Origin of the sequence: Virgibacillus proomii, from assembly GCF_900162615.1 — a bacterium.
Lineage (GTDB): Bacteria > Bacillota > Bacilli > Bacillales > Amphibacillaceae > Virgibacillus > Virgibacillus proomii.
The window spans coordinates 1,730,144-1,845,486 of the sequence record NZ_FUFN01000010.1; the positions used below are offsets into that span (position 1 = coordinate 1,730,144).

111 protein-coding genes and 1 pseudogene (2 of these 112 running past the window's edge) are annotated in these 115,343 nt (G+C 37.3%); 105 read left to right on the forward strand and 7 right to left on the reverse strand.

What is annotated here, in order from left to right:
- From ileS to pyrE, 12 genes are all read left to right on the forward strand, one after another.
- Positions 1-1,412, forward strand: partial view of an isoleucine--tRNA ligase gene (gene ileS / locus BN1066_RS15475; RefSeq protein WP_077320345.1) — the 3' portion only. The gene continues 1,345 nt to the left of window position 1, outside the view; only the last 1,412 of its 2,757 coding nucleotides appear in the window; the start codon falls outside the window, past its left edge; it ends in the stop codon at positions 1,410-1,412.
- Positions 1,413-2,188: 776 nt separating this feature from the next.
- Complete coding sequence (gene lspA / locus BN1066_RS15480) at positions 2,189-2,719, forward strand: signal peptidase II (protein ID WP_281250294.1); 531 nt, start codon at positions 2,189-2,191, stop codon at positions 2,717-2,719.
- Complete coding sequence (locus BN1066_RS15485; protein ID WP_077320347.1) at positions 2,716-3,627, forward strand: RluA family pseudouridine synthase; 912 nt, start codon at positions 2,716-2,718, stop codon at positions 3,625-3,627. The genes lspA and BN1066_RS15485 overlap by 4 nt, the downstream gene beginning before the upstream one ends.
- 337 nt (positions 3,628-3,964) lie before the next feature.
- Positions 3,965-4,510, forward strand: coding sequence for a bifunctional pyr operon transcriptional regulator/uracil phosphoribosyltransferase PyrR (gene pyrR / locus BN1066_RS15490; protein WP_077321514.1), 546 nt, complete (start codon positions 3,965-3,967; stop codon positions 4,508-4,510).
- Between the two features lie 322 nt (positions 4,511-4,832).
- Positions 4,833-5,774: an aspartate carbamoyltransferase catalytic subunit gene (locus BN1066_RS15495; protein ID WP_077320348.1), complete on the forward strand. Its 942-nt coding sequence runs from the start codon at positions 4,833-4,835 to the stop codon at positions 5,772-5,774.
- On the forward strand, positions 5,713-6,993 hold the full coding sequence (locus BN1066_RS15500) for a dihydroorotase (protein ID WP_077320349.1): 1,281 nt from the start codon (positions 5,713-5,715) through the stop codon (positions 6,991-6,993). Before BN1066_RS15495 ends, BN1066_RS15500 begins: the two co-directional genes overlap by 62 nt.
- Entirely contained in the window at positions 6,990-8,084 is a 1,095-nt protein-coding gene (carA, locus tag BN1066_RS15505; RefSeq protein WP_077320350.1) for a glutamine-hydrolyzing carbamoyl-phosphate synthase small subunit, read from the forward strand. The genes BN1066_RS15500 and carA overlap by 4 nt, the downstream gene beginning before the upstream one ends.
- The gene (gene carB / locus BN1066_RS15510) at positions 8,077-11,274 is read left to right on the forward strand and encodes a carbamoyl-phosphate synthase large subunit (protein ID WP_077320351.1); all 3,198 of its coding nucleotides are present in this window, start codon (positions 8,077-8,079) and stop codon (positions 11,272-11,274) included. The genes carA and carB overlap by 8 nt, the downstream gene beginning before the upstream one ends.
- Positions 11,274-12,032 carry a dihydroorotate dehydrogenase electron transfer subunit gene (locus BN1066_RS15515; protein WP_077320352.1) on the forward strand — a complete coding sequence of 253 codons (759 nt, stop codon included), beginning with the start codon at positions 11,274-11,276 and terminating at the stop codon, positions 12,030-12,032. Before carB ends, BN1066_RS15515 begins: the two co-directional genes overlap by 1 nt.
- Positions 12,029-12,940, forward strand: coding sequence for a dihydroorotate dehydrogenase (locus tag BN1066_RS15520; protein ID WP_077320353.1), 912 nt, complete (start codon positions 12,029-12,031; stop codon positions 12,938-12,940). The genes BN1066_RS15515 and BN1066_RS15520 overlap by 4 nt, the downstream gene beginning before the upstream one ends.
- On the forward strand, positions 12,937-13,647 hold the full coding sequence (gene pyrF, locus BN1066_RS15525) for an orotidine-5'-phosphate decarboxylase (protein WP_077320354.1): 711 nt from the start codon (positions 12,937-12,939) through the stop codon (positions 13,645-13,647). The genes BN1066_RS15520 and pyrF overlap by 4 nt, the downstream gene beginning before the upstream one ends.
- On the forward strand, positions 13,634-14,248 hold the full coding sequence (gene pyrE / locus BN1066_RS15530) for an orotate phosphoribosyltransferase (protein WP_077320355.1): 615 nt from the start codon (positions 13,634-13,636) through the stop codon (positions 14,246-14,248). The genes pyrF and pyrE overlap by 14 nt, the downstream gene beginning before the upstream one ends.
- A 437-nt stretch (positions 14,249-14,685) precedes the next feature.
- Here the strand turns inward: pyrE and BN1066_RS15535 are convergent, their stop codons facing one another.
- Positions 14,686-15,360 carry a class I SAM-dependent methyltransferase gene (locus BN1066_RS15535; RefSeq protein ID WP_077320356.1) on the reverse strand — a complete coding sequence of 225 codons (675 nt, stop codon included), beginning with the start codon at positions 15,358-15,360 and terminating at the stop codon, positions 14,686-14,688.
- Positions 15,361-15,818: 458 nt separating this feature from the next.
- Here BN1066_RS15535 and BN1066_RS15540 point away from each other — a divergent pair, with 458 nt between their 5' ends.
- Both BN1066_RS15540 and BN1066_RS15545 read left to right on the forward strand, forming a co-directional pair.
- The gene (locus BN1066_RS15540; RefSeq protein ID WP_077320357.1) at positions 15,819-16,679 is read left to right on the forward strand and encodes a LysR family transcriptional regulator; all 861 of its coding nucleotides are present in this window, start codon (positions 15,819-15,821) and stop codon (positions 16,677-16,679) included.
- Positions 16,680-16,746: 67 nt separating this feature from the next.
- Positions 16,747-17,166, forward strand: coding sequence for an organic hydroperoxide resistance protein (locus BN1066_RS15545; RefSeq protein WP_077320358.1), 420 nt, complete (start codon positions 16,747-16,749; stop codon positions 17,164-17,166).
- Between the two features lie 373 nt (positions 17,167-17,539).
- Here BN1066_RS15545 and BN1066_RS15550 read toward each other — a convergent pair whose 3' ends face one another.
- The gene (locus BN1066_RS15550) at positions 17,540-19,264 is read right to left on the reverse strand and encodes an Rqc2 family fibronectin-binding protein (protein WP_077320359.1); all 1,725 of its coding nucleotides are present in this window, start codon (positions 19,262-19,264) and stop codon (positions 17,540-17,542) included.
- 132 nt (positions 19,265-19,396) lie between these two features.
- Here BN1066_RS15550 and BN1066_RS15555 point away from each other — a divergent pair, with 132 nt between their 5' ends.
- From BN1066_RS15555 to spoVM, 15 genes are all read left to right on the forward strand, one after another.
- Positions 19,397-22,051 (forward strand): cation-translocating P-type ATPase, encoded by a 2,655-nt coding sequence (locus BN1066_RS15555; RefSeq protein ID WP_077320360.1) that lies wholly within the window; start codon positions 19,397-19,399, stop codon positions 22,049-22,051.
- Between the two features lie 935 nt (positions 22,052-22,986).
- Positions 22,987-23,868, forward strand: coding sequence for a YicC/YloC family endoribonuclease (locus tag BN1066_RS15560; protein WP_179104416.1), 882 nt, complete (start codon positions 22,987-22,989; stop codon positions 23,866-23,868).
- A 559-nt stretch (positions 23,869-24,427) separates the two neighbouring features.
- The gene (gene remA, locus BN1066_RS15565) at positions 24,428-24,691 is read left to right on the forward strand and encodes an extracellular matrix/biofilm regulator RemA (RefSeq protein ID WP_077320362.1); all 264 of its coding nucleotides are present in this window, start codon (positions 24,428-24,430) and stop codon (positions 24,689-24,691) included.
- An 11-nt stretch (positions 24,692-24,702) separates the two neighbouring features.
- Positions 24,703-25,320 (forward strand): guanylate kinase, encoded by a 618-nt coding sequence (gmk, locus tag BN1066_RS15570; RefSeq protein ID WP_077320363.1) that lies wholly within the window; start codon positions 24,703-24,705, stop codon positions 25,318-25,320.
- Positions 25,320-25,511 (forward strand): DNA-directed RNA polymerase subunit omega, encoded by a 192-nt coding sequence (rpoZ, locus tag BN1066_RS15575; protein WP_077320364.1) that lies wholly within the window; start codon positions 25,320-25,322, stop codon positions 25,509-25,511. The genes gmk and rpoZ overlap by 1 nt, the downstream gene beginning before the upstream one ends.
- Positions 25,512-26,163: 652 nt before the next feature.
- A complete protein-coding gene (coaBC, locus tag BN1066_RS15580; RefSeq protein ID WP_077320365.1) occupies positions 26,164-27,378 on the forward strand; it encodes a bifunctional phosphopantothenoylcysteine decarboxylase/phosphopantothenate--cysteine ligase CoaBC in 1,215 nt (404 codons plus the stop codon).
- Positions 27,375-29,783 (forward strand): primosomal protein N', encoded by a 2,409-nt coding sequence (priA, locus tag BN1066_RS15585; protein ID WP_077320366.1) that lies wholly within the window; start codon positions 27,375-27,377, stop codon positions 29,781-29,783. The genes coaBC and priA overlap by 4 nt, the downstream gene beginning before the upstream one ends.
- Positions 29,784-29,807: 24 nt before the next feature.
- Entirely contained in the window at positions 29,808-30,752 is a 945-nt protein-coding gene (fmt, locus tag BN1066_RS15590; protein WP_077320367.1) for a methionyl-tRNA formyltransferase, read from the forward strand.
- Between the two features lie 5 nt (positions 30,753-30,757).
- Entirely contained in the window at positions 30,758-32,110 is a 1,353-nt protein-coding gene (rsmB, locus tag BN1066_RS15595; RefSeq protein WP_077320368.1) for a 16S rRNA (cytosine(967)-C(5))-methyltransferase RsmB, read from the forward strand.
- A gap of 133 nt (positions 32,111-32,243) precedes the next feature.
- Positions 32,244-33,005: a Stp1/IreP family PP2C-type Ser/Thr phosphatase gene (locus tag BN1066_RS15600; RefSeq protein ID WP_077320369.1), complete on the forward strand. Its 762-nt coding sequence runs from the start codon at positions 32,244-32,246 to the stop codon at positions 33,003-33,005.
- Positions 33,002-35,041 carry a Stk1 family PASTA domain-containing Ser/Thr kinase gene (gene pknB / locus BN1066_RS15605; RefSeq protein ID WP_077320370.1) on the forward strand — a complete coding sequence of 680 codons (2,040 nt, stop codon included), beginning with the start codon at positions 33,002-33,004 and terminating at the stop codon, positions 35,039-35,041. Before BN1066_RS15600 ends, pknB begins: the two co-directional genes overlap by 4 nt.
- A complete protein-coding gene (gene rsgA / locus BN1066_RS15610) occupies positions 35,042-35,920 on the forward strand; it encodes a ribosome small subunit-dependent GTPase A (protein ID WP_077320371.1) in 879 nt (292 codons plus the stop codon). It begins immediately after the preceding gene.
- 1 nt (position 35,921) lies between these two features.
- Positions 35,922-36,584 carry a ribulose-phosphate 3-epimerase gene (rpe, locus tag BN1066_RS15615; protein WP_077320372.1) on the forward strand — a complete coding sequence of 221 codons (663 nt, stop codon included), beginning with the start codon at positions 35,922-35,924 and terminating at the stop codon, positions 36,582-36,584.
- 1 nt (position 36,585) lies between these two features.
- Positions 36,586-37,239: a thiamine diphosphokinase gene (locus BN1066_RS15620; RefSeq protein WP_077320373.1), complete on the forward strand. Its 654-nt coding sequence runs from the start codon at positions 36,586-36,588 to the stop codon at positions 37,237-37,239.
- A gap of 28 nt (positions 37,240-37,267) precedes the next feature.
- Positions 37,268-37,351, forward strand: coding sequence for a stage V sporulation protein SpoVM (gene spoVM / locus BN1066_RS15625; protein ID WP_077320374.1), 84 nt, complete (start codon positions 37,268-37,270; stop codon positions 37,349-37,351).
- 546 nt (positions 37,352-37,897) lie between these two features.
- On the opposite strand, the gene rpmB is transcribed toward spoVM, so the two are convergent.
- Positions 37,898-38,086 (reverse strand): 50S ribosomal protein L28, encoded by a 189-nt coding sequence (gene rpmB / locus BN1066_RS15630; protein WP_077320375.1) that lies wholly within the window; start codon positions 38,084-38,086, stop codon positions 37,898-37,900.
- Between the two features lie 864 nt (positions 38,087-38,950).
- Between rpmB and BN1066_RS15635 the strand changes: the two genes are divergently transcribed.
- Positions 38,951-39,313: an Asp23/Gls24 family envelope stress response protein gene (locus tag BN1066_RS15635; protein WP_077320376.1), complete on the forward strand. Its 363-nt coding sequence runs from the start codon at positions 38,951-38,953 to the stop codon at positions 39,311-39,313.
- Between the two features lie 85 nt (positions 39,314-39,398).
- Positions 39,399-41,060, forward strand: a complete 1,662-nt coding sequence (locus BN1066_RS15640; RefSeq protein ID WP_077320377.1) for a DAK2 domain-containing protein — start codon at positions 39,399-39,401, stop codon at positions 41,058-41,060.
- Positions 41,061-41,341: 281 nt separating this feature from the next.
- Here the strand turns inward: BN1066_RS15640 and BN1066_RS15645 are convergent, their stop codons facing one another.
- Positions 41,342-42,616 (reverse strand): NCS2 family permease, encoded by a 1,275-nt coding sequence (locus BN1066_RS15645; RefSeq protein WP_077320378.1) that lies wholly within the window; start codon positions 42,614-42,616, stop codon positions 41,342-41,344.
- Positions 42,617-42,995: 379 nt separating this feature from the next.
- On the opposite strand from BN1066_RS15645, the pseudogene BN1066_RS21335 reads away from it, so the two are divergent.
- From BN1066_RS21335 to rnc, 8 genes and pseudogenes are all read left to right on the forward strand, one after another.
- Positions 42,996-43,144, forward strand: a pseudogene (locus tag BN1066_RS21335) (L-serine ammonia-lyase, iron-sulfur-dependent subunit beta); the annotation flags it as partial.
- A gap of 462 nt (positions 43,145-43,606) precedes the next feature.
- Entirely contained in the window at positions 43,607-45,637 is a 2,031-nt protein-coding gene (gene recG / locus BN1066_RS15655) for an ATP-dependent DNA helicase RecG (protein ID WP_077320379.1), read from the forward strand.
- Between the two features lie 244 nt (positions 45,638-45,881).
- On the forward strand, positions 45,882-46,454 hold the full coding sequence (gene fapR / locus BN1066_RS15660; RefSeq protein ID WP_077321515.1) for a transcription factor FapR: 573 nt from the start codon (positions 45,882-45,884) through the stop codon (positions 46,452-46,454).
- Positions 46,455-47,462 (forward strand): phosphate acyltransferase PlsX, encoded by a 1,008-nt coding sequence (gene plsX / locus BN1066_RS15665; protein WP_077320380.1) that lies wholly within the window; start codon positions 46,455-46,457, stop codon positions 47,460-47,462.
- Positions 47,459-48,397 carry an ACP S-malonyltransferase gene (fabD, locus tag BN1066_RS15670; protein WP_077320381.1) on the forward strand — a complete coding sequence of 313 codons (939 nt, stop codon included), beginning with the start codon at positions 47,459-47,461 and terminating at the stop codon, positions 48,395-48,397. The genes plsX and fabD overlap by 4 nt, the downstream gene beginning before the upstream one ends.
- Positions 48,397-49,137, forward strand: coding sequence for a 3-oxoacyl-[acyl-carrier-protein] reductase (fabG, locus tag BN1066_RS15675; protein ID WP_077320382.1), 741 nt, complete (start codon positions 48,397-48,399; stop codon positions 49,135-49,137). Before fabD ends, fabG begins: the two co-directional genes overlap by 1 nt.
- Positions 49,138-49,179: 42 nt before the next feature.
- On the forward strand, positions 49,180-49,416 hold the full coding sequence (gene acpP / locus BN1066_RS15680) for an acyl carrier protein (RefSeq protein WP_077320383.1): 237 nt from the start codon (positions 49,180-49,182) through the stop codon (positions 49,414-49,416).
- A gap of 67 nt (positions 49,417-49,483) precedes the next feature.
- Positions 49,484-50,179, forward strand: a complete 696-nt coding sequence (rnc, locus tag BN1066_RS15685; protein WP_077320384.1) for a ribonuclease III — start codon at positions 49,484-49,486, stop codon at positions 50,177-50,179.
- Between the two features lie 602 nt (positions 50,180-50,781).
- Here rnc and BN1066_RS15690 read toward each other — a convergent pair.
- On the reverse strand, positions 50,782-51,003 hold the full coding sequence (locus tag BN1066_RS15690; RefSeq protein WP_077320385.1) for a DUF1128 domain-containing protein: 222 nt from the start codon (positions 51,001-51,003) through the stop codon (positions 50,782-50,784).
- 669 nt (positions 51,004-51,672) lie between these two features.
- On the opposite strand from BN1066_RS15690, the gene smc reads away from it, so the two are divergent.
- The 23 genes from smc to codY all read left to right on the forward strand — a co-directional run bounded on the left by smc (position 51,673) and on the right by codY (position 77,587).
- Complete coding sequence (smc, locus tag BN1066_RS15695) at positions 51,673-55,239, forward strand: chromosome segregation protein SMC (protein ID WP_077320386.1); 3,567 nt, start codon at positions 51,673-51,675, stop codon at positions 55,237-55,239.
- A 12-nt stretch (positions 55,240-55,251) separates the two neighbouring features.
- Entirely contained in the window at positions 55,252-56,247 is a 996-nt protein-coding gene (gene ftsY, locus BN1066_RS15700; protein ID WP_077320387.1) for a signal recognition particle-docking protein FtsY, read from the forward strand.
- Between the two features lie 328 nt (positions 56,248-56,575).
- Positions 56,576-56,899, forward strand: a complete 324-nt coding sequence (locus BN1066_RS15705) for a putative DNA-binding protein (protein WP_077320388.1) — start codon at positions 56,576-56,578, stop codon at positions 56,897-56,899.
- A gap of 13 nt (positions 56,900-56,912) precedes the next feature.
- A complete protein-coding gene (gene ffh, locus BN1066_RS15710; RefSeq protein ID WP_077320389.1) occupies positions 56,913-58,265 on the forward strand; it encodes a signal recognition particle protein in 1,353 nt (450 codons plus the stop codon).
- Positions 58,266-58,371: 106 nt separating this feature from the next.
- The gene (gene rpsP / locus BN1066_RS15715) at positions 58,372-58,650 is read left to right on the forward strand and encodes a 30S ribosomal protein S16 (RefSeq protein ID WP_077320390.1); all 279 of its coding nucleotides are present in this window, start codon (positions 58,372-58,374) and stop codon (positions 58,648-58,650) included.
- Between the two features lie 9 nt (positions 58,651-58,659).
- The gene (locus BN1066_RS15720) at positions 58,660-58,887 is read left to right on the forward strand and encodes a KH domain-containing protein (RefSeq protein ID WP_077320391.1); all 228 of its coding nucleotides are present in this window, start codon (positions 58,660-58,662) and stop codon (positions 58,885-58,887) included.
- 508 nt (positions 58,888-59,395) lie between these two features.
- On the forward strand, positions 59,396-59,785 hold the full coding sequence (locus tag BN1066_RS15725; RefSeq protein ID WP_077320392.1) for a YlqD family protein: 390 nt from the start codon (positions 59,396-59,398) through the stop codon (positions 59,783-59,785).
- An 11-nt stretch (positions 59,786-59,796) separates the two neighbouring features.
- The gene (gene rimM, locus BN1066_RS15730) at positions 59,797-60,312 is read left to right on the forward strand and encodes a ribosome maturation factor RimM (protein ID WP_077320393.1); all 516 of its coding nucleotides are present in this window, start codon (positions 59,797-59,799) and stop codon (positions 60,310-60,312) included.
- A complete protein-coding gene (trmD, locus tag BN1066_RS15735) occupies positions 60,312-61,055 on the forward strand; it encodes a tRNA (guanosine(37)-N1)-methyltransferase TrmD (RefSeq protein WP_077320394.1) in 744 nt (247 codons plus the stop codon). Before rimM ends, trmD begins: the two co-directional genes overlap by 1 nt.
- Positions 61,056-61,180: 125 nt before the next feature.
- The gene (gene rplS, locus BN1066_RS15740) at positions 61,181-61,525 is read left to right on the forward strand and encodes a 50S ribosomal protein L19 (protein ID WP_077320395.1); all 345 of its coding nucleotides are present in this window, start codon (positions 61,181-61,183) and stop codon (positions 61,523-61,525) included.
- A 308-nt stretch (positions 61,526-61,833) separates the two neighbouring features.
- Positions 61,834-62,394 (forward strand): signal peptidase I, encoded by a 561-nt coding sequence (gene lepB / locus BN1066_RS15745; RefSeq protein WP_077320396.1) that lies wholly within the window; start codon positions 61,834-61,836, stop codon positions 62,392-62,394.
- Positions 62,395-62,404: 10 nt separating this feature from the next.
- Positions 62,405-63,286, forward strand: coding sequence for a ribosome biogenesis GTPase YlqF (gene ylqF, locus BN1066_RS15750; RefSeq protein WP_077320397.1), 882 nt, complete (start codon positions 62,405-62,407; stop codon positions 63,284-63,286).
- Positions 63,287-63,595: 309 nt separating this feature from the next.
- Complete coding sequence (locus BN1066_RS15755; RefSeq protein ID WP_077320398.1) at positions 63,596-64,366, forward strand: ribonuclease HII; 771 nt, start codon at positions 63,596-63,598, stop codon at positions 64,364-64,366.
- Between the two features lie 13 nt (positions 64,367-64,379).
- Positions 64,380-66,011 carry a hypothetical protein gene (locus tag BN1066_RS15760; RefSeq protein WP_077320399.1) on the forward strand — a complete coding sequence of 544 codons (1,632 nt, stop codon included), beginning with the start codon at positions 64,380-64,382 and terminating at the stop codon, positions 66,009-66,011.
- A complete protein-coding gene (locus tag BN1066_RS15765) occupies positions 66,008-66,274 on the forward strand; it encodes an EscU/YscU/HrcU family type III secretion system export apparatus switch protein (protein WP_077320400.1) in 267 nt (88 codons plus the stop codon). The genes BN1066_RS15760 and BN1066_RS15765 overlap by 4 nt, the downstream gene beginning before the upstream one ends.
- A 214-nt stretch (positions 66,275-66,488) precedes the next feature.
- Positions 66,489-67,649 carry an ADP-forming succinate--CoA ligase subunit beta gene (gene sucC / locus BN1066_RS15770; RefSeq protein WP_077320401.1) on the forward strand — a complete coding sequence of 387 codons (1,161 nt, stop codon included), beginning with the start codon at positions 66,489-66,491 and terminating at the stop codon, positions 67,647-67,649.
- Positions 67,650-67,700: 51 nt separating this feature from the next.
- Positions 67,701-68,603, forward strand: coding sequence for a succinate--CoA ligase subunit alpha (gene sucD, locus BN1066_RS15775; RefSeq protein ID WP_077320402.1), 903 nt, complete (start codon positions 67,701-67,703; stop codon positions 68,601-68,603).
- Positions 68,604-69,080: 477 nt separating this feature from the next.
- Positions 69,081-69,950, forward strand: coding sequence for a DNA-processing protein DprA (dprA, locus tag BN1066_RS15780; RefSeq protein WP_245799810.1), 870 nt, complete (start codon positions 69,081-69,083; stop codon positions 69,948-69,950).
- A gap of 278 nt (positions 69,951-70,228) precedes the next feature.
- Entirely contained in the window at positions 70,229-72,307 is a 2,079-nt protein-coding gene (gene topA / locus BN1066_RS15785) for a type I DNA topoisomerase (RefSeq protein ID WP_077320403.1), read from the forward strand.
- Positions 72,308-73,888: 1,581 nt separating this feature from the next.
- Positions 73,889-74,797 (forward strand): tyrosine recombinase XerC, encoded by a 909-nt coding sequence (gene xerC / locus BN1066_RS15795; protein ID WP_077320405.1) that lies wholly within the window; start codon positions 73,889-73,891, stop codon positions 74,795-74,797.
- A gap of 23 nt (positions 74,798-74,820) precedes the next feature.
- Positions 74,821-75,366, forward strand: a complete 546-nt coding sequence (hslV, locus tag BN1066_RS15800; protein WP_077320406.1) for an ATP-dependent protease subunit HslV — start codon at positions 74,821-74,823, stop codon at positions 75,364-75,366.
- 18 nt (positions 75,367-75,384) lie between these two features.
- Positions 75,385-76,782, forward strand: coding sequence for an ATP-dependent protease ATPase subunit HslU (gene hslU / locus BN1066_RS15805; RefSeq protein ID WP_077320407.1), 1,398 nt, complete (start codon positions 75,385-75,387; stop codon positions 76,780-76,782).
- Positions 76,783-76,807: 25 nt separating this feature from the next.
- On the forward strand, positions 76,808-77,587 hold the full coding sequence (codY, locus tag BN1066_RS15810; protein WP_077320408.1) for a GTP-sensing pleiotropic transcriptional regulator CodY: 780 nt from the start codon (positions 76,808-76,810) through the stop codon (positions 77,585-77,587).
- Positions 77,588-77,842: 255 nt separating this feature from the next.
- Here the strand turns inward: codY and BN1066_RS21340 are convergent, their stop codons facing one another.
- Both BN1066_RS21340 and BN1066_RS20355 read right to left on the reverse strand, forming a co-directional pair.
- Entirely contained in the window at positions 77,843-77,923 is an 81-nt protein-coding gene (locus BN1066_RS21340; RefSeq protein WP_077320409.1) for a helix-turn-helix domain-containing protein, read from the reverse strand.
- Positions 77,920-78,063 (reverse strand): hypothetical protein, encoded by a 144-nt coding sequence (locus BN1066_RS20355; protein WP_179104417.1) that lies wholly within the window; start codon positions 78,061-78,063, stop codon positions 77,920-77,922. Before BN1066_RS20355 ends, BN1066_RS21340 begins: the two co-directional genes overlap by 4 nt.
- 1,055 nt (positions 78,064-79,118) lie before the next feature.
- Here BN1066_RS20355 and BN1066_RS20360 point away from each other — a divergent pair.
- The 43 genes from BN1066_RS20360 to rseP all read left to right on the forward strand — a co-directional run.
- Positions 79,119-79,262 (forward strand): hypothetical protein, encoded by a 144-nt coding sequence (locus BN1066_RS20360; protein WP_179104418.1) that lies wholly within the window; start codon positions 79,119-79,121, stop codon positions 79,260-79,262.
- Between the two features lie 1,045 nt (positions 79,263-80,307).
- On the forward strand, positions 80,308-80,703 hold the full coding sequence (gene flgB / locus BN1066_RS15820; protein ID WP_077320410.1) for a flagellar basal body rod protein FlgB: 396 nt from the start codon (positions 80,308-80,310) through the stop codon (positions 80,701-80,703).
- A 1-nt stretch (position 80,704) separates the two neighbouring features.
- The gene (flgC, locus tag BN1066_RS15825) at positions 80,705-81,154 is read left to right on the forward strand and encodes a flagellar basal body rod protein FlgC (protein ID WP_077320411.1); all 450 of its coding nucleotides are present in this window, start codon (positions 80,705-80,707) and stop codon (positions 81,152-81,154) included.
- A 142-nt stretch (positions 81,155-81,296) separates the two neighbouring features.
- On the forward strand, positions 81,297-81,563 hold the full coding sequence (fliE, locus tag BN1066_RS15830) for a flagellar hook-basal body complex protein FliE (RefSeq protein WP_483887728.1): 267 nt from the start codon (positions 81,297-81,299) through the stop codon (positions 81,561-81,563).
- A 50-nt stretch (positions 81,564-81,613) separates the two neighbouring features.
- Complete coding sequence (gene fliF / locus BN1066_RS15835) at positions 81,614-83,221, forward strand: flagellar basal-body MS-ring/collar protein FliF (RefSeq protein WP_077320413.1); 1,608 nt, start codon at positions 81,614-81,616, stop codon at positions 83,219-83,221.
- Between the two features lie 12 nt (positions 83,222-83,233).
- A complete protein-coding gene (gene fliG, locus BN1066_RS15840; RefSeq protein WP_077320414.1) occupies positions 83,234-84,247 on the forward strand; it encodes a flagellar motor switch protein FliG in 1,014 nt (337 codons plus the stop codon).
- The gene (gene fliH, locus BN1066_RS15845) at positions 84,231-84,998 is read left to right on the forward strand and encodes a flagellar assembly protein FliH (RefSeq protein WP_077320415.1); all 768 of its coding nucleotides are present in this window, start codon (positions 84,231-84,233) and stop codon (positions 84,996-84,998) included. The genes fliG and fliH overlap by 17 nt, the downstream gene beginning before the upstream one ends.
- The gene (fliI, locus tag BN1066_RS15850) at positions 84,995-86,314 is read left to right on the forward strand and encodes a flagellar protein export ATPase FliI (protein WP_077320416.1); all 1,320 of its coding nucleotides are present in this window, start codon (positions 84,995-84,997) and stop codon (positions 86,312-86,314) included. Before fliH ends, fliI begins: the two co-directional genes overlap by 4 nt.
- Positions 86,314-86,760 carry a flagellar export protein FliJ gene (fliJ, locus tag BN1066_RS15855; RefSeq protein WP_077320417.1) on the forward strand — a complete coding sequence of 149 codons (447 nt, stop codon included), beginning with the start codon at positions 86,314-86,316 and terminating at the stop codon, positions 86,758-86,760. The genes fliI and fliJ overlap by 1 nt, the downstream gene beginning before the upstream one ends.
- Positions 86,761-86,765: 5 nt before the next feature.
- On the forward strand, positions 86,766-87,377 hold the full coding sequence (locus BN1066_RS15860) for a MotE family protein (RefSeq protein WP_077320418.1): 612 nt from the start codon (positions 86,766-86,768) through the stop codon (positions 87,375-87,377).
- 37 nt (positions 87,378-87,414) lie between these two features.
- Positions 87,415-88,746 (forward strand): flagellar hook-length control protein FliK, encoded by a 1,332-nt coding sequence (locus BN1066_RS15865; protein ID WP_077320419.1) that lies wholly within the window; start codon positions 87,415-87,417, stop codon positions 88,744-88,746.
- Between the two features lie 15 nt (positions 88,747-88,761).
- Positions 88,762-89,253: a flagellar hook assembly protein FlgD gene (gene flgD / locus BN1066_RS15870; RefSeq protein WP_077320420.1), complete on the forward strand. Its 492-nt coding sequence runs from the start codon at positions 88,762-88,764 to the stop codon at positions 89,251-89,253.
- Positions 89,254-89,649 (forward strand): TIGR02530 family flagellar biosynthesis protein, encoded by a 396-nt coding sequence (locus BN1066_RS15875; protein ID WP_077320421.1) that lies wholly within the window; start codon positions 89,254-89,256, stop codon positions 89,647-89,649.
- 77 nt (positions 89,650-89,726) lie between these two features.
- Positions 89,727-90,518: a flagellar basal body rod protein FlgG gene (flgG, locus tag BN1066_RS15880; protein WP_077320422.1), complete on the forward strand. Its 792-nt coding sequence runs from the start codon at positions 89,727-89,729 to the stop codon at positions 90,516-90,518.
- 45 nt (positions 90,519-90,563) lie between these two features.
- Entirely contained in the window at positions 90,564-90,782 is a 219-nt protein-coding gene (locus tag BN1066_RS15885) for a flagellar FlbD family protein (protein WP_077320423.1), read from the forward strand.
- A complete protein-coding gene (fliL, locus tag BN1066_RS15890; protein ID WP_077320424.1) occupies positions 90,775-91,194 on the forward strand; it encodes a flagellar basal body-associated protein FliL in 420 nt (139 codons plus the stop codon). The genes BN1066_RS15885 and fliL overlap by 8 nt, the downstream gene beginning before the upstream one ends.
- Positions 91,195-91,233: 39 nt before the next feature.
- Positions 91,234-92,232, forward strand: a complete 999-nt coding sequence (gene fliM / locus BN1066_RS15895; protein ID WP_077320425.1) for a flagellar motor switch protein FliM — start codon at positions 91,234-91,236, stop codon at positions 92,230-92,232.
- Positions 92,222-93,343 carry a flagellar motor switch phosphatase FliY gene (fliY, locus tag BN1066_RS15900; RefSeq protein WP_077320426.1) on the forward strand — a complete coding sequence of 374 codons (1,122 nt, stop codon included), beginning with the start codon at positions 92,222-92,224 and terminating at the stop codon, positions 93,341-93,343. The genes fliM and fliY overlap by 11 nt, the downstream gene beginning before the upstream one ends.
- Positions 93,344-93,372: 29 nt before the next feature.
- Complete coding sequence (locus BN1066_RS15905; RefSeq protein WP_077320427.1) at positions 93,373-93,735, forward strand: response regulator; 363 nt, start codon at positions 93,373-93,375, stop codon at positions 93,733-93,735.
- A gap of 16 nt (positions 93,736-93,751) precedes the next feature.
- Positions 93,752-94,408, forward strand: a complete 657-nt coding sequence (locus BN1066_RS15910) for a flagellar biosynthetic protein FliO (protein WP_245799811.1) — start codon at positions 93,752-93,754, stop codon at positions 94,406-94,408.
- Entirely contained in the window at positions 94,401-95,066 is a 666-nt protein-coding gene (gene fliP, locus BN1066_RS15915) for a flagellar type III secretion system pore protein FliP (protein ID WP_077320429.1), read from the forward strand. Before BN1066_RS15910 ends, fliP begins: the two co-directional genes overlap by 8 nt.
- 130 nt (positions 95,067-95,196) lie before the next feature.
- Positions 95,197-95,466 carry a flagellar biosynthesis protein FliQ gene (fliQ, locus tag BN1066_RS15920; RefSeq protein ID WP_077320430.1) on the forward strand — a complete coding sequence of 90 codons (270 nt, stop codon included), beginning with the start codon at positions 95,197-95,199 and terminating at the stop codon, positions 95,464-95,466.
- A 3-nt stretch (positions 95,467-95,469) separates the two neighbouring features.
- Positions 95,470-96,249 carry a flagellar biosynthetic protein FliR gene (fliR, locus tag BN1066_RS15925; RefSeq protein WP_077320431.1) on the forward strand — a complete coding sequence of 260 codons (780 nt, stop codon included), beginning with the start codon at positions 95,470-95,472 and terminating at the stop codon, positions 96,247-96,249.
- Position 96,250: 1 nt separating this feature from the next.
- Positions 96,251-97,330, forward strand: a complete 1,080-nt coding sequence (gene flhB, locus BN1066_RS15930; protein ID WP_077320432.1) for a flagellar biosynthesis protein FlhB — start codon at positions 96,251-96,253, stop codon at positions 97,328-97,330.
- A gap of 19 nt (positions 97,331-97,349) precedes the next feature.
- A complete protein-coding gene (gene flhA, locus BN1066_RS15935) occupies positions 97,350-99,383 on the forward strand; it encodes a flagellar biosynthesis protein FlhA (RefSeq protein ID WP_077320433.1) in 2,034 nt (677 codons plus the stop codon).
- Entirely contained in the window at positions 99,380-100,498 is a 1,119-nt protein-coding gene (flhF, locus tag BN1066_RS15940) for a flagellar biosynthesis GTPase FlhF (protein WP_077320434.1), read from the forward strand. The genes flhA and flhF overlap by 4 nt, the downstream gene beginning before the upstream one ends.
- Positions 100,488-101,357 carry a MinD/ParA family protein gene (locus tag BN1066_RS15945; protein WP_077320435.1) on the forward strand — a complete coding sequence of 290 codons (870 nt, stop codon included), beginning with the start codon at positions 100,488-100,490 and terminating at the stop codon, positions 101,355-101,357. The genes flhF and BN1066_RS15945 overlap by 11 nt, the downstream gene beginning before the upstream one ends.
- A gap of 6 nt (positions 101,358-101,363) precedes the next feature.
- Positions 101,364-102,413: a protein-glutamate methylesterase/protein-glutamine glutaminase gene (locus BN1066_RS15950; RefSeq protein ID WP_077320436.1), complete on the forward strand. Its 1,050-nt coding sequence runs from the start codon at positions 101,364-101,366 to the stop codon at positions 102,411-102,413.
- Positions 102,414-102,428: 15 nt separating this feature from the next.
- The gene (locus tag BN1066_RS15955) at positions 102,429-104,456 is read left to right on the forward strand and encodes a chemotaxis protein CheA (RefSeq protein WP_077320437.1); all 2,028 of its coding nucleotides are present in this window, start codon (positions 102,429-102,431) and stop codon (positions 104,454-104,456) included.
- A gap of 24 nt (positions 104,457-104,480) precedes the next feature.
- Positions 104,481-104,951, forward strand: coding sequence for a chemotaxis protein CheW (locus BN1066_RS15960; protein WP_143695862.1), 471 nt, complete (start codon positions 104,481-104,483; stop codon positions 104,949-104,951).
- 6 nt (positions 104,952-104,957) lie between these two features.
- Positions 104,958-105,590, forward strand: coding sequence for a chemotaxis protein CheC (locus BN1066_RS15965; protein WP_077320439.1), 633 nt, complete (start codon positions 104,958-104,960; stop codon positions 105,588-105,590).
- On the forward strand, positions 105,583-106,083 hold the full coding sequence (locus BN1066_RS15970; protein WP_077320440.1) for a chemotaxis protein CheD: 501 nt from the start codon (positions 105,583-105,585) through the stop codon (positions 106,081-106,083). Before BN1066_RS15965 ends, BN1066_RS15970 begins: the two co-directional genes overlap by 8 nt.
- Positions 106,084-106,118: 35 nt before the next feature.
- Positions 106,119-106,898, forward strand: a complete 780-nt coding sequence (locus BN1066_RS15975; protein WP_077320441.1) for a FliA/WhiG family RNA polymerase sigma factor — start codon at positions 106,119-106,121, stop codon at positions 106,896-106,898.
- A gap of 76 nt (positions 106,899-106,974) precedes the next feature.
- Complete coding sequence (locus BN1066_RS15980) at positions 106,975-108,357, forward strand: flagellar assembly protein A (protein WP_077320442.1); 1,383 nt, start codon at positions 106,975-106,977, stop codon at positions 108,355-108,357.
- A gap of 187 nt (positions 108,358-108,544) precedes the next feature.
- A complete protein-coding gene (locus tag BN1066_RS15985; protein ID WP_077320443.1) occupies positions 108,545-108,850 on the forward strand; it encodes a hypothetical protein in 306 nt (101 codons plus the stop codon).
- A 13-nt stretch (positions 108,851-108,863) separates the two neighbouring features.
- A complete protein-coding gene (locus BN1066_RS15990; RefSeq protein ID WP_077320444.1) occupies positions 108,864-109,286 on the forward strand; it encodes a DUF6115 domain-containing protein in 423 nt (140 codons plus the stop codon).
- Positions 109,287-109,920: 634 nt separating this feature from the next.
- Positions 109,921-110,694, forward strand: a complete 774-nt coding sequence (gene rpsB / locus BN1066_RS15995; protein ID WP_077320445.1) for a 30S ribosomal protein S2 — start codon at positions 109,921-109,923, stop codon at positions 110,692-110,694.
- A gap of 90 nt (positions 110,695-110,784) precedes the next feature.
- Positions 110,785-111,669, forward strand: a complete 885-nt coding sequence (gene tsf / locus BN1066_RS16000; protein ID WP_077320446.1) for a translation elongation factor Ts — start codon at positions 110,785-110,787, stop codon at positions 111,667-111,669.
- A 95-nt stretch (positions 111,670-111,764) separates the two neighbouring features.
- Positions 111,765-112,487 carry a UMP kinase gene (gene pyrH / locus BN1066_RS16005; RefSeq protein WP_077320447.1) on the forward strand — a complete coding sequence of 241 codons (723 nt, stop codon included), beginning with the start codon at positions 111,765-111,767 and terminating at the stop codon, positions 112,485-112,487.
- 2 nt (positions 112,488-112,489) lie between these two features.
- Positions 112,490-113,038: a ribosome recycling factor gene (gene frr / locus BN1066_RS16010; RefSeq protein ID WP_077320448.1), complete on the forward strand. Its 549-nt coding sequence runs from the start codon at positions 112,490-112,492 to the stop codon at positions 113,036-113,038.
- 195 nt (positions 113,039-113,233) lie between these two features.
- The gene (locus BN1066_RS16015) at positions 113,234-113,995 is read left to right on the forward strand and encodes an undecaprenyl pyrophosphate synthase (RefSeq protein WP_077320449.1); all 762 of its coding nucleotides are present in this window, start codon (positions 113,234-113,236) and stop codon (positions 113,993-113,995) included.
- Positions 113,996-114,007: 12 nt separating this feature from the next.
- On the forward strand, positions 114,008-114,808 hold the full coding sequence (locus tag BN1066_RS16020) for a phosphatidate cytidylyltransferase (protein WP_077320450.1): 801 nt from the start codon (positions 114,008-114,010) through the stop codon (positions 114,806-114,808).
- Between the two features lie 433 nt (positions 114,809-115,241).
- On the forward strand, positions 115,242-115,343 hold the start of the coding sequence (rseP, locus tag BN1066_RS16025; RefSeq protein ID WP_077320451.1) for an RIP metalloprotease RseP. 1,164 nt of this gene lie beyond the right edge of the window; the window shows 102 of its 1,266 coding nt (coding positions 1-102); its start codon is at positions 115,242-115,244; its stop codon lies beyond the right edge, outside the window.

The following is a 115,343-nucleotide window of genomic DNA, read 5'->3' on the forward strand; positions in this document are numbered from 1 at the left end:
ATTGGTGTATATCACGTCAACGTACATGGGGCGTACCAATTCCAGTAATTTATGCTGAAGATCAAACACCAATTATTACAGATGAGACGATTACCCATATTTCCAATCTTTTCAGGGAGCATGGATCTAATATTTGGTTTGAATGGGATGCAAAAGATTTATTGCCGGAAGGTTTTACATCGGAGCACAGTCCAAATGGTGTTTTCACAAAAGAGACAGATATAATGGACGTTTGGTTTGATTCAGGATCATCACATGAGGCTGTTTTAATGGGTAGAGAAGATCATTATCGCCCTGCAGATATTTACTTGGAGGGAAGTGATCAATATCGCGGCTGGTTTAATTCTTCGTTGTCTACCTCTGTTGCAGTAACTGGAAAAGCACCTTATGAAACAGTTATCAGTCACGGTTTTGCGTTGGATGGCGAAGGACGAAAAATGAGTAAGTCATTAGGAAATGTCATTCAGCCTGCAAAAGTTCAAAAGCAACTTGGTGCAGATATTTTACGGCTTTGGGTTTCATCGGTTGACTATCAAGCAGATGTACGTATTTCTGATGATATTTTAAAACAAATTTCTGAAGCATATCGTAAAATTCGTAATACGATTCGGTTTATGCTAGCTAATCTTGGAGATTTTAATCCATCTACCGATCGCATTCCATATGCGGAGTTAGAAGAAGTAGATAAATATATGCTGCATCGCTTTAAGAAGTTAGTAACAGATGTAAGACACAGCTATGAGAATTATGAGTTCTCTCCTGTTTTTCATCAAATTCATAATTTCTGTGCGGTAGATTTAAGTTCATTTTATTTGGATTTTGCAAAGGATATCCTTTATATAGAGGCTGCTGATAATAAGCGCAGACGCAGTATTCAAACGGGTTACTATGAAATTTTGACCGCACTTGTTAAATTACTGACTCCGATTATTCCACATACAGCGGATGAAGTATGGGAATACATTCCTGAGACGGAGGAAGAAAGTGTTCAATTAACAGATATACCAAACCCTGAGGAAATGCCGGATTTTCAAGAAATTGCAGAGAAATGGGATCACTTTATGCTTGTGCGTGACGACGTATTAAAAGCGTTAGAAGAAGCGAGAAATGAAAAGGTAATTGGAAAATCGCTTGAAGCAAAGCTTATCATTATGCCAAAAGACGGACAAACGAAACAGGTATTGGAATCAATTGATGAGCTTCATCAATATTTAATTGTTTCTGAAGTAGATTTGGTTCAAAAACTGGATGACGGGAAAAAGTATACGTATGTTGACGTTCATGTTGACAAACATCCTGGTGAAAAATGTGAACGTTGCTGGGTAGCTTCTCATACAGTTGGCGAAGTGAGTGAGCATCCAACACTTTGCTCTCGTTGTGCAACGATCGTCAAGGAAAATAATCTCGTTTAATGATGAAAAGGTTAAATTCCAGAACAGGGAATTTAACCTTTTTGAGTGTCTGGGAACCTATATTTGTTTTTAACATGGTGGATAACATTTTTGAAAAAGGCTTTGTCTAGCTTAAGCGCTCGAGCGACTAGCCAACTTCGATCTCCTTTAGATAAGTCAACATCTGCTTAAATCTAAAGGAAGGCGACCAAAAACGGGCTTGTCGATCAGGCGTCGCCATACCCCTGTTTTAGAGGTATGTTTTCTTTTCCCGGATGTAAGGCTCCGTATTTTTCTCAATTCAAAAATGTGTTAATAATGTTGCAAACAAGATGAGAGAAACGGCTCCTAAATCCCCGATTCGTTCATCTAACATTTCTTGGGAAAAGCATTCCAAGAAATGAAGTTTCACTTTATCCCGGATGTAAGGCGCCGTACTTCCCGCCTTTGAAAAATTTGCTTATTTTTTGCGAACTTTTGAGAGAAACGGTTTTAATTTACCGATTCGTTCGGTGGACAGGACAAGAAAGGCTTTGGCAGCAATACACCGCACGCAGAAAAAGTGTCCGTCTTTTTCAAGGACAGTGACACATCGAGGTTTTTCAAGGAGAAAAGAATGTCTTTTTACTCTATCTCGAAGCTCACTAATTTGTACATCGCTAATCGAACGCTTCTTGCTTTTGTTTTCACTGGTTTGTTTTTAGTTACGTGTTTTTTCTTAATTATTATCCATGCATAAAGAATAAAATACGAATACCTTCTGAGTTGGATCTTAGTTTATGTGAAAATTAATTGCTATTTTTACTCGTAACGGTTACCATAAAAAAGACAGATCACAAAAGTTCGGAGGAAAAGTAATGTATTGGTATTATGTCATCGCACTACTTATTATCGTAGTAGACCAAGCCACAAAATGGGTGATTGTGAAAACAATGGAGCTCGGGGAACAACGTACGATCATTGATGGATTTTTTTACATAACGTCCCACCGAAATACAGGAGCAGCATGGGGCATATTGCAAGGGCAAATGATGTTTTTTTATATTGTCACCGTGATCGTTATTATTGGCGTTGTTTACTATATGCAAACCTATGCAAAAGAAAGTAAGCTTTTAGCACTAGCTTTAAGCTTGGTATTAGGAGGAGCTATTGGTAACTTTATTGACCGGCTGTTTCGGAAAGAAGTTGTAGATTTTTTTGACTTCATTATTATTGGCTATGATTTTCCAATTTTTAATATAGCTGATTCCGGTTTAGTTGTCGGAGTGTTTCTTCTTATTATTGCCATGTTTATCGATGAACGAAAGAAGGGAAAAGTACAATCATGACAGTAAATAAACATATCGTATCAGAAGAACAGCATCAAAGCCGAATCGATAAACTGTTAGCTGATTTGAATAAAGAAGCATCCCGTTCAAAAGTACAAGCGTGGATAGCGGACAAACTTGTTACTGTGAATGATGACCTAGTGAAAGCAAATTATAAATGTCAACAAGGGGATGTGATCCAATGGAAGATCCCCAAAATTGAGCCATTAGAATTAATTCCCCAAGCAATTGATTTGGATATCGTCTACGAAGACAATGATATCCTAGTTGTTAATAAACCAAAGGGAATGGTCGTTCATCCATCTGTTGGTCATCAGCAAGGTACATTAGTAAATGCACTGCTTTTTCATTGTCAAAAATTATCGCAAATCAATGGAAAAGAGCGACCGGGAATTGTGCACCGAATTGATAAAGACACGAGTGGTTTATTAGTTGTTGCCAAACATGATGAAGCACATATTCATTTAGCTGACCAATTGTCTAATAAAACAATGAAACGAACGTACCAAGCGGTTGTACATGGGCAAATCCCGCATGAAAATGGGATAATTGATGCACCAATTGGCAGAGATCCAAAAGAGAGACAAAAAATGGCTGTAGTACAAAATGGAAAACGAGCAGTTACTCATTTTCGTGTGATCGAAAGCTATCCGGATTTCACGCATATTGAATGCCAGCTGGAAACAGGAAGAACTCACCAAATTCGTGTTCATATGAAATACATCGGCTATCCGATTGTAGGAGATCCTAAGTATGGGCCGAGAAAAACATTGAACGCAAACGGGCAAGTATTGCATGCTAAAGAACTAAGCTTTTATCATCCGACTACAGAGGAAAAGTTACATTTTGTCGTAGATTTACCAAAATATTTTCAAGAAATCATTGCTTACATTCGTAAAATGTATTGACAAACGATCAAGGATTTGTCATAATAAAACAGATAAATACAATATGTTCCTTTAATAATAGTCCAGCGAGGCTAAAAAGGTTGCGGAATGATATGGTAAAATCTAATCCTTTTTTCCTCATGGAAAAAAGGATTTTTTGCACTATAGGAAAGTATAAAATTTTAGGGTTTATAGTATAAGAAAAACTACGGCTTTCGCTAAGGAGTTGGCGATAAGCCAAGTTTTTCTAACATATCTAGGGAAGCTATATCCGTTTTTATATTGGAATAGGAGCAATATTTATCGCTATTTGATTTATAAAAGTTGACTTAATTAGAAGGATAGGACGGTGGAGCAAATGAAGAAAAAAGCAGATCTCTTAGATAGAGCAGCAATTAATCGCGCGTTAACAAGAATTGCTCATGAAATACTGGAGAAGAACAAAGGCGGCGACGATTTAGTTCTTGTTGGCATAAAAACACGGGGTGTACCGATAACAAAGCGACTACAAGAGAAAATAAACAAAATTGAAAATATTGATGTTCCCGTAGGTGAGTTAGATATTACCTTATATCGTGATGATTTAGACAAAGTGACAGAAAATGAAGAGCCGGATCTAAAGGCGGCAAATATTCCAACAGATATAAATGGAAAAAAAGTAGTATTGCTAGATGATGTTCTATATACAGGACGAACGGTTCGTGCTGCGATGGATGCAGTTATGGATCTTGGCAGACCTGCACAGATTCAATTAGCAGTGCTTGTAGATAGAGGGCATCGCGAATTGCCAATTCGTGCAGATTACGTAGGAAAAAATATTCCAACATCTGAAAAAGAAATTATTATGGTAAAACTAAAAGAAGTTGATAATACCGAAGATACGGTAAGCATTTTTGAAAAATAGGCGGTTGAAATGAAATATGAATAAACCTTTAATCAGGTACGAGAGATCTGAAAGGTTGAAAAGATATACGTGTGCTTAGCCCACGTTTACCTCTTTGCGACCTTTTGCAAAGAGGTTTTTTACTTGTCAGAAATCATATCTGCTTTACATGGTGGCTATCCTTTTTGAAAAGTAGCGAATCGTTATAAGGCAAAGGGTGGTGCTAGCTAAGTTGTTTTTCATCCCGATCTAAGCGGCTGTAAACGCTGCTTCAAGAGGGATAAAGGAAAATCAACATGGAATGAAGTTTCACTTGATAGAAAAGGTATAAGGAGGGCAAGCTATGCGACACTTTATTTCTCTTAACGAATGGAATGAAGAAGAAATTATTCATTTATTACAGACGGCAGAGCATTATCGTAAGGAGCAGCTGACTTTAAAAAAACAGCTCTTTGCAGCTAATTTATTCTTTGAACCAAGCACACGCACAAAAATGAGCTTTTCTGTAGCTGAACGCAGACTGGGGATGGATGTATTGGATTTTAATGTCGAACATTCCAGTACACAAAAAGGAGAGTCATTGTACGACACAGCCAAAACATTTGAAGCAATTGGAGCTAACTTATTAGTAATTCGCCATCGCGACGACCACTGGATAGAAGAAATAGGAAATCATTTTTCGCTTCCAATTATTAATGCGGGTGCTGGCAAAAAAGAACACCCAACACAGTGTTTACTTGATATATTAACGATCTATCAAGAGTATCAACAATTTAAAGGTCTTAATATTGTGATTGCCGGAGATATTTCGCATAGTCGTGTAGCTAAATCAAACGCATATACATTACAAAAACTAGGGGCTAATGTTTATCTAACTGCAGCGAATGACTGGCAGGATAAATCACTTGATTTTCCCTACATTTCCATAGATCAAGCAGTACAAATTAGTGATGTTCTCATGCTTCTCCGTATTCAGCATGAAAGACATGAAACAGCATATATACAGGAATCGTATTTACAGCAATTCGGATTAACAAAAAGACGAGAAAAAGCAATGAAGCCTCATGCAATCGTACTACATCCAGCACCAGTTAATCGCAATGTGGAAATTGATTCGGATTTAGTAGAATGTGAACGTTCAAGAATTTTTAAGCAAATGAACAATGGGGTTTATGTTCGTATGGCAATTATTGTGAAATTATTACAAGAGTGGGGGATTATTGATGAAGCGATTGTTGAAAAACGTCAACAGCCTATTAACTACAGGGGAGTTAGTTGTTCGTGACATTCTTATAGAAGATGGAAAGTTTAAAAGAATGGATGGAGAAATTAATGAAGCGGCTGATGAAATAATTCATGGAAGTGGGAAGTTAGCAGTACCCGGATTTATCGATGTTCATGTCCATTTACGAGAACCTGGTGGTGAACATAAGGAAACGATTAAAACCGGTACAAAAGCAGCAGCACGAGGAGGATATACTACTGTTTGTACAATGCCAAATACAAATCCAGTACCTGATAATGTCGCTAAAATTCAAGCATTACAGGAAAAGATTAAGCAGGATGCGGATATCCGCGTTTTACCATATGCTTCGATTACGAAGCAGTTATGTGGTGATCAATTAACAGATATAAGTGCATTAGCGAATCAAGGTGTATTCGCATTCACAGATGATGGTGTTGGTATTCAATCAGCACATATGATGTTTGAAGCTATGAAACTGGCTAAAGCAAATCATAAAGCGATTGTTGCTCATTGTGAAGATAATTCCCTTGTCTATGGGGGAGTGATTCACGATGGAGAAGTTAGTAAGCGACTGAAGCTACCAGGCATTCCTTCGGTGAGTGAATCGGTACAAATTGCTAGAGATGTTTTACTAGCTGAGGCAACGGGCTGTCACTATCATGTCTGTCATGTTAGTACCAAAGAATCCGTTCGGGTAATCCGCAATGCGAAAAAAGCTGGAATTCATGTTACTGCAGAGGTCACCCCACATCACTTATTGTTAAATGAGGAAGCTATTGCGACAGACGACACAAACTATAAAATGAACCCGCCATTACGAGCAAAAGAAGATCAAGTGGCTTTATTAGATGGATTATTAGATGGGACGATCGATTTTATTGCAACCGATCATGCGCCACATGCGGTAGAAGAAAAACAGCAAGGTATGTTACAATCCCCTTTTGGAATTGTTGGTTTAGAGCATGCCTTTTCCCTACTTTATACGAAGCTTGTCTTAACTAAAAAAGTAAGTCTACGGCAATTAATTAATTGGTTAACTATAAAGCCAGCAAGTGTTTTTAATTTACCTTATGGTCGTCTAAAAGAAGGCTGTAGTGCAGATCTAACCGTTATTGATTTAGAAAAAACGAAAAAAATCGATAAACACGACCTATACTCAAAAGGGAAAAATACGCCGTTTGATGGATGGAAGGTACAAGGAATTCCGGTATTAACGATCGCAGCAGGCAAGATAGCATATAGGGAGGAGCTAAGATGAACAACCGTCAATTGGTTTTAGAAGATGGTACCGTATTTATTGGTGAAGGTTTTGGAAGTGAACGAAAAACAACTGGAGAAATTGTGTTTAACACAGGAATGACAGGCTATCAGGAAATTATTACGGATCCTTCTTATTGCGGACAAATTGTCATGATGACATATCCGCTTTGTGGAAATTATGGGATAAATCGGGATGATAAGGAAACAGTAACCCCATTTATTCATGGATTTGTCGCCAAGGAAGTCACCGATTATCCGTCTAACTTTCGTAGTGAAGAAACATTACATAGTTATTTAAAAGCAAATGATATCCCTGGAATTTTTGGAATTGACACGAGAAAATTAACGAAAATTATCCGTAACTATGGAACAATGAAAGCGAAAATTACAGATCTATCCGAAGATACGGAAAAAATAGTTAAACAGTTACAAGTGACAGAATTTCCCATTGATCAAGTAAAGAAAACTTCTACACTGGAGCCATATGTTGTTCCAGGGAGAGGAAAACGAGTCGTCGTTGTTGACTGTGGTATGAAGCACGGTATCTTGCGGGAGTTAACTAAACGAAATTGCCATATTACCGTCGTACCATATAATTATAATGCAAATCAGATTTTACGTTTAAAGGCAGATGGGTTATTGTTAACGAATGGACCGGGAAATCCGAAACATGTTCCCGAAACGATTGAAATGGTCAAGCAAGTTCTTGGTAAAATCCCCATTTTTGGAATTTGCCTTGGTCATCAACTTTTAGGATTAGCTTGCGGTGCCGATACAGAAAAGCTAAAGTTTGGTCATCGTGGATCGAATCATCCAGTAAAAGACATAAAAACGGATAAAACGTATATCACGTCACAAAACCATAGTTATGCGATTACAAAACAATCGTTAACAACAACTGAGCTGGAGCTTACGCATATTGCACTGAATGATGGAACGGTGGAAGGAATGAGACATACGGTTTATCCAGCTTTTTCTGTGCAGTATCATCCGGAAAGTTCGCCCGGACCTGAAGATACCAGCTATTTGTTTGATACATTTTTAGAACTTATCCAGGCTATAAATAAAGGGGGAGAAGTTTATGCCTAAAAACGAAGCAATTTCTAAAATCCTTGTCATTGGTTCAGGTCCGATTGTTATTGGTCAAGCTGCAGAGTTTGACTACTCCGGAACCCAAGCTTGTCAAGCATTGAAAGAAGAAGATTATACTGTATTATTGGCAAATTCGAATCCCGCAACGATCATGACTGATCATACCGTAGCTGATAAAGTATATATGGAACCATTGACATTGGAATTTTTAACAAAAATTATCCGTATCGACAAGCCAGATGCGATTTTACCTACACTTGGCGGACAAACCGGACTTAATTTAGCCGTTGCGTTAGACGAGACCGGGATACTTGAGGAATACAATGTTACATTGTTAGGAACGACATTGGAAGCTATTCAACAAGCAGAAGATCGTGAAAAGTTCAGGGACTTGATGAATGAATTAAACGAACCTGTTCCTGCAAGTCAAATTGTTCATACGGTGGAAGAAGCTTGTTCATTTGCTGATGAAATCGGTTATCCAGTCATTGTTCGACCAGCTTACACCCTTGGTGGAACAGGAGGTGGGATGTGTAATACGGAAGAAGAGTTAATCGCGACTGCTCGGAATGGTTTAATACTTTCTCCCGTCCATCAATGTTTAATCGAAAAAAATATTGCTGGTTTTAAAGAGATTGAATATGAAGTAATGCGAGACAAAAACGATCAGGCGCTTGTCGTTTGTAATATGGAAAATATCGATCCAGTTGGAATACATACTGGTGATTCTATCGTAGTTGCTCCTTCCCAAACATTAAGTGATCGGGAGTATCAGTTGTTACGCAATGCATCGTTGAAAATTATCCGGGCATTAAAAATTGAAGGTGGATGCAATGTTCAGTTAGCTCTTGATCCCGATAGCTTTCAGTATTATATCATTGAGGTAAATCCTCGTGTAAGCAGATCATCAGCTCTTGCCTCAAAGGCAACTGGCTATCCCATAGCTAAAATGGCTGCCAAAATTGCAGTAGGCTTAACGCTTGATGAAATAATGAATCCAATTACAGGAAAGTCATATGCATGTTTTGAGCCGGCACTTGATTATGTTGTTACAAAAATACCACGTTTTCCATTTGATAAGTTTACTTCAGGTGACCGTCACCTTGGTACACAAATGAAGGCAACTGGTGAAGTGATGGCAATCGGCCGTAATTTTGAAGAATCATTACTGAAAGGGATTCGCTCACTGGATATAGGAACGGACGATTTATGGCTAGAAAATCTAGCCGATGTTGATGAAGGGATACTTAAAGAACGCATGAAAAAAGCAGATGATGAACGAATCTTTGTGGTTGCTGAAGGGTTACGTCGTGGGATAACCATAGAAGAAATTTTCCAACTAACCAAAATAGATCGATTTTTCTTATATAAAATAAATAAACGGATTGAATTCGAGACATTGCTGGAAAAAAACGTAGATTCACTTGCTTTACTGAAAGAAGCAAAATTGCGAGGGTTTTCGGATAAACATATTGCAAGATTATGGAAAAAAAACGAAGATGCAATTTATTACCTAAGGCAAGAGCACCAGATCGTACCTGTCTATAAAATGGTAGATACATGTGCAGCAGAATTTGCTTCTGAAACGCCATATTTTTATAGCACATATGAAGAAGAAAATGAATCGGTACGGTCAGAACGAAGGAAAGTGCTCATTTTAGGATCAGGTCCCATTCGCATCGGTCAAGGAATCGAATTTGATTATGCAACGGTTCATTCTGTGCTCGCAATTAAGGAAATGGGTTATGAAGCAATGATTATAAATAATAATCCTGAGACGGTTTCTACTGATTTTAGCATTTCAGATAAGTTGTATTTTGAGCCACTCACATTAGAAGATGTCATGCATGTCATTCATTTGGAACAGCCAGAAGGGGTCATCGTTCAATTTGGCGGACAAACGGCAATTAATCTGGCTGCAGGTTTAGAGCGTCGTGGGGTAACCATACTTGGTACTAGCCTAGAAGCGATTGATCAGGCAGAGAACCGAGACAAATTTGAACTGCTGGTTGATGATTTACAGCTGCTACGGCCACAAGGAAAAACGGTAATGCAGATGGATAATGCTAAAGAAGTTGCTGAAGCAATCGGGTATCCGGTGCTAGTACGTCCATCCTATGTTATTGGTGGATCTAGAATGGAAATAGTTTACAATGAAATGGAACTAATGGCATATCTCGCAAAAACGGAACATGTAAACGATACACATCCGATTCTTATTGATAAATATATTACGGGTATGGAAGTAGAGATCGATGCAATAAGTGATGGAGAAACCGTCGTTATTCCTGGAATCATGGAGCATATTGAGCGAGCCGGAGTTCATTCGGGAGATTCGATTGCTGTCTACCCGCCACAACGAATAAGCAAACAGGTGAAAGAACAATGCCTACAAGCAGCAATCCGTCTTTCTCAAGGATTAAAAGTTAAAGGACTAATCAATATTCAATTTATTGTCAGTGAGGAACAAGTCTACGTCTTAGAGGTTAATCCTCGGGCAAGCCGGACAATACCTTTTTTAAGTAAAATTACCGGAGTAACCATGGCAAATTTAGCGACAAAATGTATTTTAGGTGAGAAGCTCGCACCAATGGGGTATCAAACAGGCATTTTACCAGAAGAAGATCAAGTATCGGTTAAAGTGCCGGTGTTTTCTTTTGAAAAACTCCGCCGTGTAGACACCATTTTAGGCCCTGAAATGAAATCAACCGGTGAAGCGATCGGTTATGACAAGACATTAGAAAAGGCGTTATACAAAGGATTAATTGCTTCAGGATTAAAACTGCCACAGCAGGGGTCAGTGCTACTAACGGTAGCTGATAAGGATAAAGGGGAAATACTGGATATTGCCTTACGATTTCATCAATTAGGCTTTCAGCTATATGCCACGGAAGGCACTGCCGATTATATTAGTCAAGCCACTATTCCAGTTATGGAAGTGAAAAAAATTGGAGCAACAGAACCTAATGTGCTTTCTGTAATTGAAAATGGTGAAGTACAATACGTCATTAATACGTTAACATCTGGAAAAAGACCACGTTCCGATGGTTTTCGTATTCGCAGAGAGTCAGTAGAGCATGGAATTGCTTGTTTAACGAATCTTGATACTGCTAATGCCATATTGCATATGATTGATTCCATGACGTTTCAAGCAAGACCAATAAAACATAAAGAGGTTGTGATCTAATGCAAAAACAGCTTATGCAGATAACGGAAAAAAGGGAAATTGCTTTGGATACGGTAGAGATGGTGTTGGCAAATAAATATATTAGTAAGCACGCAGTTCCTGGACAGTTTTTACATTTACTTGTACCGAGTCATATGTTAAGACGCCCGATTTCGATTACCGATGTGGACAAGGAAAACGAATCGGTGACTATTGTATTTAAAATACTGGGAGCAGGGACGAGACAGTTAGCAACCCGTCAAGTTGGGGAAGCGATAGACGCTCTAGGACCAAATGGTAATGGGTTTCCACTAGATATGAAATGTGATTCAACGGTTGTATTAGTCGGTGGGGGAATCGGCGTCCCCCCGCTCTACTATTTAGCGAGAAAATTACATGAACAAGAGGTCAACCTTTTCGCTGTATTGGGGTTTCAATCAAAAGTACACGTGTTTTATGAAGAAAAATTTCAGCAGCTTGCGCAAACAATCATTGTTACAAACGATGGATCATATGGAAAAACAGGTTTGGTAACAGATGTTTTGGACAATTTCACTAAACCTATTCATCGTTATTATACTTGCGGCCCAGTGCCTATGTTATCCGCAGTGAAACGGCGATTGGTAAACGTAGAGGGGTATATTTCTTTAGAGGAACGCATGGGATGTGGAGTAGGTGCCTGCTTTGCATGCGTTATTCCTACAGATCATCAAGGTGGTTACAAAAAGATTTGTCAAGATGGTCCGGTTTTTTCAGCGAAGGAGGTGCAGCTGCAATGAATTTAGCTGTTGAAATTCCTGGATTATCATTAAAAAATCCAATTATGCCTGCTTCTGGCTGCTTTGGCTTTGGTAGAGAATATAGTCAATTTTATGATCTCAATAAATTGGGTGCTGTAATAATGAAAGCTGCAACATTAGAACCGCGATATGGTAATCCAACACCCCGAGTGGCCGAGACAAAGGCGGGTATGTTAAATGCAATTGGTTTACAAAATCCGGGGGTTGCGAAAATTATTGAGACAGAAGTCCCGTTTCTTGCCAGTTATTCGGTACCAATTATTGCTAATGTCGCTGGAAGCACGCTGGAAGAATATAAAGAAGTTGCCAAAGCATTTAATGAATCAGATCAAGTAGCGGCATTGGAATTAAATATTTCTTGCCCGAATGTAAAGCAAGGCGGCATTCAATTTGGAACAGATCCTTATATGGCACAAAAAGTAACGGAGATGGTAAAAGAGGTAAGTCAGTTGCCGGTATATGTCAAACTGTCACCAAATGTAACAGATATCGTAGCGATGGCAAAAGCGGTAGAGCAAGCAGGAGCGGATGGGTTATCGATGATCAATACCATTACAGGTATGCAAATCCATCTACCGACGAGATGCCCATTGCTAGCTAATTATACAGGTGGCTTATCCGGACCAGCCATTAAGCCGGTAGCCATTCGGATGATTTATGAAGTAAAACAACAAGTGACGATACCCATTATCGGAATGGGCGGCGTTATGAATGCAGAAGATGTACTTGAATTTTTATTGGCAGGAGCAAGTGCTGTAGCTGTAGGCACTGCTAACTTTCAAAATCCGTACATTTGTATGGAAATTATTGAACAATTACCGGATACGCTCAATAAGTATGGTTTCTCATCGGTGAAAGCGGCAATTGGAGGTGCGATTTGCGAATGAATCCAGCAATTTATTTAGCTCTTGATTTTCCGGATTGGTTTAAAGCAAATGCATTTTTAACTGAAAATGAATTAGCTGGTATCCCGGTAAAAGTAGGGATGGAGCTCTTTTATCGTGAGGGACCAGCGTTAATTGAAAAATTACAGAAAAATAACCACTCCATTTTTCTGGATTTAAAACTGCATGATATTCCAACTACAGTAAAGCGAGCAATGCGAAGTCTTGCTCAATTAGAAGTAGATTTGGTCAACGTTCATGCACTTGGGGGCGGAGACATGATCCAGGCAGCTAAAGAAGGTTTGTTACTTGGTAACCCGAGCGGAAGCACGAAATTGTTAGCAGTAACGATTCTTACTTCTATGGACCAAAAAACAATGAAACGTGAAGTTAAGCTAACAGGTGATTTGCCCGATAATGTCATCCATTTTGCCAAGTTGTCCAAGCAAAATGGAGCAGATGGGGTCGTATGCTCTGTTCATGAAGCAAACCTTGTGAAAAAAGCATGTGGTTCATCATTTCTAACTGTTACTCCGGGCATCCGTCTAACTAATTCACAAGATAATGACCAAAAGCGAATTGCAACTCCAACCACTGCGAAAAATCATGGTGTTGATAGCATCGTTGTTGGTCGAACGATCACGCAAGCTACGCATCCGAGACAAGCATATGAACAAATAAAAGGAGAGTGGGAAGATGGCAAAGCATGAAGAACTCATCCGCGAATTACTAAAAATAAAAGCAGTACAAATTAAGACAGAAGGCTTCTTCACATGGACTTCAGGTATTCAATCACCTATTTATTGCGATAATCGTTTGACAATGTCTTATCCGCCGATTCGTAAAGAAATAACGCAAGCGTTTATCCATTTAATAGAAGAGTTACAATATAAACCGGATCTAATAGCAGGTTGTGCAACAGCTGGTATTCCACATGCAGCATGGTTAGCCGATTCGCTCCATCTACCAATGGTATATGTTCGTTCTAAACCGAAAGCACATGGAAAGGGAAACCAAATAGAAGGACGTATAGAGAAAGGACAAAACGTGCTCGTTATAGAAGATTTAATTTCTACCGGCGGATCATCTATTGAAGCAGCTAAAGCTTTGCAGTTAGCTGGTGCTGAAGTATTAAGTGTATTAGCTATTTTTACATATGGACTGCCAAAAGCTACTGCTAATTTTCATCAAGCAGGATTCACTTACCACACAATTACCGGGTTCGATGCATTAATGGATGTACTAAAAGCAGATGAAACTATTGATGAAACGGATAAACAGAGACTGTTCGAGTGGAGAGACAGCTTGTAAAATAAATAGAAGGGGCCAAATCTTTTACTGTCCATATAGAAGATAATAAGAGAGGAGGCCCTAAATTGCTATAGCTAGCTGTTCTTTCTATACATGCTCAAGCAGTACAAACCATTCATCGATAGAGAAGCATTCAGGTTTCTTATTTTTTGTTTTAATTTGAAAATAGGAAGTTATTTCTTTATTGGCGCGTAGTAACAAAGGCTATAAGCGCTCGTTTAGCGGCGTACAAACTGGAGACCCTTCTGACGAGATAAAGGAAACATACCTCTAAAACAAGGTTATGCCGACACCTGAGCGGCAAGCTAGCTTTTAGTTCCTTTAGATTTGAGCCAATAGTTGACTTATCGTAGGAAGAAGATCGAAGTTTGCTAGCCGCTGAGCGCTTAAGCTGGACGAAGCTATTCTTTTAAAAAAGTAATCCACAATGAAAAAAATTATATTTTCTTATGTAGTAAAAAAGAGGCAACCTGTTGCTTTTCTTCGATCGTATCCAAAGTTCGGTTACTCCATTCTTTTACATATAATGTTTTTTTCTGAAATTTATCTTTTAAAATCGATAAGCCATTTCTCTGAAACAGTGATTTCCATTCTGACATAGTTAGATAGTTTACATGGCTTTCATCACGCCTCTTTTCTAATTGATGTAAAAAGTGACGGTGGATTTGACTAGTTGGAGCAATATTGTCAATTAATAGAAACTTCCCCTTTGGTTTAAGCACACGCTTAACCTCTTGAATAAATAACTCGGGGTGGGGAAAATGATGTGCAGCAATTCGGCATGTGATTAGTTCGAAGCTGTGGTCTAAAAAGGGCAATTGCTCAGCGTCTGCTATTAGATATTCAATATTTTTGAAAGATTGTAAGTGCTTTTTTGTGTTTTCTAGCATTTCTTTTGTTAGGTCTGTTGCATATACCTTAGCGACAGATGAAGAAAGATGTTTAGCAACATGTCCCCCTCCAGTTGCTATATCTAATAACCTCATCGTTGTTGTTGGTTGCAGCCAAGCTTCGATTAATTTTAGATCGCTCTTCTTTCTGTGCGTACTGCTTGAGATATAAGCCTGCTTATTTTTAGCAAATACCAGTCTAACTTTTTCTTTTTCATCCATTGGTTTACCCCTCCTAACTTTTCCTCTTCATTTAAGCATATCATCGTAATGCAATAAGTAAAATACTGTTATATAATAGAAAGTGATAATAATTTCTTATTAGATAAATTATATTTATGTTTGAGATGATAAAGTGATACTTCCATCAGTGGGGGTTCTTTCATCGCCATACAAAGGATCTCAAGCTAAAAGTGCGACATCCTCGAAAAAGGAAACCGCTTTTTCTTCGTGCGGTACTGCTTCAAGGAAACTTTCCTTATCCTTGAAAAAGAAGGACGCTTTTTCTTCGTGCGATGTCTATTCAAGCAGTCACTCTAGTCCTGTTGGCCCGAACCAATCGGACATTTGACTTGCTGTTAGACTTCTTGATTCCACTTACTCTTCCAGGTGGAGGACATACTGCCGGTCAGATGTGGGATAAATATACTGAATCATAGAGGAAATGAGGTTGGAGAGAAATGAAGATAGACGACTATAAATTATTGCTGAAATTGCAAGAAATTGGAACGATTAGAGGTACAGCTAAAACGGTATTAATATCACAACCTGCTGTTACACAACGGCTCAAATATATGGAGGAATACTTTGGTCATGATGTATTCATACGTACTCCAAAAAAACTGATTCCAACACCAGAGGGTGAAATTATTTTAGACCATGCTCAAAAAGTAATAGAAAGAGAGCAAGCATTAAAAAATAAATTAATTCTTTCGCATAACGAGGTTCAGGGAACGTTATCTATTGCGTGCTCTTCATTAATTTCCCAGCGTTTTCTTCCTGCCTTACTGGGAAAGTTTACAGCCAAGTATCCAAAGGTGGCGATAGATTTAGTAACAGGTATAAGTGAGGATATTAAACGGAATCATAAAGACTATCATGTGTGCATTATTCGTGGTAAAAAGTTGAAGGAAAGTACGTGTATTCGTTTGTTTGATGATCCTCTATATATTTTTGATACAGAGGAATTCCCAAAAAACAAATTAAAGGAACGACCATTAATTGCTTTCAAGTCCGATGACAGCATGCATGAGTTAGTAGATAATTGGCTATATGTCCATCAGAATGAGATTAAGCCGGTTAAAACGATTACGGTTGATCAAATTGAAACCTGTAAGCAGCTAATGAAGCAAGGACTTGGCATGGCAGTACTGCCTGAAAGTGTATCTGATTCGATGAAGGAGGAGTATCCGAATATTCCTTTACGATTAAATGGAAAAGCAGTATCTAGGCATACGTGGGTTTGTTTTCAAGAGGGAGTACGCGCATTGCCTCAGGTCAACCATTTTATTGATGAACTCGTATCATTTTTAACTTTTTAGGTCTTGGTGTTTAAACTAAATCAGTGAAAGGGTATATATTAGTAGCTTGTAAAAAGGAGTGATAAGCATGGAAAATGTTATTTTTACATCGACAGCAACTGCCAAAAATGGTCGAGATGGACATGTGCAATCAGATGATGGCTTAATTAACTTAGCACTTGTTAATCCGGCAAATAATAAACAAGCTAGAGGATCAAATCCAGAGCAATTATTTGCAGCAGCTTATTCAGCTTGCTATGATGGTGCACTTCATTTAGTTGCCTCTAAAGAAAAAAAGAAAATTGATTCCGAAACAACAGCTGCAGTTAGTCTGCTTAAGGACTCTGAGGATAATGGGTTTAAAATTGCGGTAGAACTTACGATTAAAATAAAAGGTGTTGAACAGAGCGAAGCAGAGGAACTAGCGAAAAAGGCACATCAAGTTTGTCCTTATTCAAAAGCAACAAGAGGAAATATCGATGTTCAATTAAAGCCCCGAGCAATCTAATTTGTTGTATTGCGTGTTCAAATAGAAAGATGATAAAGAGCCAAGAATTTCTATGAGCGCTGTTTCGAGTAGCGGGAGTGTATGCACATATAAATACATGAGCACTAGAATGGCTTCCTCGAAACACAATCCCACGCCGGAAAAGTGTTTTTCCTTTCCAAGGAACGAAGAAGCAAGCCTTAAAGAAAACTTGGCTAACAGCAAGCGAAGTGCAGACGATAGTCTGGTTGCACGTATACTTAGAACTTAAAATGTTTCATTTCGTTGAATGGTATTCAACGCTAAAATTTTATACGTTCTAACGTGCGATGAATTTCGATGTGGCATTTTTACCAGACATTTTGAACAACTTCTGAAACGCCCAAGGAAGATTTCATTCTGAATCTTCCTTGGGCGTTTTTAATTGCTTAACAAGTTGCTTATTTGGAGTAACAAAGAGTGTTTTTTGACTATCATAAGTTACAAATCCAGGTTTAGCACCGTTTGGCTTTTTTACATGTCGTATTTTTGTATAGTCAACAGGTACGGAGGAAGATTGTCGCGATTTACTAAAATACGCAGCTAACTGTGCTGCTTCCTGCAATGTTTCTTCACTTGGCTCCTTCGAGCGAATAACGACATGTGAACCGGGAATATCTTTTGTATGCAACCAAATATCATCACGAGCAGCGAGTTTCATCGTTAAATACTCATTCTGTTTATTGTTTTTACCAACTAATATAATAGTTCCGTCAGATGCTATATATTTCTCGGGCGCTGGCTTTTTAGCCATGTGCTTATTTTTCTTTGCGATTGTACGCTTTTTTAAATAGCCTTCTTCACGAAGTTCCTCGCGAATTTCCTGAACATCATTACTGCTAGCTATATCTATTTGCTGAAGTAGTTGTTCAAAGTAATCAATTTCCCGTTTTGTCTTTTCGATTTCTGCTGTTACTTTATGCTCTGATGTTTTTAATTTTTGGTATGTTTTAAAGTAATGTTGCGCATTTTCACTTGGTGTTTTCGTTGGATCTAAATCAATAGTTATCTTCTTTTGTTCCGGATCGTAGTAGTCAGTTACCGTTACTTTTTGGTCACCAGCTGATACAAGATGTAAATGTGCTGTTAATAATTCACCTAGTCGTTGGTATTTTTCTTTATTTTTAGCTTTTTTAATTGTTTGCTCGTGCTTTTTTAACTTTCGACGATTTTTATCTCGTTCATTTTTTAAAAAGCGATACAAATCTTTTGCTTGTTGTTTGACACGATCCCGTTCTGCTTTTCCTGTATAAAATTGATCCAGCATGGTATTAGTTGTAGAGAAAGTGATATTTTCACCAGTAATATGAGTTAAAGGAATGACATGAAAATCTTCTTTTCGATGCTGGTAAATCGCAGGTGTATATTCGTTTTCAAGTAAATGCATCTGAATATCGGAAAAAACTTGTTTATATTTACTCCGATCACCTAAATGAGCACGGTGAACTATCTCTTTTGCAATAACCGGTGAAAAACCTGTTAAATAATTAACGATTTGGGAGTCGAGCTTGCCTGCATTAAAATCAAGTTTATTAACGAATTGCTCTGCATTTATTGTCAAGGGATCCAATTTCTCCTGTTTGGGAGGAAGTAAGTAGGCTTGACCAGGAAGAATAGTTCGATGTCGATTTTGCCAGCTTGATACATGTTTTAAACTATCGATAATATGCCCCTGCTCTATATCTACAAGCAATAGATTACTATGTTTTCCCATCAATTCAATAATCAATTTCTTCGTGGACAGATCACCAATTTCATTTCTTCCTTGAATAGTAAATTGTACAATCCGTTCCATTCCAAGTTGATCGATTTGTTCTATGAACGCCCCAGATAAATACTTTCGCAAAACCATGCAGAACATTGGTGGTTCTTTTGGATTCGCAAACTGTTCATTTGTTAGATGCATTCGAGCATAGGTTGGATGGATAGAAAGTAACAAAACGAAATTTTTACGTTTATTACGAATAGTTAAGACGATTTCTGTCTCCGTAGGTTGATAAATTTTGGTTATCTTTCCTAAAGTAAGCTCTGCTTTTAGCTCTTCTGTTACTGCACGCGTTACAATACCGTCAAATGGCATACGATCACCTCATTGGCAATTATAGCATTTTTATGGACAAGTCTGCATACATATCGTTAAGGAGAAAAAACAACAAAGAAGAAAAAACAACTTCTTCGAATAGTTATGAGTGCTAGAGTTGGAGGAATGCAGATGAACTGGTATCAATTAGATGTAAAAGATGTAGAAAAGAAACTGCATGTAACTGTGAATCGAGGTTTAACGGATAAACAAGTAGAAAAAAGACAAAAGCAATACGGAGAGAACGCACTAGAAGCACAGAAGAAAGTACCTAAATGGTTAATTTTCCTAAAACAATTCCAAGATTTTATGGTGCTGGTTTTATTAGCAGCTACCTTAGTAGCTGGATTATTAGGTGAATACATTGATGCAATTGCGATAATGGTGATTGTACTTGTTAATGGATTCATTGGCTTTTTTCAAGAACAAAAAGCAGAAAAATCGTTAGATAAACTAAAGGAATTATCTGCGCCGATGGCTTATGTCTTGCGAAATAAAAAATGGGAAAGGATCCCATCCAAAGATGTCGTTGTAGGAGATGTTGTCAGAATAACGAGCGGAGACCGGATTCCTGCTGATATTCGAATTGTTAAATCGGATAGTTTGGAAACAGAGGAATCAGCATTAACAGGTGAATCCTTACCAGTAATGAAGCATGCTGCTGCTATCCATCGTGATCATTTAGATGCTCAAGACCAGATTAATATGGGATTTATGAGTACGCTAGTAACACGGGGATCTGGTATTGGTATTGTAGTAGGTACTGGTATGCAAACAGTAATGGGGCAAATTGCTTCATTAATGGCAAACACAAAAAAAGTAATGACTCCATTAGAACGAAAGCTTGCTGAATTAGGAAAAATATTAATTGTTGTTGCTCTCTTGCTTACTGCTCTAGTCGTCGTATTGGGGGTTGTACAAGGTCAACCATTATATACAATGTTTTTAGCAGGAGTATCGCTTGCTGTTGCTGCTATTCCTGAAGGGTTGCCAGCTATTGTAACCGTCGCATTATCCCTAGGAGTTCAACGAATGATTCGCAAAAAAGCAATTGTTCGCAAGTTATCTGCTGTCGAAACATTAGGCTGCGCTTCGGTTATTTGCTCAGATAAAACTGGGACAATGACACAGAATAAAATGACTGTAAAAGAAGTCTTTATTAATGGAAAGCATTTATATGTGACAGGAGACGGGTATGAATTAGATGGCGATTATTTTTTAGATAAACAAAAAGTCGATCATCGTTATCCAAACTTAGAATCGATGTTGTTATATGGCATGCTATGCAATCATGCTTCTATTGTTGTAAAAAAGGGCAAACATGCAATAGAAGGAAATCCAACTGATGGCGCTTTGCTGATAGCAGCAAGAAAATTTGGACTGACCATAGTCGATGTAGAACCATATAAAGTAATTAAAGAATTTCCGTTTGATTCGGTCAGAAAGCGGATGAGTGTCGTCGTAGAAGATGTGAACCAACGTCGTTTTCTAATTACCAAAGGAGCACCAGAAATTTTATTACCACGATCCACCTATGTGATGGATGAACAAGGACGCCAGCTATTAAAGGCAAACCAGCAAAAAATGATCGAGCAAGCAATTAATGGTATGGCTGAAAAAGCACTTCGTACCTTAGCCATTGCGATCAAACCATTAACCAAACAAGATGATTTACAATCAAGTATACTGGAGAAAGATCTAACCTTTATTGGTGTATATGGCATGATCGATCCACCTCGTAAAGAAGTGAAAGGGGCTATTAAAGAATGTAGGAGTGCAGGAATTAAAACCGTAATGATTACAGGGGATCATGCAAAAACTGCACGGGCCATTGCTAAAAACTTAGATCTAATGCCAGAAGATGGACAAGTTTTAGAAGGTTCCCAGATAAATAATATGTCACAACAGGAACTAGAAGATGTAATTGAAAATATATATGTGTTCGCACGGGTTACTCCAGAGCATAAGTTAAGAATCGTTCACGCGTTTCAAGAACAGGGACATGTTGTTGCCATGACTGGAGATGGTGTCAATGATGCACCTGCAATAAAAGCTAGTAATATTGGTGTAAGTATGGGAATTAGTGGAACAGATGTAACGAAAGAAGCATCCTCCCTTATATTAATGGATGATAATTTTGCAACCATTAAAGCTGCGATTGAAGAAGGACGTACCATTTACGAGAATATTAGAAAATTTATTCGTTATTTACTAGCCTCTAATGTTGGAGAAATTCTCGTTATGCTCTTTGCTATGTTACTTTCCCTACCGCTGCCGCTTGTTCCAGTGCAAATTTTATGGGTAAACCTGGTAACAGATGGGCTTCCAGCAATGGCACTTGGAATGGATAAGGCTGAGGGCGAAGTAATGAAAAAACGGCCAAGGAGTTTGCAAGAAGGAGTGTTTGCTCGCGGATTAGGTTATAAAATTATCAGTCGAGGGATTGTGATTGGCATTGTTACGTTGGTTGCTTTTATGGTGACATATCAGGCCAATCCTGATCATCTCACCTATGCTCGAACGGTAGCATTTACCACATTAGTACTTGCCCAATTAATTCATGTGTTTGATTGTCGAAGTGAACAATCTATCTTTTCGCGAAATCCATTTGAAAATATGTATCTTGTATTAGCAGTCCTTTCTTCATTGTTCTTGCTGTTAATCGTTGTTTATTGGCAGCCATTGCAACCAGTCTTCCATACAGTTTCACTTAGCTTAAGAGATTGGATGTTAATCTTCGGCCTAGGTGCTTTACCAACTGTTTTATTTGGTTTTACAAAAAAGTAGATCCGAAAACTACGGGAACGTATCTAACAGTATAATTAGGTACGTTCCTAAATAATGACTAGAAGTTTATACCCACTTTTCCATATAGGTAACTTTTTTGAAAAGTAGTTTTGTCATCTAGCTTAAGCGGTCGAGAGACGAGCCAAACTTCGATCTTCTTCCTACGATAAGTCAACATCGGCTTAAATCTAAAGGAAGACCTAAAAGCGGGCTTGCCGCTCAGGCGTCGGCATCCCCTGTTTTAGAGGCGTGTTTTCTTTATCCCGCATGTAAGGAGCCGTAAAACTACAACTTAGAGAATACGGTGAAGTTTAAATGGGAATAACGGCACCTAAATGCCCGATTGGTTCATCTAACATTTCTTGGGAAAAGCATCTAAGAAATGAAGTTTCACTTTATCCCGTCAGAAGTTCTGCCATTTATACGCCGCTAACCAAGCGCTTCTAGCTTTTGTTCTTTCCGTATTTGTAATCCTTCATTGGTTAATTTGTTTCCTGTATCTGCCTTCTTTGTTTATCCAAACTATTTTATTCGACGACCTATTTATTGCATAACATCTATTTGGCACAACTTTAGGTAGGGTTATATTTACCTTTCTCCATCAGGTTAATAGTTTGCCAAGTCGCTTCTTCTATTGCTGTGATTCGTCTACTTGAACACGAGCTATTTTTACTTTATTTTTCACCTCTTATTTAACCTTCATAACCTAAGTGTAATATATACATTACCAAGTCCACTGTATATTACGAAAATTATACGATCTTAAACTCTGATTTCTTTTTAAACATGTATTTTTAAAGTATCTGTACATCTAGCAGTCCGTTTCTATTTTACGTATGGAAGAGTTAATCCTGTATCATATATATTAAACGCGTATTTCTTTTCAAGTTGAAGAGAAAGAGAGTATAATATCCGTAGATGGAGTGATGATGTTTATGGCAATAAGTATGACAGGCTATGGAAATAAACAAATAGTTACTGAACAAGCAACAATAACTGTTGAAATCAAGACGGTGAATCATCGTTTCCTTGATATCCAGATGAAAATTCCGAATAGGTTATTATTTTTAGAAGAAAAACTTAAAAAGATTATTCAATCATTTTTCCAGCGAGGTAGAGTTGAGGTTTATATTCAAATAGATGGGGATACACTTTTCAGTAAACAGGTTCAAATAAATTGGAGTTTAATCGAGCAATATATGACACAATTACAGGAATTAAAACAACGTTATCAGCTTGCTGGAGATATACCGATTACGGTCATTTCAGCATTTCCAGATGTATTCTCCATTCAAGAGGTAGAAGAATATTCGGATGAATTAATATCTACATTGTTAGCAGGACTTACGGATGTTTGCAAGCAGGTTTATGCAATGAGAAGAGTTGAAGGACAGGCATTGCAAACCGATTTACAAGAACGAAGTGAAACATTGCAACAGCTCGTTGATGCAATTAAAAGTTTACGACCAATGGTCATGAAAGAGTATCGAGAACGAATCAAACATCGATTAGAGCTGCATTTAAACCAAGAGTTAAGTAAAGATGATTCTCGCATCTATCAAGAAATTGTTCTTCTTGCTGAAAAAGGAGACATATCGGAAGAGATAACAAGAATAAACAGCCATATTCAACAATTTAAACAGACGTTAGAATTGGATGGACCGATTGGCCGAAAACTGAATTTTATTACACAAGAATTGCTCCGTGAAGTAAATACAATTGGATCGAAATCAGTTAATAGCTTGATCAGTGAACATACGATTACATTAAAAAGTGAAATAGAGAAAATAAAAGAACAGGTGCAAAACATGGAATAATAGTTGAGTTTTCCCCCATTTTTTACGTATAATGACACTATAGGTTGTATAATGGGATCAACTCTCTGTATAATCTTTCATATTGACGTATTTATTAAATAATAGTACAAGGATTAAAATAAACGAATTACATAGTATCAATTTAGCTTTAAGTATGTATTCAAATGGAGGTTAAGGGGACTTTAAGTCTGCTAAAATTTCTACATCCTTAAAAATTTGCAATGTATTCCCGCCCGAAGCTTTCCTAGTCTTGTTATAGCACTGACATTAACACGTCCAGTGTGTTGAAGTTCGGAAAGGCGAGGTTTCAAGAAGTAGAGTGTGTGTATTTAAAAACATGATCTACATGAGACAATCCTGCGAAAAAATTCCGTTTTACTCGGCTTTTGAATCTCTTCTTAAATAATTGCACTGCAATGGTAAAATTAATCTTTTGGTCTTTATTTTTATGATACAGTCTTTAAAGTTTATAATTGGAATGCAACATGGATACGACGAGCTTCAACGAATTGTTTGTTAAAATAAAATAGAGAAAAAAGAAGTATACGGAGGGTTTATGTTGAGTTTACGTTTAATTAATATTGGTTTTGGAAATGTTGTTTCTGCGAACAGAGTTATTTCGATTGTATCGCCAGAATCAGCGCCGATCAAACGGATTATTAGTGTAGCTAGGGACAACAATAAATTAGTAGATGCAACTTATGGAAGAAGAACCAGAGCAGTTATTATAACAGATAGTGACCATGTTATATTGTCTGCGGTACAACCTGAAACAGTAGGTCAACGTGTGCTAAGTCATGAAGAAATAACGGATGATAATTAGGAGGAAACAATTTGATCGAAGAAAAAGGTATTCTTTTTGTTCTATCCGGACCTTCTGGGGTTGGAAAAGGAACAGTTCGCAAAGCGTTGTTTAGCCAAAAAACAGATTTGAAATATTCTATTTCCATGACAACGCGTGAGAAGCGTCCAGGGGAACAAGAGGGAGTGGATTATTTTTTTAAATCCAAAGATGATTTCGAAACATTGATTGAACAAAAACAGTTATTAGAATATGCAAAATATGTTAATAATTATTATGGTACACCTCGCGATTACGTAGAAAAAACACTTGCTGCTGGTCACGATGTTTTTCTTGAAATTGAAGTCCAAGGTGCTTTACAGGTTCGTGAGAATTTTCCAGAAGGTGTATTCATTTTTCTATTCCCTCCGAGCTTAGAAGAACTGAAAAACCGGATTCTTCATCGTGGAACGGAAACTCAGGAGCTTGTGTTAAACAGACTAAAAGAGGCAAGAAAAGAGATCGAGATGATGGATGCTTATGATTATGTCGTTGTAAATGATGATGTTGATCTTGCGGTTTCTAAGATTCATGCGATTATTCAAAGTGAACATTTAAGACGTGAGCGAATTGCCAAACAATATAAACGGTTATTGGAGGATGAATTGTAATGCTGGAACCATCTATTGATTCACTGCTAAGTAAAATTAATTCAAAGTATACCCTTGTTATTTTATCGGCCAAACGGGCTAGGCAAATGAGTGAAACGAAAAAGGTGTTAGTTGAACATCCTAAATCCCACCAATATGTTGGGATGGCTCTTGAAGAAATTGAAGCAGGAAAATTATTTATCCAAGAGTAAAACTAAGAAAACCGATCATTTATCCCGCATGTAAGGTGCCGTAAGATAGAACATAGGGAAAACGAAAAGTTTAATTGTAGAAACGGCACCTAAATGCCCGATTCGTTTAGCTAACATTCAAGGAGAAAAACACTCCTTGAATGAAGATTCATCTTATCCCGCATGTAAGGTGCCGTAAGATAGAACATAGGGAAAACGAAAAGGTTAATTGTAGAAACGGCACCTAAATGCCCGATTCGTTTAGCTAACATTCAAGGAGAAAAACACTCCTTGAATGAAGTTTCACCTTATCCCGCATGTAAGGTGCCGTAAGATAGAACATAGGGAAAACGAAAAGTTTAGTTGTAGGAACGGCACCTAAATGCCCGATTCATTCAAGGACTTTATGTCATATCCTTACGTTACTATTAATCAGTGGAGGAATAAAAGAACCCCCTCGCTGATTGAAGATTTACTTTAACTTCATTGATAGAGATATGGAACGAACTGCATGTTTTAGTTTGACAATAAATTCCCTCGCGATACAAGCTGCGAGGGAATTTTCTTCAAGATCAGCTTTTTACGCTTTTGAACTAACAAGCATAACCGTTTCTTATTACCATTATTTCTGCACATAATTAGCTGTTTTAACAATAGAAAGGGGAACTTAGCAATGATTACTTCTAAGAATATAGTCGTAGGTGTGTCGGGAGGAATAGCTGCTTATAAAGCTTGTACACTTACTAGTAAGCTGACACAAAAAGGTGCTAACGTCAAGGTGGTTATGACGGAAAACGCTACAAAATTCGTTTCACCTTTAACTTTTCAAGCTCTTTCCCGTAATCCAGTATATACGGATACGTTTGATGAAAAAGACCCTGCTAAAATCGCTCATATTGATGTCGCTGATTGGGCAGATATTGTTATTCTTGCTCCAGCAACAGCTAATTTAATTGGTAAGCTTGCTAATGGCATTGCCGATGACATGTTAACAACATTACTTCTTGCTACACAAGCAGAAGTATATATTGCTCCAGCAATGAATGTCCATATGTACGCTCACCCGGCTGTTATCCAAAACATGCAAACTTTAGAAGAATGGGGCTATCACTTTATTGAGCCCGGTGATGGTTATTTAGCTTGTGGGTACGTCGGAAAAGGAAGACTAGAGGAGCCTGCCTCGATTATTGAAGCAGTCGAAGCACATCAAACAGATGAGAAGCACTTGTTTTTACAAGGCAAGCAAGTGCTTATTTCTGCTGGTCCAACTAGAGAAAAAATAGATCCAGTGCGCTTTTTTACGAACCACTCGTCAGGAAAAATGGGGTTTGCCCTGGCAGAAGCAGCCGCTGAAGCGGGAGCATCTGTCACCTTAGTAACTGGTCCTACTTCATTAGCAGCTAAACATCCAAACATCCAAACAATTCACATTACTACTGCTGATGAAATGTATCAAGAAATGCATAAACATTTAGCTTCTAGTGATATTGTTATTAAAGCAGCGGCAGTTGCAGATTACCGCCCAGCGGTTACGTATGAGCATAAGATGAAAAAGCAAGATGGCCCATTACAGATTAAAATGGAGCGAACAAAAGATATATTAAAGTCACTTGGTGAACAGAAGTCAGGACAGTTTCTTGTTGGCTTTGCCGCAGAAACAGAAAAACCATTTGAAAATGGACATAAAAAATTAAAAAGTAAACATCTAGATGCAATTGTCATTAATAATATTGCTTCTAAGGGGGCAGGCTTTGCCAAAGATACGAACGAAGTGACGTATATAAACAAATATGGAAAAACAGAACATTTGGCATTAGCAACCAAACAAGAAATTGCCAGACAAATTGTTAAATTAATTCATCAGGATATGGAGGATCCGGAACAGTGAATATTGCAAAAGTGATTGTTGATGTTCCTGCAAGTGCTATAGACCAAACCTTTGATTATCTTGTACCAGAGAAATTTAAAGATATTGCTTCGGTTGGAATGCGTGTCATTGTTCCATTCGGTCCAAGAAAAGTGATGGGATTTATTGTTGGAGAGAGAGAATCATCAATGATTTCAAAGCTAAAGCCACTTCATGACATACTTGATCTTCAGCCTGTATTAACAAAAGAATTATTAACGTTAGGGAAATGGTTGGCCGAGCAAACAATTAGTTTACAAATAACAACATTTCAAGCAATGCTCCCACAAGTTTTAAAGGCAACCTATAAAAAAGAACTTGTCCGTATGGCGGAGTCACCGCTTTCTGATGAACTAGAAACTTTTTTTGCTGGTCGAGATGTGGTCGCATATGAAGAATTCATGGCGTCCAGCATTCCTTATCTTCGCCTATCAGAAGCCGTGCAAGATGGCGATGTAGCAATTGAATATATCGTCAAGTCTCGGATTACCAAAAAATATCAAACGATGATTAAACCAAAAAAAGAACTACATGAACTAGAGGAAGTCCATCTGGATTTAGCTAAAAACGCAAAAAAGCAAAAGCAAATGCTGTCATTTTTTATCCAATATCCAGAACCAATTGAAAAGCAAAGATTGTTACGTCAATTAAAAACTACGGATCATACGATTCATGCACTAAAGAAAAAAGGATGCTTGGAAAGTTATCAAATCGAGGTTTACAGAGATCCTTATCAAGATAGGGAGTTCCCCGCCACAGAAGCTTTACCATTAACGAACCAGCAAGCAGCAGCGATAAAGCCAATGAAAGAAAAAGTGAAGAACGGGGAGCATGATGTATTTTTATTACATGGTATTACCGGGAGTGGTAAAACGGAAATCTATCTCCAAGTGATTCAAGATGTGATTGCTAAAGGAAAAGAAGCGATTATGTTAGTTCCGGAAATTTCTTTAACACCACAGATGGTGAAACGCTTTAAGGGTAGATTCGGTTCTAATGTTGCTGTCATGCATAGTGCTTTATCGGCAGGAGAAAAGTATGATGAATGGCGTAGAATCTACCGGAAAGAAGTGCAGGTAGTGGTTGGTGCAAGGTCAGCCATTTTTGCACCATTTGAAAACATAGGGGTGATCATTATTGATGAAGAACATGAGTCTACGTATAAGCAAGAGGATCATCCCCGTTATCACGCTAGAGACGTAGCAATTTATCGTGGAAAAGCCCACCAATGTCCGGTGATCTTAGGCAGTGCTACACCAATGCTTGAATCATATGCCAGAGCGAGAAAAGGAGTTTATCAGCTAGTAACATTAAACGAGCGGACAAATAAAAAAGAATTGCCGCCAGTTGAAATTATCGATATGCGAAAAGAGTTGCATGCAGGTAATCGTACCATGTTTTCCAGAGCTTTAAAACAGGCGATCGAACAATGCTTGCAAAAAGGAGAACAGATGGTTTTATTATTAAATCGCAGAGGGTATTCAACATTTGTTATGTGCCGAGAGTGCGGTCATGTAAAAGAGTGCCCCCATTGTGATATTGCCTTGACATTTCACAAACGTCATCATAAATTAAAATGTCACTATTGTTCCTATGAAGAACCGATGCCTGTACAGTGTCCTGAATGTCAGAGTGATAGCATCCGATACTTTGGTACTGGTACACAGCGGGTGGAAGAGGCACTGGCCCAATTAATCCCGGAGGCAAGGGTTATCCGAATGGATGTAGACACAACTCGGAGAAAAGGATCTCATGAAAAATTGTTAACTCAATTTGCCAATAAGCAAGCCGATATTTTATTAGGTACACAAATGATTGCAAAAGGTTTAGATTTTGAGAATGTCACATTAGTTGGTGTGTTGACTGCTGATTCCATGCTGCACTTACCAGATTTTCGTTCATCGGAAAAAACGTTTCAAATTCTTACTCAAGTGAGTGGCCGGGCTGGGCGGCATGAACTAGCCGGTAGAGTTATTGTTCAAGCCTATACACCAGAGCATTATAGTATTGAACTTGCAAGTCACTATGATTATACAGCTTTTTATCAAAAGGAAATGATCATGCGGAAGAATTTTCAATATCCTCCGTATTTCTTTTTAGCCTTAATAACGATTACTCATCCAAATCAAGTAAAGGTTATACAGATTACCCAGCAAATAGTAAATATGCTTGCGAAAGCAGTAAAACGGGAAACCATTATTTTAGGACCGACTCCATCACCTATACCGCGAATAAAAGATAGATATCGTTATCAATGCATGATAAAATACAGGAATGAACCAGATTTACGCAAATATCTGCATAAAATAGTCGATTATTTTGCGGAGCAAATACGAAAAGATGGTGTATTTATTTCCATTGATTTGCAACCATATCATTTAATGTAAAAACATAGAAAGTGGGTATTTTTGATGAAACGAATTGTCTTTATGGGTACGCCAAATTTTGCTGTACCTATTTTACGCACATTATTAGATTCTCCTTATGAGGTAGTACTGGTGGTTACTCAACCTGATCGACCAAAAGGGCGAAAAAAAAATATCTCACCTACACCGGTGAAAAAAGTAGCTTTAGAGCATCATATTCCTGTGTTTCAACCTGAAAAACTGAAGGATGAGTATAAAAAAGTGCTCGTTTATGAACCTGATTTAATTGTAACCGCAGCATATGGTCAGATTTTACCTAAAGAATTATTGACAGCCCCGGCTTATGGATGTATTAATGTTCATGCATCATTATTACCAGAGTTACGTGGTGGAGCGCCAATTCATTATGCAATTATGCAAGGAAAGTCAGAAACTGGGGTTACCATTATGTATATGGTGGAAAGACTAGATGCTGGAGCTATGCTTACCCAGAGTAAAGTAACGATTGAAGGTAATGATCATGTTGGAAGCCTACATGATAAGTTAGCTGAAGCAGGTTCACAGTTGTTAAAGGAAACATTGCCGAAATTATTTGCTAATGAGCTTACAGCTATGGAACAGGATGAAAACCAAGCAACATTTGCCCGCAATATTACGCGTGAACAAGAAAAACTCGATTGGAGTCAATCGAGTAAAGACATCTATAATCATGTCCGTGGACTTCATCCTTGGCCAGTTGCTTATACGCTATTTCATGGCAAACCACTAAAAATATGGTGGGGAGAGCCGGTAGAACGAATCTTTCCTAATGCACAGCCAGGAGAAATCGTAGATAAGCCTGGAAATGAATCCTTTATTGTTGCATGCGGGGATCAAAAAGGTTTTCGGGTTATCGAGATGCAGCTAGCTGGAAAAAAACGAATGCATGTAAAAGACTATTTGCGAGGAAATCCAGATGAAGTAAAACTAGGACAAATAATGGGTGAGTAATTTAGATGGAAAATAAATCACTGCGAAATACAATATTAGATACATTAATGCGAATTGAAAATGATCAGGGTTATAGCCACTTATTAATTGATCATGCTTTGAAAACGGGCACTCTTAAGAAACAAGATGAAGGATTATTTACCGAAATTGTGTATGGAACGATTCAACGTAAATTAACATTGGATTATTATTTAACACCATTTATAAAAAATCAAAAGAAGCTTGATTCATGGGTTAAATCATTATTAAGAATGTCTTTGTATCAAATGATTTATTTAGACAGGATTCCTGATCATGCGGTCATTCATGAAGCTGTAGAAATTGCCAAGTTGCATGGACATAAAGGGATCGCTTCATTTGTCAATGGGGTATTGCGTGCTGTTCAACGGAAGGGAGTACCTGCTTTATCGGCTATAGCTGATGATGCGAAACGGATTTCCATTGCTACGAGTCATCCCAGATGGCTTGTAGACCGATGGATAAACCAATATGGGAAAGAAATCACGGAAGAAATGTGTCAAGCAAATCTAGACCATAAGATTTTGTCTATTCGCATCCAACCTTTGAAAATCAGTCGTGATGTTGCCATAAAGCAATTAGAACAAGAAGGGTTTATTGTTCGTCCATCTATGTTTTCCCCACAGGGTATCATTATTGAAACAGGAAACATCCTGAAAAGCAAATTGTTTCAAGAGGGCTTTATTACGATTCAGGATCAGACGTCTATGTTAGTTGGAGAAATGTTAAAATTAAAACCGGGTTTAAAGGTGCTCGATGCTTGCAGTGCTCCTGGAGGAAAAGTTACCCATATAGCAGAGAAAATGAAAAACGAGGGTCATATTTATGCTCACGATCTGCATGCCAAAAAAGTCAAACTGATTCAGAATAAAGCGAAACAGCTGGGTTTATTCATTATCGATTCTTCAGCTGCTGATGCTCGTAAATTACGTAACTATTATGCGGAGGAAACATTCGACCGAATCCTTGTCGATGCTCCTTGTTCTGGTTTAGGTGTAATTCGAGGAAAACCGGAAATAAAATATCATAAACAGGAAAGCGATATTGTTCGTTTGGCGGAGATTCAATTGGACATTCTTAATCAAGTAAGTCCTCTCCTAAAAAAGGATGGCTTGATGGTATACAGCACATGCACCGTTGACCAACAGGAAAATGAACAAGTTGTTCAACAATTTTCTGAACAACAGTCCATGATAGAAGTAGATCAAGCTTTTTTTACTGAATTACCGTTAGCATTGCAAGCAACTCCTGGAGTTAGTTCCTATGGGTTGCAAATTTTTCCACAAACTTTTCAGACAGATGGATTTTTTCTTACTCGCTTTAGGCGAAAAAATGGCTAAAGATACTTCTTTTCTTCGGTATATTGTGTAATACTGTAATTGGTTAGAACGGGATCGAGACATAAGAGTGTTTTGAGACTTCAAGCACTTCGATAAGAAAACTAGAAGGCTATGTGCTAAAGGAGTGAACTAATTGAAAGCTCATTTTCAAACAGATCGAGGGCAAGTTAGAAGTCATAATGAAGATTCAGGAGGCATTTTTTACAATGCAGCAAATCAGCTGTTAGCTGTTATAGCTGATGGAATGGGTGGACATCAGGCTGGGGATGTAGCTAGTCAAATGGCAACTCAATTGCTTCAGGAAAAGTGGGAAAAAACAGAAGGTCTGAATTCCCCAGATGAGGCTGAAACTTGGGTAGAAAAAGCTATAGCAGATGCTAATACATCGATTTATCAATATGCACAGGAAAATGAAGAATGCTTTGGCATGGGAACTACTATTGTCATTGCTATTTTGCTCCATGATATTTTAACGATTGCCCATATTGGAGATAGTCGAGCCTATATTATTTCGGATGAAACGATAAGCCAAATTACAGAAGATCATTCTTTGGTTAATGCACTCGTTCAATCTGGACAAATATCGAAAGATGAAGCGGCTCATCATCCACGTAAAAATGTAGTTCTAAAAGCGTTAGGAACGGAAGGAACTGTAACATGTGATGTCCACTCTTTAAATTTTAAGTTAGATGATACATTATTATTATGTACAGACGGGTTGACGGATAAAGTAAGTGATAACGAAATTTATTCCCTTGTCCAAGCAAAATCAGAACTATCTGATGTAGGACAAAATTTGATTACTTTAGCTAATGAGCGTGGTGGGGAAGACAATATTTCTCTTATTTTAATACAACGCGAAACTCCTACAAAGAAAGTAGGTGAATCATCATGATGAAAGGCCATCTAGTAAATGATCGCTATCAAATCAAAAAGATAATTGGTAGCGGTGGGATGGCGAATGTCTATTTAGCAAGAGACATTATTTTAGATAGAGACGTTGCTATTAAGTCATTACGTTTAGAATTTGCAAATGACGAGGAGTTTATTGCCCGTTTTGATCGAGAAGCACATTCTGCTACGAGCTTAAATCATCCGAATATCGTTAATATTTATGATGTTGGAGAAGAGGATCATTTACTTTACATGGTAATGGAATATGTAAAAGGAATGACCTTAAAGGAATACATACAGCAACATGGACCGCTTGGTGTGCAAGAAGCATTGGATATTATGCGGCAAATAACCTCTGCGATTGCTCATGCACATGCCAACGAAATCATTCATCGAGATATTAAGCCGCAAAACATATTAATTGATACAAATGGACAAGTAAAAGTTACCGATTTTGGAATTGCTATTGCTTTGAGCGCAACATCATTGACACAAACGAATTCAGTTCTCGGTTCAGTCCATTATTTATCGCCAGAACAAGCAAGGGGAGGAACGGCTACGAAAAAGTCGGATATTTATTCGATCGGTATTGTCTTTTATGAGCTTTTAACAGGGCGCCTCCCTTTTTCTGGTCAATCGGCCGTATCTATAGCTTTGAAACATTTGCAAAATGATACACCGTCTGTACGTAAATATAATCCTGATATTCCGCAAAGTGTGGAAAATATTGTGTTGAAGGCCACTGCAAAAAATCCATTTCATCGTTATGAAACGATTTATGATTTAGAAGATGCTTTAGAAACAGCTTTGCTTCCAAGTAAACTTAATGAGCCAGTTTTTGTTGCACCTACTGAAGAAGGAGAAGAAACAAAAGCTATCCCGATCATTACTGATGGAGTCGATCATTCGGATAATGAAGATACGATTATTCATACTGCCAATAGTGAAACAAAACCATATCAAGAAGAAAGAAAGAATGTTAAAAAACTGGACAAGCAATTAAAAAAACAACGTCCTAAAAAGCAAAAAGCAAAAAGCAAAAAGAAAAAAAGTAAAAAGAAAAAATGGCTAATCGCATCAGCTCTGTTATTACTGATGATTGCTGGTCTGACAGCACTTTTCTTATTTACTGATTTTTTTAAAGCGAAAGATGTTGTCGTTCCTGATGTTAAAAATATGGCATATAACGATGCAGTAACTAAGCTGGAGGAAGCGAAGTTTACCGTAAAACAAAAAGAAGTTTTTTCAGATGACGTAGAAGAAGGATATGTAGTTAATACGGACCCTAGTGCTGGGAGTACATTGAAAGAAGGTGCTACAGTTACAGTACAGGTAAGCCAAGGTAAAGAGAAAGTTCCTTTTCCTGATTATGAAGGGGAAGATTTTGATCAAGTAAAACGACTGTTGGAGGAAGAGGGGTATGAAGTACTTGATCCTTATGAAGAGCATTCCGATAAACCAGTTGGGGAAATCATTGATCAAATTCAACCAACAGCTGACAGTGAAGTAGTGCCAAGCGAAACGAAGGTTATTTTCCGAGTAAGCATTGGTCCTGAAACGGTTAGCTTAAACAATTTAAAAGGTATGACAGAAGCAGAAGCATCCGATTATTTGACGAGCAATGGGTTGGAAATGGAAAAAATAACCGAGCACTCTGACACCACGCCGAAAGGAGAGGTCATTCGCCAGGAACCAGAGACAAATACAGAATTGGTTGTTGGTTCCACAGTAAAAGTTTATATTTCTTCCGGTCCAGAAAAACGACCACCTGTCTCGCATAAGGTCAAATATAAGGTTCCTTATAATCCGACTAATAGTGAAGATGAGGATGCGAATCTTGAGGAACAAACTGTAAAAGTATATGTTGAAGATATGAATAATGATTTGTCTGAAGTTTTTATGGAAGAGAAAATTACAGAGGATACAGAAGTAACCTTTACGTTAACAATTGCTCCAGGAAGTAAAGCAGAGTATATTATTAAGCGAGATGATGAAGTGATTTCCAATAAAACTGTTTCTTATGAAGAAGGTGAATAAATGGCAAATGGCAGAATTATTAAGGCATTAAGCGGTTTCTATTATGTAGAAGCTATGGGAAAGGTGTACCAATGTAAAGGCAGGGGGGTATTTCGAAAAAAAAATATTACTCCTTTAGTTGGTGATATCGTAACTTTTGATATTAGCGGAGAAAATGAAGGATATATTTTAGAAATACAACCTAGAAAAAATGAGCTTCTTCGGCCGCCGGTTGCTAATATTGATCAAGCAATCATTGTCAATTCTGCGATAAAGCCAACATTTAATACGACATTGCTTGATCGATTTCTTGTACTAGTAGAAGCGGAAGGAATTAAGCCGGTCATCTTTTTTACCAAACTGGATTTGGTAAAGCAAGAAAAAGATCAATTCCTTGCTTACAAAAAAGATTATCGACAGATAGGTTATGATGTAGTAATGCTGTCCGTAAAGAATATGGAAGAAACATCTGTTTTAGAACGTTACTTCAAAGATAAGATTACCGTCATTGCCGGACAATCAGGGGTAGGAAAAACAACTTTATTAAATGCGATTGATCCATCATTGTCCTTAAAAACAGGAAAAATATCTACAAGCCTTGGTCGTGGAAAACATACGACCAGGCATGTAGAGTTGATCCCGTTACTTGGTGGATTGGTTGCTGATACACCGGGTTTTAGTTCATTAGAATTTCAAGATATCCCGTTATCAGAGCTCGCTGATTGTTTTCCGGAGATGAAAAAAAGAAAAAATGATTGTAAGTTCCGTGGTTGTATGCACGTAAAAGAACCAAAATGTGCGGTTAAACAAGCGGTAGAAGCCGGGGAAATCCCTAAGTATCGTTATGATAATTATGTACGTTTTTATGAAGAAATTAAACGAAGAAAGCCGAGGTATTAATATGACAAAATTAGCTCCTTCTATATTATCAGCAGACTTTGCCCGTTTAGGTGAAGAAATTCAGGAGGTGGACCGTTTAGGTGTCGATTATATTCATGTAGATGTGATGGATGGACATTTTGTACCAAATATTACGCTAGGTCCGCAAATTGTTCAGGCAATTCGTCCAATAACGGAGCTTCCTCTAGATGTACATCTGATGATCTGTAATCCAGATCAATTTATTCCAGCATTTGCAGATGCAGGAGCTGATATTATCACGGTGCATCAAGAAGTGTGCCCTCATTTACATCGTACCATTCAATTAATTAAAGATCAGGGTGTAAAAGCCGGTGTGGTCATTAATCCAGCCACTCCAGCAGAAATGTTACTTCCTATCTTACCTGATGTGGATATGGTGTTAATCATGACAGTTAATCCAGGTTTTGGCGGTCAATCTTTTATTGAAAGCACCATCGGAAAAATAAAACTCGTTAATAAATGGCGGCATGATTTTGGTTTTAACTTCGAAATTGAGGTCGATGGAGGGATTAAGCCAAAAACAGCAAAAATATGTACCGATGCCGGTGCGGATGTACTTGTTGCTGGAAGTGCTATTTTTGCTGAAGAAGACAGAAAACAAGCGATACAAGAGATTTTAAATGCTGTAAAGGGAACGGTTTAACGTGTCTATAGTAGCTATTGTCGCTAACGGGCCAAAATGGTATCCGAATTTTTATCATTATCAACCAATCGTTGATTACTGGATTGGAGCAGACCGAGGTGCTTTAACATTAGTTGAACATGATCTTACGATGGAATATGCAGTAGGAGATTTTGATTCTACTACGGATGAGGAAAAAAACGTTATTTTGAACAAAGCCAAACATTATCAAGCATACCCTGCTGAAAAGAATGAAACAGATCTGGAAATCGCATTAATGAAGGCGTATGAGCTAAATCCAAAAATCATTTATTTATTTGGTGTCACTGGCGGGAGAATGGACCATGCATTAATTAATGTACAGCTGCTTTATAGGATTGTAAGTAAAGGGATTCGGGGAATTATTGTTGACAAAACGAATTATATAGAATTAACGCTTCCAGGGAAGTATAAGGTGAAGAATGATGCCAATTATCCAACCGTTTCATTTATTCCTTTTTCCTCTAGAGTTGTTGGTATTACATTAGAAAACTTTTACTATCCATTAATAAATGCGACCATTTCATGGGGCTCGACACTTTGCATTTCAAACAAGCTGATTAAAAATAGTGGTACTTTTTCTTATAAAGAAGGCATACTATTATTAGTAAAGAGTCGTGATGCGATTTCTGGATAGCTTTGTTTGTAAAGAGGAGGGCGAACTCATGAAATTTTATACGATCAAGCTCCCGAGATTTATTGGCGGATTTGTAAAAGTTATTATCGGAACATTTAAGAAAGAAAAGTAAACAGCTAATAAGGAGCTGGTAATGACTGGCTTTAATTAGTAAACTATTATGTTTTTATCCGTATGTATATAAGACTGCTTGGAAGCTATGCTAAAATATTGCCATGAGTACAATCCATGGCATGTTTTTTTATACTATAGGAAAGTATATAACTTTAGGCTTTATCCTGTGTGTAAGGTGCCGTAAGACTCCTGCTTCAAGAGCCTTTAGTTGATACAAATGGTCAAAGTTGGAGAAACGGGCACCTAAATGCCCGATTGGTTCAACTAACATTCCGTGAAAAGCATTCCACGGAATGAAGTTTCACTTTATCGTATAAGAAAAACGATAGCTTTCTTTCTCCATAAAGACTTGGCGACAAGCCAAGTTTTTCTAACGGGACCTGACACTGATTGTAAGTTACAAATGCTTTTCAAATGCATGTTGCAAATATCTAAGTTCCATCGTCATTGGAATAGACGGATTTTAATAAAATAATTTCTATAATAGAAACAAGCACCTTTATTAAAAGGTGCTTGTTTCATAAACGAATGCGTTAACTTTATATTATACGCGTTGTACTTTCCCTGATTTTAGGGCGCGTGCAGAAACATAAACTCTTTTCGGTTTACCATCTACCATAATACGTACTCGTTGGACATTGGCTTTCCATTTACGCTTATTAGCATTCATAGCGTGCGAACGATAATTTCCAGTGCGAGTTTGGCGTCCAGTTACAACACATTTTCTGGCCATGCTATCCCTCCTACTTCTTTTCCTATGACAAACATATTTCATTTCATACCTATACAATTTACCATAACTTTTTACACTTGGCAATTATTCTTTTCCAAAAAATGCAATAGATAAAGAAAAAATATAACGATGTAAATAAAGTAAAACTTGATTCAGTCGGGATTTTCCTTCATTTCTTACTAGATAGAAGTAAATCAAAGATAACATCATCTAGGTAACACTTTTCTTCGTGCCGTATTACTATCAAGCTACTGTACTAGAAAGAGAACAGCGATTTTTCTGCTTCCGATATATTGCTCTGCCGCTTTCCCTGTCCATCCATCCGTGAATCGAGCATGTAGGTGAGTTCGTATTCTCTATAACTCTTGAAGTGGTAGTTTTACGGATCTTGACATGTGGGATAAAGTTATCCTACCTAATAAAACGTTTTTTTCTCAAATAACTTTTGATATACTTACTCAGAGACTTCGTGTGACATGGGATTTCTATGCTTTCGGAAACAACCAAAGCAATAAGTATATCCTTTACATATCTGATTAAATAAAACGAACATCCGATGGGGAAAACTCCTATGGATAGATGTTTCATTTTATACATAAAGAAAAAATACTTGACAGATGCTTGTAAATCGTACATTGTTAGAAGGGGTAATTTTTATACCGTTTAAGAAATGAGTTTTTAGCGCAGAGCTTGGCTTGGTGCAGTGAAATGTTCAAAGTCAACGTGTAACTTAGCAGTTGCTTGTGCAAAAGGCATGTCGTCCGCTAAGTTTTCGTAAAATGGAATTCATCTTTACTTTTAAAATGGTCCTGCATGTAGTAGAATATTTTTAGAATGTGAGCAGGTATTATAAGGAGGATTCAAATGTCCATTGAACTTCATACAAATGATGGTCAAGTAACGATAACAAACGAAGTAATTGCAACTATTGCCGGAGGAGCAGCTGTTGAATGCTACGGCATCGTCGGAATGGCTTCAAAAAGTCAAATTAGAGATGGCATTGCGGAAATACTACGAAAAGAAAATTATTCAAAAGGGGTTATCGTTCGACAGGAACAGCATCGCTTGCATATCGATATGTATATTATTGTAAGCTACGGTACTAAAATATCGGAAGTTGCTCATAATGTTCAATCTAAAGTAAAATATACATTAAGCCAGTCCCTTGGTTTGGAAATTGATTCAGTTAACATTTATATACAAGGGGTTCGGGTAACCCAAGAATAATGGACATGAATTTATTGTTTGCTCTAGCGTCTGTTGATGAACAGGCGCTTATGAGTTCTTGTTTATTAGAGGAGGAAATGAAAAAGTGAGTTTACAACAAGTAGATGGCAAGATGCTGGCACAGATGATTTTATCTGGTGCCCATCATTTAGCAAATAACGCCAAGAAAATCGATGCTTTAAATGTATTCCCTGTGCCTGACGGCGATACAGGAACAAATATGAATTTAACAATCACTTCAGGAGCAAATGAAGTAAAAAAGATATCGAGTAACCGAGTATCTGATGTTGCTGAGGCATTCGCCAAAGGACTCCTAATGGGGGCAAGAGGGAACTCAGGTGTTATTTTATCGCAAATTTTTCGAGGTTTTTCTAAAGGGTTGGATAAAAAAGAAGCGGTTACATCTGAAGAACTGGCCAAAGCATTTGAAAGTGCTGTTACATCAGCTTATAATGCGGTAATGAAGCCTGTCGAAGGTACTATCTTAACAGTCGCCAAAGATTCAGGACATAAAGCGGTAGCCGTAGCTAAAAAGGAAAAAGATATTATAATGCTCATGGAAAAAATTGTAGCAGAAGCAAAAGCATCTTTAAAACGCACGCCAGAGCTGCTGCCAGTACTGAAAGAAGTAGGAGTAGTTGATTCGGGCGGACAGGGCTTAGTAACCATTTATGAGGGCTTTTTGGCTGCGCTAAAAGGTGAGGAGCTCCCTGAAGATACATCGGATTTTAATATGGATGAAATGGTCAATGCAGAACATCATAAAACAGCTCAAGACTTTATGAATACAGAAGATATTAAATTCGGATACTGTACGGAGTTTATGGTTAAATTCAAAGAAGATAAATTAAAAGCACATCCGTTTGAGGAAGAAGCATTTCGTAATGAGTTAAGCAATCATGGAGATTCATTATTGGTCGTATCGGATGATGAATTAGTAAAAGTTCATATCCATTCTGAACACCCTGGTGAATGTCTCAATTTAGGGCAACGTTATGGCGATCTGATTAATATGAAAATTGAAAATATGCGAGAACAGCATACTGCAATTGTCGGCAGTAAACCTAAGCAAGACAAGCCTAAAACAAAAACTGAATATGGGATTGTAACGGTAGCAATGGGGAAGGGGCTTAAAGAATTATTGGAAAGCCTTGGTGCAACAGTAGTAATACAGGGTGGACAAACAATGAATCCAAGTACGCAGGATATTGCGGATGCTATCAAAGCAACGAATGCGAAAAAAGTACTAGTACTGCCAAATAATAAAAATATTTTTATGGCTGCTGATCAAGCGGCAGAATTAGCTGATCAAGATGTAAGAGTTATACCAACCAAGACAATCCCTCAAGGAATTAGTGCAATGTTGGCCTTCCATCCGGATAGAGATCTTGAAACGAATGAAAAGGCAATGAATGAGGCTAGAAAACAAGTGAAAACTGGTCAAGTTACATATGCCGTCCGCGACACACAAATTGATGGGATTTCGATTGAAAATGGTCATTTTATGGGGATTGAAGATGGAAAAATTGTTGCCACAAATCCAGATAAAACGGAAACTGTTAAATTACTTTTAGAGAAGATGATTACGGAAGATGACGAGATCCTCACGATTTTACAGGGTGAAGATGTATCGGAAAAGGAGATTGCTGAGCTTGTGAGGTATATTGAGGATATGTATGAAGACATAGAAGTAGAAGTACACAATGGGAATCAGCCGATTTATTCGTATATTTTCTCTGTAGAGTAATTTTTCTTAACCATTCACCATTCATTAGGTTTTGTAACTAGTATTATCTTCCTCTCTTTTGGCAGAACTAAAGCGCTAAATGCCCTTATTCAGCCCCGACAAGCGCTGGAACTCCGAAGAGGAGGCAACCGTGCCGCAGGGGGAGTGAAGCGCGACCTCGAGGGGACTGGTGGATCGAGAGCATCAGTTAGACGAAGCTACCTTCAAAAAGATATTCATCATGTAAAAAAGGATATCATTTGCTAAAAGTGAAAAAATCGCCCCCCCGAGAGGGCGATTTTTTATATGCCGATCATCTTTATCATAAAATCAAGTAAAAATAGGCTAGAAATAATCAAGAGTGTCGGCGACAGTTCATTCCGATCACCAATTGCCATTTTTACAAGCGGATAAGCAATAAAACCAAAAGCCATTCCGTCAGCAATACTGTACGTAAATGGGATCATAACAACAATTAGAAAAGCTGGCAATGCTTCAGATAAATTGTCTAATGGTAACTGTTTTATATTTTGTACCATGAGAAAGCCGACGATGATCAAAATCGGACTAATTGCTGTGTTTGGAATCATCGTTATCCACGGAATCAGAAAGATCGTTGCTAAAAATAAGCATCCAGCAACGAGGGCAGTCTTACCTGTTCTTCCTTTCGATGCAATAACTGCAGCATTTTCCGCAGCGGATACGGTTGGAGAAGTTCCAAGAAATGCACAGGCAATGGTTGAAAATGCAGTAACCTGATACGCTTTTTGATAACTTTCTTCACGTTTTAACATAGCTAGCTGGCCATGTAATAAACCCATATTTTCAAAGATTAAAATCATAGCTAATGGGAAAACAGCCAACCAAAATGATAACTCATTTACAGCATGAAACGAAGGAAGAAACAACAATTCACCCCATGCTAAGTTAATTGCTTTGTTACTAGGCTCTATTATGCCGGCAATTGCGGCAATTCCTGTACCTACTACCATCGTTATTAAAAAGTTAGCTGGAATATTTTTTACAAATAGAAAAATCGCTAAGAAAAGCGTTATTAAACTAACAATAACAGTCGGAGATGTAAAATCCCCAATTGCAATAATTGTATTTTCTCCATTGCTAACAAGCCCGCTTTTTTCCAAGCCTATTAAAATTAGAAAAAAACCTAAGCCAACGGTAATGGCATGCTTTAAAGAACTAGGAATAGCTTCTTTTAATAAGATGCCTAGCTTACTGAATGCAGTAAGTAGAAAAATGATGGCAGCTAGTAATACGACTGCCAGACCCTCTTGAAACGTAAGATCTGTACCTTCCACAATGGAGTATGCAAATAACGCATTAATTCCCATACCCGGTATAATAATTAAAGGTAGTTTACCAAATATTCCCATCAGTAAAGTACCAACAAAACTAGCTAGGATGGTTGCGATCATTCCACTTTCCATTGATATTCCAGCTTCACTAAGGATCGAGCCATTTACTACAACAATGTACATCGTTGTAAGATAACCAATGATACCCGCAATTAACTCATACTTCCAACTGGTATGATTGGTGCTTTTTCTTTTCTCAGGCATACAAATTCCTCAATGTATTTCCGTTCCCTCTCCCACCCGATTATATTTTCATATAATCCACAAATTTTAATTATACTGTTGATATATAATCTAGTCAATTTTATTCCTCTAAATCTAATGATGTTCACTTTAACAAATTTTGTTATTCATTTTAGGAGCATCGTGCTTGCTAATGCTTCCGTATGTATTTTTTGTTATAATTTAGAGAGAAACAAGGAACTTAAATCTTAAAAAGGCGGTGTTCTTTTTTGTACTATAGGAAAGTATAAAATTTTTAGGATTTATAGTATAAGAAAAACTACAGCTTTGGCTAAAGACATGGCGATAAGCTAAGTTTTTCTAAAAATATAATTCTGTCTATGACATTATAGGATTGGTTATGATTGAATCATCCAGTTCTCATACAGCTGGGGCTGCCAGAATTGGTAAAGCTGCACGCAGTTTATTCGGCCAAGATCCATCTCTATGAATCATTTGCCAAAACATATTAAGGATGGGACAGATTTTGCGTTAGTTGGGGCATTGCTCGGACATATGGAGGTTAATTGCAAGGATATAGGAAAAGAAGCGTTGATGGTTATCGAATAAAACGTAGATGATAGCATCATGCATGAATTAAAAAACGCAGAACATATTATTCGAATTGCAAAGATAGATAGCTAATGGTTTTTGGCGTATTGATCAAATTGTAGTACAACAGCTGAATAAAGGTTGAAACAATTATGTATTGAATAAATGATGTAAAGAAAAGATGAACTGAAATTCTATCCAAAACAAGAAGTAAGCATATTATGGAATCTTCTTTTAAATGAAAGCAGTTGTTATAAGAGATTGGTTAATAAGTTTACCACAAATGCCAGATTTTCGTTGTATGTTAAATAAAAGATATTTTCGGTGTGAGTGGAATTTTAAAACATTTAGGAAATTATATTCATTTCTACTTGGTGGATAAATTTTTTGGAACTATAAGTTAGGAAAGAGGGATTTTACATGCTAAGTGATTCTGTAACTCATGTGAAAGGTGTCGGCGAAAAGATGGCAGAGGATCTCGCTCGCATGGGAATCCATTCGGTAGAAGATTTAATCAATCATTTTCCCTATCGATATGATGTTTTTGAAATTAGACCTCTTCGTGAATTAGTTCATGATGATAAGGTAACCATTGAGGGAAGGGTAATTTACGATCCTTCTCTTACTTTTTATGGAAAAAGTAAATCAAGACTAACGTTTATGCTGGAAGTCGAGCAAGTCGCTGTTAAAGCTGTTATGTTTAATCGGGCCTTTGCTAAAAAGCATATTCAAAAAGGCGACATCGTCACTTTAACAGGAAAATGGGATGCTCATCGGTTGCAAATTACAGTTATTACCTACAAAAAAGGAAAAGCGAAACAACAAGATCAAATGCAAGCAGTCTACCCGGTAAAGGGTGAGCTGACGACAAGAAAGTTAAAAAAAGTGATTCAACAAGCATTAGCGAGCTATGCTTCATCGATTGACGAAATTTTACCTCCATTTTATTTAACAGCTTATAAACTGCCTGATAGAAAAGCGGCCTATCAAATGATTCATATGCCAAAGAATCGTATAGCTTTAAAGCATGCGCGCAGGCGGTTTATTTATGAGGAGTTTTTAATTTTTCAATTGAAGATGCAATTATTACGAAAATGGAAGCGCGAAGCAATAGAAGGTAATGCTCAACATTTTGATAAAAAAAAGGTAAAGGAATTTATAGCGTCTTTTCCCTTTACATTAACGAATGCTCAGAATAAAGTATTAAAGCAAATCATGAATGACCTAAAATCTCCTTATCGTATGAATCGACTATTACAAGGCGATGTAGGTTCAGGAAAAACGGCAGTCGCAGCGATATGTTTGTATGCTTCGGTTACAGCTGGTAGGCAAGGCGCTTTAATGGTTCCTACCGAAATATTAGCTGAACAACATTATCATTCTTTAAAAGAATTATTTGGGGATCGGGCAAGGGTTACTTTACTTACCGGTTCGATAAAAGGAAAAAAACGCAAAGAGCGAATAACGCAAATCCGCAACCACGAAATAGATATTGTTGTCGGCACACACGCTTTAATTCAAGAGGATGTTACCTTTAATAACCTTGGTTTTGTTATTGTAGATGAACAGCATCGCTTTGGAGTCGAACAACGGCGTGTATTACGAGAAAAAGGCTTGCATCCAGATGTTCTCTTTATGACGGCAACACCGATCCCGCGTACACTAGCGATTACAGCATTTGGCGATATGGATGTATCTATCATTGATGAGCTGCCTTCTGGACGAAAAGAAGTTGAAACATATTGGGTGAAGGAGACACTTCTTGATCGGGTGTTACAATTTATCGAAAAACATATTAGGCAAGGAGAACAGGCCTATGTTATTTGTCCACTTATTGAGGAATCTGATAAGTTAGATATTCAAAATGCGGTCGATGTGTATCATCAGTTAGAAGCTTATTTTCCGGAATCGATTCATATTGGCCTCATGCATGGACGGTTACCTGCGGAAGAAAAGGATATGGTTATGAAGAAATTTGCCAACAATGAGCTTCAGTTGCTTGTTTCTACTACCGTAATAGAAGTGGGAGTGAATGTGCCAAATGCAACGATTATGGTTATTTATGATGCAGAGCGCTTTGGTTTATCTCAACTGCATCAATTACGGGGAAGAGTTGGTAGAGGCGACAAGCAGAGCTATTGCATTTTAATAGCCGATCCAAAAGGAGAAGTAGGAAAAGAGAGGATGCGAATTATGTCGGAAACAACGGATGGCTTTGTATTATCCGAGCAAGATCTTCAGTTACGTGGTCCAGGCGATTTCTTTGGAAAAAAGCAAAGTGGTTTACCCGAGTTTAAAGTAGCGGACATGGTGCATGATTATCGTGCACTGGAAACAGCGAGTAAAGATGCACAAGAAATAATCGATAATCGATTATTAAAAACCCCTGAATTTCAGCCGCTTTTAAAGCATGTGGAAAATAGTATTCAAGCAAATGAAAAATTAGATTAATAAATGTTTGCATAATTGATTCAGGTATTATATATTACTATTAGGATCAAGTCATAAAAACGGAAGCTCTTGTAGTGAAACATCATTTTGTGAAGGGAGCATCAACCCCCCCGAAATGTTTGTTAAACACTCGTGCATTTAGGGCCACTATTTACCCCATACTCCAATATGAAATTTTTTGATTGGGGTGGCATGTTAAATGTACGCAGATAAAAGGGATAAATATATGTTGGATGGTGCAAGCATGAAACGACCAAAAGCTGAACGTCAGCGCTTATTAAAAGAAACAATTGAAAAAACACCATTTATTACGGATGAAGAGTTGGCAAAGCAATTTGATGTAAGCATTCAAACGATTCGATTAGATCGGATGGAGCTGTCTATTCCAGAATTACGCCAGCGGATTAAATCGGTTGCAACAGACCAATGGAATGAAATGGTTAAATCGTTGCCGCTTGAAGAAGTAATTGGTGAAGTAATTGATCTGGAATTAGACAAGCGAGCTATTTCCATTTTGGATATTCGTCATGAGCATGTGTTTTCTCGTAATAAGATTGCTCGAGGTCATCATTTGTTTGCTCAGGCTAATTCATTAGCAGTGGCAGTGTTAAATGATGAGTTAGCACTCACTGCAAAATCGGAATTGAAATTTACAAGACAAGTAAAAGAAGGCGAGCGAGTAATAGCTAAAGCAATAGTTAAAGGAAAAGAAAAAGGATTAACAATGGTCCATGTTAACAGCTATGTCGAGAATGAATTGGTATTTACTGGAGTCTTTCATATGTATCAATCGAATCAGCATAAAGGAGTAAATTAAATGAGAATAGCGATAGATGCGATGGGAGGAGATCATGCGCCAAAAGCAACTGTCCTTGGTGCGATGAAGGCTGTCTCGGAAATAAAAGATTTACATATTACATTGGTTGGACGGGAACAAGAAATAAAAAAATATTTGACAGACGATAAGCGAATCGATATTTTACATACTAATGAAATTATTACAAGTGATGATGAGCCAGTACGTGCAGTACGACGAAAAAAAGATTCCTCTATGGTTTTAATGGCTAAGGAGGTTAAAGAAGGCAAGGCTGATGCTTGTATATCAGCTGGAAACACAGGGGCATTAATGAGTGCTGGATTATTTATCGTTGGACGGATTACCGGAATTGACCGTCCCGCATTAAGCCCGACGTTACCGACACTAGACGGCCAAGGATTTTTGTTTTTAGATGTAGGAGCAAATGTCGATGCACGACCTCAACATTTACTACAATATGCACTAATGGGCTCTATCTATATGGAAAAGGTTCGTTCGATTTCACGTCCAAGGGTCGGTCTTTTAAATGTTGGAACAGAAGATGGAAAAGGAAATGACCTTACTAAAAAAACATTTAAACTATTGCAAGAAGCACCGATTCATTTTGTCGGTAATGTTGAAGCGCGAGACATGTTAAAACGACAAGCAGATGTTGTTGTAACAGACGGTTTTACTGGAAATGTTGCTCTAAAGACGATTGAGGGATCAGCAGGTGCGATATTTTCGATGCTAAAGGAAACATTTATGGTGTCTGTAAAAAGTAAACTCGCAGCTGGTTTATTAAAGAAAGATTTAGTAGCACTAAAAACCAAGCTCGACTACTCTGAATACGGTGGAGCAGGTTTATTTGGTTTACGAGCACCGGTGATTAAAGCTCATGGTTCGTCGGATGAACGAGCAATATACAATGCAGTAAAGCAAGCTCGGCACATGGTTGAATATCAAATTACAGAAACAATACAATCAACGATAGCGTCACTAGATATAAAGAAAGGGGAAACTACATGAAAAGAGTAGCCTTTATGTTTCCTGGGCAAGGATCACAGTCTGTTGGGATGGGAAAAGAAATATACGATGCCTATCCAGTTGTAAAAGAGTTATTTCAAGAGGCCGATTCATTGTTAAAAACAGATTTAACTTCGATTATGTTTGCAGGACCGAAAGAGCGTTTAACGCAAACAGAGCATGCTCAACCTGCTCTACTATTAATGAGCACGGCTTTACATACATTGCTGATAAAAGCAAATGTACAGCCAATCATGGCGGTTGGTCATAGTTTAGGAGAATATAGTGCTCTTGTTGCCTCGGGCGTTCTTTCTTTTGATGAAGCTCTTCCATTAGTAGCTGCACGAGGCAGATTAATGGAGAAGGCTTTTCCCAAAGGTCAAGGAACGATGGCGGCTGTCCTCGGATTAGATGAAGAGACCATTCAATTAGCATTGGAGCAAGTAACAGACGAAATTGTCGACATTGCGAATCTTAACTGTCCAGGGCAAATTGTGATTTCCGGTTCTGTAAAAGGAATTGAACAAGCAACAGAGATGTTAAAAGCTAAAGGCGCTAAACGAGTTTTACCGTTAAATGTAAGTGGTCCATTTCATTCACGCTTAATGAAAACGGCAAATGAAGCTTTTGCTGAGTATTTAAATCAAGTGACACTTCATGATGCTTCCATACCAGTTTATGCGAATGTTTCTGCTGAGCCAGTGAGAGAGCATCATCAGATTAAGGATTTATTAATTAAACAATTATATTCGCCTGTTCGTTTTGAACAGGCGGTTCGAAATATGATAGGGCAAAATGTGGATGCATTTGTCGAAGTAGGAAATGGCAAGGTATTATGCGGACTTGTTAAAAAGATCGATCGCAAAATAAAAACATTTTCCGTTCAGAATGTTGAGTCATTAAATGAATTTATTTCATGGTACAGGGAGGAAGCATGATGCTAGAAGGAAAAAATGCATTAGTTACTGGAGCATCTCGTGGTATCGGTCGTGCTATTGCACTGGAGCTTGCCAAACAAGGTTCGAATGTAGCGGTAAATTATGCTGGAAATGAAAAAAAAGCAGAGGCTGTTGTCCAGGAGGTTGAAAAACTGGGATGTAAAGCCATAAAAATAAAAACCGATGTAGCTGATGAAGCAGCAGTAAAGATGATGGTGAAGGAAGTTATATCAGAATTTGGATCATTAGATATTCTCGTAAACAATGCAGGTATTACTAGAGATAATTTATTAATGCGTATGAAGGAAACAGAGTTTGATGAAGTAATAAATACAAATTTAAAGGGCGTTTTCCTTTGCACAAAGGCCGTGACAAGACAGATGATGAAGCAGCGAGCAGGGAAAATTATTAATGTTGCTTCGATCGTTGGGATAAGCGGAAATCCCGGTCAAGCAAATTATGTGGCTGCAAAAGCGGGAGTAATTGGTTTAACAAAAACAACTGCAAAGGAACTGGCATCAAGAAACATTCTTGTTAATGCTGTTGCACCAGGGTTTATTTCAACAGATATGACAGAAGCATTATCACAAGAACAGCAGGAAGAAATGTTAGCAATGATTCCGCTACAAAAATTAGGAGAGCCAGAAGATGTAGCAAAGGTCGTTCGTTTTCTAGCAAGTGATGATGCAAGTTATATTACTGGTCAAACGATCCATATTGATGGTGGTATGGTTATGTAAGCGAAAAATTGGATAATACTACTTGAAAGGAGGTGACGAGTCGTGGCAGATGTATTTGAGCGTGTGAAATCAATTATTGTAGATCGTCTGGATGTGGATGAATCTAAGGTAACGATGGAAGCTTCTTTTAAAGAGGATCTAGAAGCGGATTCATTAGATGTAGTAGAGCTTGTGATGGAGCTTGAAGATGAATTTGATATGGAAATTGCTGATGAAGAAGCAGAAAAAATAAATACAGTGGGTGATGCTGTTAACTACATAGAAAAAATACAGGGTTAACAGTAAGCAAAAGGAAAGTCTCGTGTCAACGAGGCTTTCTGTATATTTTGAAATAGAGGTGCCATTGATGAATGTTGAACAATTAGAAAAACAGTTGAATCTTCGCTTCCACAACCGCTCGTTAATTATACAAGCATTCACCCATTCATCTTATGTGAATGAGCATCGTGAAAAAGTAATTTCGGATAATGAGAGATTGGAATTTTTAGGGGATGCTGTACTAGAATTAGGAGTTTCCCAATATTTATTTCGAACAAATGCACAAATGCCAGAAGGAGAAATGACCAAATTACGTGCAGCAATCGTATGTGAACCATCGTTAGCCGGTTTTGCACGGAGTTTAAAATTTGGCAATTATCTTTTACTAGGAAAAGGCGAAGAGCAGACAGGCGGTCGTGATCGAGATACATTGTTAGCCGATGTTTTTGAAGCTTTTTTAGGAGCCTTATATTTAGACCAAGGTTTTGAGAGAACGATTCAATTTCTGGAACGTCATGTATTTCCGAAAATTACAAATGGTGCTTTTTCGCATGCGATGGATTATAAAAGTCAATTACAGGAGTTAATTCAACAAGTAAAACACCAGTCGGTTGAGTATAAAATTGTAGAAGAGCGTGGTCCTTCTCATGATAAGGAATTTATGGCTAATGCATTAATTGAAGGAACAGTGTATGGATCAGGGGCTGGGAGAACAAAGAAAGAAGCCGAGCAACGCGCTGCCAAAGCCGCCATCGATAAATATAAACTAACGCATAATAAGTGAACAGGCTGTATAAAAAGTACAGCCTTTTGTATTACACGATTCGTTTGGTTGACAGGACAAGGAAAGCTACTTGAATAGGCATCGCGATTTTTCAAGAACAAGGGAAGCTGCCAGCGATACATTGCGGTTTTTCATAGACAAGAAAAAATTTCGACAGCGATACATTGCGATTTTTTCATGGACGCATGCGAACTTAGCTTCGATCTATTGTTTCAAGAAAAAGCACTTCTTGAATGAAGTTTCACTATATGTCGTCAGAAGTTCTGTCGTTTGTACGTTTCTAACCGGTTGCTTCTAGCTTTTGTTCCACTCACTGTTCGGAATCGAGCACTTATATGTGTAAAAGCTATCTGTCATAAAATAAATAGACCATAAACTCGTTCCTCCGTTAGCTGAAGGGAAACTTCCAAGAAGGAACAGTTCTCTTTATTCCGCATGTAAGGTGCCGTAAGACTCCCACTTCAAGAGCCTGAGTTGGTACAAAGGGCTCTAAGTGGTAGAAAACGGTACCTAAATGTCCGATTCGTTCAAGGGCCTTTAGGTCATACCATTAAGGTACTAACATTCCGTGTAAAAAGCATTCCATGAAATGAAGTTTCACTTTATTTGCGAATCGTCCGAAGTTCCTCTAGAAAAGCTTGTGTTTCTTGTACACTTAAATTTCCTTGTCGCTTGATCATATCATACATGGCTTTTAACTTATCATATTGTTTAAGATCATAATCATCTGGATCCATAATTGTTCGATTGACAATGGATAAATGTTCAGCAATTTCATCTAATAGTATTTTAAAATTTTCCTCCGAAGACTGTTCTAAATTCATTGTTAACCACTCCTTTAGCTATATATCACGTCTAACCTTCTTTTGTGAAAGCATTTATGATAAAATAAATGCGGTAAAAAACCGGTTTTTCAGTTGGAATGATTATAACAATGGAGGATTGTAACTGCAACCCCTTATTATGTTCCTTACATACAGCTGATTGTTGATAACTAGTACTTCGAATGTTAAAACATAAAATTTTGAATGTACAAGTTGATTTTGCTTGTGCCAAAAGCTTAACGCTAGCTACATCACCTTTAGAGGCTGTTCAAAATTTCCTTGAAAATGACACACTAAAACTCTTTGTCCGTTCGAATAAAAATGTTCGTGTGGAAGTTTAGATGATGTGGGTGGAATTTTTATTGATTGAAGAATAAGTTCAACGGGGCAGTAGCCTATTACCGCTATGGCTAAGCTGTTTTTTAAGTTGGTTTTTAGTGAACCTAATTTAAATGCTCACCTTCTACTGTTTAACATTGCTTCGAACATCCCAGTCTTTGAACACTAACTTGAAGATTGTTTGTAGCTAGTGTAGTAAAAGTTTTTAATGTATTGGTACAAGAATGGAATAGATTTTCGTTTTAAATTAGGATGGTTAAAGTAGAAATATAGATGGATACACCTCTACACTACCTTTTTTAATACGATAATAAATAGGAGAAATGTAGGATGTATTTAAAAAGGCTAGAAAGTGTTGGCTTTAAATCTTTTGCCAAGCGAATAAATGTTGATTTTGTTCCAGGAGTTACCGCAGTGGTTGGACCAAACGGGAGCGGGAAAAGTAATATTACTGACGCCATCCGTTGGGTTCTCGGCGAACAATCTGCCAAGTCGCTTCGCGGTTCGAAAATGGAGGATATTATATTTCAAGGAAGTGATACACGCAAGCCATTAAATATGGCAGAAGTAACCCTAGTACTTGATAATCATGATCAGCTTCTTCCGTTAGATTATGAAGAGGTTAGTGTGACAAGACGTGTGTACCGGTCAGGAGCTAGTGAATATTATATTAATAATCAATCTTGTCGTCTTAAAGATATTATTAACTTATTTATGGACTCTGGACTTGGTCGTGAAGCATTTTCGATTATCAGTCAAGGAAAAGTAGAAGAAATACTCAGCTCAAAAGCTGAAGAAAGAAGAACGATCTTTGAGGAAGCTGCCGGCGTTTTAAAATATAAACAGCGAAAGAAAAAGGCAGAATATAAATTAGCTGAAACACAGGAAAATTTATACCGAGTTGAAGATATTATTCATGAGATTGAAAGCCAGCTGCAACCTTTAAAAGAACAAGCAGAAACAGCTAGAAATTATCGCTTATTAAAAGATCAATTAAGAGAAACAGAGATTGCTTATTTGCTTGCCGAAATCGAACAACTTCATGACAAATGGCAAGACTTGTTACAAGAGTTAAACCAGTTAAAACAAAAGGAACTGGAAATAAAGGCGTCGATGGAGCAAAAGGAAAGAGACCAAATTTCTGAACGCGATTTAATCGAACAGATGGACAAAGATTTAGAACAACTGCAAACAGAATTACTGGAAGTAACAAAAAACCTGGAAAAATATGAAGGTAAAAAACAGCTGTTTCTGGAAAGGTCTAAGCATTTTGCAGAGAATAAGGCAAAATTAGAAATACAAAAAGACAATACGTCTGTTCGAATTGGTAATTTGCATGAAGTATTAATTCAAGAAAAAAAACAATTAACTGAATTACAATCTATCAAAAAAGCAACGGCTGAAACAGTAAAGCAATTAGAAACGAAATTAAACGTGGGTGAAGAAAACCTTGAGGAAACGATTGAAGATCGAAAATCAGATTATATTGAGTATTTGAATCAGCAGGCAGCTAAGCGTAACGAGAAACAAACAATCGAAGAACGCTTACAGCAATTAGATACAAAATCAGAAGTTCAATCAGAAAAGTTTGCTGGTCTAATAACTGAAAGAAAAGCTTTACAAGAACAAGTAAATGAATTAGTACCACGCTTACAAGAGAAAAAGTCGTTGTGTAAAACGAAAGAGCAAACGATAAAATCGATCAAACAAGCATTAGAGCGTCATCGTTTGGAATTTCAACGTGCACAAAAGAAATTGTATCAAGGCTATCAATACATTGAAAAAATTAAGTCAAAAAAAGAAATGCTAGAAGAAATGAAAGAGGATTTCCAAGGCTTTTTTCAAGGAGTTAAGGCGGTTTTAAAGGCTAAAAAAGAGCAGAAGATCACTAATATTTATGGTGCAGTTATTGAACTGATGGATGTGCCAAATCCTTATATTACAGCGATGGAAACAGTACTTGGCGGACAAGCGCAATATATTGTTGTAAAAGATGACCAATCAGCTAGAGAATCTATTGCTTGGCTGAAAAAAACCAACAGCGGTCGCGCTACGTTTTTACCACTTGCTTCCATTCAGGAACGTTTTGTTCCTGAGAATGTGAAAGAAAAGCTAAAGGATCATGCTGGATTTGTTGGGATTGCTGCGGAATTAATTCATACAGATCCCCATTATCGTCGAGCCATCAATCATTTAATGGGGCACGTTGTGATCGCTAAAACGTTAAAAGATGCAAATGAGTTGGCAAGGCTATCAGCAAGGCGTTATCGAATTGTCACATTGGATGGTGACGTTGTAAATCCAGGTGGATCTATGTCTGGTGGAGCTAAAAAGAAAGTGAATCAGTCGTTGTTTACACGGGAGAAAGAGCTGGAAGAAATGACAGCAAAGCTTAAGACGTTCGAAACCCAAATATTGGACTTTGAGCATAATGTTCGTAAACAAAAAGATAAGATTGAGGAATTGGAAAACCAATTAGCAGTAGAGGAACAGGCTTTAGAAGTTGAACAACGAAACATGCAAAGCATAGAAACGAATCATCGTGAGCTGGAAATGAAACTGCGAGCATTAAATGATCAATTAAAAATATATGATCAAGATAAGCAACAATTTAACGAAGACAAACAGCAACTAGTAAACCGACAAGCTGAACTTACTGACGAATTAGACCTGCTAGCTAAACAGGCGAAGCAGATTGAACAGGAGATCACCCGTTTAACAGAACAACAGACTGAACTAAAAGAGAACAAACAAAAACTGCAAGAAGAGTTGCATCGACACCAGGTTCTTCTAGCAGAACAAGATGAGCGTGTTAAGTATCAGCGAGAAAGAACAAAGCAGGTCCAAGAACAATTATCCGAGTTACAACATGAATATGATGCATATGCAAAAGAATGGAAAAACCTTGTTGAATTTCAAGATTCCAATGAAACGGAGGATGACATTGATCGTTCCATTCAAGAACAGACGGAAGCAAAACAACAAATTATTGCCAAACTAGAGCAACTTCGTACGAAACGTACGGTTCGCACTAAGCAGTTACAGGAAAAAGAACAGGAAATGAAACAAGTTAGCCAAGAGCACGAAATGCTTAAACTAGCGATTCAACAAAAAGAGGTACAAGCAAATCGGATTGATGTCGAGCTAGAAAATTTATTAAATCACTTACAAGAAGAATATACGATTACGTTTGAAAAAGCACAAAACACGTTTGAGAAAGCACAGGATAAACAGAAAGCACAAGCAACCGTTAAACAGTTGAAACGACAAATCGAGCAACTAGGTACGGTTAACCTTGGTGCCATTGATGAATATGAGCGCGTTAATGAGCGCTATTCCTTTCTAAAAGAACAGCAAGCAGATTTAGTCGAAGCAAAACAGACTCTCTATACAGTCATTGGTGAAATGGATGAGGAAATGAAGCGCCAATTTAGCGACACCTTTTCACAAATAAAGGTTGCATTTACTGATGTGTTTCAGCAGTTGTTTGGTGGAGGACATGCAGAATTGAAATTAACGGATCCGAAAAACCTATTGAATACAGGAGTCGAAATTGTTGCTCAACCTCCTGGAAAAAAGTTGCAGCATTTAGGGCTTCTTTCAGGTGGAGAACGAGCATTAACTGCTATAGCTTTGTTATTTGCTATTCTGCGAGTTCGCCCTGTTCCGTTTTGTGTGCTAGACGAAGTGGAAGCAGCACTAGACGAAGCGAATGTATCCCGTTTTGCAAAATATATAAAGCTTTTTAGTAAAAACACACAGTTTATTGTAATTACCCACCGAAAAGGTACAATGGAAGAAGCAGATGTATTGTATGGAGTTACCATGCAGGAATCAGGTGTTTCACGACTTGTTTCTGTACGCTTGGAAGATACGAAAGATTTAGTTCAGCAATAGGAGGCGATGATGATGGGATTTATGGATAAATTAAAGGCAAAATTTCAAAGAAACCAAGAAAACGCAGAAGAGGTTTCGGAAAAATATAAAGATGGGATGAAAAAAACACGGCAAACCTTCTCAGGAAAAATCAATGATTTGCTTGCAAGATATCGCAGGGTGGATGAGGATTTTTTCGAAGATCTCGAAGAAATATTAATTTCAGCTGATACAGGCGTAACTACAGTGATGGATTTAATTGATGAATTAAAAATGGAGGTGAAACGACAAAACATTAAACAACCGTCCGAGATGAAAAATATTATTTCGGAAAAGCTGGTAGAAATTTATTATGGTGATGACGATCAGGAAATGGAAAAATTACACCTTGAAAATGACCAGCTCTCCGTTATCTTAGTAGTAGGCGTAAACGGTGTTGGTAAAACAACTTCCATTGGTAAACTTGCTCATAATTTAAAGCAAGAAGGAAAAAAAGTAATGCTCGCTGCAGGAGACACATTTCGCGCTGGTGCTATTGAACAATTAGAAGTCTGGGGAGAACGTACCGGGGTAGATGTTGTAAAACAGACCTCAGGGAGCGATCCAGCTGCTGTTATTTTCGATGGAATTAAATCGGCCAAATCCAAGAATGTAGATGTATTAATTTGTGACACTGCGGGAAGATTGCAAAATAAGGTTAATTTAATGAATGAACTAAAAAAGGTAAAGCGTGTCATTGAACGGGAAGTTCCTAATGCTCCGCATGAAGTATTGCTTGTTTTAGATGCAACAACTGGTCAGAATGCGCTGAATCAAGCAAAAGTCTTTTCCGAGGCGACCAATGTCACAGGAATTATTTTAACTAAATTAGATGGAACAGCTAAAGGAGGAATTGTTCTAGCTATCCGAAACGAGTTGAACATTCCGGTTAAATTTGTTGGTTTAGGGGAAAAAGTGGAGGACTTACAAGCATTTGACGCTCATGCATTTGTGTACGGATTGTTTGCTGATTTATTAGAAAAGGAATAAAGGAATTTTGCTTGACACATAAATAAAATATTCGTTATTCTTACATTACACATTAAAAAGTTTAAAATTAAGTGTAAACGCTGATCAACGTGTTTCGTATTAGATAAATACAGCTAGCTAGCGCCAAAGTTTGACGCCAGCCAATAAAGAGAAGCTTCATTCAAGGAGTGCTTTTCTCCTTGAATGTTAGCTAAACGAATCGGGCATTTAGGTGTCGTTTTCTCTCACTTAGACCCTTTTGTAGCAACTCTTGTCTTGAAGTGAGAGTCTTACGGTACCTTACATGCGGGATAAATAGCAAATTATTCAGATAAGAGGTTGTAGCCTGATGCTGGAAAAAACGACGAGAATGAACTATTTATTTGATTTCTATCAAGCATTACTTACACCAAAACAGCGAAGTTATATGGAGATGTATTATTTAGAGGACTATTCTCTTGGTGAGATCTCCGAAATATTTGATGTATCGAGACAGGCTGTTTATGATAATATAAAGCGAACAGAACAAATGCTGGAAACCTATGAACAAAAGCTAGGCTTATATAGTAAATTCCAGCAACGCTTTGAGCTGTTGATGCAATTGGAAGAAAAGCTTGCAGATGCACAGGAAGATGTGCAGCAGCTTGTAAAAAAAATAAAAGACTTGGATTAGGGGGACACCTTCTATGGCATTTGAAGGATTAGCCGACCGCCTGCAAAGTACACTTAAAAAAATTACAGGTAAAGGTAAGGTCTCAGAACAAGATGTAAAAGAGATGACAAGAGAAGTTCGTCTTGCCTTATTGGAAGCTGATGTTAACTATAAAGTTGTAAAAGATCTTATTCAAAGAATCAAGGAACGTGCTGTTGGTCAGGAAGTTATGGAAAGTCTAACTCCAGGACAACAGGTTATTAAAGTCGTCAAAGATGAGCTAACTTCTTTAATGGGTGGGGAACAAAGCAAAATTGCAGTAGCTGATAAAAGCCCTACTATCATTATGATGGTAGGTTTACAAGGTGCAGGAAAGACAACTACCTCAGGAAAGTTAGCTAACTTATTGCGAAAAAAGTATAACCGTAAACCACTACTTGTAGCTTGTGATGTGTATCGTCCAGCAGCTATCCAGCAGCTGGAAACTTTAGGAAAGCAGCTTGATATGCCTGTATTTTCCATGGGAACAGAAGCAAATCCGGTGGAGATTGCAAAACGAGCAATTGATAAGGCGAAAGAAGAACATCTCGACTATGTAATCATTGATACAGCAGGACGGTTACACGTAGATAATGAATTAATGCAAGAATTGCAACAAATCAAAACGGAAGCTCAACCGCATGAAATATTCTTAGTAGTTGATTCTATGACAGGTCAAGATGCGGTGAATGTAGCAGAGAGCTTTAATGAACAACTGGATATTACCGGGGTTGTTTTAACAAAGCTGGACGGGGATACACGTGGTGGAGCGGCTCTTTCCATCAAAGCTGTTACCGATAAGCCAATAAAGTTCGCTGGAATGGGAGAAAAGCTAGATGAATTAGAGCCGTTCCATCCGGATCGTATGGCATCGAGAATTCTCGGAATGGGTGATGTGCTATCTTTAATTGAAAAAGCACAAACAACTGTAGATGAAAAACAAGCAAAGGCATTAGAAGAAAAAATGCGTACCATGACGTTTACTCTGGATGATTTTCTTGAGCAAATGGGGCAAGTTAAAAAAATGGGGCCATTGGATGATTTACTGACAATGATACCTGGTGCGAATAAAATGAAAGGATTAAAAAATGCCCAATTTGATGAGAAAAAGCTTTTACATGTAGAAGCAATCATTAAGTCAATGACCAAAAAAGAACGTCAAGACCCAAGTATTATGAATGCAAGCAGAAAAAAACGGATCGCTTTAGGATCAGGAACATCCGTATCCGAAGTAAATCGGCTACTTAAACAGTTTGATGAAATGAAGAAAATGATGAAGCAAATGACCAATATACAAAAAGGAAAAAAAGGCAAAAAGGGAAAGGGAATGAGACTGCCATTTATGTAAATGACAAATATTCTTTTCGTCTGTAATGGAAAAACACTTTACAGACTTTCTGTTTTCTGCTACAATCTAAAAATGTGTTAAGTTTTAAATATGGAGGTGCAATAATATGGCAGTTAAAATTCGTTTAAAGCGTATGGGATCGAAAAGAAATCCATTTTACCGCATCGTTGTGGCTGATTCACGTGCCCCACGTGATGGACGTTCGATCGAGCAAATTGGAACATACAATCCTGTAGTCAATCCAGTAGAAGTTAAAATAGATGAAGAGAAAGCACTTGACTGGATGCAAAAAGGTGCAAAGCCTAGTGATACAGTTCGAAATCTATTCTCAAAAGAAGGCATCATGAAAAAGTTTCACGAACAAAAAAATGAAATTGCAAAGTAGTGTGATATCATGAGGACCCTTATTGAAACAATTGTTACGTCACTTGTAGATCATCCGGAAGAAATTAAAGTTACGGAAGCTGAAGAGGATACCAAGATTGTTTATCACTTGTCCGTTCATCCAGATGATGTTGGTAAGGTGATCGGTAGAAATGGACGAATTGCAAAAGCGATTCGAACAGTTGTCTATGCAGCGAAAACAGATAGCAATAAGCGTGTTTTTCTAGATATTATGTAAAGGGAAAGGGAGAAAATAAACCTTTCCCTTTTTAACACTATAGGAAAGTATAAAACTTTAGACTTTATCCCGCATGTAAGGTGCCGTAAGTTTCCCACTTCAAGTCCTGAATTGATACAAAAGAGTCAAAGTGGGAGAAAACGGCACCTAAATGCCCGATTGGTTCAACTAACATTCCGTGTAAAAAGCATTTCACGGAATGAAGTTTCACTTTATCCCGCATGTAAGGTGCCGTAAGTTTCCCACTTCAAGTCCTGAATTGATACAAAAGAGTCAAAGTGGGAGAAAACGGCACCTAAATGCCCGATTGGTTCAAGGGCCTTTAGGTCATACCATTAAGGTACTAACCTTCAGTAGGAGAGGGAAGAAAACTCCTACTGAATGAAGTTTCACTTTATCGTATAAGAAAAACGATAGCATTCGCCATAAAAGCTTGACGACAAGCCAAGTTTTTCTAAAACATAACGATGTTTTGCTTAGATGTTTTGTTGAGAGTGAGGGGTACAACGTGCAAATAATTAAAAAGGTCCAAGTTAAGCAAGTAATTACAGAACAGAGCAAAGAAGAAATAAAAGCGAATTTTCTTCATCATAAAATGCGACTTGAACAAGAGTGTCAACAGCTGCTGTTTGAACAACGAAAATTAAAGAATAAATCAGGGTTCTCTAAACAAGAAATCGACCAGCGTTTTCAACAAGAAATTAATAATCGTAAAGAAAAGATAAAACTAGCCGAATTTAAAATGGATCAACTGGACATGCTGGAGATTGGTAGTGAGATTGTTGAAAAGGAAGTTGAAGCTCTTGTTGAGGTCTCTGAGGGATCGCATTGGGATGAAATAATGGGAAAAAGCGCTATTGTTGTAAAGGATAATGTGGTAATACGAATTGAAGAATAGCAGGTGAAATCATGCAAGAACGGTTATTTACAGTTGGAAAAATAATTAATACCCATGGAATAAAAGGAGAAGTAAAAGTATTACGGATTACTGACTTCGAAGATCGCTTTCAAATTGGGAATACATTATTTGTAATAAAGGCCAATCAATACCCTTTTCAAGTTACCATTGCGAATCATCGTGTACATAAAGGCTTCGATTTACTTCAGTTTGAAGGCTTTCATAATATAAATGATATTTTACCGTTTAAAGGTTGTGAGTTAAAGATCAGTGAATCACAACTTACGGAATTGGAAGAGAATGAATATTATTATCATGAAATTATCGGGTGTTTGGTGGTCACTGAAGCTGGCGAAGAAATAGGAACAATCAAAGAAATTTTATCACCGGGAGCAAATGATGTCTGGGTTGCAAAAAGAAAACAAGGGAAAGATGTACTTATTCCTTATATTAAAGAAGTAGTGCTCCAAGTAGATGTAGCTAAAAAGAAAGTGACCATTAGGCCAATGGAAGGACTGTTGGACTAATGCATATGGATGTTTTAACGCTCTTCCCTGAAATGTTTTATGGCGTGATGAACGCATCGATTTTAAAAAAAGCGCAGGATAAGAATAAATTTAGTTATAATTTAATTAATTTTCGTGATTACTCTGAAAATAAGCATCAAAAGGTGGATGATTACCCATATGGTGGTGGTGCCGGAATGGTATTGACGCCACAGCCTATTTTTGATGCCGTAGATGCCATCAAAACGAAACGTAATACGAAGCCAAGAATAATTTTAATGTGCCCTCAAGGGGAACAATTTCAACAGGAAAAGGCAGAGGAACTAGCCAAAGAAGAACATTTAATTTTCATTTGCGGTCATTATGAGGGCTTTGATGAACGAATTAGACATCTAGCAACAGATGAACTATCCATAGGCGATTATGTGTTAACGGGCGGTGAATTAGGAGCGATGGTAGTCATTGATAGTGTTGTCCGTCTTTTGCCTGATGTATTAGGTAATAAAGCTTCAGCTCCACAAGATTCTTTTTCTACTGGTTTACTTGAGCATCCACATTACACACGCCCTGCTAATTTTCGAGGCATGAAGGTTCCAGACGTATTACTCTCGGGGGACCACCCAAAAATAGAAGCATGGAGAAAACGAGAGGCAATTAGGCGAACGTTTGAACGAAGAAATGATCTACTAGAAAAGATAGATTTACCACGAGATCTCCAAGTGTTTCTAGATGAAATAAAAAATTCTGCTAATGGAAATAAGTAGTTGAAGTATGCTATTGCATATGGTATATTATATGTTGTGTTTAAAGTTTCGTCTTTAAGCATGATCAACGATGTTCCGCTGTCGCTTAGGAGATATGAGCATTGAGTTGGAAGGAGTGAACCAGGTTGCAAAAATTGCTTGAAGAAATTACAAAAGACCAACTTCGTACGGATCATCCTGATTTTCGTGCAGGGGATACAGTTAAAGTCCACGTGAAAGTTGTGGAAGGTTCTCGTGAACGTATTCAGGTATTTGAAGGTGTCGTAATTAAACGACAAAATGGCGGAATTAGTGAAACATTTACGGTGAGAAAATTATCTTACGGTGTAGGTGTTGAGCGTACATTCCCTGTACATTCACCTCGTATCGATAAAATTGAAGTAACCCGCCGTGGTAGCGTACGTCGCGCGAAACTATACTATCTACGTAATCTTCGCGGAAAAGCGGCTCGTATAAAAGAACGTCGCTAATCGAATACATGATGAAAACATGTTTTGGAAAGGAGCTTGGCAAAAGTGCGCAAGCTCCTTTTTGCTCTAGTAAGCCAAGTTTATCCCGCATGTAAGGTTCCGTAAGTCTCCCACTTCAAAGAGCCTGAGTTGGTACAAAAAGGTCTAGTGGTAGAAAACGGGACCTAAATGCCGGATTCGTTCAAGGGCCTTTAGGTCATACCCTTGCGGTACTAACATTCAAGGAGAAAAGCACTCCTTGAATGAAGTTTCACTTTATAAAAAGCTAATACATAGGAATGAGGTTATAAAACAGGAGGTTGGAGCTAGTGGCAGACAAACCGAAAGAAAGAAAAAATGAATGGTGGGACTGGTTAAAAGCACTTTTAATCGCTCTTGGTGTGGCCTTTATTATAAGAACATTCTTTTTTGCCGCAATTGTAGTTGATGGACCGTCTATGTTGCCTACATTACAAAACGGGGATCAAATGATCGTAAATAAATTCACGTACCATTTTCAAGAGCCTGAACGATATGATATTGTCGTTTTCCATGCTTCATCAGAAAAAGATTTTATAAAACGTGTAATCGGTCTGCCAGGTGAACATGTTGAAGTAAAGGATAATGTATTATACATTAATGGTAAAGAAATGAGTCAGCCCTTTTTAACCGATCAACAAGCATACCAAATACAAACCAATGACTTTACATTGGAAGATCTTCCTGGTAAGCACCATAAGATCCCGGAAAATTATGTGCTCGTCTTAGGAGATAATAGAGAAAATTCAACAGATAGCCGGGTAATCGGACTAGTTTCTCTGGATCAAATTGTCGGGAAAACAGGCTTGATTTATTGGCCCATTGATCGGATACAAATTATTGGAAAGTAGGTACTATACGATGACAATTCAATGGTTTCCTGGACATATGGCAAAGGCGAAGCGAGAAGTAGTGGAAAAACTAAAGTTAGTCGATTTTGTAATAGAATTAGTCGATGCAAGAGCGCCTCTGTCCTCACAAAATCCAATGCTACAAGATATCTTGCAACATAAATCCAAAATTACGTTGATGATGAAAAGCGATCTAGCTGATCCACGAGTTACAGATCAATGGCTTTTCTATTTTAAGGAACGAGAAGTTCCAGCGATTGCAGTTAATGTAAATAATAAACAGGATATGAAGCGGGTCATTCAATTAGCAAAAGAACAAGCCCAAATAAAATTGGATAAGCTTAAGGCAAAAGGAATTCAGTCACGTGCTGCTCGAGCGATGATTATCGGAATACCAAATGTTGGCAAATCAACCCTCATCAATCGATTAGCTAATAAAAAGATTGCAAAAACTGGTGATAAGCCGGGTGTTACGAAACAGCAGTTGTGGATTAAAGTTAAAAAGGATTTTGAACTGCTAGATACACCAGGCATACTATGGCCAAAATTCGAGGAGGAAGCAGTTGGATATCGTCTAGCCGCCATTGGTACGATTAAAGATCAGCTGTTACCAATGCAGGATATCGCGGCTTTTGTCATTAACTATATGAAAGTTCATTATCCTAACAACCTTGAAAAACGATATAACTTAAGTCAAGATATGGAGGATATGTGGGATATTTTTGTAACCATCGGTAAACAACGTGGGGCATTGGAAAGTGGTGGAAAGGTGAATTTATCTAAAGTTTCAGAAATTGTGATTCAAGATTTGCGTTCAGGTAGACTAGGTAATATTTCCTTAGAAGCGCCGGGAGAAAAGTTGCTTGATAAGAAAAAAAGATATAGGATTTGAATAAATAATAACTTATATGAAGACATGCATCTATCGGATGAGTGTCTTGTTTTATTTATCCCGCATGTAAGGTGCCGTAAGACTCCCGCTGCAAAATCTTGAGTTGATACAAAAGGGTCTAAGTGAGAGAAAACGGCACCTAAATGCCCGGTTCGTTTAAGGGCCTTTAGGTCATACCATTAAGGTACTAACATTCAGTAGGAGATGGAAGAAAACTCCTACACTTTATTCGGTTCTTTGTCTCTTACCGGTTTTGTTCTAATGATTTTTAAAAAGTGGTCGATAATAGAAAAAAAGGTAGGGTTATTCATGAAAAAACAATCCATTGCTCAACTAAAACAATTATTTGAATTAGGGAAAGTAACAGACGAAGTGATCGAAAAATTACGTGTAGATGAACGAAAAGGGGTACAACAATTAATAACAAGCTATGAAAAACAACAACTAAAAATACAAGCATTGAAGAAAAGGCATCTGGAAATGTCAGTGTTTGAAAAGTCCTATTATAATAAGGGATTCAAATATATTGCTGGTGTGGATGAAGCCGGCAGAGGTCCACTAGCTGGACCAGTCGTTGCGGCAGCAGTTATCCTTCCTATTGATTTTGTATTATTAGGCTTGGATGATTCCAAGCAGCTAACAGAAGCAAAGCGTAACCAGTATTATCATTATATTAAAGACCAGGCGATAAGTTATGGAATTTCTATCATTAGCAGTAAAATTATTGACCAGATCAATATTTACGAAGCCACAAAGTCAGCAATGTATCATGCGATCAATCAGTTAGATCCAGAGCCAGATCATGTTCTCATTGATGCAGTTCGCCTAGATCAACTTACCTGTTCATCAGAAGCGATAACGAAAGGAGATGCAAGCAGTATTTCTATCGCTGCAGCAAGTGTTTTAGCAAAAGTCACTAGAGATCAATATATGAAACAATTACATAAGCAGTACCCAATGTATGAATTTGCTTCAAATATGGGTTATGGAACGAAGCAGCACTTACAAAAGCTGAAGCAACATGGTGTTTGTCCCCATCATCGGCGCTCTTTTGCACCGATTAAACAAATATCCATCTAAAGGGGGAGATTTTTTGCGTATCCATAATTTAAAAGAAATTCTGCAACTAAATAAAAGCGCCTCACTGAGTCAATTAAAGATAGGACAAATTATTCAAGGTAAGGTGCTTAAAATTTTTCCGCAACACAAAGCAGAAATACAATTAGGGGGAGAACGGCTAGTTGCTCAACTACAGGCTCCATTAACCGTTGGTAATCATTATCACTTTCAAATTCAACAACTAGGTGAAATTATAGAGTTAAAGGTGATTGGCGGACAAACCAATCAGAAACCGGATATCATGGTAAGTCAGTTGTTGCAGCAACTTGGTTTAAGAGTAAACACGAACCATGTAGATTTGACAAAACAGTTAATCAAAGAAGACATACCATTTGATAGGAAGCAGTTGCAAAATGCCTTTCAGTTATTATCCCAGTATAAAAACAAGCAACAGGCGTTACCAATAGTAAAAGAAATGATTCGACAGCAGTTTCCAATAACTGAAGCAGTCTTTCAGGCATTATATATAAAAGGAACGGTGCCATTAGCACCACAGTTAGAGCAACTGCTGAATTCTCTTCAGCAGCGTTCCATTCATTCGGAATTAAACGTACAACTAAGACAATTGCTACAGCCGTCAACAGAAGAGCAAGCTAATAGCCAGCAATTGGCATATAAGCAGCTTGCCAGAGCCAGCAAAAACTTATTTCCACTTCTCCAAGCATTAGGGGGAGAGGATATGACTTCTCCACAAACATTAAAACGATGGAACGAACTAATATATAACCAACAGGAATATAGTAAACGAGCTGATCTTACTTTAAGAAAATGGGAAAGTAAGCTGTTATTAGCAGCAGCAAATCAGTATTTATTCAATGATGCAGAACTTGCTCAATTAAAGCGAGAAATCTCTCAGACTTTTCCTAGTTTGTTCACCGAGGATTTGCCATTAAGCAATAATTACGGTCAATTATTAAAGAGTCTGCGTTTATTACAAAAACCGCATACGTATCAGCATCTAAAGCAGCTGATAAACGTATCAAAGAGTCATTTACTCGTAAATCCAAAACAGCAATGGTTAGCTCTAGTAAAACAACATTTGCAATATTCTGGTATTTCTTATGAGCATCAAATAATGAATGAAAAGTTACAAAACACAACAATAAAGGGTCAACTTATTCTAGCCCTCCAACAGACAGAGGGAGTATTACAAGAGCAAATTCAACGTGTACTACATAATTTTAACGGAATGCAATTGTTTTCTGTTCAAGAATTGAATAATGGTTTCTTAGCAGCATATCTACAACTGCCTGCAAGTAAACTAGGGTTAGCTAATGACATCGAATTAAAATTTGAAGGAAAAAAAACCGAATCAGGAAAATTGGACCCCGACCATTGCCGAATATTATTCTGTTTGGAACTTACAAATATGAAACAAACGATCGTCGATATGCATGTGCAAAATCGTAATGTTACAATTACTGTGTTTAATGACCATCCGAAATTGCGATCATTATCTTCGAAGTTACAGCCTTTATTAAAAAAAGGCTTGGAGGAAATGAATTATTATTTATCAACCGTTACTTTTAAGCCCCTCAATGAAGAGCGAAAACAATTGCATGATGCAAATCCATTTGGATACCAAGGAGTTGACTATCGGGTATGAAACAAAATAGACGTAAAGCAGCAGCGTTACGGTATGATGAAACGCGTCATGCGGTTCCCGTCGTTACTGCGATAGGTAAAGGATGGTTAGCAGAAGATATCGTTGAAAGAGCAAAGGAGAACGATATTCCGATTCTTGAAGATGCTTCATTAGTTGAATTATTAGCACAGTTAAATATTAATGAGACGATTCCAGAAGAACTTTATGAAGCAGTTGCCGAAGTTTTTGCTTTTGTGTATCGTGCTGATCAGCAATTAAAGTAACCTAGTTCTTAGGTCTCTCTGAATAAGCATAAGTCTACATACTCAAGTCCTGGTCATTTATAATAGATAAACTATTTTTCATACCGTATTTCAACGGCTTAACGAGTTGATTCATTAGCTTATCGATTCGACAATTTCTGATATACTATTCTTGTTAATTGAACTGTTTTTTTATACAATGGATATGCAGTGAATTAAGATGGGAGGATGTAGAATGAACATTCATGAGCATCAAGGGAAAGAAATTTTGCGACAATACGGCGTTAACGTTCCTAATGGATACGTTGCATATACAGTCGATGAAGCTGTGGAAGCTGCAAAGAAATTAGGAAGCGATGTCACAGTAGTAAAAGCGCAAATCCATGCTGGCGGTCGCGGCAAAGCTGGTGGCGTTAAAGTTGCAAAAAATGTAGAAGAAGTGCGTACATACGCAGATGAAATTCTAGGAAAAACATTAGTAACACATCAAACAGGACCAAAAGGGCAAGTAGTTAAGCGATTATTAATCGAAGAAGGCTGCGATATTAAAAAAGAATATTATATTGGTGTTGTACTTGATCGAGCAACATCGCGTGTAGTTATGATGGCATCTGAAGAAGGTGGCACAGAAATTGAAGAAGTAGCAGCTGCTACACCAGAAAAAATCTTTAAAGAAGTAATCGACCCAGTTATCGGCTTAGCTCCTTACCAAGCACGGAGACTTGCTTTTAATATTAATATTCCACATGAGTTGTTAGGGAAAGCGGTTAAATTTATGATGGGGCTTTATACAGCTTTTGTAGAAAAAGATTGTTCCATTGCTGAAATCAACCCATTAGTAACTACAGGAGATGGCGAAGTGTTGGCGCTCGATGCAAAATTAAATTTTGATGACAACGCTTTATTTCGTCAATCCGATATTATGGATTTACGAGACCTAGACGAAGAAGACGAAAAAGAAATTGAGGCTTCTAAGTATGATCTAAGCTATATTTCTTTAGATGGTAATATTGGTTGTATGGTTAATGGAGCCGGTCTTGCTATGTCAACGATGGACATTATTAAACATTATGGCGGAGAACCTGCAAACTTCCTTGATGTTGGAGGCGGTGCCACAGCTGAAAAGGTAACAGAAGCTTTTAAAATAATCTTGTCTGATAGTAATGTAAGAGGGATCTTTGTCAATATCTTCGGTGGAATTATGAAATGTGATGTTATTGCAGAAGGTGTTGTCGAAGCTACGAAACAGGTAGGATTAGAGATTCCGTTAGTAGTTCGTCTTGAGGGAACGAACGTTGTTAAAGGAAAAGAGATTTTAAACTCCTCCGGACTAAATATTATGTCAGCAAGTTCTATGGCTGATGGCGCTAAAAAGATTGTCTCAATGGTTGAATAAGTCGCAAAAAATGTTAAATATGTTCAGATCTTGTGGAAAGGACGGACGAAAATGGGCGTATATGTAAATAAAGATACAAAAGTAATTGTCCAAGGTATTACTGGTGGAACAGCAAGATTCCATACAAAACAAATGATTGAATACGGTACGAAAATTGTTGGTGGTGTAACACCTAAAAAAGGTGGTACAAAAGTTGAAGGGGTTCCTGTGTTTAATACGGTACAGGAAGCGGTTGAAGCAACCGATGCAACGGCCTCTGTTATTTATGTCCCAGCACCATTTGCTGCAGATGCGATTATGGAAGCAGTGGACGCGGAGTTGGATTTAGTAATTTGTATTACGGAGCATATTCCTGTTTTGGATATGGTAAAAGTAAAGCGCTATATGGAAGGAAAGAAGACACGTTTAATTGGACCGAATTGCCCTGGAGTTATTACAGCAGACGAAAGTAAAATTGGTATTATGCCTGGTTATATTCATAAAAAAGGTCATATTGGTGTTGTATCTCGTTCTGGTACTCTTACCTACGAAGCTGTACATCAATTATCGGAGGCCGGTTATGGTCAAACGACAGCGGTTGGTATCGGTGGAGATCCTGTAAATGGAACTAATTTTATTGATGTATTAGAAGCTTTTAATAATGACCCAGAAACGTATGCCGTCATGATGATTGGAGAAATCGGTGGAACTGCGGAAGAAGAAGCAGCTGAGTGGGTAAAAGCAAATATGAAAAAACCTGTAGTAGGATTCATTGGCGGTGCAACTGCACCTCCAGGAAAACGAATGGGTCATGCAGGAGCCATCATTTCCGGTGGAAAAGGTACTGCGGAAGAAAAAATTCGTGTTATGAACGAGTGTGGTATTAAAGTAGCAGAAACTCCAGCGGTAATGGGCGAAACAATGATTAAAGTACTCGAGGAAAATGGCTTGAAAGAAAAATGTAAAACACATTAAACATTGTTTTCAAGAGGGCCTAAAATACTTTTTTAGGCCCTTTTCTCTATAAGTAGATGTTCAAAAAGTCCAGTAAAAACGACACATCGATTTTGGGGTTATATACATTCTCCCCACTACTCGATAGGCTTCTTTTTCAACTTCAACGCACAGGATGTGCTAGTGTCGGTGCTATAACGAGACAATAAAAAAATCGGCAGTTAATACATCACAGTCTTTAAAGGACATTGCGATCTTAGACGACCTTAGACCTATTTCCCCCTTGTTTGAACACGGTACTCACTATTCATTAGAAAAACTTGGCTTATCGTCAAGTCTTTATGGCGAAAGCTGTAGTTTTTCTTATACGATAAACCATAAAAATTTTATACTTTCCTATAGTATAAAAAAGGAAGTGAAATATTGACCGATTCACGTTTTAGTCTTATACATGTAAGCCGTTGTAGAGGAATAACGAGACATTGGATTAGAAAGGTATTGCAAAAAGACAGTTCCCTTCAACAGTTGTATCAAATGACTCCACAAGAAATTAACCACTATTACCAACTCCCTCTAAAGAATGCAACTATCCTTTATCAAGATCTTCATGATGATGCATTATTGCGTCAGTTAGAATTAGAATTCAATGATTTTCATGTAGTTACAATCCTTGACAAATGTTTTTCCCCTATGTTAAAAGCTATTCAGGACCCTCCCCTTGTTTTATATGCATTAGGGGATATAAACTTACTAAAGCAATTTCCGACTTTAAGTGTAATTGGTACAAGAAATCCATCACGGGAAGCTATGCGTAAGGTAGCACGAATGATTAAACCTTTAGTTTGTCAAAACTGGTTAATTGTAAGCGGAATGGCTAAGGGAGTTGATCGAATCGCACATGAAACAACATTGGATTATCAAGGAAAAACGATAGCAGTGTTAGGCAGCGGATTTTATCATATTTATCCACGAGAGAACATAAAGCTTTTCCAAAAAATAATAGAGCAAGGGCTTGTTTTGTCTGAATACTCACCATCTATCCAACCGACCCGGTACCATTTTCCCGAAAGAAATCGAATTATAAGCGGCTTAAGTTTTGGAACGTTAGTAATCGAAGCAACCCAAAAAAGCGGAACAATGATCACAGTAGATCATGCATTAGACCAGGGAAGGGAAGTGTTTGCTGTTCCTGGTTCTCTGTTTAGCGAACAGACAAAAGGGTGTCACCTTCTGATTCAGGATGGAGCTAAATTAGTGATGAGCGCTAATGATATATTAGATGAGTGGAATAGCTTAAACAACCATACGGCTTTCGTAAAAGGAAAACCAGGAAATTTTATAAGCAAAAAAAATAGTGAAAAAGTTTGATTTGTAATTGCAAAGCGTAATAAAAGCACTAAAAATGATAACTAAAACGCTCGATTTATAAAGAAATTATTCATTACATGTTTGACAAATGCACCGGATATATTTACTATTAGTGAAGATTTGCAAATTATTATAAGAGGTTCATAGGATGATTAGATGGAGCAGAGTGAAAATGAGATAGAGAAATAAAATGGATGTGAAAATCATTAGTATGACAGTGTTTGATGATTATGTAGTAAGGTTTTCTAAGGATAACCTCATTTTTGGGAGGAAATGATATGTCAGATTATCTAGTAATCGTCGAATCACCTGCGAAAGCAAAGACGATTGAACGTTACTTAGGCAAAAAATATAAAGTAAAAGCTTCCATGGGTCACGTACGGGATTTGCCAAAAAGTCAAATGGGGGTTGATACAGAAAACGGATATAACCCAAAGTATATTACAATTCGTGGTAAAGGCGATGTAGTAAAAGAGCTAAAAGCAGCAGCTAAAAAAGCTAAAAAAATCTATCTTGCAGCTGACCCCGATCGTGAGGGAGAGGCAATCGCCTGGCATTTAGCCCATATATTAAATATTGATAATGAATCCGACTGTCGGGTCGTATTTAATGAAATAACAAAGGATGCAATTAAAGAGTCATTCAAGCATCCAAGAAGTATTGATATGAACCTAGTCGATGCACAGCAAGCTAGAAGAATTTTAGATCGTCTTGTAGGTTATAATATTAGTCCATTATTATGGAAAAAAGTAAAAAAGGGATTAAGTGCAGGACGAGTGCAGTCGGTTGCTGTTAAATTAATTATTGATCGTGAAAAAGAAATAGAAAATTTTAAGCCGGAAGAATATTGGACAATAGAAGGGCAATTTCAAAAGGATAAAGACTCGTTTCAAGGTTCTTTTTACGGATTAAATGGTAAAAAGACAGCCTTAAAAACAGAGGCGGATGTAAAGGAAGTGCTGCAAAAACTCGACGGTGATCATTTCATTGTTGATAAAGTGACTGAAAAAGAACGCAGACGAAATCCCGCTCAATCGTTCACTACTTCTTCCCTCCAACAGGAAGCTGCTAGGAAGTTAAATTTTAAAGCTAAAAAGACGATGATGGTAGCTCAACAATTATATGAAGGAATTGACCTTGGGAAAAAAGCCGGTGGAATTACAGGTTTAATCACCTATATGCGAACTGATTCCACAAGAATTTCAGAAACAGCTAAAAATGAGGCTAAAGATTATATTACAAAGCAGTATGGAAAAGAATATGTTGGGGTGAATCGAAAGCAAAAACAAAAAGAAACGGCGCAAGATGCGCATGAAGCAATTCGTCCAACATCTGTCGTAAGAGAACCCAAAACACTAAAATCGGTGTTGTCAAGGGATCAATTTCGATTATACAAATTAATTTGGGAGCGATTTTTAGCTAGCCAGATGGCCGCTGCCATTATGGATACAATGACCGTACATCTATTAAACAATGATGTAGAGTTTAGAGCTACTGGCTCCAAGATTAAGTTTAAAGGATTTATGAAAGTCTATGTTGAAGGAACAGATGATAATAAAAAAGAAGAAGATAAATATTTGCCTACTTTGACAGAAGGAATGAAAGTAAAGGCAAACGACATTAAACCAAATCAGCATTTCACTCAGCCACCACCAAGATATACCGAGGCGAGATTAGTAAAGACGATGGAAGAGCTGGGAATTGGAAGACCTTCAACATATGCTCCTACATTGGATACGATTCAGCGTCGGGGCTATGTGAGCATAGATAATAAACGGTTCATTCCAACCGAATTAGGAACGATTGTTATCGAGTTAGTCGAGGAGTTTTTTCCAAAAATTATTGATGTTGATTTTACGGCCCAAATGGAAAATGATTTAGATGCCATTGAAGATGGAAGAACAGAATGGGTGAAAATCATTGATCAATTCTATCAAGAATTTGAAAAACGCTTGAAAAAAGCTGAGCAAGAAATGGAAAAAGTAGAAATTAAAGATGAACCAGCAGGAATTGAATGTGAGAAATGCGGACATGAAATGGTATATAAAATGGGCAGATATGGTAAGTTTCTTGCATGTTCCAACTTTCCTGAATGTAGAAATACGAAACCGATATTGAAGACAATAGGTGTAACTTGTCCAAAATGTAAAAAGGGAGAAGTCGTTGAACGAAAATCGAAGAAGCGACGAATCTTTTATGGATGTGACCAATTCCCGGATTGTGATTTTCTATCTTGGGATAAACCTATAGCCCGTTCGTGTCCAAAGTGTAACTCCTTATTAGTAGAGAAAAAAGCAAAAAAAGGATCACAAATCCAATGTACAAATTGTGAGTATAAAGAACAACCACAAACATAACTGCTCGTTCCATCGAGCAGTTTTTATTATGACTTTAGACGCTGACCAGTAATTTAGGCTTATAGCCGTTGTGCACACCCGTTGGAGGGGTGATCATGATTGTATAGGAAATTATATCTGTTTCCCCGTGGTGGATAGATTTTTCTGTACTATAGGTAAGTATAAGGCTTTAGGCTTTATCCCGCATGTAAAGTGTTGTAAGACTCCTGCTTCAAGAGCCTTTAGTTGATACAAAGGGTCAAAGTAGGAGAAAACGGCACCTAAATGCCCGATTGGTTCAAGGGCCTTTAGGTCATACCCTTGTGGTACTAAACATTCAGTAGGAGAGGGAAGCAAACTCCTACTGAATGAAGTTTCACTTTATCGTATAAGAAAAACTAGCTTTCGCCATAAAGACTTGACGATAAGCCAAGTTTTTTCTAAAAAACAGCATCGTCGTCTAGCTTAAACACTCAAGTTCAAGCAAACTTTGAACTTCTTATCGGCTCGAGTCTAAAGGAAGGCCGGAAAAGCGGGCTTGCCGCTCAGGCATCGACATGCCCCTGTTTTCTTTATCCCGAATGTACGATTCGTTTAAAAAATGTGCTTATGATTTTGTGTACGGGTGAGAGAAACAGCTTCTTCATTCCCGATTATTTGGTGCGGCAGGACAAGGAAAGCTACGACAGTGACGCATCGCACGCAGAAAAAGCGTTCTTCTTTTTCAAGGACAGAGTTGCTACGACAGCAATACTTCGCGATTTTTCAAGGACAAGGAAAGCTTCTTGAATAAGCCTTACGATTTTTCAAGAAGGAAAAACTTTATCAGCGGCACACCGCCGTTTTTTTAAGGAAGCTTGTGTTTTTTAGCTTTTATTCCACTTTAATTCAGGGCAGAGAGGTTATTGAATGAAGTATTCCTTTATATTTATGGAGGAAGCGAAGCAACTTCGACCTGATCGAAACACACAGAAAGTTTGAAAACTTTAAAAATGGGTATACGTAATTATCATGCTACATTCAAAAAACAATTCTATGTTCATAGTAACAGACCTAAAAGTGTTTTGCTTTTTGATTTAAATTTATGCTTAAAAATGCGAATTTCTAACAATGGATAATGGAACTATTTTAGATAATTGTAGAATATACCTTTTACATTATATCTACGTGAAAAAAGAATAAAGTACAAAAAGTTTTTGTTTTAACGAAAGTATTTATATAGATAAAAAGCTATATTAAGCAACAATTCAATTAGTTTTCAATTATTAAATACAATTTGTTGACTAATTAGTTAGAAACATATATAATTACGCATTGGTAAGGGTATTTACTTGACACTTGTTATGTCTTGTACAGTGAACTTACTTAGTTAAAAATAGCATAGAGTGCTTTTAGTTTTTATAACTTGACTTCCAGGAGCGATAATCAATGAACCTCTGCGTCTATACGTTTGATTTTTCACAAGCATAAGCAGATAGAAGAAAGCAAGCAAAAAACATAGAAAGTGAAGCTGATTCTGAATTTTGTTACAATTTAGTTAAATTTATTGCGAAACAATATGTTCTATGTTATGCTGTAGTCGCTGCTTAATGGGGTGAAAATTTGAATAATTTCAGGAACTATTGGCAATCCTTTAAGGAGTACTTACAAATAGAAAAAAATGCTTCACCATATACTGTTAAATATTATCTGAATGATCTGGAATTGTTTTTTGACTTCTTGGCTTCGGAAGCTGTGAATGATCTTCGTGAAGTAGATGAGCGAGTGGTACGTATATTTCTTAATGCGATGTACAATCGAAAGCTCAGCAGAAGATCTGTTTCTAGGAAAATTTCTGCACTAAGAACCTTTTTTAAATTTTTGGAACGAGAAGAGATAGTAATAGGCAATCCATTTACATTGATTCGGTTACCAAAAACAGAAAGCCATATACCGGGATTTTTGTATGCTGAAGAGCTGGAAAAACTATTTGAAGTCAACGATTTAACAGATCCATTAGGTCAACGGGATCAAGCAATATTGGAATTGCTTTATGCAACGGGAATGCGTGTTAGTGAATGTCAGCAATTAGTTCTTGATAACATCGATTTCACGATTGGTACCGTGTTTGTAATAGGAAAAGGCAGAAAAGAGCGCTACATCCCGTACGGTAAATTTGCAGAAATTGCTTTGGAAACGTACATACAGGATGGTAGACAGTTGTTGTTAGCTAAAGCAAAACAGCAAACTAATGCATTATTCCTGAATCATCGCGGGTCTCCATTGACAGACAGAGGAATCAGAGATGTATTAAACAGAGTAGTAAAAAAAGCGGCTTTAACTGTGAATGTACATCCGCATAAATTACGCCATACATTTGCTACACATCTCTTAAATGAAGGTGCTGATTTACGCAGTGTTCAAGAGTTATTAGGTCACGAAAATTTGTCAACAACACAAATATATACTCATGTGACGAAAGATCATTTGCGGCGCGTCTATATGAAAAGTCATCCAAGAGCAAATGATTAATTTTAATTGAAGAGGTGAGAGGCGTGACGAATGGTTTTCATGCCACAACAATATTTGCCATTAAGCACAATGGCCAATGTGCCATGAGTGGTGATGGTCAAGTAACAATGGGAAATGCGGTTGTCATGAAGCATAAAGCGAAAAAAGTCCGAAAATTATTTAAGGGGCAAGTGTTAGCAGGATTTGCTGGATCTGTTGCAGATGCATTTACACTTTTTGAGAAGTTTGAAGGGAAATTGGAGACATATAACGGCAATCTTGCGAGAGCCGCTGTAGAACTTGCAAAAGAGTGGCGCAGTGATAAAGTTTTAAGAAAACTGGAAGCTATGTTGATAGTCATGAATAGAGAGAATATGTTTTTAGTTTCTGGTACTGGTGAAGTGATTGAACCTGATGATGGAATTTTAGCAATCGGCTCCGGAGGAAATTATGCACTTAGCGCAGGCCGAGCATTGGTTAGATATTCAACGGAGTTAACAGCTAAAGAGATCGCACAAGCTGCCTTAAATATTGCCGGAGAAATATGTGTGTATACGAACAATCACATTACACTCGAGGTGCTTGATTAAAGGAGGCCTTTTGGAAGTATGGGAATTGACTACACACCGAAACAAATTGTGGAACAATTGGATAAATACATTATTGGGCAAAAAAGTGCTAAACGCTCGGTAGCTGTAGCACTGAGAAACAGATACAGGAGAATGCAGCTTGAAGACAGCCTAAAAGATGAAATTGTTCCCAAGAATATATTGATGATCGGTCCGACTGGTGTAGGGAAAACAGAAATAGCTAGAAGATTAGCTAAGATGGTAGGAGCACCATTTGTAAAAGTAGAGGCGACTAAATTTACTGAGGTAGGTTATGTTGGCCGAGATGTCGAATCCATGATTCGTGACTTAGTAGAAATGTCTGTACGTATGGTCAAAGAAGAAAAAATGAAAAAAGTTTTAGATAAAGCAGAAAAGGAAGCAAATAAGCAATTAGTTAAACTTTTAGTTCCACAGGCAAAAACAGAAAACCAGACGAAAAACCCGTTTGAAATGTTATTTTCTTCACAGTCAACGAATAACGAGGATGATGATAAGTCATCTGCAAAAAATGAAGAAATTCGTAATAAGCGAAAGCGGGTAGAGCATCAATTAGCTTTAGGAGAATTAGAGGATCATCTTGTATCTGTGGAAATAGAAGAACAGGCTCCATCTATGTTCGATATGTTACAAGGCTCCGGTATGGAGCAGATGGGCATGAACATGCAGGATGCATTAAGTCAGTTTATGCCAAAAAGAAAAAAGAAACGCAAATTACCAGTATCGGAAGCAAGAAAAGTATTAACTCAACAGGAAGCTGCTAAGCTTGTTGATATGGAAGAAGCCGTTCAGGAGGCTATTCAACGAGCAGAACAGGCTGGTATTGTATTTATTGATGAAATTGATAAAGTAGCAGGCAAGCAAGAACAATCTGCTAATGTATCAAGAGAAGGGGTTCAACGTGACATTTTACCGATCATTGAAGGTTCTACTGTTGTTACAAAGCATGGTCCAGTAAAAACAGATCATATATTATTTATTGCAGCCGGTGCTTTTCATATGTCGAAACCTTCTGATCTGATTCCTGAACTCCAAGGAAGATTCCCGATTCGTGTTGAATTGGAAAAGCTCTCTACAGAGGATTTCAAACGTATCCTCAAAGAGCCATCTAACGCTCTATTAAAGCAATATACAGCTTTGTTACAAACAGAAGGTATAAATATAGTTTTTACAGACGAAGCTGTAGATAGACTAGCTGAAATAGCTTATGAAGTAAATCAAGAAATGGATAATATAGGAGCTAGAAGACTCCATACTATTTTAGAAAAATTGCTGGAGGATCTTTCCTTTGAAGCACCAGAAATTAATATGGATACCATTGAAATTACTCCAGCTTACGTTGACGAAAAACTCAGGGCTATCGCTAAAAATAAAGATTTAAGCCAATATATACTATAAACTAAAGATCGAATGGAGGATCATTATGGAACTATTAAATCGTGCAAGAAAAATTAACGCAATGCTACAAAAATTCGGAGGAAAATCAGTTGACTTTAATGATATGTCTGCATCTTTACGTGATGTAATTAAAGGGAATGTATATATTTTAAGCAGACGTGGAAAGCTTTTGGGCTTTGCTATCAATCAAGAAATTGAAAATGAAAGAATGAAAACGATGCTAGAGGAACGTCAATTTCCTCAAGAATATACAGAAGGTTTATACAATATTCATGAAACAACAGCTAATTTAGGTATTGATAGCCCACATACTGTTTTTCCAGTAGAAAATCGTGACTTATTCCAAAACGCTTTAACAACGATTGTACCAATTATTGGTGGAGGAGAAAGATTAGGAACATTAATCCTTGGTCGTCTAAATGGAGAATTTAACGAAGATGATTTATTATTGGCTGAATATGGTGCAACAGTAGTAGGAATGGAAATCCTTCATGAAAAATCTCAAGAGATTGAAATGGAAGCAAGAAGTAAAGCTGTTGTACAAATGGCAATTAGCTCTTTATCATATAGTGAATTAGAAGCAATTGACCATATTTTTGAAGAACTTGATGGTAGTGAAGGATTACTTGTAGCAAGTAAAATTGCTGATCGAGTTGGAATTACAAGATCAGTCATTGTTAATGCGTTAAGAAAGTTAGAAAGTGCTGGTGTTATTGAGTCTCGTTCATTAGGAATGAAAGGAACATACATCAAAGTACTAAATCACAACTTCCTTGTAGAATTAGAAAAATTACGTTCAAGATAAGATTGTAAAGCCAGAGCATGTTGCTCTGGTTTTATAATTGATAAAGAGATCCTAAAAGTTAAAGCTTAGTGTGGTGACATGAGACTCCCATTTCAAGAGTTATAGAGAGAACGAAAAAAGTTGAAGTGGGAGGATAATAATACCTAAATGCCTAATTTTTCCGGAAAGGGAATTTCCTTCTTTATATACAGAGAATTTTTTAAAGGCAGTATATAGTAATAAAACAATGCTGGAAGTTCCGTGTGTTTAATCACGCTAATTTTTCTTCTTATGAAGCCGGTTAATAAGCGTATTCCGATGGATAAATAGCTGTTTGGCTGCATGTACTATATTCATATTGCAATCATAATAAATAATAAATCACGCCTTGATTCCTCATATGATTCATCCATGATCCATTTTGCCAAACGTTTTTTTATATAGCTGAGAAATGTTGTATCAATCCGTTCTGGAAAAATTGCTAGTAAGTAGGCCATGAATAGAAATCAAAAATTTCCGATTGTAATTTATGCTTTTTGACAAAACTCAGTAAATGTTCGGCTTTATGATAGGATGTGTTTACCTGTAAAAGAGAATCACAAATGGTACCGCTAATGCTGAGTGATTGAAGATTATCTAATCGATAGCATACATACTATTAGAAAGGCAGCTGACTTATGCCTAAAGCATTCCATAGCCTGATATTCATCTTCTAAATTTAAAATGGCCTTTGGAATAAATAATTTTTTACCATTAAACACATTGATCATTGGATGATTTTATAAATATGCCACGCGACCTCATTGAAAGACCAAAGAATTATTTTGGTTGCTGCAATAAGACATTGACATGCAGTAAAATCATGATGATGCAATAATGTTTTGTTCGCTCATTCATATAGAGATGTTGACAATACTGTTTAACTCGTATTGGATCAGCAAATTTACTTAATAGCAATAGTTTATAAATGATTCAAGGATGTTTTTTCTAATTCATCCACTTGTTTAATAACTGCTTCTTTCCACATTAATTCAATATCCTTCTTGACTAATTTTGCATATGGCATTATTTTTTAGGGGTATCGATAATCCCTAATACAACTTTTGTTTGATTAGGGAACAGCTACTTCAGGGAGAACGTTTTTCTCATTGTGAATATCTTTCTCTTCATAGATGACAAAATCATTTTTTAACAATACGTCTTTTGACGGACGATGAGAAGCCCCTACACGTCTATAATTAGAAGCGGCAATAAATTTGCCACATCAGTTAAACGATACTGAAAATGACAGTACTTCTGTAATCGCTTTCATATCATTTTGTGCATCTTGCACGAAATCTTCCACCTGCTTCCCTCCTTAAATTCATAACTCCTATTACTTTATTTTATCACGCTATATTTTTAAATAATTAAACATTAAATTTGTTTATTCTAACTGGAGATTTTTTTGATATGACATATAAAATGGAATTTGAATGACTCATTCAAGGGATGATCTGGTGAGTAAAAGTAGATATCATCATGGTTAAGGGTGGTGTAATGGGTTCAAGTATTGCTAATAATCTCCTTAACGATGGAAAAAATTATTGTATTTGAAAAAGATCCAATCTATGAATTTTTTTCTACAGCAACAAGCGCGGGTGGTATTAGACAATTATTTCCAACAGTTGTGAATATCGAAATGGGGGAAACTTAGGATTCAAACATACCGGACATTTCCAGAAGATATGGCAATTTGCTTTGTATCTATTTCTTGCTAAAAATGATGATAATCGTTTCTCCTTCATGACGGAAATAAACGCTTGTTGGATCAATTGTAAGAGGAAATGTTTACATAGTGGTTTAGCAATATTAAACTGAATAATTTGCCGCTTAAACAGGATTACTGGAATAGGAAAACCTAATTTTTACTTAAATGCAGTGCCCAAGCTCCAGTACAAGTCCTAACAATCGGAGCATGATGATAGGCATCGTGCACAGAAAAAGCGATCTTCTTTTTCTGGAGTAAGAAAAACCTCCATGCAATACATTGCGACTTAGCCGATCAAAAGCTATTTAGCTTCTACTCGAACACGCACTTATCAGTAATAAAGGTAAGCATTCTAATAATGGTCTTAGGTTTGTAAAGCATTGTTTTTTCAGTATATACAGGGCTTTAACACCGATTATCTAAATCAATCTTGCTATGATTCGAAAGTCCTTTTACCTTTATGAAATTAGGTGATTTCTCACATATCTTATTATTCGTGAAGAAAAAGGTGATTGTTGTTCACTAGTCTTATTTCAAAAACTATTCCATCTCCTCTATAAACAGTAAAATCAATGAATGGACAACCAATTTCTATGTTAGGAAGCAGTCGAAAGTAAAAAAATAGCTCACTTTTCATCTTAAAATAAAAGACAAATTATAAAATAAGACGTAGTATATGAGTAAATCAGGACTTTTTTTGCATGGCATAAGAACTATAAATAAATATAAAAATCTGTATTTTCCTAAAATTCGACAACTAAATGTAACAAAATAGGATGTAACAAAATAAAAATGTATTAAAATAGTAATTCTGGGCATGGTTGTAGTAAAAAATAACTAGTAAAAAATGACTATCTTTTGTTTTTTTGAAGAAAAATGTCGGAAACCGATAGACTTTAGTGGAAATATGACTTAAACTATTCGTAGATAAAAATGATACTTTATAACTGTTCAGAAAAATAGTGTTAGTACTTTTTTAGGAGTGGATAATATGAATTTGTTTGGTGGAACAATTCAATCATTGGAAAATTCAATGAATTATGCTTCCGCAAAAAACCGAGCTATTTCTACAAATATAGCAAATTTGGATACGCCAAACTACAAAGCAAAAGATGTACAATTTAAGAATGTTTTAGCAAATGAATTAGCAAAGCCACTAGAAGCTAAACGAACGCATCACAAGCATCTAGCATTTAAAAATGATACCGTTAATGGGTATCGGACTGTGACGAAACATAGTACTTCTTATCAGCATAATGGTAATAATGTCGATGTCGACAAGGAAATGGCTGATTTAGCAGAAAATCAGATTTATTATCAGGCACTCGTAGACCGGATAAATGGAAAGTTTGGAAGTTTACAAACTGTATTGAGGGGAGGAAGGTAACATGACAATGTTCAACGCGCTCCATTCCAGCGCAAGTGCATTAACAGCTCAAAGACTTCGCATGGATGTTATTTCCTCTAATATCGCAAATGCACAAACAACAAGAGCCACTATCAATGACGCTGGTGAAGTAGAGCCATATCGTAGGAAAATGGTAACCATGCAACCGCAAGCAAATTCATTTCAATCATTTTTACATAAAGCAATAGGAAATCATTCTTCTAATGGAGTTAAAGTAACTGGAATAGTGGAAGATGAAAACCCATTTAAGCAAATGTATAATCCCGAGCATCCTGATGCCAATGAAGATGGGTACGTTCAACTACCAAATGTAGATCCGTTAAAGGAAATGGTAGATTTAATGAGTGCAACTAGATCCTACGAAGCAAATATAACTTCATTAAATGCAAGTAAGTCCATGTTAATGAAAGCATTGGAAATCGGTAAATAACGTAAGCATCATTTATTCTGCCATTTTACAACTATTTTAAGGTTAATAAAATATATTGGAAGAAAATGAAATTAGTTATTAGGAAAAGGAGTGACTTGTAATGATCCTATCGATCGGAAACCAAACACAACAGCTGACGAAGATGGCACCACTTGAGGAAAAGTCAGTACGATCACCTGGCGAAGCTCAAGCAAATTTTGCAGATACATTAAAAAAAGCTATTGCTAATGTTAATGAATCTCAAGTAGCTTCAGATAAGAAAACAGAAGCACTGGCCAATGGAAACATTGATGACTTACACAATGTGATGATTGCAGCGCAAAAGTCCAGTATTACACTAGAAGCAACTGTACAAATCCAGAAAAAAGTAGTAGATGCTTATAAAGAAATTATGAGCATGCAAGTGTAAAACATAACAAAAAATAGACTAATTATTACAGCACGTTGGTGGGGGAACTTATGAAAGAGAAAATGATAAATTGGAAAAACACTACTGCGGCTTTCTGGAACAATCGTACTAAAGCGCAACGGTTAATATTTATTGGTTCCGTCGTTATTATTATTCTTTTAATCATAGCTATCGTATTCTTTACAACGAGGTCGAAGTATGTCCCATTATATAATAATTTATCTGTACAAGAAGTGGGACAAATTAAAGAGGAACTGGACACTAGAGGAGTACCATATGAATTAGAAGGTGGAGGTAAAGAAATTAAAGTACCTGAAGAGCAGGCAGACAGCTTAGTGGTCGATCTAGCGGCACAAGGGATACCTAAGAGCGGAAATATAGATTACTCCTTCTTTAGCGAAAATGCATCATGGGGTGTTACCGAAAACGAATTTAATGTTATGAAGCTGGATGCGATGCAAACAGAGTTAGCTAATTTGATCAAAGGGATAGATGGTATTCAAGATGCTAAAGTTATGATTAATATGCCGGAAGAGCCGGTATTTGTTAAGGATGCAAAACAGGAAGCGAGCGCTTCAATCGTCATTAATACAGAGCCTGGCTATAACTTTGAAAGCGGGCAAATAAATGCACTTTATCACTTAGTTTCTAAAGCCGTACCTAATTTACCGGCAGAAAATATTGCGATAACGAATCAATATTTTGAAAGTTTCGAGCAAACTGACGCGAAAGGTTCGGGAAACAATATAAAAGATGCGTATACATATCAGCAATCCATTAAAAAAGATATTGAAAAAGACATTCAGAAGCGATTACAGCAAATGCTTGGAGCTATGGTAGGTTCAGGTAATGTTATCGTGTCTGTTACATCCGATATTGACTTCACACAAGAAAATCGAACCGAGGATCTTGTTGAACCAGTTGATTTGGAAAATATGGAAGGATTGCCTGTCAGCATAGAAACCATTAAGGAAACGTATGAAGGAGCCGGAGCAGCTGCAGGTGGAGCCGTCGGTACTGGAGACGAGGATGTTGCTAACTATCAAGCGACTGATGAAGACGGTGACGGTGAATATGAAATGACAAAAGAGACCGTTAATAATGAATTTAATAAAATTAGAAAAAACATCGTCGAGAGTCCATATAAAGTTCGTGATTTAGGTATTCAAGTTGCTGTGAATCGAGTGAAGTCAGCGGATAAAAAAGACGTTGAATATTTAACACAACAAGAAGAGATGGAAGTTGAAGATGGAATCAATTCGATTATCAATTCAATTATTACTACTTCTATCGATGGTGAATATGCTGAAGATGTCGATCCAGAAGAAAATGTATCGATTGTGTTTCAGGAATTCAACGGAACGGATTCAACAGCTGCTTCCAAAGAACCATCGATACCAACATGGCTTTATGTTGTAGGTGGCATCTTGTTACTGATAATTATCGGATTAATCGTTTACTTCTTGCGTAAACGAAGAGAAGATGAGGACGAAGAAGATGAGGAAGTTTATACAGCACAATCCCAGTTAGAAGTTCCAGATTTTCCGGAAAAAGAGGAATCGGAAGTAACGATACGCAAAAAGCAATTAGAGAAAATTGCAAAAGAAAAACCAGAAGATTTTGCGAAACTATTGAGAAGCTGGATTGGAGAGGAATAGGGGGTAATAACATTGGCAAGACAAAAAGGATTACTTACTGGAAAACAAAAAGCTGCAATACTATTAATCTCCTTAGGTCCAGACGTATCAGCGCAAGTCTATAAACACTTAACGGAAGAGGAGATCGAAAAACTCAGTCTGGAAATCTCTTCAGTAAAAAAGGTAGATAATCAGCTAAAAGAAGATGTCATTGAACAATTTCATCAAATTGTACAGGCGCAAGATTATATAGCTCAAGGCGGAATCGGCTATGCCAAAACAGTCTTAGAAAAAGCTTTTGGTAAACAAGAGGCTACTAATATTATTAACCGTCTTACATCCACTTTACAGGTTAGACCATTTGATTTCGCCCGACGAGCTGATCCACAGCAAGTATTTAATTTTATACAAGGAGAACATCCACAGACAATTGCTCTCGTACTTTCCTATTTAGATCCAGAACAGGCCGGGCAGATTTTATCTGCTTTACCACAGGAAATGCAGGCAGATGTTGCGAAGCGGATTGCTACGATGGACTCGACATCACCAGAAATTATTTCTCAGGTGGAACAAGTACTGGAAAAAAATATTTCTGCTTCCTTCACCGAGGATTATACACAAACTGGTGGTATTCAGGCTGTGGTAGAAGTATTAAATGGAGTTGACAGAAGCACGGAACGAACCATCTTAGATTCTCTTGAAATCCAAGATCCGGAATTAGCTGAGGAAATAAAGAAACGGATGTTCGTATTCGAGGATATTGTTATATTGGATAACAGAGCTATTCAGCGAGTGATTCGGGAAGTGGAAAATGAAGATCTTCGTCTAGCATTGAAAGTAGCAAGTGACGAAGTGAAAGATATTGTATTTAAGAATATGTCACAGCGGATGGCTGAGACCGTTAAAGAAGAGATGGAATATATGGGTCCTGTTCGCTTACGTGATGTGGAAGAAGCACAAACAAGAATCGTTGCTACTATTCGCAGATTAGAGGATGTCGGTGAAATCGTCATAGCACGAGGTGGAGGTGATGATATCATTGTCTAATTTGTATACGGCAAATGAACGAAAACAAATTAAAATCAGAACAATCAAGCCTTTACAGACACAAATAGAAGAACAAGCTTCCTCAAATCAATCTTTACTGAAGCATGAACAGCTTGGAGGCGAGCTTAAAAAACAACAGCAGGAACTAGCTGACTTGCAGCTGAAGCGTAAAAAGCTCCTCGAACAAATAGAAATGGAAGTTCAAGCAGAAAAAGAAGCGTGGCAAACGGAAAAAATGAAATATATCGAAGCAGCAAAGCAAGAAGGATTTGAGGCAGGTTTTTCTCAAGGGAAATCAGAAAGTCTTGCTAAATATAAAGAATACTTAGTGAAAGCCAACCAAATTATTGAGACTGCAAAACGTGATTATCATGCAATTATAGAACAACATGTTGATGCGATTTTAGAAATTGCAGTACAAACCGCTGAAAAAATCATCCAACAAAAGCTCAATGATGATCCAGAAGTATTTCTTTCAATCATTAAAGCCGCAATTAAGGAGCTGAATGATCAATCAGAGGTTGCTATTTATCTTCATCCGAATCAATATGCTTTTGTCGTTCAACATAAAGACGAATTAGCATCGTTACTGGAGAACAACACAAAGCTTTCCTGTTATGTTTCAGATGAACTAAAGGAGAATGGTTGCATGATTAAGCACCAATTTGGACAAGTTGACGCTAGTATTGACACACAGCTGGAGGAAATTCGCTACATTTTATTAGAAATAGCTGGAGAAAGCAAACAATGAATACAAATAATTTTTTAACCGCAATTTCAAAAGCAGATACCTATAAACGATACGGAAAAGTATTACGTGTCGTTGGAATTATGATTGAATCAAAAGGACCTGCAGCAAATATCGGAGAAGTCTGTTATATCCATCCGGCTACCAATCAGGGAGTTCCAATTCTTGCAGAAGTAGTAGGATTTCATCAAGAGAGAATTATACTTATGCCATATGCAGAAGTAATGGAAATTGGTCCTGGGTGCCTTGTGGAGTCAACTGGCAAGTCATTAAGTGTCAAAATTGGTAGGGGGCTGATTGGAAATGTGGTTGATCCCTTGGGTAATCCATTAGAAGGACAGCCACTACCAAAAGGATTAACCAGCTTTCTTACCGACCAGGCTCCTCCTAATCCTATGCTTCGACCACCAATTACGAAACCGTTAGAGGTAGGTATTAAAGTTATTGATAGCTTATTAACTGTTGGTGAGGGACAGCGGATTGGTATTTTTGCGGGCAGTGGTGTTGGTAAAAGTACGCTGCTTGGAATGATCGCTAGAAATAGCGGAGCAGATATCAATGTAATAGCGCTAGTTGGAGAAAGAGGCCGCGAAGTAAGGGAATTTATTGAACAAGATTTAGGTGAAGCAGGACTTAAGAAATCGATTGTGGTTGTAGCCACATCTGATCAACCTGCTTTGATGAGGATTAAAGGTGCGTTTACAGCGACGGCAATTAGTGAGTATTTTCGAGATCAAGGGTATCGCGTTAATTTAATGATGGATTCGGTAACTCGAGTAGCGATGGCACAGAGGGAAATCGGATTAGCAACTGGAGAACCACCAACTACAAAAGGATACACCCCTTCTGTTTTTGCTACATTACCGAAATTGCTTGAACGCACTGGTACAAACGAAAAGGGAACAATCACTGCATTTTACACGGTGCTTGTGGATGGAGATGATATGAATGAACCTATTGCTGATACGGTTCGTGGTATTCTTGACGGGCACTTTGTAATGGACCGTAAGCTTGCTGAAAGAGGACAATACCCTGCAATAAATGTATTAAAATCAATTAGCCGGGTGATGAACCAAGTTGTTGATCATGATCATATTCAAGTAGCTAATGAAATCCGTTCTCTGATTGCCACGTTTGAAGAGAACCGGGAATTGATTCAAATCGGCGCTTACAAACGGGGAACAGATCAAGGAATTGATCGGGCTATTTCTTTTCATCCAGACATAGTATCATTCTTGCAGCAAGGAATTAACGATTACCATCCTTTCCAGGAGTCAGTCGATGCGATGAAAGCTTTACTTAATGGAGGTGGCAAATAGTGTCCGATACGATGGTGTTATCTAAGATTTTACATATTCGAGAAACAGAAAAGAAACATGCTCAAAAAGCCTATCAGCAATCACTTGATTTTTTTGAACAAACTGCCATGGAACTGTATGAGCTCTTGAAAAAGAAAGAACTGGCTGAAGTAGCATATGAAGAAAAAATGCATCAGACAACGACTCTGGAAAAATTAAAAGAGCAATTTAGTTATATTGAAAAGCTAAATGCAATGATTATGGTACTTCAAGAAGATGTACAACGAGCCCGAATGGAGATGGAAACGAAGCAATCTGAGTTAAATAACGCTCATATAGAAATGAAAAAGTTTGAAAAGTTAATAGAGAATCGAAGGAATGAAAAAATAGAAGCAATCAAGAAAAATGAAAAAGCAATGATGGATGAAGTAGCTATACATCAATTTCTAAATCGAAAAATTAGGTGACGTGAATGGCTAAGAAAATAGATACGGAAAAGAAAAAAATGAATCCCATCCTTTGGTTCCTGTTTGCGATCGTCATTCCAATTAGCATAACAATTGCACTTGTAACCATTATTTTAATGGTCGCCGGAGTGGATGTGACTGGGTGGTTAAAGGATAAAGGCAAGGATATTCCTGTTGTATCTTCATTCGTTGATACGGAAGAAGAAGATAACACGGCTGTTGCAGAAAAACATATGAAATCAACGCTTGATAAAAAGAATGCTGAAATTGATGAGTTGAAAAAGGAGCTTCAAGATAAAGAAGCGATGTTAGAAAAGCTAGAGCAGGATATCGTTAAACTTAAGAACAAGCAAAAATCGGCTGAAAAAGCTGAAAAAGGGAATAAGACGAACGAAGAGGAAAAGGACGCTCAAGGTAATACGATAAAGTCAATGGCCAAATCTTTTAATAGGATGGATGAAGAGCAAGCTGCAAAAATTCTGCAAAGCTTAAAAAGGGAAACAGCCTTAGCAATTATTAAAGAACTAAAAGATGATACGCGTGCCAGTGTGTTAGAAGCTATGGACCCTGATACAGCCGCACAATTAACACAACAATTTATTGATACCGAAAACTAAGCTAAGTATCGACTTCACTTAGAAAGGGGGTGAGAGAATGAGTGCCATTGCCATGTTATTACAGCAGCTGCCAATAACAATCGGTGAAGAGACGCCGAAGCAAGCAACTACCAAGGAAAACTTAGCTAATTCACCATTTCAAGAGCTTATGATTCATCATCAAATGCTTTCCGAGACAGGTAATCAGCTTTTCCAAATGGAAGAAGAGCAAATGGATACAACCGATTTGTTGCCTGTACTTGATGGGAAGACGTTAGTTGCTCAATATGTGAGCAAACTTATAAGTCCTAATCAGCCTGCAACACTAAGTATTGAGGAGCAAACGAATGTCTGGAAAATGTTAGAACAACCTTTCATTCAACAGTTATTGCTTGATTCAAATAATGAAATATCAGAACTTGATGAGATTCCAGAAGCAGAAAAGCTTTCTGAACAACAAGGAGAAATAGAAGACGGCGAAGTAAATTTGGCTCTTGTGCAACAACAATTAGCTACTATTTTTTCAAATGTAGAAGCGATTCTTGCTCAAGTTCATAATAAACAAGACATAACGAAAGCCGCTACGAAACTAATGGAATTACTTAAACAGTGGAATGCAGTTATGAAAAATGCAGAAGCTGTCGTTTCTCCTGAGACAACTGGACGTCTACTGCAAGATAATACAAAGGAGCAAGCGATTTGGCAGAGGTTGGTCCAAGCCTTTCAAAAAAGGGAAAGTTTTGCACAAAAACAACCTTATAGTAGAGAAGCCAAAGTAAATAGTGCGGATGTTGCTAAGTGGCTTACAAATGCTATCGAGACAGTTTCTAAAACAGAACATGCACATATGGGCAATAAAGAAATGATGATAGCAGCAGCAAATAGTTCATCTGTCCCGTTAGACAAAATGCAACAGCATGTTATCTATTTAAATACCGAACAACACCCACAGAAGCAAATGGGACAGGAACTGATTCAGCAATTCCAACGGATCATGAAATCGGGTAGGTTTATGAAAATGCCAAATGGTGTAAATCAGCTTCATATCACACTACGCCCCCAGCATTTAGGGAATTTGCTCGTACGATTCACTGAATTGAATGGCGAAATGACCGTCCGTATTCTTGTACAGTCTCAAGCTGCTAAAGATTTACTCGAATCCAATATTCACAAATTGAGAAATATGTTTTCTCCGCAGCAAGTAGTCATAGAAAGACAAGAGGCACAGTTAACACAGGGACAACAACTGCAAAAGGATTCAGGGGAAAATCCACAACAATTTACAGACCATGAGCAGGATAATCAGCATGAATCAGAACGTGAGGATGCGAAATCCGAAGGGGAGTTTGCTTCTACCTTCCAAGAGATACTATTGAACGAACAAGTGTAGAAGGAGGTGTATATATTGGCCAAAATTGATCCATCGCTCTATTTACGAAATCAGAAGCAGGAGCGAACACCAAACCCGGATTTAGGGAAGGATGAATTTCTTAAAATTTTAATGGTACAGCTACAAAATCAAGATCCAACCAATCCAATGGATGATCGTGAGTTTATAGCGCAAATGGCCCAGTTTAGTTCATTAGAACAAATGATGAATATGTCCAAATCTATTGATAACCTTGTTGAAAGTCAACTTGTTTCACCAGTTATTAAATATAGTCACATGTTAGGAAGAGAAGTTACTTACCAAGCGTATGACAAAGAAACAGGCAAAAAAACAGAGATCGTATCCAGTAAAGTAGTAGCTGTAAGTCAAAAGGATGGCTGGGCTATTTTAGAACTGGAGAATGGCGAAAAAATTTATGCAGATGCTGTTTTACAAGTAAATGATCCAGAATCGAAAAAAGATGACGAGCAACCAGAAGAATCGAAAAAAGAAGGGAAGAAGAGCTAGATGAATACATGGGATCATCGAATTCTTCAAGCACCTCAGCATCCGTCTTTTGTAACTAGAGAAGTAAAGAAAACAAATAAAGAGATAAATAGTTCCAGCTTTAAAGACATACTAGTACAAGAGCAATTGGAACAACGACAGTTAAAAATCAGCAAGCATGCCGCAGCACGTATACAAGAACGAAAGATTGAAATTAATGCAAAGCAATGGCAAAGGATTGAAGCTAAATTATCAGAGGCAAAACGAAAAGGAATTAATGATTCACTCGTCTTATTAAATGATGCAGCATTATTAGTCAGTGCCAGAAACAACACAGTTGTAACAGCAATGGATCGCAATGAGGCAGAAGATCGAATTTTTACTAATATTAATGGTGCTATTTTAATCAATGACTAAGGCTGGACCCTTTTTGGGAAGCCAGAAGCTGTGGAATGACAGATACAGCTAAATATTTTAGAAAAGGGGAAATAGACATGTTACGTTCAATGTACGCAGGAATTTCTGGGATGAGAGGATTTCAAACCAAGCTTGATGTAGTAGGTAATAATATCGCAAACGTCAATACATCTGGTTTTAAAAAGGGAAGAGTTACCTTTCAAGATATGATGAGTCAAACGACATCTGGTGCTCAAGGGCCAACAGCTGGACGTGGGGGAGTGAACCCGATTCAAGTTGGTCTAGGTTCACAACTAGGTTCGATTGATAATATTCATACTCAAGGCTTTCGGCAGTCGACTGGTAACCCGTTAGACTTTCAGTTAGAAGGAAATGGCATGTTTATCTTGGAAGGAAATGGAACAACTTATTATACCCGTGCCGGTAACTTTTACTTAGATGACAATGATCGAATTGTAAATGCTAATGGGTATTATTTGCAAAGTATGAATGGAGGATATATAACGATTCCGCAAGATGCAAAAAGCTTTGATATTTCATCGGATGGAACGGTTACGTACATTGCAGCGAATGGGTCTAATCAGACTGCTGGTCAAATTGCTTTGGCGAATTTCTCCAACCCAGGCGGATTAGAAAAAGCAGGAAGTAATCTTTATTTAATGTCTGAAAATGCCGGTTATAACGGCATAAGTGCTCCTGAAACAGATGGTACAGCAAAAGTTATAGCTGGTGCACTTGAAATGTCGAATGTTGATTTATCAGAAGAGTTCACAGAAATGATTACAGCTCAAAGAGGTTTCCAGGCAAACACAAGAATTATTACAACATCGGATGAAATTCTGCAAGAGCTTGTAAACTTAAAACGCTAAGTTAGGAGGGAGGGGAGTGCGTTAGGGCGTACTCCCACCTAAATCATGATTTCATTAACACGGTTAAACGGTGAAAAATTTACATTAAATGCTATCCTGATTGAACAAGTTCAGGACTTTCCAGATACGACGATAACATTGATTAATGGTAAGAAATTAGTCGTGAAAAACACCCATTCGGAAGTGCTTGAGCGCGTTTTAGCCTACTACCAGCAAATCGGCATCCAAGTAGTACAAAAGGAGGCAATTAAAGAAGATGAGTAATGTAGTAAAAACAATGATAACTTCAATAGCTGTATTAGCTGTTATAGGCATTGCTGCATTTGTCGTCGTTTGGTATATCAATGACGATAATACTAATGGAGAAACCCCATCCATTAAAAAAATAAAGGAATATTCGTATGAAACGCCGGAGATAACAACGGATCTTGAAGATGGAAGCTTTGTGCGTATTCAATTTCAAATCGTAACGAATGGTAAGGATGCGAAAAAAGAAATTAGTCAGCGTGATTTCCAGCTAAAAAATATCCTCATTAAAGAATTAGCAACGATGAAAGAAGAGGATTTTAAATCCGGGTTAACGGATTTGGAAGAGAAGATTAAAAACAAATTAAATGAACTAATGACTACAGGGAAGGTTACGGATGTGTACACCACTAATAAAATATTGCAGTAAACAAAATAATAATGAACTCCACATTGGAGGTGATTGTACTTGGTAGAGGAAGTTCTTTCGCAACATGAAATAGATGCACTCTTATCAGCGATATCATCCGGTGAGATGGACGCAGAGGAGCTAAAAAAAGAAGAAAAAGAAAAGAAAGTTCGTGTTTATGACTTTAAACGAGCGTTACGTTTTTCCAAGGATCAAATTCGCAGTATTTCTCGGATTCATGAGAATTATGCTAGATTATTAACAACTTTTTTCTCAGCGAAGTTAAGGACCTATGTGAATATTACAGTAGCATCTGTTGACCAAATTCCATACGAAGAATTTATTCGCTCGGTACCGAAAATGACGATTTTAAATACATATAGTGTCCAGCCGTTAGAGGGTAGGATCGTCATGGAAATCAATCCTAATATTGCCTATGCCATGCTTGATCGCACGCTAGGTGGAAAAGGTGTTAGTTTTAATAAGGTAGAGAATTTAACTGAGATTGAGACGATTTTAATGTCGCAGCTTTTTGAAAAAGCAAATGTTAAATTGCAGGAAGCATGGTCTTCTATCGTAGAAATTGACCCAATACTTGAGGATTTTGAAGTGAACCCGCAATTCCTGCAAATGGTTGCACCGAATGAAACGGTTGTTGTCGTATCATTAAATACCGCAATTGGTGAAGCTAGTGGCATGATTAATATCTGTATACCTCATATTGTGCTGGAACCCATTATTTCGAAACTGTCCGTTCATTATTGGATGGAGACAGCTGGAAAAGAAAGAGATGAAGAAGCTTATCAAAAGCTTTCAAAAAATATTCAAACAGCAGAAGTGGAAGTAAAAGCTATTTTAGGAGAAGCAACAATAACCATTGACGAGTTCCTAAAACTAAGCAAAGAAGATGTAATAGGCTTGGACAGGGAAATTGATAGTCCATTAACATTCGTAGTAAATAATGAACCAAAATTCCTTGCACAACCAGGTACATATAAAAATAAAATGTCCGTTCAGATATTAGAGGATGTTAAGGGGGGAAATGAAGATGGGGAATGACGAGAAGCTATCTCAAGATGAGATTGATGCACTTTTAAACGTAAGTGCAGATGACGAGGAAACTACATCATCTTCAACAAACCAATATTTATCAACGATAGAAGTAGATACTTTAGGTGAAATAGGTAATATTTCGTTTGGCAGCTCAGCAACAACGTTATCAACGTTATTAAATCAAAAGGTAGAAATAACGACACCACAGGTTTCTGTGATGGCCCAAGAAGAGTTAAAAAACTTTACATTTGAGCCAGTTAGTGTTCAAGTCAATTATTTAGAAGGGTTTTCCGGAAAGAATGTCTTCGTTATTAAATCTGAGGATGCTGCTATCATTTCTGATATTATGCTTGGCGGCGATGGAACAAATCCAACTGAAGAATTAAATGAAATTCATTTAAGTGCTGTCCAAGAGGCGATGAATCAAATGATGGGGGCAGCTGCAACAAGTATGTCTACGATATTTAATAAGCGTGTAGACATATCACCGCCAACCATTCACATAGAAGATCCTGAACAGGAATCAACCTCTGTTTTAGGTGAAGATCCATTTGTTAAAGTAGCATTTCAATTAAAGGTTGGTAATTTAATCGATTCAACCATTTTTCAGTTAATGCCAATCGGATTTGCTAAAGATCTAGTAGATCAATTGATGAATGGTGAAACAGTTGAAGAGGAATTAGATGTGGCTTTGAAGGAAGCGGAGGTGCCTATGTTGCAACAAGAAGATCAGCCTGTGGATACAAAACAAAAAGACGAGCCACAGTTTTTAGGAGATCGTACGATAACGCAACAAAAGAAGGTACAGCAAGCTGATTTTACTCCATTCGAACCGGTTACATTGAATAAGACAAAACAGCGAAACTTGGATATGCTTTTAGATATTCCATTAAAAGTTACTGTGGAGCTCGGGCGTACCAAGCGAACGATTAAGGATATATTAGATTTATCACAAGGATCGATTGTAGAACTGGATAAGTTAGCAGGGGAACCGGTAGATATTTTAGTGAATGAAAAACCGATAGCTATTGGAGAAGTAGTTGTTATTGATGAAAATTTTGGAGTTCGAGTGACAGATATTTTAAGTCCGTCTGACAGGATAAAAAAATTAAAATAAACATCAGTTCTTAGGGAGGATTTGTTTTTATGGGAAATCGTATTTTAATAGTAGATGATGCAGCATTTATGCGAATGATGATTAAAGATATTTTATCGAAAAATGGGTATGAGGTAGTTGGTGAAGCACAAGATGGAGCGCAGGCAGTAGAAAAATACAAGGAATTAACACCTGATTTAGTTACAATGGATATTACGATGCCGGAAAAAGATGGAATCACGGCGTTAAAGGAAATACTTGCAAGTGACCCACAGGCAAAAATTATTATGTGCTCTGCAATGGGGCAACAAGCTATGGTAATTGATGCAATCCAGGCAGGAGCTAAGGATTTTATTGTCAAGCCATTCCAAGCCGATCGAGTGATTGAAGCGATTCAAAAGGCATTGAGCTAAAAGTGAGTGAATGATATTGAATAAATCGTTACGTATGTATGGTATTAGCTTACTTAGTTTGCTTCTACTTCTGTTTTGTTTCGAAATAGAAGTAGAAGCAGCACCTAAAACGGTTAATGATTGTATTAAAGAAGCTGATTGTGAACCATCTGAAGAGAAACCGATAGATAAGGACAAGGAATCATCCAAACTTGTAAATGAAAAAGCAGAAACAACACCTCTATGGTTAAATTTTATCAAACTAATTATTGTTTTATTTCTGATTTTAGGTTTAATCTATGCTTTTTTAAAGTTTTTAAAAAAGAAGAACGCTATGTTTCATCAAGTAAAGGCGTTAGAAAACCTCGGTGGCATATCGGTAGGACAAAATAAATCACTACAAATTGTACGGGTTGGTAGTAAATTTTATTTAATTGGAGTTGGCGATAATGTTGAGCTGCTTCAAGAAATCGATGATGATACACTTATCGGGGAATTAGCGAAAGATGATGCAATGGACACCATCCCTTTTGCTTTATTTCGAAAAAAGAAAGATCAAAAAGGAGAACAACAGCAAAACACAAATACAACGACAGCTTTTAAGAAGCAGTTTATGAATGAACTGGACAAACTAAAGGAGAACCGTAATAAAATGATTCAGGAGTACAAACAGAAGGAAGATCAAAATGAATGAATTTGTAGATATGTTTTCCAGTTCTGATCCAGAAAATATATCGATATCGGTAAAGCTTATTTTATTATTAACTGTTCTGACCTTAGCTCCTAGTATATTAATCTTAATGACAAGCTTTACGAGAATTATTATCGTCTTATCGTTTGTTCGTACGTCACTTGCGACTCAGCAAATGCCGCCGAATCAAGTACTAATAGGCTTAGCTTTATTTCTTACCTTCTTTATTATGGCACCGATATTTAATGAGGTTTATGAGCAGTCATTACAGCCGTTATTTGCAGAGGAAATTACACTAGATGAGGCGTATGAAGAAGCGAGCATTCCGATTAAAGAGTTTATGGCAGAGCATACCAGGCAAAAGGATTTAGCACTATTTATGAATTATGCTGAACTGGAGCGTCCAGAGACAGTGGAAGATATTCCCTTAACTACCTTAGTTCCTGCATTTGCCATTAGTGAGCTGAAAACAGCGTTTCAAATGGGATTTATGATCTTTGTTCCGTTTTTGATTATTGATATGGCTGTTGCCAGTGTATTGATGTCAATGGGGATGATGATGCTTCCTCCAGTTATGATATCCTTGCCTTTTAAAATCTTGTTGTTTGTTCTCGTAGATGGCTGGTATTTAATTACACATTCATTGCTTGATAGCTTTTAACCAATCATTCTCTAAAGCTATTCATCTTTTATTCTGTCCTCTTCGAGAATCGCGCAAGGAAGTTTATTATTAGCTTGCTGATTAGACGGTAGCTGAACCTTAGCCATAGAAAGAAGGAGGCTGTTGTAATATGAGCAGTGAGTTTGTATTAACTCTTGCAGAAAAAGGTGTATATACCATTCTATTGGTCACAGGGCCTTTACTAATACTCGCATTAGGTGTCGGCCTTTTAGTCAGCATTTTTCAGGCGACAACACAAATCCAAGAGCAGACATTGGCGTTTATCCCTAAAATTGTTGCTGTACTAATTGGATTAGTTGTTTTTGGACCTTGGATGCTGTCCGTACTCGTAGAATTTACTTCCGATCTGTTTCAAAATATAAATCAGTTTGTAGGGTAAATGATGTTAGAAATAATAAATATAAATAGCATTCCTGTATTTTTACTTGTTTTTGTAAGAGTGTTGGCGTTTTTCATCGTAATGCCACTTTTTTCTTACCGTACCATTCCAACACCTTTTAAAATAGGGATTAGTTTTTTCCTGGCATATCTATTGTTTTATACGGTTGACGCACCAACCTTAACAATAGATTTAACTTATTTGCTATTGGTGTTTAAAGAAGTTTTAATAGGACTATTAATCGGTTTAATGGCTTATATTATTTTATCAGCTGTGCAAATCGCCGGAGGCTTCATTGATTTTCAAATGGGATTTGCCATCGCCAATGTGATTGACCCACAAACTGGAGCGCAAAGTCCGTTAACCGGGCAATATTTCTATATTATTGCGCTACTATTTTTATTATCGGTAAATGGTCATCATATTTTAATAGATGGGATCGTAAATAGCTATCAATTTATTCCAATCGACCAATTCCTGCCTTTACAAGATGAATCGATTGTGAATTACATTATCGATAGTTTTAATCATATGTTTCTGATTGCTTTTCAAATTGCAATCCCAATTGTTGGCTGTCTATTTCTAGTTGATGTAGCTTTAGGCATTATTGCAAGAACCGTACCGCAATTAAATGTATTTGTTGTTGGTTTGCCTCTAAAAATAATGGTTAGTTTTATTGTGTTGTTGTTTTTTATGAGTTTATACGTCATTTTAGTTAAAAACTTATTTGAAATTATGTTTGATACTATTCGTACGCTAATGCAGTTATTCGGAGGTGGCTAACTTGCAACTTAAGATGAATTTGCAGTTTTTTGCAGGTGAGAAAACAGAAAGGGCTACTCCGAAAAAACGTCAAGATGAACGAAAAAAAGGGAAGGTTGCCAAAAGTCAAGACGTTAATACAGCTTTTTTACTGTTGTTTACGTTTATCATATTATTTTCGTTTGGAAATTTCATGAAGGAAACGATGACTTCCTTATATAAACATACATTTACAGAATTTATCCATTGGGAAGTAACAGAAAAAACCGTTCAGCAAATTTTTTCAGGAGCTACGCTGGAAGTAGCTAAAATGTTAGCTCCTATAATGATCATAGCCATTATTGCAGCATTAGCGGCAAATTTTTTGCAAATTGGCTTCTTATTTACAACAGAACCACTTAAATTTGACTTGAAGAAGATTGACCCGATCCAAGGAGCAAAACGGATTTTTTCTATTCGTGCACTTGTTGAGCTTCTAAAGTCATTATTAAAAATCGTAAGTATTGGTGTAGCGACGTTTGCCGTTATTTGGTTTTATAAAGATGATATGATGATGACGGCCTTCAAAACCCCTGAAGCGTCATTAGGTTTTTTCGGGAAAGTAACGATCACTATGGGAATAACAGTGATTATTTTATTATTGTTTTTAGCTGTATTTGATTATGCTTATCAACGATACGATTACGAGAAAAATATGAGAATGTCAAAGCAAGATATAAAAGATGAATATAAGAATATGGAAGGAGACCCACTCATTAAATCAAAGATAAAAGAAAGACAAAGACAAATGGCAACACGCAGAATGATGAGTGAAGTTCCTCATGCAGATGTTATCATTACAAACCCTACGCATATTGCAATTGCTATTAAGTATGATGAGGAAAAAGCTTCTGCACCATATGTTGTCGCTAAAGGGGTAGACGATGTCGCTCAAAAGATAAAAGAAATCGCCAAAAAAAATGACATCATCATGGTGGAAAATAAACCTTTAGCGCGCTCTTTATATCGAGCAATAGATGTTGGTGATATGATACCTGAAGTATTTTTTCAGGCGGTTGCCGAAATATTGGCATATGTATATAAGTTAGAGAAAAAAGTTTAAGCAATAAGGAGAGACCCCGATGAAAGCAAGAGACCTATCCGTACTATTAGGCGTCATTTTAATTATTATTATGTTAATTGTTCCATTGCCTGGATGGCTGTTAAGTGTATTAATACTTTGCAATATCTCATTAGCTCTCATCGTTATCTTAGTTTCGATGAACACACATGAAGCACTGCAATTTTCCGTCTTTCCTACCCTGTTATTATTACTAACTTTATTTCGCTTAGGATTAAATGTTTCCACAACAAGGTCGATTTTATCAGAAGCTGATGCCGGCGGTGTTGTCGACACGTTTGGCTCCTTTGTAATTGGGGGTAATCCATTAGTTGGTTTTGTCGTTTTCGTTATTTTAGTCATTATCCAATTTCTCGTTATTACAAAAGGAGCTGAACGTGTTTCCGAAGTGGCTGCTCGTTTTACATTAGACGCTATGCCTGGAAAACAGATGAGTATCGATGCAGATTTAAATGCAGGCTTAATTTCGGAACAACAGGCAAAAAAACGGCGAGAAAAAGTTGAAAAGGAAGCAGACTTTCACGGATCCATGGATGGGGCGAGTAAATTTGTTAAAGGGGATGCAATTGCCGGAATCATTATCGTTCTTATCAATATTGTTTTTGGTTTAATTATCGGTATGGTACAAATGGACATGTCTTTCCAAGAAGCCATTAATACGTTTATGCGTCTTACGGTTGGTGACGGATTAGTAAGTCAAATTCCAGCATTATTAATCTCTACTGCCACCGGTATTGTCGTAACAAGAACTGCTGGAGAAGGAAATCTGGGAGAAGACGTTTCAGGACAATTGTTGCAATATCCGAAGCTATTATTCATTGCTGCAGGAACCATATTTTTACTTGGCTTAACACCAATTAATTTCTTTTTAACTACGATTATTGCCGGACTATTAGCATTGAGCGGCTATCTCTTATTAAAGCAAACGCAGGTAGTAGAGGAGCCAACAGATGAGGAGAACGATCAAACCGAAAGTGAAGTAATGAAATCTCCGGAGAATGTTGTCCATTTGTTAAATTTGGACCCAATTGAATTTGAGTTCGGTTATTCATTGATTCCGTTAGCAGATGCCAATCAAGGCGGAGATTTGCTCGATCGGATTGTGATGATTCGTAGACAGTTAGCCATTGAATTAGGTATTGTCATTCCAGTCGTTCGGATTCGTGATAATATTCAACTGCAACCAAACGAATATCGCTTAAAAATAAAAGGGAATGAAGTTGCATCTGGTGAGCTGCTTCTTGATCATTATTTAGCAATGGCACCAGATATAGAAGATGACGACTTGGAAGGAATCGACACGAACGAACCTGCATTTGGCTTACCTGCAAAATGGATAACAGAAGAGTTAAAAGATGAAGCAGAATTATCGGGCTATACGGTGGTTGATCCTCCATCTGTCGTATCCACACATTTAACGGAAACGATTAAAAAACATGCGCATGAGCTCTTAGGCCGAGAAGAAACGAAGCAATTAATTGATCATCTAAAAGAAAGCTATCCAATATTAGTAGAGGAAGTTACTCCAGAACCATTATCCATAGGTGATATTCAGAAAGTGTTGGCAAAGTTATTAAAAGAAAGAGTATCTATTCGTAATTTGCCGATTATCTTTGAAATACTTGCTGACTTTGCTAAATTAACAAACGATACGGATTTGCTTACGGAATATGTTCGTCAAGCACTCTCTAGCCAAATTACAAAGCAGTACACAGAGGATAATCAATCCCTAAAAGTAGTCACTTTATCACCAAAAGCTGAAAAAGCAATAGCTGAAAGTATTCAACAGACAGAGCACGGTAGTTTTTTATCGATGGATCCGGAATTACAACAACAGTTAATCAAACAGATGAAGGAAGAAGTAGAACGGCTGACGCTTCAAGAGGAAACAGCAATTTTATTATGCTCACCCGCTGTTCGCATGTATGTAAGACAGTTGTTAGACCGCTTTTTACCAAATGTTGTTGTCCTATCCTATAATGAACTGGAGCCTGATGTTCAGGTACAAAGTGTCGGGGTGGTGAATATCGCATGAAGGTGAAGAAATATATTGCCGATTCAATGCCGGAAGCAATGAAACAAATTCGGAAAGAACTCGGAACAGAAGCTGTTATATTACAAACGAGAAATATTAAAAGAGGCCGGTTTTTCGGACTGTTAAAAAAACAGCAAATTGAAGTCGTAGCTGTGAAAGATCCACAACCAGTAGTACCGAAAAAACAAGTGGTAACAGAAGATAAAGGATTACATAAGAATCAGATGGTGAAACCGACAGAAAATAGTAATCTGTTGAAGGAATTAGAGCAGGTAAAACAGCTTCTACATCAATCTGCCATTGAAACAATTACATATCCGGCTGATTATCAGCTGGTCTACCACTACTTACTGGATCAAGAAGTAGAGCAGCAGCTTGCGGCAAGCATTATCGAAGCTGTCATTGAATATCAGCAAAATAAGCAGCAAATGAATCGTCCATTCATTGTAAAACAAGTAGAAGAGGAAATAACGAAGCGACTGGAGAGGGTATCGTTTCAAGGTCTAACCTATAAAAATAAGCTTGTATATTTCGTCGGGCCAACTGGTGTTGGTAAAACGACAACAATTGCCAAAGTAGCAGCTAAAAGTAAGCTTGAGGACCGTAAGCGAGTGGCTTTAATAACGGCTGACACGTATCGGATAGCAGCAGTTGAGCAGCTAAAGACATATGCTGATATATTACAGGTGCCAATTGAAGTCGTGTATACGAGAGCGGATTTTGAAGAAGCAATTAAAAAGTTCTCGGCATATGATGTCGTATTTATTGACACAGCTGGGCGTAATTTTCGTGAAGAAATGTATGTAAAACAGCTGCAGGCTGATATTGGTATTGGAAGATCAGAGGGTGCAGATACGTATTTAGTGCTTTCCTTAACTGCAAAGCCTAAAGATATAACTGATATTTTTGATCGATTTAAACCGCTAAACATTACAGAGGTTATTTTCACCAAGATGGATGAAACGAGTCAGTTTGGCAGTATGTTGAATATCGCATTAAGGAAAAATATAGGTGTTGCTTATATCTCGAATGGACAAGACGTCCCGGAACATTTACTCAATCCCTCTTCACAGCTACTAGCGACATATGTAATGAGGGATGCTTATGAAAAATGACCAAGCATCTGGATTAAGAAGAAGGTTACATCCAGCATTAAGTAAACAAAAACATGCCAAAACAGTCGCTGTGATTAGTGGCAAAGGTGGTGTCGGTAAGTCAAATATAACCCTAAATCTCTCACTTGAATTATTAAATCAAAAGAAACGTGTACTCATCATCGATATGGATATTGGAATGGGGAATATTGACATTTTATTAGGCTTACAGGTACAAAAAACAATTATCGATATGTTTGAGCGTCATCTTTCTATTCAAGAAATTATTGAAACAGGCCCAAATAATCTTCATTATGTGGCAGCTGGTTCCGGTTTATCGAATATTTTTTCCATGAATCAAGCAACAAAAGATTTTTTCTTTCAACAATATCAAACAATCATTCCAACATATGACTATATTATTTTTGATATGGGTGCAGGAATTACCCAAGATACATTAACGTTTATTTTGGCTGCGGATGAATGTATCGTTATTACAACACCTGAACCAACTTCTATTACGGATGGATACAGCATGATTAAGCACATTGTTTCCTACAATCCTTCGCTCCCGATTCAAGTGATCATGAATCGAAGCCAATCGGAGGCACAAGGAAGGAAGTCTTTGGAACGGTTTCAAGCGGTAGTTCGTCAATTTTTACAATTAGAAATAAAGCTCTTAGGTAGTTTACCTGAAGATAAAGCAGTGACGAAAGCAGTCATTAGACAAACACCCTTTATTTTCCTTTATGAGCGAGCACCGATTACAAAAGCAATCAAACGACTTGTACTTACGTATATGGAGCAAGCATGTGGAGCAGAACAGACAAACGTTTCATCCTTTTTAAACAAACTAAAACAATTATGGACAGAGAGGTAAAGAAAGATGAACCCAATTCGTGTCATTGTAATTGATGATTCAGCCTTTATGCGAAAAGTAATTTCCGATTTATTAACAAGTGACCCTCGCATAGAAGTTATTGCAACAGCTAGAAATGGTCAAGATGGATTAGAAAAAATCAAGCAACTGAATCCAGATGTAGTGACATTAGATATTCACATGCCAGTAATGGATGGAATAACAGCATTAAAAGAGCTGATGCAATCTCATCCTACTCCAGTTGTCATGCTTTCAAGCGCTACGGAGGACGCATCGTTTAAAACCATCCAGGCTATTTCAAGTGGTGCAGTAGATTTTATTGCCAAGCCGTCGGGCGCTATTTCCATCGATATTGCTACGATGAAACAGGAAATTATTGACAAAGTTGTGACTGCTTCACAAGTTAGTCTGCCATTACAGCAAAAGGAGATTGTCAAGCAGCCATCAACTTTAGTAAAGCAAACTAATCCCGCAGTTAAACATAAGCAAACGATTGTAGCTATTGGGACTTCTACCGGAGGACCACGTGCACTTGAACATATTATCCAGCGTTTACCAAAAAATCTAGCAGCATCTGTTTTAGTTGTACAACACATGCCAGCTGGTTTTACGAAGTCATTAGCCCAACGGCTTAATCAAAAAGCTGCTTTATTGGTAAAGGAAGCAGAGGATGGGGAGCTACTAGAAAACGGTGTTATCTATATCGCACCAGGTGGTTTTCACATGAAAGTGAAACAAGTTGGAACCTCTTTGTTTATTGATTTAACGACAGAAGCTGCTTTACGTGGACATCGGCCTTCTGTTGACATGCTATTTACTTCATTGGCTCAGGTAAAAGAAGTGAATAAGATTGCGGTTGTATTAACAGGTATGGGGAATGATGGAGCGAATGGCATTAAAGAACTAAAGAAAATGGATCAGCATACCTATGTTATCGCCGAATCAGAAGAAACTGCAATCGTTTATGGCATGCCAAAAGCTGCTGTTCGAACAAATTACGTGAATAAGCAAGCACCTTTAGGCGAAATGAGTAATTTAATAACAAATTTAGTATAAATGGAGGGATACGAAATGGATACATCAGGCTATTTAAGTATTTTTATTGATGAGAGTAATGAGCATTTAGAAGTCTTGTATAATCAATTACTAGCCTTAGAAAAAAATCCGGACGAAAAAGCAATCATTGAAGAGATCTTTCGAGCGGCTCATACGCTAAAGGGAATGTCTGCAACAATGGGCTTTAATGACTTAGCCAATCTTACACATAAATTAGAAAATGTGTTTGATGCGATTAAAGAAGGAAAAATTTCCGTAAATACGGAAATGATGGATGTACTATTTGCTTCCGTTGACCATTTAAATGAAATGGTTGAAGATATTGCACAAGGTGGAGATGGAAGCAGGGACGTTAGCGATGCTGTTGAACAATTAAAACAGCTTGAACAGGGGGAGTCTGTTCCATCAGCAAAAGAACAAACCAAACCAGCAACCGATTCAGCAGAACATCCACATAAAGTAAGTAATATAGATGAATTTGCTATTACTATTTTAAATGAATCAACAGAACGTGGATATTTTAATTATGAAATTACGGTAACGCTAAGAGAAGACTGTTTATTAAGAGGCGCTCGTGCTTTCATGATTTTTGAAGTATTAGAAAAGCTTGGAGAAATTATAAAGTCGGATCCGTCTGTCACAGAGATCGAGGAAGAACAATTTGACCGATCATTTTCTCTTTTATTTATTACCAAGCATCCAGAGGACTTAGTAAAACAAAACATCGAAAAGGTTTCTGAGATTGAATCCGTGGAGATATATCCTTTTTCAACGAACCAGCTTGATAAAAGTGAAGCAGAAAGTGAAACGAAAAAAATACCAAAAGAAAATCAACAAACAAAGTCACCAAAGAAAAAACAACACAACCAAGCAAATTCACATAGTGTTGTTAATAAAACTATCCGCGTAAATATCGATAGACTGGATGTATTAATGAATCTATTTGAAGAGTTAGTTGTCGATCGTGGCAGATTAGAGCAACTAGCTTCTGATTTGGATAATAAAGATTTACAAGACACCGTAGAACATATGTCGCGGGTATCGAGTGACTTGCAATCTATTATTTTAACCATGCGAATGGTACCTATTGAACAAGTGTTTAATCGTTTTCCAAGAATGATTCGTCAAGTAGCTCGTGATCTAAATAAAAAAGTAGAAGTAGAAATTATTGGTGCAGAAACAGAATTAGATCGTACGGTTATTGATGAAATTGGCGATCCACTAGTACATCTAATTCGTAACGCAATGGATCATGGGATCGAATCTCCAGAAGAACGTATGAACAAAGGAAAGCCAGAACAAGGAACATTAAAACTAGAGGCATATCATAGCGGAAATCATGTTTTTATAGAAATTAAAGATGATGGAGCGGGAATTAGCAGAGAGAAGGTTCTAAAAAAAGCAATTGCAAAAGGCATTCTTTCTGAGAGTCAGGCAGAAATTTTAACCGATCAGCAAGTATTTGATCTGATCATGTCCAGTGGCTTTTCTACTGCAGATCAAGTCTCTGATTTATCTGGTAGAGGCGTTGGCTTAGATGTCGTTAAAAACACCATTGAATCTTTAGGTGGAAGAATTTCCATTGATTCAAAACCAGATCAAGGTTCTATTTTCTCGATTCAATTGCCACTGACGCTTTCAATCATTTCCGTATTACTTATTGAGTTACAAAAAGAAAAGTATGCAATCCCATTATCATCCATTATTGAAACTGCAATTGTGCATAAAGATGATATTATGCATGCACATCATACGAAAGTGATTGATTTTCGTGGTACGGTTGTTCCATTAGCATTTTTAAATGAAATTTTTGCTGTACCGATCAACGAGGAAGCGCCATCAAGCGACTATTTGTCCATTGTTATCGTGAAAAAGGGCAATAAATTAACCGGATTAGTAGTTGATTCGTTTATTGGACAGCAAGAAGTTGTTTTAAAATCATTGGGAAGCTATTTAACAGAAACATTTGCTATTTCTGGAGCAACCATACTTGGCGACGGTGAAGTAGCATTAATTATTGATAGCAATGCACTCATTAAATAACTAATAATATTGGAGGAAAAAACGATGGAAAATAACGCAACGACTAGCAGAAAAGTAATCGTATTTCAGCTTGGAGATGAGGAATACGCAGTATCCGTACAGCAAGTAGGATCAATTGAAAGAATGATTCCAATTACTAGAGTTCCGCAGACGGCAGATTTTGTTAAAGGAGTAATTAATTTAAGAGGAGTAGTAACTCCGGTTATTGATTTGCGTCTCCGTTTTGGTATGGAGAAAACGGCTTACAATGATTCTACCCGCATCATTATCGTCTTTGTAGATGAGATGGAGGTAGGGCTGATCGTAGATGCTGCGAATGATGTGATTGACATTCCTGAATCAGAAATTGAACCTACTCCAGAGGTTATTGGTACTGTTGAGGCAAAATACATTGATGGTGTAGCGAAGTTGGATAATCGCTTATTGATTTTACTAAATATGCAAAAGGTTTTAACCGAAGAAGAAATTCAAGAGTTAAAATCGGTAGAAGGATAAATATGTATGGATGTTACAAAATTAACGCAAATGCAAAAAGATGTGTTGCGTGAGATTGGTAATATTGGAGCTGGAAATGCGGCGACTTCCATGTCAAAACTATTAAATAGAAAAGTAGAAATGGAAGTGCCTGCTGTTAAAATCGTAAGTTATGATGAAATGATGGAGCTAATAGGGGGACCGGAAGCAATCATCGTTGCTTTGTTATTTCAAATAAAAGGAGATGCACCAGGAACAGTTTACTTCATTTTATCCATAGAGGAAGCGAATGCTCTAATCAAGGAGATAACGCAAAATAGTGAACTTAAACTTACAAATACGGCAGATAATGAACTGGCGGCATCTGTGTTGCAAGAGGCTGGAAATATTTTGACGGGTGCTTATCTATCTGCATTGGCGGATTTTACGAATATGAACCTGCAGCCTTCTATACCTTATTTAAGTGTTGACATGGCAGCGGCTATTTTAACAGTAGGATTACTAGAAATATCCCAGGTTACAGATTACGCCTTAATTATCGATACGAAGATTCATCCTTCTTATCTAACAAATAAAATTAAAGGTAATTTTTTATTTATCCCTAATCCGGATTCGTTTACTAAAATATTTCAAGCGTTAGGAATTAATGATCATGACTAAAACAACATCATCGATTATTAGGGTGGGTATTGCTGATTTAAATATAGTTAAGGCTCCGCAAAAAATACGCACAGCAGGATTAGGATCATGTGTAGGTGTTGTTATTTATGATGAACGTAAACAAATTGCAGGACTTTCTCATGTACTTTTGCCAAATTCAAAACTAGCAAGACAGCCAGATTTTAATATGTATAAGTACGCAGATACAGCTATTCCTTATTTAGTAGACCGTCTTTTTAAAGCAGGCGCGAGAAAAGGTATGCTCAAAGCAAAAGTGGCAGGTGGAGCACAGATGTTTCAGTTCTCCAATGGTTCAGATATCATGCGAATTGGACCGCGTAATGTCGAAGCTGTTTTAGAGCAGCTTAAACAGCTATCGATTCCCATTATTGCTTCTGACGTAGGAGGAAATGCTGGACGAACAATTGAATTTGATCCAGAAACAAGTCAATTGAAAATCAGGACGGTAAATAAGGGTGATACCTTCATATAAAAGGATTAGCTTATTGTAATAAGGGGTGAACAAAGATGAAAGTGAATCCATCTCCACATGAACAAGAGCTGTGGGATAGTTGGTTAAACAACAATGATATGGATGCTGCAAATGAGTTAATTGAAAAGTATATGTATCTAGTCAGTTTTCATGTGGAGAGAATCGCAAGCCACTTACCAAATAGCGTGATGAAAAGTGATGTGAAAAGCTTTGCGTTAATGGGACTTTATGATGCATTAAAAAAATTTGATCCAACGAGAGACTTTAAGTTTGACACATACGCTTCTTTTCGTATCAAAGGCGCAATTATTGATGGTTTACGCAGAGAGGATTGGCTACCTCGCTCCTTACGAGAAAAAACAAAAAAAGTTGAAAAAATAGCTCATCAGCTTGAACAACAAAATCAACAAATACCGAGTGCCGCTGAAATTGCCAGGCATGCAGGTATGACGGTTAAAGAGGTGGAGAGTGCGATGTGTGATTCTCTTTTTGCAAATGTATTATCGATAGAAGAAAAACCTAGTGATCCGAAAATGAAATTAAAAGAAGGAATAGGTTATTCGATACCAGATGAGAAATCGCTTGCTCCAGAAGAACAAATATTAAATAATGAATTGAAAGAAGAATTAATAGAAGGAATAAAAAAGTTGAATAAAAATGAGCAGCTCGTAATAAGTCTTTTCTATCACGATGAATTAACATTAACAGAAATTGGGGAGGTTCTAGGATTAACTACATCACGAATATCACAAATTCATAAAAAATCCATTTTAAAACTTCGTCATTCCTTGAATAAAATTCAAGTTCTTTCCTAATATTTGTGATTCTGCAATGGTTTCTCATTTTCTAGTTAGGTGATATTAGCTAGAATAGAAGGGCGGAACATATGTTATGGGTCAATTACAATTAGAAGAAGTGTTAACCGTTACGGTTGCAAAAGATAAAATGCTCGCGCAAATTGATGTAAAAGAAGGTCAAGATCTTTCAAATGTGGAATTAACAGATGAATCGCTTCGTCAGCTACTAGCCCAACATCATATCAAATATGGAATTATGGATGAAGCAATAACGCACTTTATTCAACGTCCAACTATGGATGTGTTTCCATTAACTATTGCACGGGGGAAGCAGCCGGAGCATGGTAAGGATGGAAAAGTCGAGTATGTTTCAGATTTCTCCACAGAGATAAATCGTGATCAACAATGGAATTTTCGCGATGTCATGCGAATTCCTTCCGTTAAAAAAGGAGAGAAAATAGCTACGGTTAAGCCCCCAACAAAAGGGACACCGGGTTACATGGTAAATGGTAAGATGATTGCAGCTCGTCCAGGTCGTCCCGCTTTAATAAAAGCGGGTAAGAATGTGGTTTTTAAAGAAGAAAATCAAACTTTTTACGCCGTATCAGAAGGGCAATTAAGCATTAGAGGGAAGTTAATCCAAATACAACCTGTTTTTGAAATTCATGAAACACTTTCTATGAAAAAAGGAAACTTAGATTTTGTAGGAACTATTATTATCCGCGGAGATGTTCCTGCAGGTTATAGTGTAAAAGCAGGTGGAGACATCAAAATATTTGGGATGGTGGAGGCTGCAACCATATCTGCTGGTGGTTCCGTTCATGTATCAGAAGGTTTAGCTGGACAGGGAAAGGGAACAATTGAAGCTGGGGAGTCTATTCAAATTGGCTATATCAATCAAGGTAATGTAATTGCAGAAAAAGATTTATATGTAGAGAATTCCATCATTCATAGTATTTGTACGATAAAGGGGCATGTTTTTTGCCAAAAAGGAAGTATAATTGGTGGTACGCTATCTGTGGGAAAAATGGCAGAAGCAAAAGATGTGGGAAATCGACTAAGTACGAAAACGGAAATTATTTTTGGACTGAATCAATTAGTGGAGCAACAAAAAAACAAGTTGCTTACTAAAAAGCAGGACTTGGAAGCGATATTGGCGAAATTAACTTTATTAGGCGAGAAGCTGAAGGCAAATAAAAAAACAGATGATCCTAAATTAAGAATTACAGCGCTTCGCCAAAAACATTCATGGAGTAAGACAAAGGCTGAATTGGAAGAGGTCGAACAAGCTGTGAATGAGCTTAATTCCTATTTAGGAAGTGAACAGGAAGCGGAACTTATTGTTAGAAATTATTTGTATTCAAATGTTACGGTTGCCTTTGGTAAATATCGCCGGGTGATTAAAGCAGATCATCATTATGTTAAAATGCATTTAGTTGACAACGAAATTGTCATACATCCTTTGTCCCGCATGTAAGGATCGGTATTTCTCTTATCTCAAATGTCCTTTATGACCCCCTGACGACATGGTGAGAGAAACATCTCTTAAATGCCCGATTTGTTTAAAGACCTTTAGGTGTCATACCCTTGCGGTACTAACATTCAAGGAGAAAAGCATTCCTTGACTGAAGTTCACTTTATTTGATTGTAAAGGAAGTGATCTAGTGGGGTGGAAATCGGTTGAAATGCAGGTAGCTCTTCCACGTTCTCAGGACGCCGGAAAGCTTCAGCAGCAATTGTTAAGACAAGGCCAAGATTTTCAAGCTTCCCTTACTCAACATCAGCTGCTTCAGGAAGAATTAAAGCGCAAGCAAGTAGCGGAAACCGAACAATTATATCGATCTAAATGGGAGGGGGAAGCTGATAAAAACACCTCTGAGAAGTTTCCTAATAAGCGAAAAGACAATAAGAAAAAATTACAAAAATATCAACATCCGTATTTAGGAAAACAGATTGATTTTAACGGGTAGAGAGGGATTTTTCATGACATCTTTTTTACTGTTGATTAGTTTTTTATTGCATATCATTTCATTTTCGGCTATTTATCAGCTTAAACAAGTAAAACAACACCACCAATCGAACACAACTGATTCTAATATTGGAGCGTTATTTGAATCATATTTAGCGGAATTTAAAGAGGAAAATAACCGCCTGCAACAGGCGCTTAAACAAACGAACCATGCGCAATTAGAGCCCGATAGCGAAGGAAACATGGAAGAGATCGCAAGCACCATAGTGGAAAATGTCCCAATGGTTGATGACAGCAAAGAGGACAAAGTAGTTACATCACTAAAAGCAAACATACTACAGCTTTATAGTAAAGGACTCTCTCCAGGGGAGATCGCCAAGCAGTTAAATTGCGGTAAAACAGAAGCGGAACTAATTATTAAGTTACATCAACAATAAATGTTATATGTTAGAAAAACTTGGTTTGTCGCCAAGTCTTGATGACGAAAGCTATCGTTTTTCTTATATGATAAAGTGAAACTTCATTCAGTAGGAATTTGCTTCCCTCTCCTACTGAATATAAGTTGAACTAATTGGGCATTTAGGTGCCGTTTCTTCCACTTTTGACCCCTTGTATCAACTCAAGCTCTTGAAGCAGGAGTCTTACGGCACCTTACATGCGGGATAAAGTGAAACTTCATTCCGTGGAATGCTTTTTACACGGAATGTTAGTTAAACCAATCGGGCATTTAGGTGCCGTTTTCTACCACTTGACCCTTTTGTATCAATTCAGGACTTGAAGTGGGAAACTTACGGCACCTTACATGCGGGACAAAGCCTAAAGTTTTATACTTTTCTATAATGTAAAAAGAATTTTTTTTGATAAAACTGTATATTATATAATTATACTTGATTCCTTCTATTTGTTATGATATATTATCTTGTGGTGTGAATACAATATTTTTCGCATGAGAGCGTTAGTTTGTAAATTACACACGCTTAGGGATTTGTAAATGTGGTGCCGTAATTAAGTTATGGTCTTTTTACAAAGAGGATCTAAGCGGAGGATAAAAACCATTAGGAGGAATTTTTAATGTCAGCTATTTCAATGAAACAGCTACTTGAAGCTGGTGTACATTTTGGTCATCAGACTCGTCGCTGGAATCCGAAGATGAAAAAATACATCTTCACAGAGCGTAATGGAATTTATATCATCGACCTGCAAAAAACAGTGAAAAAGGTAGATGAAGCATACAATTACGTGAAGGAAGTTGTAGCAAACGGAGGTACCATCCTTTTCGTAGGTACCAAAAAACAAGCACAGGAATCAGTACGTGAAGAAGCGATTCGCTCCGGTATGTTCTATGTAAATCAACGCTGGTTAGGTGGTACACTTACTAACTTCCAAACGATTCGCAAACGTATCAATCGTTTAAAAGACATTGAGCGTATGGAAGAAGACGGTACATTCGACGTATTACCGAAGAAAGAAGTTATGAACCTGCTAAAAGAAAAAGATCGTTTAGTGAAATTCCTTGGCGGGATTAAAGAAATGAATAAGCTTCCAGATGCGTTGTTTGTTATTGACCCACGTAAAGAACGAATTGCAATTGCTGAAGCTCATAAATTAAATATTCCAATTATCGGAATTGTAGATACAAACTGTGATCCGGATGAAATTGATTATGTAATCCCTGCAAATGATGATGCAATTCGTGCTGTAAAACTTTTGACTTCAAAAATGGCAGATGCTATTTTAGAGGTAAAACAAGGCGAAGAAATGGAAGAAGTTCCAGCAGAAGCAGAAAAAGAAGAACCTAAAGCAGAAAAAGAAGCTGAAGCAGCTACTGAAACAAAACAAGATTAATCATCAATTAAAGGTGAGGGTGATAAGAGGATGAGAGCCTTTTATCACCTTTTTTAAAGAAAAACGTATTCGTGTCAAGGAGGATTTTAAATGGCTATTACTGCAAAAATGGTTAAAGAATTACGTGAAAAAACAGGCGCAGGCATGATGGATTGTAAAAAAGCGCTACAAGAAACAGATGGGAACATGGATGCTGCTATCGATTATTTACGAGAAAAAGGACTTTCTAAAGCAGCTAAGAAAGCTGATCGCATTGCGGCTGAAGGTTCAACCTATATTAAAACGGAAGGTAACACGGCTGTTTTACTAGAAGTAAATTGTGAAACAGATTTTGTAACGAAAAATGATCAATTTAAACAACTGCTTGTTCAACTTGCTGATCATTTGCTTCAGAAAAAACCGGAAACTGTTGAAGAAGCACTTCAACAAACAATGGCGGAAACGGGTGACACAGTAGAAAATTACATCAAAGCTGCTGTTGCAAAAATCGGTGAAAAGTTATCACTTCGCCGCTTTACGATTTTAACAAAAACAGATAATGATACATTTGGCGAATACTTGCATATGGGTGGGCGCATCGGTGTACTTACACTGTTAGAAGGAACAACTGATAAAGAAGTGGCAAAAGATGTAGCCATGCATATAGCAGCTGTAAATCCGCGTTATATTTCTCGTGATCAAGTGGCTGAAGAAGAAGTAAATCATGAACGAGAAGTGCTAAAAGCGCAAGCATTAAATGAAGGAAAGCCCGAGCATATTGTAGAAAAAATGGTAGAAGGCCGTCTTGGCAAATTTTTTGAGGAAATTTGTTTATTGGAACAAAACTTTGTCAAAGATCCAGACCAAAAAGTGAAAAAGTATGTTTCTGATAAAGGTGCTTCTGTAAAATCATTTGCTCGTTATGAAGTAGGCGAAGGTATGGAAAAAAGAGAAGAAAACTTCGCAGATGAAGTAATGAGTCAAATCAAAAAGTAATGGTTGGTCATAGGGAGCAAGAAATTGTTCCCTATTTCTCCATACAGCTTTATACATTCACAATAAATAACTATCATTTTTCTATGGAGGTTACTATGACAACAGCTTGTTACCGTAGAATCGTACTTAAATTAAGTGGAGAAGCATTAAGTGGCAAAAATGGTTTTGGTATTGAACCAAAGGTCATTCAGTCGATCGCTAATCAGGTAAAAGAAGTAGCTGAATTAGGTGTAGAAATTGCAATTGTTGTTGGTGGAGGAAACATTTGGCGTGGTAAAATTGGTAGTGAAATGGGCATGGATCGAGCAACAGCAGATTATATGGGGATGCTAGCTACCATTATGAACGCTCTAGCACTGCAGGATGGGTTGGAGAATATCGGTATTCCAACAAGAGTGCAAACATCAATTGAAATGCGACAAGTAGCGGAGCCGTACATAAGGAGAAAAGCAATTCGTCATCTGGAGAAAAAGCGTGTAGTCATTTTTGCTGCAGGAACTGGAAATCCATTCTTTTCTACGGATACAACGGCAGCTTTACGTGCTGCAGAGATTGAAGCAGAAGTTATCCTCATGGCTAAAAACAATGTAGATGGAGTTTATACCGAAGATCCTAAGCTGAACAAGAATGCAACGAAGTATGATCAGCTTTCTTACATGGAAATGCTAAATGAAGGACTCGGTGTCATGGATTCAACAGCTTCAACCTTGTGCATGGATAACGATATTCCATTAGTCGTATTCTCAATTATGGAGGAAGGCAATATAAAACGAGTCGTACAAGGAGAAGTAATAGGAACGACGATAAGGGGGAAATAAATATGTCGGATGATATAATGAAACAAATGAAAGAAAAAATGGAACAAGCTGTTCAAGCATTTACTAAAAATTTGGCGACAATTAGAGCAGGAAGAGCAAATCCAAGTTTATTAGATAGTGTATTTGTCGAATATTACGGCACAAGTACACCATTAAATCAATTAGCATCCGTTTCTGCTCCGGAAGCCAGACTTCTTGTTATTACTCCATATGATAAAACAGCTATCTCAGATATTGAAAAAGCCATTCAAAAAGCAGATTTAGGGATTTCTCCGTCCAGTGATGGTAATGTGATTCGTATTAATATTCCGCCACTAACTGAAGAACGCCGTAAAGATTTAGTCAAAGTTGTCGGTAAATATGCAGAGGAATCACGTGTACAAGTAAGAAATCTCCGTCGTGAAGCAAATGATCAGTTGAAAAAAGAGGAAGGTCTACCGGAAGATGAACGAAGAGCTTTACAAGACGACGTTCAAAAAGCTACCGATAAGTACATTGAAAAAATCGATGAACTGGCAAAAAATAAAGAAAAAGAAATTATGGAAGTTTAACCTATTTCATATAAAATGAATAGAAAAAGCCCCTCTTTATTTAAGGGGGCTTTTGTTTTCTTAAGGAAAAATAGTATAATAAAACTTGATTTACGTGATATAATGGTGTTTAACTTAAGCATAAAATGTGCTTAAACATCATACGATGGATAGATGAAGAAACAGAAACGGTAAACAATATTCGGAGGACAAATTATGTCAATTAGACTTCCTTTCATAAAAAAGAAACAAAAAGAAACAATACAACTAATGGATAGTAAAAACGTTCCGAATCATATCGCCATTATTATGGATGGGAATGGTAGGTGGGCGAAAAAAAGGTCGCTCCCAAGAATTGCCGGTCATAAAGAGGGTGTTGATGCAGTTGTAAAAGCAGTTAGAGCAGCACACCAATTCAATGTTAAAATTTTAACCTTATATGCTTTTTCAACAGAAAATTGGAAAAGGCCCCAAAAAGAAATCGAATTTTTAATGAAACTGCCAAAGGAATTTTTACATATTCATTTACCAGAGCTAATGGAAAGAAATGTACGTATCCAAACAATCGGGGAATTTAATGCGTTACCAGCACATACAAAAGAAGCCGTTCAATATGCGATTGATAAAACAAAGAATAATGATGGATTATTACTGAACTTTGCATTAAACTATGGTAGTAGGTATGAAATTGTGCAAGCAATGAAACATATCGTGTCTGATATTAATGAAGCTAAGTTAACACTGGATGCAATTGATGAAACCGTCTTTTCTAAGTATCTATACACAAATGGACTTCATGATCCGGACTTATTAATACGAACAAGCGGGGAACAACGTTTGAGTAATTTTTTACTTTGGCAGATGGCCTATACGGAATTTTGGTTTACCGATGTGCTTTGGCCGGATTTTGATGAAGCAGTATTTAAACAAGCGATTGAAGAATACCAACAACGTCAACGCCGTTATGGCGGAATTTAAGGTGAGGATAATATGAAGCAACGGATTATAACAGCCATTGTTGCACTCATTATATTTGTCCCATTTGTTATTATTGGCGGTTTGCCATTTGAAATATTAGTATATATAATGGCGACTATCGGCTTTCTTGAGTTGATCAGGATGGGAAATATAGCTAAATACTCGATTCCATCCGTTATGGGAATTGTGTTATTATGGGTGTTAATGATGCAGGAGCATTCGGGAACTACTCCCTTTGCATGGCTGACGAAAACAGAGATAGTTATGCTTATAGTATTATTATTACTATCATATACCGTATTAGTAAAAAATAAATTTACATTTGATCACGCTGGTGTTGTTTTATTATCCGCTATCTATGTAGGCATGGGTTTTTATTATTTAATTTTGGCTAGAGAAGGTGAAAATGGCGGGGGATTAGCCACTATCCTGTATATATTTTTGCTTATCTGGTCGACAGATACAGGTGCTTATTTTGTTGGACGAGCATTTGGAAAACGGAAGCTTTGGCCAAAAATCAGTCCGAATAAAACAGTAGAGGGTGCAATAGGTGGCATCGTTATGGCGATCATTACGAGTATTATTTTTCAATTAATTCATCCAATTGAAGATACATTAATCGGTATGATTGGTGTAGCCATTATCGCTTCCGTATTTGGACAAATTGGTGACCTCGTAGAATCTGCATTCAAACGGCATTTTGGTGTGAAGGACTCTGGCAACGTGCTTCCTGGTCATGGAGGTATATTGGATCGGTTTGACAGTTTATTATTTGTATTACCGATTTTACACTTAGTAGGTTTTTTTAATTAAGCACATAATAAAATAATTAGTAGTGTAAACGGGTATCGTTTCCTGAACAATAAATAAACTTGGCTGTCTACTGACTTGTTATACTTAGAAATAATAATCTTTACAACATGGAAACATATTCTAAAGTTTTATCCCGCATGTAAGGTGCCGTAATACTCCCACTTCAAGAGTGTAGGAAATACGAAGAAATTAAACTGAGAGAAAACGGCACCTAAATGCCCGATTTGTTCAAGGATCTTTAGATCATGCCCTTGCGGTACTAACATTCAGTAGGAGATGGAAGAAAACTCCTACTGAATCAAGTCTCACTTTATACGTTTGAATGAACAACGAGATTCGATGCATCATTTTTTAGATGCTTTTTTAACATCGTCATAGCAATAAAAATTAACGAGAAATAAGTCTACATCCTATTAAAAGGAAGGTGTTCTTTTTGAATACGGTAATCGCGTTTATTTTCATGTTCGGTCTCCTCGTTTTTATCCATGAATGGGGTCATTTGATTTTTGCCAAACGAGCTGGTATGCTCGCACGA

What these genes read in the sequence shown, in the direction of transcription:
- BN1066_RS15520 (WP_077320353.1), top strand. Translation starts at nt 12,029, where the DNA reads ATGAATTTAGCTGTTGAAATTCCTGGATTATCATTAAAAAATCCAATT.
- spoVM (WP_077320374.1), top strand. Translation starts at nt 37,268, where the DNA reads ATGAAATTTTATACGATCAAGCTCCCGAGATTTATTGGCGGATTTGTA.
- rpe (WP_077320372.1), top strand. Translation starts at nt 35,922, where the DNA reads ATGACAAAATTAGCTCCTTCTATATTATCAGCAGACTTTGCCCGTTTA.
- BN1066_RS15755 (WP_077320398.1), top strand. Translation starts at nt 63,596, where the DNA reads ATGAAAAAACAATCCATTGCTCAACTAAAACAATTATTTGAATTAGGG.
- fliY (WP_077320426.1), top strand. Translation starts at nt 92,222, where the DNA reads ATGGGGAATGACGAGAAGCTATCTCAAGATGAGATTGATGCACTTTTA.
- BN1066_RS20355 (WP_179104417.1), bottom strand. Translation starts at nt 78,063, where the DNA reads ATGGCCTACTTACTAGCAATTTTTCCAGAACGGATTGATACAACATTT.
- carA (WP_077320350.1), top strand. Translation starts at nt 6,990, where the DNA reads ATGAACAACCGTCAATTGGTTTTAGAAGATGGTACCGTATTTATTGGT.
- BN1066_RS15970 (WP_077320440.1), top strand. Translation starts at nt 105,583, where the DNA reads ATGACTAAAACAACATCATCGATTATTAGGGTGGGTATTGCTGATTTA.
- fliF (WP_077320413.1), top strand. Translation starts at nt 81,614, where the DNA reads ATGAAAGAGAAAATGATAAATTGGAAAAACACTACTGCGGCTTTCTGG.
- BN1066_RS15955 (WP_077320437.1), top strand. Translation starts at nt 102,429, where the DNA reads ATGGATACATCAGGCTATTTAAGTATTTTTATTGATGAGAGTAATGAG.
- BN1066_RS15635 (WP_077320376.1), top strand. Translation starts at nt 38,951, where the DNA reads ATGTCCATTGAACTTCATACAAATGATGGTCAAGTAACGATAACAAAC.
- fliR (WP_077320431.1), top strand. Translation starts at nt 95,470, where the DNA reads ATGTTAGAAATAATAAATATAAATAGCATTCCTGTATTTTTACTTGTT.
- topA (WP_077320403.1), top strand. Translation starts at nt 70,229, where the DNA reads ATGTCAGATTATCTAGTAATCGTCGAATCACCTGCGAAAGCAAAGACG.
- pyrR (WP_077321514.1), top strand. Translation starts at nt 3,965, where the DNA reads ATGAAGAAAAAAGCAGATCTCTTAGATAGAGCAGCAATTAATCGCGCG.
- ylqF (WP_077320397.1), top strand. Translation starts at nt 62,405, where the DNA reads ATGACAATTCAATGGTTTCCTGGACATATGGCAAAGGCGAAGCGAGAA.
- BN1066_RS15980 (WP_077320442.1), top strand. Translation starts at nt 106,975, where the DNA reads ATGGGTCAATTACAATTAGAAGAAGTGTTAACCGTTACGGTTGCAAAA.
- BN1066_RS15865 (WP_077320419.1), top strand. Translation starts at nt 87,415, where the DNA reads ATGAGTGCCATTGCCATGTTATTACAGCAGCTGCCAATAACAATCGGT.
- BN1066_RS15705 (WP_077320388.1), top strand. Translation starts at nt 56,576, where the DNA reads ATGCTGGAAAAAACGACGAGAATGAACTATTTATTTGATTTCTATCAA.
- hslU (WP_077320407.1), top strand. Translation starts at nt 75,385, where the DNA reads ATGGGAATTGACTACACACCGAAACAAATTGTGGAACAATTGGATAAA.
- fabD (WP_077320381.1), top strand. Translation starts at nt 47,459, where the DNA reads ATGAAAAGAGTAGCCTTTATGTTTCCTGGGCAAGGATCACAGTCTGTT.
- rpsP (WP_077320390.1), top strand. Translation starts at nt 58,372, where the DNA reads ATGGCAGTTAAAATTCGTTTAAAGCGTATGGGATCGAAAAGAAATCCA.
- BN1066_RS15885 (WP_077320423.1), top strand. Translation starts at nt 90,564, where the DNA reads ATGATTTCATTAACACGGTTAAACGGTGAAAAATTTACATTAAATGCT.
- recG (WP_077320379.1), top strand. Translation starts at nt 43,607, where the DNA reads ATGCTAAGTGATTCTGTAACTCATGTGAAAGGTGTCGGCGAAAAGATG.
- BN1066_RS15500 (WP_077320349.1), top strand. Translation starts at nt 5,713, where the DNA reads ATGAAGCGATTGTTGAAAAACGTCAACAGCCTATTAACTACAGGGGAG.
- fmt (WP_077320367.1), top strand. Translation starts at nt 29,808, where the DNA reads ATGAAACGAATTGTCTTTATGGGTACGCCAAATTTTGCTGTACCTATT.
- pyrE (WP_077320355.1), top strand. Translation starts at nt 13,634, where the DNA reads ATGGCAAAGCATGAAGAACTCATCCGCGAATTACTAAAAATAAAAGCA.
- BN1066_RS15965 (WP_077320439.1), top strand. Translation starts at nt 104,958, where the DNA reads ATGGATGTTACAAAATTAACGCAAATGCAAAAAGATGTGTTGCGTGAG.
- flgB (WP_077320410.1), top strand. Translation starts at nt 80,308, where the DNA reads ATGAATTTGTTTGGTGGAACAATTCAATCATTGGAAAATTCAATGAAT.
- BN1066_RS15690 (WP_077320385.1), bottom strand. Translation starts at nt 51,003, where the DNA reads ATGAATTTAGAACAGTCTTCGGAGGAAAATTTTAAAATACTATTAGAT.
- BN1066_RS15545 (WP_077320358.1), top strand. Translation starts at nt 16,747, where the DNA reads ATGGAAAATGTTATTTTTACATCGACAGCAACTGCCAAAAATGGTCGA.
- rimM (WP_077320393.1), top strand. Translation starts at nt 59,797, where the DNA reads ATGCAAGAACGGTTATTTACAGTTGGAAAAATAATTAATACCCATGGA.
- carB (WP_077320351.1), top strand. Translation starts at nt 8,077, where the DNA reads ATGCCTAAAAACGAAGCAATTTCTAAAATCCTTGTCATTGGTTCAGGT.
- rpsB (WP_077320445.1), top strand. Translation starts at nt 109,921, where the DNA reads ATGTCAGCTATTTCAATGAAACAGCTACTTGAAGCTGGTGTACATTTT.
- pyrH (WP_077320447.1), top strand. Translation starts at nt 111,765, where the DNA reads ATGACAACAGCTTGTTACCGTAGAATCGTACTTAAATTAAGTGGAGAA.
- ffh (WP_077320389.1), top strand. Translation starts at nt 56,913, where the DNA reads ATGGCATTTGAAGGATTAGCCGACCGCCTGCAAAGTACACTTAAAAAA.
- rsmB (WP_077320368.1), top strand. Translation starts at nt 30,758, where the DNA reads ATGGAAAATAAATCACTGCGAAATACAATATTAGATACATTAATGCGA.
- ftsY (WP_077320387.1), top strand. Translation starts at nt 55,252, where the DNA reads ATGGGATTTATGGATAAATTAAAGGCAAAATTTCAAAGAAACCAAGAA.
- fliH (WP_077320415.1), top strand. Translation starts at nt 84,231, where the DNA reads ATGATATCATTGTCTAATTTGTATACGGCAAATGAACGAAAACAAATT.
- BN1066_RS15905 (WP_077320427.1), top strand. Translation starts at nt 93,373, where the DNA reads ATGGGAAATCGTATTTTAATAGTAGATGATGCAGCATTTATGCGAATG.
- fapR (WP_077321515.1), top strand. Translation starts at nt 45,882, where the DNA reads ATGAAACGACCAAAAGCTGAACGTCAGCGCTTATTAAAAGAAACAATT.
- fliI (WP_077320416.1), top strand. Translation starts at nt 84,995, where the DNA reads ATGAATACAAATAATTTTTTAACCGCAATTTCAAAAGCAGATACCTAT.
- fliE (WP_483887728.1), top strand. Translation starts at nt 81,297, where the DNA reads ATGGCACCACTTGAGGAAAAGTCAGTACGATCACCTGGCGAAGCTCAA.
- BN1066_RS15950 (WP_077320436.1), top strand. Translation starts at nt 101,364, where the DNA reads ATGAACCCAATTCGTGTCATTGTAATTGATGATTCAGCCTTTATGCGA.
- BN1066_RS15945 (WP_077320435.1), top strand. Translation starts at nt 100,488, where the DNA reads ATGAAAAATGACCAAGCATCTGGATTAAGAAGAAGGTTACATCCAGCA.
- tsf (WP_077320446.1), top strand. Translation starts at nt 110,785, where the DNA reads ATGGCTATTACTGCAAAAATGGTTAAAGAATTACGTGAAAAAACAGGC.
- BN1066_RS15990 (WP_077320444.1), top strand. Translation starts at nt 108,864, where the DNA reads ATGACATCTTTTTTACTGTTGATTAGTTTTTTATTGCATATCATTTCA.
- fliQ (WP_077320430.1), top strand. Translation starts at nt 95,197, where the DNA reads ATGAGCAGTGAGTTTGTATTAACTCTTGCAGAAAAAGGTGTATATACC.
- BN1066_RS15540 (WP_077320357.1), top strand. Translation starts at nt 15,819, where the DNA reads ATGAAGATAGACGACTATAAATTATTGCTGAAATTGCAAGAAATTGGA.
- BN1066_RS16015 (WP_077320449.1), top strand. Translation starts at nt 113,234, where the DNA reads ATGTCAATTAGACTTCCTTTCATAAAAAAGAAACAAAAAGAAACAATA.
- plsX (WP_077320380.1), top strand. Translation starts at nt 46,455, where the DNA reads ATGAGAATAGCGATAGATGCGATGGGAGGAGATCATGCGCCAAAAGCA.
- coaBC (WP_077320365.1), top strand. Translation starts at nt 26,164, where the DNA reads ATGATTACTTCTAAGAATATAGTCGTAGGTGTGTCGGGAGGAATAGCT.
- pyrF (WP_077320354.1), top strand. Translation starts at nt 12,937, where the DNA reads ATGAATCCAGCAATTTATTTAGCTCTTGATTTTCCGGATTGGTTTAAA.
- BN1066_RS15645 (WP_077320378.1), bottom strand. Translation starts at nt 42,616, where the DNA reads ATGCCTGAGAAAAGAAAAAGCACCAATCATACCAGTTGGAAGTATGAG.
- BN1066_RS15720 (WP_077320391.1), top strand. Translation starts at nt 58,660, where the DNA reads ATGAGGACCCTTATTGAAACAATTGTTACGTCACTTGTAGATCATCCG.
- BN1066_RS15535 (WP_077320356.1), bottom strand. Translation starts at nt 15,360, where the DNA reads ATGGATGAAAAAGAAAAAGTTAGACTGGTATTTGCTAAAAATAAGCAG.
- BN1066_RS15560 (WP_179104416.1), top strand. Translation starts at nt 22,987, where the DNA reads ATGGCAATAAGTATGACAGGCTATGGAAATAAACAAATAGTTACTGAA.
- BN1066_RS15960 (WP_143695862.1), top strand. Translation starts at nt 104,481, where the DNA reads ATGGAAAATAACGCAACGACTAGCAGAAAAGTAATCGTATTTCAGCTT.
- BN1066_RS15875 (WP_077320421.1), top strand. Translation starts at nt 89,254, where the DNA reads ATGAATACATGGGATCATCGAATTCTTCAAGCACCTCAGCATCCGTCT.
- flgG (WP_077320422.1), top strand. Translation starts at nt 89,727, where the DNA reads ATGTTACGTTCAATGTACGCAGGAATTTCTGGGATGAGAGGATTTCAA.
- flhA (WP_077320433.1), top strand. Translation starts at nt 97,350, where the DNA reads ATGAAAGCAAGAGACCTATCCGTACTATTAGGCGTCATTTTAATTATT.
- rpmB (WP_077320375.1), bottom strand. Translation starts at nt 38,086, where the DNA reads ATGGCCAGAAAATGTGTTGTAACTGGACGCCAAACTCGCACTGGAAAT.
- BN1066_RS15555 (WP_077320360.1), top strand. Translation starts at nt 19,397, where the DNA reads ATGAACTGGTATCAATTAGATGTAAAAGATGTAGAAAAGAAACTGCAT.
- sucD (WP_077320402.1), top strand. Translation starts at nt 67,701, where the DNA reads ATGGGCGTATATGTAAATAAAGATACAAAAGTAATTGTCCAAGGTATT.
- flgC (WP_077320411.1), top strand. Translation starts at nt 80,705, where the DNA reads ATGACAATGTTCAACGCGCTCCATTCCAGCGCAAGTGCATTAACAGCT.
- BN1066_RS15515 (WP_077320352.1), top strand. Translation starts at nt 11,274, where the DNA reads ATGCAAAAACAGCTTATGCAGATAACGGAAAAAAGGGAAATTGCTTTG.
- BN1066_RS15485 (WP_077320347.1), top strand. Translation starts at nt 2,716, where the DNA reads ATGACAGTAAATAAACATATCGTATCAGAAGAACAGCATCAAAGCCGA.
- fliP (WP_077320429.1), top strand. Translation starts at nt 94,401, where the DNA reads ATGAATGAATTTGTAGATATGTTTTCCAGTTCTGATCCAGAAAATATA.
- rpoZ (WP_077320364.1), top strand. Translation starts at nt 25,320, where the DNA reads ATGCTGGAACCATCTATTGATTCACTGCTAAGTAAAATTAATTCAAAG.
- BN1066_RS21340 (WP_077320409.1), bottom strand. Translation starts at nt 77,923, where the DNA reads ATGAATATAGTACATGCAGCCAAACAGCTATTTATCCATCGGAATACG.
- BN1066_RS15495 (WP_077320348.1), top strand. Translation starts at nt 4,833, where the DNA reads ATGCGACACTTTATTTCTCTTAACGAATGGAATGAAGAAGAAATTATT.
- BN1066_RS15550 (WP_077320359.1), bottom strand. Translation starts at nt 19,264, where the DNA reads ATGCCATTTGACGGTATTGTAACGCGTGCAGTAACAGAAGAGCTAAAA.
- codY (WP_077320408.1), top strand. Translation starts at nt 76,808, where the DNA reads ATGGAACTATTAAATCGTGCAAGAAAAATTAACGCAATGCTACAAAAA.
- BN1066_RS15860 (WP_077320418.1), top strand. Translation starts at nt 86,766, where the DNA reads ATGGCTAAGAAAATAGATACGGAAAAGAAAAAAATGAATCCCATCCTT.
- rnc (WP_077320384.1), top strand. Translation starts at nt 49,484, where the DNA reads ATGAATGTTGAACAATTAGAAAAACAGTTGAATCTTCGCTTCCACAAC.
- fabG (WP_077320382.1), top strand. Translation starts at nt 48,397, where the DNA reads ATGCTAGAAGGAAAAAATGCATTAGTTACTGGAGCATCTCGTGGTATC.
- trmD (WP_077320394.1), top strand. Translation starts at nt 60,312, where the DNA reads ATGCATATGGATGTTTTAACGCTCTTCCCTGAAATGTTTTATGGCGTG.
- BN1066_RS15975 (WP_077320441.1), top strand. Translation starts at nt 106,119, where the DNA reads ATGAAAGTGAATCCATCTCCACATGAACAAGAGCTGTGGGATAGTTGG.
- BN1066_RS15765 (WP_077320400.1), top strand. Translation starts at nt 66,008, where the DNA reads ATGAAACAAAATAGACGTAAAGCAGCAGCGTTACGGTATGATGAAACG.
- flhF (WP_077320434.1), top strand. Translation starts at nt 99,380, where the DNA reads ATGAAGGTGAAGAAATATATTGCCGATTCAATGCCGGAAGCAATGAAA.
- fliL (WP_077320424.1), top strand. Translation starts at nt 90,775, where the DNA reads ATGAGTAATGTAGTAAAAACAATGATAACTTCAATAGCTGTATTAGCT.
- frr (WP_077320448.1), top strand. Translation starts at nt 112,490, where the DNA reads ATGTCGGATGATATAATGAAACAAATGAAAGAAAAAATGGAACAAGCT.
- smc (WP_077320386.1), top strand. Translation starts at nt 51,673, where the DNA reads ATGTATTTAAAAAGGCTAGAAAGTGTTGGCTTTAAATCTTTTGCCAAG.
- rsgA (WP_077320371.1), top strand. Translation starts at nt 35,042, where the DNA reads ATGGCAAATGGCAGAATTATTAAGGCATTAAGCGGTTTCTATTATGTA.
- BN1066_RS16020 (WP_077320450.1), top strand. Translation starts at nt 114,008, where the DNA reads ATGAAGCAACGGATTATAACAGCCATTGTTGCACTCATTATATTTGTC.
- pknB (WP_077320370.1), top strand. Translation starts at nt 33,002, where the DNA reads ATGATGAAAGGCCATCTAGTAAATGATCGCTATCAAATCAAAAAGATA.
- sucC (WP_077320401.1), top strand. Translation starts at nt 66,489, where the DNA reads ATGAACATTCATGAGCATCAAGGGAAAGAAATTTTGCGACAATACGGC.